General features: G+C 51.9%; 105 protein-coding genes (1 of these 105 cut by a window edge). 33 read left to right on the plus strand and 72 right to left on the minus strand.

Annotated elements, in window-relative coordinates; genetic code table 11:
* From gluQRS to hslO, 3 genes are all read left to right on the plus strand, one after another.
* Nucleotides 1-605 carry the 3' portion of a tRNA glutamyl-Q(34) synthetase GluQRS gene (gene gluQRS, locus ACT53D_RS07565; RefSeq protein WP_476155437.1) on the plus strand. The gene continues 268 nt to the left of window position 1, outside the view, so the window shows 605 of its 873 coding nt (coding positions 269-873); the start codon falls outside the window, past its left edge; its stop codon occupies nt 603-605.
* Between the two features lie 106 nt (nt 606-711).
* Complete coding sequence (locus tag ACT53D_RS07570) at nt 712-2,898, plus strand: TonB-dependent receptor (protein WP_476155439.1); 2,187 nt, start codon at nt 712-714, stop codon at nt 2,896-2,898.
* A 91-nt stretch (nt 2,899-2,989) separates the two neighbouring features.
* On the plus strand, nt 2,990-3,862 hold the full coding sequence (gene hslO, locus ACT53D_RS07575; protein WP_313983430.1) for an Hsp33 family molecular chaperone HslO: 873 nt from the start codon (nt 2,990-2,992) through the stop codon (nt 3,860-3,862).
* A gap of 7 nt (nt 3,863-3,869) precedes the next feature.
* On the opposite strand, the gene ACT53D_RS07580 is transcribed toward hslO, so the two are convergent.
* Complete coding sequence (locus ACT53D_RS07580) at nt 3,870-4,664, minus strand: TrmH family RNA methyltransferase (RefSeq protein ID WP_275357097.1); 795 nt, start codon at nt 4,662-4,664, stop codon at nt 3,870-3,872.
* Nucleotides 4,665-4,769: 105 nt separating this feature from the next.
* Between ACT53D_RS07580 and ACT53D_RS07585 the strand changes: the two genes are divergently transcribed.
* Both ACT53D_RS07585 and sugE read left to right on the plus strand, forming a co-directional pair.
* Nucleotides 4,770-5,486: a pseudouridine synthase gene (locus ACT53D_RS07585; RefSeq protein WP_313983424.1), complete on the plus strand. Its 717-nt coding sequence runs from the start codon at nt 4,770-4,772 to the stop codon at nt 5,484-5,486.
* Between the two features lie 20 nt (nt 5,487-5,506).
* Nucleotides 5,507-5,824 carry a quaternary ammonium compound efflux SMR transporter SugE gene (gene sugE, locus ACT53D_RS07590; RefSeq protein WP_194747328.1) on the plus strand — a complete coding sequence of 106 codons (318 nt, stop codon included), beginning with the start codon at nt 5,507-5,509 and terminating at the stop codon, nt 5,822-5,824.
* Nucleotides 5,825-5,920: 96 nt separating this feature from the next.
* On the opposite strand, the gene ACT53D_RS07595 is transcribed toward sugE, so the two are convergent.
* Together ACT53D_RS07595 and ACT53D_RS07600 are read right to left on the minus strand one after the other, a co-directional pair.
* Nucleotides 5,921-6,361, minus strand: coding sequence for a bacteriocin (locus ACT53D_RS07595; RefSeq protein ID WP_476155442.1), 441 nt, complete (start codon nt 6,359-6,361; stop codon nt 5,921-5,923).
* A gap of 74 nt (nt 6,362-6,435) precedes the next feature.
* Nucleotides 6,436-6,870, minus strand: coding sequence for a hypothetical protein (locus ACT53D_RS07600; protein ID WP_194747330.1), 435 nt, complete (start codon nt 6,868-6,870; stop codon nt 6,436-6,438).
* Nucleotides 6,871-7,019: 149 nt separating this feature from the next.
* On the opposite strand from ACT53D_RS07600, the gene ACT53D_RS07605 reads away from it, so the two are divergent.
* Entirely contained in the window at nt 7,020-7,547 is a 528-nt protein-coding gene (locus ACT53D_RS07605) for a lipocalin family protein (RefSeq protein WP_476155610.1), read from the plus strand.
* Nucleotides 7,548-7,595: 48 nt separating this feature from the next.
* On the opposite strand, the gene ACT53D_RS07610 is transcribed toward ACT53D_RS07605, so the two are convergent.
* From ACT53D_RS07610 to ACT53D_RS07620, 3 genes are all read right to left on the minus strand, one after another.
* Nucleotides 7,596-8,003: a BON domain-containing protein gene (locus ACT53D_RS07610; RefSeq protein ID WP_476155444.1), complete on the minus strand. Its 408-nt coding sequence runs from the start codon at nt 8,001-8,003 to the stop codon at nt 7,596-7,598.
* 154 nt (nt 8,004-8,157) lie between these two features.
* Nucleotides 8,158-8,673, minus strand: coding sequence for a BON domain-containing protein (locus tag ACT53D_RS07615; protein ID WP_275357102.1), 516 nt, complete (start codon nt 8,671-8,673; stop codon nt 8,158-8,160).
* 146 nt (nt 8,674-8,819) lie between these two features.
* Nucleotides 8,820-10,250 carry a sensor histidine kinase gene (locus ACT53D_RS07620; RefSeq protein ID WP_476155446.1) on the minus strand — a complete coding sequence of 477 codons (1,431 nt, stop codon included), beginning with the start codon at nt 10,248-10,250 and terminating at the stop codon, nt 8,820-8,822.
* A 293-nt stretch (nt 10,251-10,543) separates the two neighbouring features.
* Here ACT53D_RS07620 and ACT53D_RS07625 point away from each other — a divergent pair, with 293 nt between their 5' ends.
* From ACT53D_RS07625 to ACT53D_RS07645, 5 genes are all read left to right on the plus strand, one after another.
* Nucleotides 10,544-10,960, plus strand: a complete 417-nt coding sequence (locus ACT53D_RS07625) for an ElaB/YgaM/YqjD family protein (protein WP_194747333.1) — start codon at nt 10,544-10,546, stop codon at nt 10,958-10,960.
* Nucleotides 10,961-10,972: 12 nt separating this feature from the next.
* Nucleotides 10,973-11,476, plus strand: coding sequence for a phage holin family protein (locus ACT53D_RS07630; RefSeq protein ID WP_313983403.1), 504 nt, complete (start codon nt 10,973-10,975; stop codon nt 11,474-11,476).
* Nucleotides 11,477-11,485: 9 nt separating this feature from the next.
* Entirely contained in the window at nt 11,486-12,118 is a 633-nt protein-coding gene (locus ACT53D_RS07635; RefSeq protein WP_194747335.1) for a response regulator, read from the plus strand.
* An 89-nt stretch (nt 12,119-12,207) separates the two neighbouring features.
* Nucleotides 12,208-12,588: a response regulator gene (locus ACT53D_RS07640; protein WP_194747336.1), complete on the plus strand. Its 381-nt coding sequence runs from the start codon at nt 12,208-12,210 to the stop codon at nt 12,586-12,588.
* 51 nt (nt 12,589-12,639) lie between these two features.
* Entirely contained in the window at nt 12,640-13,119 is a 480-nt protein-coding gene (locus ACT53D_RS07645) for a hypothetical protein (RefSeq protein WP_275357105.1), read from the plus strand.
* A 39-nt stretch (nt 13,120-13,158) separates the two neighbouring features.
* On the opposite strand, the gene ACT53D_RS07650 is transcribed toward ACT53D_RS07645, so the two are convergent.
* On the minus strand, nt 13,159-14,007 hold the full coding sequence (locus tag ACT53D_RS07650; protein ID WP_313983397.1) for a TraB/GumN family protein: 849 nt from the start codon (nt 14,005-14,007) through the stop codon (nt 13,159-13,161).
* Between the two features lie 159 nt (nt 14,008-14,166).
* On the opposite strand from ACT53D_RS07650, the gene ACT53D_RS07655 reads away from it, so the two are divergent.
* Nucleotides 14,167-15,318 carry a DUF2235 domain-containing protein gene (locus ACT53D_RS07655; protein WP_476155450.1) on the plus strand — a complete coding sequence of 384 codons (1,152 nt, stop codon included), beginning with the start codon at nt 14,167-14,169 and terminating at the stop codon, nt 15,316-15,318.
* A gap of 4 nt (nt 15,319-15,322) precedes the next feature.
* Here the strand turns inward: ACT53D_RS07655 and ACT53D_RS07660 are convergent, their stop codons facing one another.
* On the minus strand, nt 15,323-17,509 hold the full coding sequence (locus ACT53D_RS07660; protein WP_194747339.1) for a YgiQ family radical SAM protein: 2,187 nt from the start codon (nt 17,507-17,509) through the stop codon (nt 15,323-15,325).
* A gap of 294 nt (nt 17,510-17,803) precedes the next feature.
* On the opposite strand from ACT53D_RS07660, the gene ACT53D_RS07665 reads away from it, so the two are divergent.
* From ACT53D_RS07665 to ACT53D_RS07680, 4 genes are all read left to right on the plus strand, one after another.
* On the plus strand, nt 17,804-20,587 hold the full coding sequence (locus ACT53D_RS07665; RefSeq protein ID WP_476155452.1) for a bifunctional diguanylate cyclase/phosphodiesterase: 2,784 nt from the start codon (nt 17,804-17,806) through the stop codon (nt 20,585-20,587).
* Between the two features lie 209 nt (nt 20,588-20,796).
* On the plus strand, nt 20,797-21,495 hold the full coding sequence (gene aat, locus ACT53D_RS07670) for a leucyl/phenylalanyl-tRNA--protein transferase (protein WP_313983387.1): 699 nt from the start codon (nt 20,797-20,799) through the stop codon (nt 21,493-21,495).
* Nucleotides 21,482-22,210 (plus strand): arginyltransferase, encoded by a 729-nt coding sequence (locus ACT53D_RS07675; protein WP_313983384.1) that lies wholly within the window; start codon nt 21,482-21,484, stop codon nt 22,208-22,210. Before aat ends, ACT53D_RS07675 begins: the two co-directional genes overlap by 14 nt.
* 40 nt (nt 22,211-22,250) lie before the next feature.
* Entirely contained in the window at nt 22,251-22,778 is a 528-nt protein-coding gene (locus tag ACT53D_RS07680; protein ID WP_476155455.1) for a hypothetical protein, read from the plus strand.
* A gap of 15 nt (nt 22,779-22,793) precedes the next feature.
* Here the strand turns inward: ACT53D_RS07680 and ACT53D_RS07685 are convergent, their stop codons facing one another.
* The 8 genes from ACT53D_RS07685 to ACT53D_RS07720 all read right to left on the minus strand — a co-directional run bounded on the left by ACT53D_RS07685 (nt 22,794) and on the right by ACT53D_RS07720 (nt 31,401).
* On the minus strand, nt 22,794-23,441 hold the full coding sequence (locus tag ACT53D_RS07685) for a class II aldolase/adducin family protein (protein WP_338656865.1): 648 nt from the start codon (nt 23,439-23,441) through the stop codon (nt 22,794-22,796).
* Between the two features lies 1 nt (nt 23,442).
* Nucleotides 23,443-24,525 (minus strand): S-methyl-5-thioribose-1-phosphate isomerase, encoded by a 1,083-nt coding sequence (mtnA, locus tag ACT53D_RS07690; RefSeq protein WP_476155457.1) that lies wholly within the window; start codon nt 24,523-24,525, stop codon nt 23,443-23,445.
* A gap of 271 nt (nt 24,526-24,796) precedes the next feature.
* Nucleotides 24,797-25,597: a TatD family hydrolase gene (locus ACT53D_RS07695; protein ID WP_476155459.1), complete on the minus strand. Its 801-nt coding sequence runs from the start codon at nt 25,595-25,597 to the stop codon at nt 24,797-24,799.
* A 5-nt stretch (nt 25,598-25,602) separates the two neighbouring features.
* Nucleotides 25,603-26,694 (minus strand): bifunctional diaminohydroxyphosphoribosylaminopyrimidine deaminase/5-amino-6-(5-phosphoribosylamino)uracil reductase RibD, encoded by a 1,092-nt coding sequence (ribD, locus tag ACT53D_RS07700; RefSeq protein ID WP_476155461.1) that lies wholly within the window; start codon nt 26,692-26,694, stop codon nt 25,603-25,605.
* A 122-nt stretch (nt 26,695-26,816) separates the two neighbouring features.
* On the minus strand, nt 26,817-27,194 hold the full coding sequence (locus ACT53D_RS07705) for a hypothetical protein (protein WP_194747348.1): 378 nt from the start codon (nt 27,192-27,194) through the stop codon (nt 26,817-26,819).
* A gap of 107 nt (nt 27,195-27,301) precedes the next feature.
* Entirely contained in the window at nt 27,302-27,751 is a 450-nt protein-coding gene (gene nrdR, locus ACT53D_RS07710) for a transcriptional regulator NrdR (protein WP_194747349.1), read from the minus strand.
* 21 nt (nt 27,752-27,772) lie between these two features.
* A complete protein-coding gene (gene glyA / locus ACT53D_RS07715; protein ID WP_194747350.1) occupies nt 27,773-29,020 on the minus strand; it encodes a serine hydroxymethyltransferase in 1,248 nt (415 codons plus the stop codon).
* A 341-nt stretch (nt 29,021-29,361) separates the two neighbouring features.
* A complete protein-coding gene (locus ACT53D_RS07720) occupies nt 29,362-31,401 on the minus strand; it encodes an AsmA family protein (RefSeq protein WP_476155464.1) in 2,040 nt (679 codons plus the stop codon).
* Between the two features lie 140 nt (nt 31,402-31,541).
* On the opposite strand from ACT53D_RS07720, the gene iscX reads away from it, so the two are divergent.
* From iscX to ACT53D_RS07735, 3 genes are read left to right on the plus strand one after another with little or no spacing between them, the layout of a single operon-like run.
* On the plus strand, nt 31,542-31,736 hold the full coding sequence (iscX, locus tag ACT53D_RS07725; RefSeq protein WP_194747352.1) for a Fe-S cluster assembly protein IscX: 195 nt from the start codon (nt 31,542-31,544) through the stop codon (nt 31,734-31,736).
* Nucleotides 31,737-33,143, plus strand: coding sequence for a phosphomannomutase/phosphoglucomutase (locus ACT53D_RS07730; RefSeq protein WP_476155466.1), 1,407 nt, complete (start codon nt 31,737-31,739; stop codon nt 33,141-33,143).
* An 11-nt stretch (nt 33,144-33,154) separates the two neighbouring features.
* The gene (locus tag ACT53D_RS07735; protein WP_476155468.1) at nt 33,155-33,661 is read left to right on the plus strand and encodes a retropepsin-like aspartic protease family protein; all 507 of its coding nucleotides are present in this window, start codon (nt 33,155-33,157) and stop codon (nt 33,659-33,661) included.
* Between the two features lie 20 nt (nt 33,662-33,681).
* Here the strand turns inward: ACT53D_RS07735 and ACT53D_RS07740 are convergent, their stop codons facing one another.
* The 4 genes from ACT53D_RS07740 to ACT53D_RS07755 all read right to left on the minus strand — a co-directional run bounded on the left by ACT53D_RS07740 (nt 33,682) and on the right by ACT53D_RS07755 (nt 38,048).
* The gene (locus ACT53D_RS07740; protein WP_476155470.1) at nt 33,682-34,044 is read right to left on the minus strand and encodes a putative quinol monooxygenase; all 363 of its coding nucleotides are present in this window, start codon (nt 34,042-34,044) and stop codon (nt 33,682-33,684) included.
* 33 nt (nt 34,045-34,077) lie between these two features.
* Nucleotides 34,078-35,631, minus strand: coding sequence for a M48 family metalloprotease (locus ACT53D_RS07745; RefSeq protein ID WP_476155472.1), 1,554 nt, complete (start codon nt 35,629-35,631; stop codon nt 34,078-34,080).
* Nucleotides 35,632-35,664: 33 nt separating this feature from the next.
* Nucleotides 35,665-37,296, minus strand: coding sequence for an alpha-D-glucose phosphate-specific phosphoglucomutase (locus ACT53D_RS07750; RefSeq protein WP_476155474.1), 1,632 nt, complete (start codon nt 37,294-37,296; stop codon nt 35,665-35,667).
* Between the two features lie 92 nt (nt 37,297-37,388).
* Entirely contained in the window at nt 37,389-38,048 is a 660-nt protein-coding gene (locus ACT53D_RS07755; RefSeq protein WP_476155476.1) for a YoaK family protein, read from the minus strand.
* A gap of 195 nt (nt 38,049-38,243) precedes the next feature.
* Here ACT53D_RS07755 and pqqA (ACT53D_RS07760) point away from each other — a divergent pair, with 195 nt between their 5' ends.
* A complete protein-coding gene (pqqA, locus tag ACT53D_RS07760; RefSeq protein ID WP_081624291.1) occupies nt 38,244-38,315 on the plus strand; it encodes a pyrroloquinoline quinone precursor peptide PqqA in 72 nt (23 codons plus the stop codon).
* Nucleotides 38,316-38,402: 87 nt separating this feature from the next.
* On the opposite strand, the gene ACT53D_RS07765 is transcribed toward pqqA (ACT53D_RS07760), so the two are convergent.
* Nucleotides 38,403-39,218, minus strand: coding sequence for a sulfite exporter TauE/SafE family protein (locus ACT53D_RS07765; RefSeq protein WP_476155478.1), 816 nt, complete (start codon nt 39,216-39,218; stop codon nt 38,403-38,405).
* 114 nt (nt 39,219-39,332) lie between these two features.
* On the opposite strand from ACT53D_RS07765, the gene ACT53D_RS07770 reads away from it, so the two are divergent.
* From ACT53D_RS07770 to ACT53D_RS07780, 3 genes are all read left to right on the plus strand, one after another.
* Complete coding sequence (locus ACT53D_RS07770) at nt 39,333-39,956, plus strand: LexA family protein (RefSeq protein ID WP_476155480.1); 624 nt, start codon at nt 39,333-39,335, stop codon at nt 39,954-39,956.
* 166 nt (nt 39,957-40,122) lie between these two features.
* A complete protein-coding gene (locus tag ACT53D_RS07775; RefSeq protein WP_194747360.1) occupies nt 40,123-40,743 on the plus strand; it encodes a LexA family protein in 621 nt (206 codons plus the stop codon).
* A gap of 2 nt (nt 40,744-40,745) precedes the next feature.
* Complete coding sequence (locus tag ACT53D_RS07780) at nt 40,746-41,624, plus strand: alpha/beta fold hydrolase (protein WP_194747362.1); 879 nt, start codon at nt 40,746-40,748, stop codon at nt 41,622-41,624.
* 263 nt (nt 41,625-41,887) lie between these two features.
* On the opposite strand, the gene pqqA (ACT53D_RS07785) is transcribed toward ACT53D_RS07780, so the two are convergent.
* Complete coding sequence (pqqA, locus tag ACT53D_RS07785; protein ID WP_081624291.1) at nt 41,888-41,959, minus strand: pyrroloquinoline quinone precursor peptide PqqA; 72 nt, start codon at nt 41,957-41,959, stop codon at nt 41,888-41,890.
* 133 nt (nt 41,960-42,092) lie between these two features.
* Here pqqA (ACT53D_RS07785) and ACT53D_RS07790 point away from each other — a divergent pair, with 133 nt between their 5' ends.
* On the plus strand, nt 42,093-43,409 hold the full coding sequence (locus tag ACT53D_RS07790) for a Y-family DNA polymerase (RefSeq protein WP_476155482.1): 1,317 nt from the start codon (nt 42,093-42,095) through the stop codon (nt 43,407-43,409).
* A 42-nt stretch (nt 43,410-43,451) separates the two neighbouring features.
* On the opposite strand, the gene ACT53D_RS07795 is transcribed toward ACT53D_RS07790, so the two are convergent.
* The 3 genes from ACT53D_RS07795 to ACT53D_RS07805 all read right to left on the minus strand — a co-directional run bounded on the left by ACT53D_RS07795 (nt 43,452) and on the right by ACT53D_RS07805 (nt 46,584).
* Complete coding sequence (locus ACT53D_RS07795) at nt 43,452-44,090, minus strand: response regulator (protein WP_194747364.1); 639 nt, start codon at nt 44,088-44,090, stop codon at nt 43,452-43,454.
* Nucleotides 44,087-45,466 (minus strand): ATP-binding protein, encoded by a 1,380-nt coding sequence (locus ACT53D_RS07800; RefSeq protein WP_476155484.1) that lies wholly within the window; start codon nt 45,464-45,466, stop codon nt 44,087-44,089. Before ACT53D_RS07800 ends, ACT53D_RS07795 begins: the two co-directional genes overlap by 4 nt.
* Before the next feature lie 209 nt (nt 45,467-45,675).
* Nucleotides 45,676-46,584 (minus strand): hypothetical protein, encoded by a 909-nt coding sequence (locus ACT53D_RS07805; protein WP_476155486.1) that lies wholly within the window; start codon nt 46,582-46,584, stop codon nt 45,676-45,678.
* A gap of 277 nt (nt 46,585-46,861) precedes the next feature.
* Here ACT53D_RS07805 and ACT53D_RS07810 point away from each other — a divergent pair, with 277 nt between their 5' ends.
* From ACT53D_RS07810 to ACT53D_RS07820, 3 genes are all read left to right on the plus strand, one after another.
* Nucleotides 46,862-47,284 carry an REP-associated tyrosine transposase gene (locus ACT53D_RS07810; RefSeq protein WP_476155488.1) on the plus strand — a complete coding sequence of 141 codons (423 nt, stop codon included), beginning with the start codon at nt 46,862-46,864 and terminating at the stop codon, nt 47,282-47,284.
* Between the two features lie 73 nt (nt 47,285-47,357).
* Nucleotides 47,358-47,738, plus strand: a complete 381-nt coding sequence (locus ACT53D_RS07815) for a hypothetical protein (RefSeq protein ID WP_476155490.1) — start codon at nt 47,358-47,360, stop codon at nt 47,736-47,738.
* A gap of 380 nt (nt 47,739-48,118) precedes the next feature.
* Nucleotides 48,119-48,619, plus strand: coding sequence for a hypothetical protein (locus ACT53D_RS07820; protein ID WP_476155492.1), 501 nt, complete (start codon nt 48,119-48,121; stop codon nt 48,617-48,619).
* 81 nt (nt 48,620-48,700) lie between these two features.
* Here the strand turns inward: ACT53D_RS07820 and ACT53D_RS07825 are convergent, their stop codons facing one another.
* From ACT53D_RS07825 to ACT53D_RS07895, 15 genes are all read right to left on the minus strand, one after another.
* On the minus strand, nt 48,701-49,657 hold the full coding sequence (locus ACT53D_RS07825; RefSeq protein WP_476155494.1) for a beta-propeller fold lactonase family protein: 957 nt from the start codon (nt 49,655-49,657) through the stop codon (nt 48,701-48,703).
* Between the two features lie 179 nt (nt 49,658-49,836).
* A complete protein-coding gene (locus ACT53D_RS07830; protein WP_476155496.1) occupies nt 49,837-50,811 on the minus strand; it encodes a beta-propeller fold lactonase family protein in 975 nt (324 codons plus the stop codon).
* Between the two features lie 85 nt (nt 50,812-50,896).
* Entirely contained in the window at nt 50,897-51,331 is a 435-nt protein-coding gene (locus ACT53D_RS07835) for a thioredoxin family protein (RefSeq protein WP_379077061.1), read from the minus strand.
* A gap of 9 nt (nt 51,332-51,340) precedes the next feature.
* Nucleotides 51,341-51,793, minus strand: coding sequence for a hypothetical protein (locus ACT53D_RS07840; RefSeq protein ID WP_379077058.1), 453 nt, complete (start codon nt 51,791-51,793; stop codon nt 51,341-51,343).
* Between the two features lie 45 nt (nt 51,794-51,838).
* Complete coding sequence (locus ACT53D_RS07845) at nt 51,839-52,435, minus strand: SRPBCC family protein (protein WP_275357149.1); 597 nt, start codon at nt 52,433-52,435, stop codon at nt 51,839-51,841.
* A 6-nt stretch (nt 52,436-52,441) separates the two neighbouring features.
* Nucleotides 52,442-53,506: a vWA domain-containing protein gene (locus ACT53D_RS07850; RefSeq protein WP_476155499.1), complete on the minus strand. Its 1,065-nt coding sequence runs from the start codon at nt 53,504-53,506 to the stop codon at nt 52,442-52,444.
* The gene (locus ACT53D_RS07855) at nt 53,506-54,123 is read right to left on the minus strand and encodes a hypothetical protein (protein ID WP_194747385.1); all 618 of its coding nucleotides are present in this window, start codon (nt 54,121-54,123) and stop codon (nt 53,506-53,508) included. The genes ACT53D_RS07850 and ACT53D_RS07855 overlap by 1 nt, the downstream gene beginning before the upstream one ends.
* Nucleotides 54,120-55,151 (minus strand): vWA domain-containing protein, encoded by a 1,032-nt coding sequence (locus ACT53D_RS07860; protein ID WP_194747387.1) that lies wholly within the window; start codon nt 55,149-55,151, stop codon nt 54,120-54,122. The genes ACT53D_RS07855 and ACT53D_RS07860 overlap by 4 nt, the downstream gene beginning before the upstream one ends.
* A 2-nt stretch (nt 55,152-55,153) precedes the next feature.
* A complete protein-coding gene (locus ACT53D_RS07865) occupies nt 55,154-56,125 on the minus strand; it encodes a hypothetical protein (protein WP_476155502.1) in 972 nt (323 codons plus the stop codon).
* Nucleotides 56,122-57,090, minus strand: coding sequence for a DUF58 domain-containing protein (locus ACT53D_RS07870; protein ID WP_476155504.1), 969 nt, complete (start codon nt 57,088-57,090; stop codon nt 56,122-56,124). Before ACT53D_RS07870 ends, ACT53D_RS07865 begins: the two co-directional genes overlap by 4 nt.
* 61 nt (nt 57,091-57,151) lie before the next feature.
* Nucleotides 57,152-58,171 carry an AAA family ATPase gene (locus ACT53D_RS07875; protein WP_338656824.1) on the minus strand — a complete coding sequence of 340 codons (1,020 nt, stop codon included), beginning with the start codon at nt 58,169-58,171 and terminating at the stop codon, nt 57,152-57,154.
* 129 nt (nt 58,172-58,300) lie between these two features.
* Nucleotides 58,301-58,576 carry a methanol dehydrogenase [cytochrome c] subunit gene (locus ACT53D_RS07880; protein WP_194747393.1) on the minus strand — a complete coding sequence of 92 codons (276 nt, stop codon included), beginning with the start codon at nt 58,574-58,576 and terminating at the stop codon, nt 58,301-58,303.
* A gap of 84 nt (nt 58,577-58,660) precedes the next feature.
* On the minus strand, nt 58,661-59,275 hold the full coding sequence (gene moxG / locus ACT53D_RS07885) for a cytochrome c(L), periplasmic (RefSeq protein WP_275357161.1): 615 nt from the start codon (nt 59,273-59,275) through the stop codon (nt 58,661-58,663).
* Between the two features lie 37 nt (nt 59,276-59,312).
* Entirely contained in the window at nt 59,313-60,155 is an 843-nt protein-coding gene (gene moxJ, locus ACT53D_RS07890; RefSeq protein WP_275357162.1) for a methanol oxidation system protein MoxJ, read from the minus strand.
* Nucleotides 60,156-60,253: 98 nt separating this feature from the next.
* Nucleotides 60,254-62,050, minus strand: coding sequence for a methanol/ethanol family PQQ-dependent dehydrogenase (locus ACT53D_RS07895; RefSeq protein ID WP_194747397.1), 1,797 nt, complete (start codon nt 62,048-62,050; stop codon nt 60,254-60,256).
* Nucleotides 62,051-62,342: 292 nt separating this feature from the next.
* Here ACT53D_RS07895 and ACT53D_RS07900 point away from each other — a divergent pair, with 292 nt between their 5' ends.
* The 5 genes from ACT53D_RS07900 to ACT53D_RS07920 are packed head-to-tail and all read left to right on the plus strand — an operon-like array spanning nt 62,343 to nt 66,870.
* Nucleotides 62,343-63,731 (plus strand): histidine kinase, encoded by a 1,389-nt coding sequence (locus ACT53D_RS07900; protein ID WP_379077036.1) that lies wholly within the window; start codon nt 62,343-62,345, stop codon nt 63,729-63,731.
* On the plus strand, nt 63,718-64,071 hold the full coding sequence (locus ACT53D_RS07905; protein ID WP_194747399.1) for a hypothetical protein: 354 nt from the start codon (nt 63,718-63,720) through the stop codon (nt 64,069-64,071). The genes ACT53D_RS07900 and ACT53D_RS07905 overlap by 14 nt, the downstream gene beginning before the upstream one ends.
* Nucleotides 64,072-64,086: 15 nt before the next feature.
* Nucleotides 64,087-64,719 (plus strand): response regulator, encoded by a 633-nt coding sequence (locus ACT53D_RS07910; RefSeq protein WP_194747401.1) that lies wholly within the window; start codon nt 64,087-64,089, stop codon nt 64,717-64,719.
* Between the two features lie 14 nt (nt 64,720-64,733).
* Nucleotides 64,734-65,480 (plus strand): ABC transporter permease, encoded by a 747-nt coding sequence (locus ACT53D_RS07915; RefSeq protein WP_194747403.1) that lies wholly within the window; start codon nt 64,734-64,736, stop codon nt 65,478-65,480.
* Nucleotides 65,473-66,870, plus strand: coding sequence for a DUF4350 domain-containing protein (locus tag ACT53D_RS07920; protein WP_476155508.1), 1,398 nt, complete (start codon nt 65,473-65,475; stop codon nt 66,868-66,870). The genes ACT53D_RS07915 and ACT53D_RS07920 overlap by 8 nt, the downstream gene beginning before the upstream one ends.
* Before the next feature lie 155 nt (nt 66,871-67,025).
* Here ACT53D_RS07920 and ACT53D_RS07925 read toward each other — a convergent pair whose 3' ends face one another.
* From ACT53D_RS07925 to epsA, 18 genes are all read right to left on the minus strand, one after another.
* Nucleotides 67,026-67,628: a hypothetical protein gene (locus ACT53D_RS07925; protein ID WP_476155510.1), complete on the minus strand. Its 603-nt coding sequence runs from the start codon at nt 67,626-67,628 to the stop codon at nt 67,026-67,028.
* Between the two features lie 148 nt (nt 67,629-67,776).
* Nucleotides 67,777-68,733: an EpsD family peptidyl-prolyl cis-trans isomerase gene (locus tag ACT53D_RS07930; RefSeq protein ID WP_476155512.1), complete on the minus strand. Its 957-nt coding sequence runs from the start codon at nt 68,731-68,733 to the stop codon at nt 67,777-67,779.
* Nucleotides 68,734-68,855: 122 nt separating this feature from the next.
* The gene (locus ACT53D_RS07935; protein WP_476155514.1) at nt 68,856-69,542 is read right to left on the minus strand and encodes a CAAX prenyl protease-related protein; all 687 of its coding nucleotides are present in this window, start codon (nt 69,540-69,542) and stop codon (nt 68,856-68,858) included.
* A gap of 49 nt (nt 69,543-69,591) precedes the next feature.
* Nucleotides 69,592-70,266, minus strand: a complete 675-nt coding sequence (locus ACT53D_RS07940; protein ID WP_476155516.1) for a hypothetical protein — start codon at nt 70,264-70,266, stop codon at nt 69,592-69,594.
* Nucleotides 70,267-70,275: 9 nt separating this feature from the next.
* Nucleotides 70,276-71,781 carry a putative porin gene (locus ACT53D_RS07945; protein WP_476155518.1) on the minus strand — a complete coding sequence of 502 codons (1,506 nt, stop codon included), beginning with the start codon at nt 71,779-71,781 and terminating at the stop codon, nt 70,276-70,278.
* A 213-nt stretch (nt 71,782-71,994) separates the two neighbouring features.
* Nucleotides 71,995-72,699: a TonB C-terminal domain-containing protein gene (locus ACT53D_RS07950; protein ID WP_476155520.1), complete on the minus strand. Its 705-nt coding sequence runs from the start codon at nt 72,697-72,699 to the stop codon at nt 71,995-71,997.
* A 9-nt stretch (nt 72,700-72,708) separates the two neighbouring features.
* The gene (locus tag ACT53D_RS07955) at nt 72,709-73,113 is read right to left on the minus strand and encodes an ExbD/TolR family protein (RefSeq protein ID WP_194747416.1); all 405 of its coding nucleotides are present in this window, start codon (nt 73,111-73,113) and stop codon (nt 72,709-72,711) included.
* A 3-nt stretch (nt 73,114-73,116) separates the two neighbouring features.
* On the minus strand, nt 73,117-73,527 hold the full coding sequence (locus ACT53D_RS07960; protein ID WP_018986307.1) for an ExbD/TolR family protein: 411 nt from the start codon (nt 73,525-73,527) through the stop codon (nt 73,117-73,119).
* A 10-nt stretch (nt 73,528-73,537) separates the two neighbouring features.
* Nucleotides 73,538-75,214: a DUF2341 domain-containing protein gene (locus ACT53D_RS07965; protein ID WP_379077018.1), complete on the minus strand. Its 1,677-nt coding sequence runs from the start codon at nt 75,212-75,214 to the stop codon at nt 73,538-73,540.
* A 156-nt stretch (nt 75,215-75,370) separates the two neighbouring features.
* Nucleotides 75,371-75,880 carry a PEP-CTERM sorting domain-containing protein gene (locus ACT53D_RS07970; RefSeq protein WP_379077016.1) on the minus strand — a complete coding sequence of 170 codons (510 nt, stop codon included), beginning with the start codon at nt 75,878-75,880 and terminating at the stop codon, nt 75,371-75,373.
* Nucleotides 75,881-75,950: 70 nt separating this feature from the next.
* Nucleotides 75,951-78,248, minus strand: a complete 2,298-nt coding sequence (locus tag ACT53D_RS07975) for a 5'-nucleotidase C-terminal domain-containing protein (RefSeq protein ID WP_379077013.1) — start codon at nt 78,246-78,248, stop codon at nt 75,951-75,953.
* Between the two features lie 69 nt (nt 78,249-78,317).
* Entirely contained in the window at nt 78,318-79,085 is a 768-nt protein-coding gene (locus tag ACT53D_RS07980; RefSeq protein WP_476155523.1) for a PEP-CTERM sorting domain-containing protein, read from the minus strand.
* A 57-nt stretch (nt 79,086-79,142) separates the two neighbouring features.
* Nucleotides 79,143-82,211 (minus strand): ExeM/NucH family extracellular endonuclease, encoded by a 3,069-nt coding sequence (locus ACT53D_RS07985; RefSeq protein ID WP_476155525.1) that lies wholly within the window; start codon nt 82,209-82,211, stop codon nt 79,143-79,145.
* A gap of 286 nt (nt 82,212-82,497) precedes the next feature.
* The gene (locus ACT53D_RS07990; protein WP_476155527.1) at nt 82,498-92,697 is read right to left on the minus strand and encodes a filamentous haemagglutinin family protein; all 10,200 of its coding nucleotides are present in this window, start codon (nt 92,695-92,697) and stop codon (nt 82,498-82,500) included.
* A gap of 33 nt (nt 92,698-92,730) precedes the next feature.
* Entirely contained in the window at nt 92,731-94,302 is a 1,572-nt protein-coding gene (locus ACT53D_RS07995) for a ShlB/FhaC/HecB family hemolysin secretion/activation protein (RefSeq protein WP_476155529.1), read from the minus strand.
* Nucleotides 94,303-94,771: 469 nt separating this feature from the next.
* Complete coding sequence (locus ACT53D_RS08000; RefSeq protein ID WP_476155531.1) at nt 94,772-96,187, minus strand: hypothetical protein; 1,416 nt, start codon at nt 96,185-96,187, stop codon at nt 94,772-94,774.
* 85 nt (nt 96,188-96,272) lie between these two features.
* Nucleotides 96,273-97,067 carry a PEP-CTERM sorting domain-containing protein gene (locus tag ACT53D_RS08005; protein WP_476155533.1) on the minus strand — a complete coding sequence of 265 codons (795 nt, stop codon included), beginning with the start codon at nt 97,065-97,067 and terminating at the stop codon, nt 96,273-96,275.
* A gap of 265 nt (nt 97,068-97,332) precedes the next feature.
* The gene (gene epsA / locus ACT53D_RS08010) at nt 97,333-98,166 is read right to left on the minus strand and encodes an XrtB/PEP-CTERM-associated transcriptional regulator EpsA (protein WP_194747429.1); all 834 of its coding nucleotides are present in this window, start codon (nt 98,164-98,166) and stop codon (nt 97,333-97,335) included.
* A gap of 264 nt (nt 98,167-98,430) precedes the next feature.
* Between epsA and ACT53D_RS08015 the strand changes: the two genes are divergently transcribed.
* The gene (locus ACT53D_RS08015) at nt 98,431-99,078 is read left to right on the plus strand and encodes a lytic transglycosylase domain-containing protein (RefSeq protein ID WP_476155535.1); all 648 of its coding nucleotides are present in this window, start codon (nt 98,431-98,433) and stop codon (nt 99,076-99,078) included.
* Here the strand turns inward: ACT53D_RS08015 and ACT53D_RS08020 are convergent.
* From ACT53D_RS08020 to ispD, 14 genes are all read right to left on the minus strand, one after another.
* Nucleotides 99,075-99,602, minus strand: coding sequence for a type II secretion system protein (locus ACT53D_RS08020; protein ID WP_476155537.1), 528 nt, complete (start codon nt 99,600-99,602; stop codon nt 99,075-99,077). The two genes, ACT53D_RS08015 and ACT53D_RS08020, sit on opposite strands and share 4 nt — an antisense overlap.
* Before the next feature lie 24 nt (nt 99,603-99,626).
* A complete protein-coding gene (locus tag ACT53D_RS08025) occupies nt 99,627-100,019 on the minus strand; it encodes a type II secretion system protein (RefSeq protein WP_476155539.1) in 393 nt (130 codons plus the stop codon).
* Nucleotides 100,006-100,512, minus strand: coding sequence for a type II secretion system protein (locus tag ACT53D_RS08030; RefSeq protein WP_379076988.1), 507 nt, complete (start codon nt 100,510-100,512; stop codon nt 100,006-100,008). Before ACT53D_RS08030 ends, ACT53D_RS08025 begins: the two co-directional genes overlap by 14 nt.
* Nucleotides 100,512-102,539 (minus strand): secretin N-terminal domain-containing protein, encoded by a 2,028-nt coding sequence (locus tag ACT53D_RS08035; RefSeq protein WP_476155541.1) that lies wholly within the window; start codon nt 102,537-102,539, stop codon nt 100,512-100,514. The genes ACT53D_RS08030 and ACT53D_RS08035 overlap by 1 nt, the downstream gene beginning before the upstream one ends.
* The gene (locus ACT53D_RS08040) at nt 102,536-103,186 is read right to left on the minus strand and encodes a hypothetical protein (protein ID WP_476155543.1); all 651 of its coding nucleotides are present in this window, start codon (nt 103,184-103,186) and stop codon (nt 102,536-102,538) included. The genes ACT53D_RS08035 and ACT53D_RS08040 overlap by 4 nt, the downstream gene beginning before the upstream one ends.
* Nucleotides 103,176-103,793, minus strand: coding sequence for a hypothetical protein (locus ACT53D_RS08045; protein ID WP_476155545.1), 618 nt, complete (start codon nt 103,791-103,793; stop codon nt 103,176-103,178). The genes ACT53D_RS08040 and ACT53D_RS08045 overlap by 11 nt, the downstream gene beginning before the upstream one ends.
* Nucleotides 103,790-104,368: a hypothetical protein gene (locus ACT53D_RS08050; protein ID WP_194747444.1), complete on the minus strand. Its 579-nt coding sequence runs from the start codon at nt 104,366-104,368 to the stop codon at nt 103,790-103,792. Before ACT53D_RS08050 ends, ACT53D_RS08045 begins: the two co-directional genes overlap by 4 nt.
* Nucleotides 104,352-105,194: a hypothetical protein gene (locus ACT53D_RS08055; RefSeq protein ID WP_338656777.1), complete on the minus strand. Its 843-nt coding sequence runs from the start codon at nt 105,192-105,194 to the stop codon at nt 104,352-104,354. The genes ACT53D_RS08050 and ACT53D_RS08055 overlap by 17 nt, the downstream gene beginning before the upstream one ends.
* A complete protein-coding gene (locus ACT53D_RS08060; RefSeq protein ID WP_275357210.1) occupies nt 105,175-106,887 on the minus strand; it encodes a GspE/PulE family protein in 1,713 nt (570 codons plus the stop codon). The genes ACT53D_RS08055 and ACT53D_RS08060 overlap by 20 nt, the downstream gene beginning before the upstream one ends.
* On the minus strand, nt 106,884-108,056 hold the full coding sequence (locus tag ACT53D_RS08065; RefSeq protein WP_476155548.1) for a type II secretion system F family protein: 1,173 nt from the start codon (nt 108,054-108,056) through the stop codon (nt 106,884-106,886). The genes ACT53D_RS08060 and ACT53D_RS08065 overlap by 4 nt, the downstream gene beginning before the upstream one ends.
* 5 nt (nt 108,057-108,061) lie before the next feature.
* A complete protein-coding gene (gspG, locus tag ACT53D_RS08070; protein WP_275357213.1) occupies nt 108,062-108,484 on the minus strand; it encodes a type II secretion system major pseudopilin GspG in 423 nt (140 codons plus the stop codon).
* A gap of 187 nt (nt 108,485-108,671) precedes the next feature.
* Nucleotides 108,672-110,501, minus strand: coding sequence for an ABC transporter ATP-binding protein (locus ACT53D_RS08075; RefSeq protein ID WP_476155550.1), 1,830 nt, complete (start codon nt 110,499-110,501; stop codon nt 108,672-108,674).
* A gap of 6 nt (nt 110,502-110,507) precedes the next feature.
* A complete protein-coding gene (gene ispF / locus ACT53D_RS08080) occupies nt 110,508-110,990 on the minus strand; it encodes a 2-C-methyl-D-erythritol 2,4-cyclodiphosphate synthase (protein ID WP_338656771.1) in 483 nt (160 codons plus the stop codon).
* Between the two features lie 12 nt (nt 110,991-111,002).
* On the minus strand, nt 111,003-111,695 hold the full coding sequence (gene ispD, locus ACT53D_RS08085; RefSeq protein ID WP_476155552.1) for a 2-C-methyl-D-erythritol 4-phosphate cytidylyltransferase: 693 nt from the start codon (nt 111,693-111,695) through the stop codon (nt 111,003-111,005).
* Nucleotides 111,696-111,919: the final 224 nt, after the last annotated feature.

The following is a 111,919-nucleotide window of genomic DNA, read 5'->3' on the forward strand; positions in this document are numbered from 1 at the left end:
ACCGGGGCCTGGCATACCCTTGCACCTGCTCGCGCAAGGAGATTGCCGACAGCTCAACACAACTGGGCATTGAAGGTGCCATTTATCCTGGCACTTGCCTGCAACATCCCATTAAACCAGACACACCAGCTGCCTGGCGCTTGAAAACGCCTGCCATCAATATCGGCTTTGCGGACAGAATTGTCGGCTGGCAGCAACATGCCATGGCCAGAGACATCGGAGACTTCGTGATCAAGCGTGCCGATGGTCTGTTCAGCTACCAGTTAGCCGTGGTCGTTGATGATGCCTTGCAATGCGTGACCCACGTGGTGCGCGGTGCAGACCTGCTGCAGTCCACCACGCGGCAGATCTATCTGCAACACTGCTTGGGCTATGCCACCCCAGCATATGCCCATATCCCGCTGGTATTGAACGACCAAGGGCAAAAACTCAGCAAACAAACCCTGGCAACCGCTTTGCCGCTCGACAATATCCTGGCCACGCTCGTTGCCGCCTTCAACTTTCTACCCTATTTACCGCAACCGGTTCCCACTTTTTCAAACTTGCCTGCGCTGTGGCAATGGGCAATGGCCCATTGGCAACTCGGCCAGCTTGCTAGCGACTAGTACTCACGCTTATCCCGTGATTTTCTGACAAAACTTACAAAATTTATTGATAACCATTATCAACTAAGTTAATATTCGCGACAATCATTGAGAGGATATTAATTTTATGACGATCAAAAATACCCAAGAAAATCCGTTCAGACCTCGTCCAACGCTGCTCTCGATCGGGCTGTTTTTTAGTAGCGCAATGCTATCCATGACCGCGTTAGGCGCCACTGAGCGCGAAACCGTCGAGTTACAAGAAGTTGAAGTCAAGGCAGAGAAAAAGAGTGACACCAAACCGGTCAAGGGTTACAACGCAAAACGCTCCACCTCCGCGACCAGAACCGATACCGAGCTGGTCAACGTACCGCAAGCCATTACCGTGATTACGCGCGACTTTATGCAAGACCAGTCCATGCAAAGCATCGCTGATGCCGTGCGCTATGTGCCTGGTGTGCAAGCGGCACAAGGTGAAGGTAACCGTGACCAGCTTGTATTACGTGGCAACCAGACTACGGGTGACTTATTTGTAGATGGCCTGCGCGACGACATTCAGACTTACCGCGACTTATATAACACTGACCGTATCGAAGTGCTTAAAGGCCCTAACGGCATGATTTTTGGCCGCGGCGGCGCAGGCGGTGTCGTGAACCGCGTCAGCAAAAAAGCCGGCTGGGATCCCGTCAGAGACCTCAGCGTGAGCTACGGCAGTTTCGATCACCGCCGGATCACCGCGGATTATGGTCAGGGGTTGTCAGAAGAGTTGGCATTCAGACTCAATGCGGTGTATGAAAACTCCAACTCTTACCGTGATGGCGTGGAATTAAAACGCTACGGCATGACACCGACCTTTACGATCAAACCGGGGGATAAAACCGAGATTGTTTTAAGTGCCGAATACTTTAAAGACGAACGCACTGCGGATCGGGGCGTGCCCGCGCAAGCGACACGCACGGGGACATTGACAGTCAATAATGCAGATATTAACCGTCGCCCTTACCGAATAGGCGATTACGATCAGTTTTTTGGTAATGCGAGACTGAGCCCAACCCAGACTGAAACGACCGCATTCAATGCGATTATCAGCCATGCGTTTGATAACGGTGTACAAGTCAAAAACAGCACACGTCTGGCCTTCTATGATAAGTTTTATCAAAACATTTATGCAGATAGCCCCGTCTCAACCACAGGGACATTGACACTTTCCGCGTACCGGGATGATACGAAACGTGAAAACCTGATCAACCAAACAGATATTACCTATAAAGCTAAAGTGGGTAACATCGAACATAATCTGCTCGCTGGTGCTGAACTAAACGCACAGGATACGGAGAATAAACGTCTGACCGGCGCGAGTGTCACTGGCGTCTCTGCCAACGCCCCTTATGCCACAATTGCCATCAACTCACTGGCTAGAAACCAGAAAAGTGACTTCACGGTAGCAGCTTTTTACCTGCAAGATCAGATTGTATTCAATCCACAATGGCAAGCAGTCGTCGGCTTGCGTCATGACCATCTTGATACCAACTATGTCAATTTGATTAACAATCAAACAATCAATGTTTCAGATAGTTTACTCTCGCCGCGTGCAGGTTTGATTTTCAAGCCAACGGAAAATAGCTCGTTGTATGCCAACTACAGCACCTCCTATGTGCCACGCGCAGGCGACCAACTTATTAGTCTGGATGTGACCAACGCCACGTTTAAACCTGAGAAATTTATCAATACCGAAATTGGTGCAAAGTGGGACATCTCGGCATCATTAGCATTGACCGCCGCCATATTCAAATTAGAGCGCGAAAATGTACAGATTGCGAACCCGCAGAATACCTTACAAAACATTCTGGTTGATGGCCAGGAAACCAAAGGTCTGGAAGTTGGCCTGAGCGGCAAAGTGACTGACCAATGGCAGGTCATGGGCGCATTCACGCTGCAAGAAGGTGAAATCACCAAACAGCAAGGCGCAGGCAACAGTGCGATCCTGGCTGGCAGCAATCTGGCAATGACACCCACCCGCACCTTCTCATTGTGGAATAAATACCAGATCAATGACATGTGGGCCGTCGCGTTGGGCATGGTCAGCCGCTCAGAAATGTATGCGGCCACCCCAACGGCTAGCCAAAGCACGCTGCTGCCTGGTTACACGCGTTTTGATGCAGCGATTTTTGCCAAGTTAAGCCCGCAGTGGGATGCGCAAATCAATATCGAGAACCTGACTAACAAAGACTATGCCCTGTTTGCGCACAACAACAATAACATTACGCCCGGTGCGCCTTTAAACGCCCGTGCGACCTTGAACTATCATTTCTGATCTAGCATGCATGTGATTTTAGCCCGCCACTGTGCGGGCTTTTTTATTGCGGGTGTCAGCGACGCCAAGCTTCAATGTTAAAATAGCGCACATGAAAAATGCACAACGTCCAGACCAACTGCACCCTTTTATTTTTGAACAGTCCGCCGTGCGCGGTAATTTTGTTCAGCTCAATCAAAGCCTGTTCACTGCGCTTGAGCATCAGAGCCTGCCTGATGCGCTCAAAAGCGTGATTGGTGAGTTTGCGGCAGCCAGTGTGTTGCTGACCTCTACCCTCAAAATGCAAGGGAAACTGATTTTGCAATTGCAAAGTAAAGGCGCCTTGCAGTTATTGGTGGTTGAATGCACTTCTGCTTTAAATATCCGCGCGACAGCCAAGATCAGTGGCGAACTCAATGGCCCACATTTAATAGACTGGCTCGCACAAGGCCAGCTGGTGATTACCCTGATGCCTGAAACGGGCGAGCCTTATCAGGGCATTGTGCCGCTAGAAGGTGACAGCATAGCCAGCATGCTTGAAAACTACATGCTGCGCTCTCAACAGATTGACACCCGCCTATGGCTGACCGCGGAGGGAAACCGCGCGGCTGGCCTGCTGTTGCAAAAATTGCCGCAGCAGCAAGAAAGTGATCTGGACTGCTGGAACCGTGTGCAACATCTGGCGGGTACTGTCACGGCCCCGGAGCTGTTGGATCTGGAAGCGGTCACCCTCTTGCAGCGGTTGTTTGTGGAAGAAGATGTACGGTTATTTAGCGGGCGCGAAGTGCAGGCGTTTTGTAGTTGCTCGCAAGCCAATGTCAGCAATATGCTGCAAATGCTGGGTCTGGAAGAAGTGCAAAGCATTTTGCAGGAGCAAGGCAGCATTGAGATTCAATGTGACTTTTGCCACAAACACTATGTGGTTGATGAAGAAGAAGCGCTCGCCTTGTTTGAGGCAGACAACTCGCCTGGCATCAAACACTAATCTGCGGCTATGTGCCCAGTCCGCGTTGGCGCTGGCATTCAAATAACGCAATCGCGGTGGCTGCGGCCGCATTCAAAGACTCCAGGGCCAGTGTGCCCTGATGTGCCATAGGAATGGTGACACAGGTCTCAACCGCGGCTTGCAGCGCAGCAGAAATCCCAGCCCCTTCGTTGCCCACCACAAACAAGACGGGCTCTTGCAGCCCTTGCTGATACAAGCTGGCGCCCTGCATGGTCAAAGCAAGGGTTTTGCCGGAAAAGCCCGCAATCACCTCGAGCGCATCCACGCTTTCCATCAGCGGTAAAATAAACTGTGCCCCCTGCCCGCCTCTGAGCGCTTTGGGCGACCAGGCATCGGTACAACCTTTAGTCAGATAGGCGGCCTGCACGCCTGCGGCCGCGGCCGTCCGCAAGATGCTGCCCAAATTACCCGGATCCTGGATATCTTCTATCACCAGTGCAAAATCACAGTGCGCGGGCAGCGTCGCAGCAGGAATATCCACCAAGGCCATCACACCACTACTGGATGCGACTGGCGCCAACTCGGCAAACATCAACGTAGGCAGCAGCATCGTATCCACATCCGTCAACTGCTGTATCAAGGCCGTCGCCTCGTCATTACTATGCCCTTCAGGAATAATCAGCAGCCTGGGTTCACCATAGACCTGATGGTAGGCTTCAATCAAATGCACGCCCTCCAACAGGGTAGACGCCGTTTTTTTGCGCTCACGCGACTGGTCGGCCAGCTTGCGCAATTGCTTGAAGACAGGGTTATCGCGGGAGGTAATATGTTTAAAAGCCATGGCCGAATTATACGTGAATTGCGCGACTGACTGATTTTTGCCTGGAATCCATCCACAAACACGCGCCCAGCCCAAAGCTGCGCGCCATTCACGTATAATTCCTGCATGGCAAAAACACTTGATTTAGAACGTATCTTGCACCGGCAGGGCTTTGGCACACGCAAAATGTGCCGCATTTTAATTGTTAACGATGCAGTGACCGTCAATGGTGAACCCTGTGATGACCCGGACGCTAAGTTTGCGCTCGACAACAGCCTGCACTTCACGGTGGAAGGTGAGCCCTGGCAATACCGCGAGCATAGTTACCTGATGATGCACAAACCGGCGCATTATGAATGTACGCATAAAACCCAATTTCACCCGACCATCTATACACTGCTGCCCAGCCCGCTGGTAGAGCGCGGAGTACAGTGTATCGGACGGCTGGATGAAGATACCACCGGCCTGATTTTGCTGTCAGACGATGGCCAGTTTATTCACAAAGTCAGTTCACCCAAACACCATGTACCCAAGGTATACGAGGTGACTTGCAAACACGCTTTGAGCACTGCCGATATGCAGCACCTGTTGGCAGGCGTGCAACTGATTGATGAAGACGAAACGATTGCTGCCTTGGCCGCCACACAGATCACAGAGACCGTGATACACCTCACGCTGGCAGAAGGCAAATACCATCAGGTCAAGCGCATGATCGCCGCCATCGGCAACCGCGTAGAAGCCTTGAAACGTATCAAAATTGGTCAACTTGCGCTACCAGAGACTCTGGCAGTGGGGGAATGGCGCTGGCTCACCGACGAGGATTTAATTGCCGTTCAATCCTGAACGATCAACAAAGGACCTTCATGATCTGGTTAGTACTGATAATTGCGGGATTGTTTGAAACTGCCTGGGCCATCGGTTTGAAGTATACCGAGGGATTCACCAAGTTTTGGCCCTCGTTCTGGACCATCGTGACCATGGTCATCAGTGTCTGGCTCTTGGGCGTCTGCGTCAAGCAGCTGCCTGTCGGCACGGCTTATGCCGTCTGGGTTGGCATTGGAGCTGTCGGTACTGTGATCGGCGGCATCTGGCTATTTAATGAACCGGTATCTCCATTGCGCATCTTCAGCTTGTGCATGATTATGGCCGGCATTATCGGCCTCAAGCTGGCGGCGCATTAACTGCCAGCAAGCACTGGCATTAGCAAACTGGCAATTTTAAATCCTGTTCTGTGAAAGCCGGGCAACTTGAAACTCAAGCCGCCCCCAAGCCTGGATTTAACTGCCGAGCAATTTTTGTGCTTTGGCAGTGGCGTTATTCGCAGTCTGTTTTTTAGAGTGTGAGACGTGATGTGTTTTTGTGGCCCCGCTTTGCTGGGCCACGCAAGCGCCGCCTGCACTGCCTAAACCGGCACCAATCACCGCGAGCAACCTGCCACCACCCAAACCACGACCCAGGATTGCACCGCCGGCCCCGCCCACGGCACCCCCCAACATCGTCGCAGGCTGTGCTTTGCCACCATTGGCGACCACACTCCCCACGGCACCACCTACGGCGCCACCGAGCACTTCACCCGCGGGCCCCAGCATCACGGCACCAATGGCTGAACCAGCCAAGCCACCGACGCCACTGGCACCGACATTTTTGCTATTACAGCTTTGCGCCCAACTGGGGTTGCTGGCAATCAGCAAACTGACAGCAATCATCCATGTTTTCATGTCATGCTCCATTCAATGGAAAAGGAAGAGGATCAAATAGACACTTGTACGACATGCGCGCTTAATCAGCAGTCTTAATCGTGATCATGGTGTCTGTGTTTGTGGTGATGACGCGGACCTTTGTGTCGTTTGCCATAGCCACGCCCGGCATAGGGATCCGGCTCGGCTATCACTTTACCGACCACTGCACCACCTGCACCCCCAACACCGGCACCGACCACAGCGCCTGTAGTAGTACCGCTCACTTTACGCCCAACCATTGCCCCGGTGGCACCGCCCGCAGCCCCACCCAAAATGGCACCGGTCCGCCCCGCACGGCCTGTGGTCGCCGCGCCTCCCAGACCACCACCGACAGCGCCACCGATGACCTCACCGGTAGAGCCGCCTAACACGCTACCTACTGCAGTCCCGGCTGCAGCGCCCAGGCCGCCGCCAAGACCTGTTTCCAGATTATCTGCCATGACTGGTGTTGCGCATATGAACAACACACCCCAAATCAATTTTTTCATGTTGTATCCCTTGTTTGAATTTATGCTATTTTAAATGGTCTTTGAAAAACCATATATTGTTTATTGACTATATTGTTATGTTAACTAGCCGACTCAGCCTCTTTTGCATTTGCATCGTGTCAATTTGTCTCATCAGCTGCTCAGCGCCGATGCCCAGCCAGGCCGAGCAATCCATTGTCCGCAGCTTTGACCCTAACCAATACACCGGAACCTGGTATGAAATTGCCAGACTGGACAACCGATTTGAAAAAGGCTTGGAGCAAGTCACGGCCAATTACACCATCGAAGCGGATGGCACCCTCAAGGTAGTGAACCGTGGCTTCGATCCCCAGAAAAACGACTGGAGTGTCGCTACCGGCAAGGCCAAATTTGTCGATCCGGCCAATTCTGACGGCAGCCGTACCGGCAAACTCAAGGTGTCATTCTTCGGCCCTTTTTATGGTGATTACACCATCCTCGAAATCGATAAGCCTTATTACAACTATGCCTTGGTTAGCAGTGGCAGAGACTACTTATGGATACTCTCCCGCACACCACAACTCCCCTACCCGATCAAACAACATTTGATGGCCAAAGCCAAAGAATTGGGTTTTGCCACCGATCAGTTACTGTTCATCCGACAAGCCAACCAGGCCGAGTACGAATCCGGTAGACATGTGATGCCCCAGCATCAATAACTCCTGCCGGGACATCTCTGATACCACCGCATGGCCTTGTCCATCAGTTCATTGGGCATCCATCTGCTCAACAGCGCTGCCAGGTGCGGGTGGAGTATCCATCACTGTATCCATGCCTGCTGGCGCAGGGGCTGGCACCACTTCACCTGTGGTATAGCGCAACTCGCCCAGAACGGCATACACGCCTTCAGCCTGTTTGGCCAGATTAGTCACCGTTTCAACCTGCTCTTTGGAAGAAACCTGACCGCTCAGTTGAACCACACCATGGGTGTCAGAATTCACTTCAATTGCTGAAGCATCTACGCCATGGCTCTGCAACAGGGTTTTCACATTGTCGACCACCGTTTCGCTAGGCAAAAATTTATACATCGGTTCGCCTTGTGCCAGCGCATGGGTGCTGGCAAGGCCCATTAAAGCCACTAAAGCACTCATAGTCAGATAACGATTCATTTTCATGATGTTTCCTTTCATTTGTACACGTGATTAAGAGGGCGAGTTGTCCAAGCTGCAAAGAGGATGAATCTAACAACTACTTGTAGGACAACCCGCCAAACAAAAAAAGCAAGCTACATCATTGGGAGAGGATATGTAGCTTGCGAGGGGGTGTGAGTTAACCTTTCACCACAATAGCGTTTTTCACAGATTTAACGCCCTCTACGCCAGTCACCAACTCTTCAGCCTTGGCTTTGAGAGAAGCATCTCCGACAAATCCACTCAGCAATACTTCGCCTTTATGAGTTTCCACGCTGATCTTGAGTGACTTCAAGGATTCTTCCTCGAGCAGTTTGGCTTTGACTTTAGTGGTGATCCAGCTGTCAGACATGGCGCCTTTAATGGCTTTCTGGCTGGTCTGTGTCTTAAGCTCTGCAAATTCTTCATAGCTCAAAGTGCCATCATTGTCGTGGTCAAACGCTTTGAAATCTTTTTTCTTTACGTTTTTGTCTTGCTGTATTTCTGCCCAGGTCAAGGTGCTGTTGCCATTCTTGTCCAAGGCCTTAAACTCTTCCTGATAGGGCTGTACGCCGTTTTGCACTTCGTCCAAATCGAACGCAAAGGCATTCACAGTGATTGTTGTTGCCAACAGGCTGCCAAAGATGATTGCTTGTTTATATTTTGACATTGACATTTGCGTCTCCTTATTTACGCACATCGCAAAGTAGTTGATGCGATGTGTAGCCATGTTACTGGCTGGGAGCGCAGGGGTCAGTCGTCCACCGACTGAATCCCTTGTCAGAATATGACTACAGCGTGCAAAACGCTGTATAAGGAGGCTTAGTTGTTTGCCGGTTCGGCAGCGAGGAAAGGTAACATCACCCGCGTACTGGTGCCCTGGCCAGGCGTACTGGTGACTTCATAATGGCCGCCAATAGACTCTACCCGGTTGCGCATGCCGCTAATGCCGGTGTTACTACTGGTCAGACTATTCATGTCAAAGCCGATACCATTATCGGCAATTTCAAGCTTGATATGCTGGTCGTCGTGCATCAGATGCACCGAAACGCCACTGGCCTGTGCATACTTGCTGCAGTTGTTCAGGCTCTCTTGCACCAGGCGATAAATAATCAGACTCAAGGTCTCGTTCATCATGAGCTCCTGCTCGGGCATGATGATATCCATTTGCCAATGATTACGGGCAGCGGCCTCATCAACCAGATTTTGCAACGAGGCGATCAGACCAAAAGTCTTGATCATGGAAGGGTGCAGGTTTTGCACAATCTCGCGTTTGAAGTTGATACTGCGGTCCAGGTATTGGTTGGTCTTTTTAAGCTTGTCGGTGATTTGCGGCGAACTGTCTTTTAAGTATTTGATCGCCCAGGAAATATCCATTTTAATGGCTGTCAACAATGAGCCAAGCTCATCATGCAATTCGCGCGAGAGCTGATAGCGCTCACGCTCAATGTTAGTCTGTGCCTGCAGCGCCTGGCGTTGCAGGCTGACCGTTAGGGTCTGGATATTGCGCTCGTATTCGGCGTTCTCATCCGTCAAGCGTTCGTGCAGATTGGCTTTTTCTGCCAGCTCACGCAATAACCGGCGAATCACCAGAACCACCAGTGACACAAAGATCAACGGGCACGCCATGACAAACCAGCGCATCATGCGCCGCATATTATTTCTCGCCTCGGCCAGTTCGTGACGGTAATCGGTGATTTCCTTCTCAAACTGGCGCGAGAGCATTTGCACGTTCGCACTTTCTTTAATGCCAGAGTCCAGCTTGACCACGGCCAACGCCTTGTCGAACTGGTGCTTCTTGGCAAAATCAATGGTCACACTCATTTCGGCAGACTTTTTGGCAATGCTGTTGACCAGCTGGTTCATGATGTTTTGTATCGTGATGTGCTTGACCAGATTGGTGTGGTTCAACAGCGTATTAATGTTTTGCAGATGTTCGCTGATCTCCTGCGTCGCCTCGTCATAAGGCGCGAAATAGTTTTCCGAACGGGTGAGCAAGTAGCCGCGCTGCGCGCTTTCAGCCACCGAAAGACTGGCTTGTGTTTTCCACTCCTCCATCAGGAGCTGGTCCAGTTTGGTCAGCAGGTCTGTTTTTTCACGCGTATTGACGATCAAGCGATCGTTCACCACCAGCATGGCCGCAGCGAGCAATAAACTCACCGTCAGTAAAGCCACCGTATTACCGCCAAAGGTATCACTGATGACTTCCAGCCTGTCCAGCAAGGCCATCAATTGGGTTCTGATTTTTTGCATGCGGTTTACAAGGATAAAGATTGAAAGAAGGGTCAATCCAGCGTATTTTAATGTGCATTGTGAACAATACATTATCATCATAACGGGCTTGATGAGGATGGGCAATGTAAACATGCGTGATCAAGCCAAATAAGTATTGTCAGAGAATTCTGACCGTGTAATCGGTAGTGAGCCGATAGGTTCTCGCAGGCCGGGCAGTTAAGATGGCACCATATTGAAAACGCATCTTAATGCTCATAGAACATCAAGATCGATTTCAACCATGCTGTATGACTTTTTAAAGGAGTTACAAAATGTTTAATTTTTCCAAAGACCATGTTGAAAATACAACGGATGATTTAGCTAAAAAATCTGACCAAGCCATTGAAGAAATTGCAGCGCAAGTCAAATCCACCGCCAATGATTTGCTGGACGCAGTCAATGACACGGCTGACACGACACAAGACAAGGCCAAGGCCTTGATTCACACCCTGAAAGCAAATATCGACCGTTTGACCAGCGAAGAAAATGCAGCGGCATTGGCTTCTAACCTGTCAGCGAAAGCAGGCCGTGTGAAGGATCAGGTACAGCGTGAAGTCAGCGATACCTATCACACCATCAAGGACAAAACCGCTGACACGGTGCAAGAGCATCCACTGGGTACGGTACTGGTAGCCGCTGGCGTCGGTTTGCTGATAGGATACCTGTTGGGCGCCAAGCGTCGCGAATAATTAAGGAAATCTATGTGGTTAAACCTCCTGAAATTTGTGGCTGTACTGTTTCTAGACCGTAAAGTCTCGGCATTGAAGGATAATTTCATCAATTTGCGCCATCATGTGGCTGACTATACCGAAGACAGAGCGCAACACATGAAGCAGGATTTTTTGGAGGAAACCCAACGCATGGCTACCAGCATTGTCGGCCTGCTGGTGGTCTTCAGCATGTTTATTTTTACCGGCTTGCTCGGGTTGATGTGGCTGTTTTCCATCTTGTGGGAGAATCCACATCGCACCTTGATTCTGGGGCTGGTGATGCTGGTTCCTGCCGCCATCGGACTGATTGTGTTTTTGGCAGTGCGTGCACAGTGGTATAAAAAACCCTTGTTTGCAGATTCGCTGTCAATGATCAGTCATGACTGGCAGGTATTCCGCAACGAGATTGCGCCACCGCCACCGGCAACACCTGAAGATGAGGGTGGCGAAGCAGCTCATACTGAAAAACCGGCTTCTGACACCCCAAAACAATAAGAGAACCACATGAAAAGAATTCTTTTGGTAGATGATCACAGTATTGTTCGTGATGGTTTACGTAACCTGATTGAGCTTGAGTCTGACCTGCAGGTCACCGGAGAAGCAAGCTCAGGCTCAGAAGCCATCCAGCTGGTACGCAAAAACGAGTTTGATGCCATGGTACTGGATATATCCATGCCGGATAAAAACGGGGTTGATACGCTGCATGAGCTTAAGCACGTCGCCCCGACCTTGCCGGTGCTGGTGCTGAGCGGCTATTCTGAAGACCAGTATGCATTGAACCTGATGCGTAACGGCTGCAAGGGCTATTTATCGAAAAATGCGGATTCAGATGAAATCATTCAGGCCATCCGTACCATTGCCAGCGGCAAACGCTATATTTCGGCCGAACTGGCAGAGCTGATGACCAATGAACTGAGTCATCCTTCGGAAAAGCAGTTACATGAAACCCTGTCCGACCGCGAGTTTCAAGTATTCGTCAAGCTGGCTGCGGGGCAGACCCCAACGGCCATTGCAGAGGAGCTCTTCATCAGTATCAAGACCGTGAGCACTTATCGCAGTCGCATTCTGGAAAAAATGGCCATGAAATCAAATGCTGACCTGACATACTATGCCATTAAATATGGGCTACTTAACTAAAGAAAAATCACTAACAAGGCGCCCTTTTGTCATGTCAGCATTCAACTTGCTTAAATTAGATCACCCAGGGAGTCATTGGTGAGATTGTTATGTATAGATTATTGTTAGTTGAAGATTCTGCGTTGATCCGTGATGTCATTGTGGAAATGCTGCAAGACTGTCAGCAGCTTGATATCCAGGATGTCGCCACCACCAGTGATGAAGCGATCAACCTGCTCAATGCCCATGAGTACGACATGGTCGTGCTCGACATTGAGCTGGCCAAAGGCACGGGCTTTGATGTGGTCAGGCATACCCGCCAGCAGAGCTACCCTTACAAAACGCCTGACATTGTCATGTTGACCAATCATGGCAACAGTTACTATCGTAATCTGGCGCAAAATATGGGCGTAGAGTATTTTTTTGACAAGTCCTTGCAGTTTGATGAGTGCATAGACATCATTCAACAGCGTGCCAGCCAGATCAACTAACTACCTTTCTTAACCCTGGCCCGACCCGGCCTGAAACACTGCGGTGCTTTGATGTCTTTAGAAACCTGGGAATTACTGAGCTATGTGGTCACCGTGGTCGGCTTGCCGCTGGCCATTGTGACGTTTGTGCTTGAACAGCGCAAAGAGCGCGAAAATGAAGATGAAGAGGTCTACCAGTTACTTGCAGATAACTACACGGATTTTCTCAAGCTGGTGATGGCTCACCCCGACCTGCAATTGCGCTCCAACCGCGAATCCCTGGCGCTCAGCGCCGAACAGGAGGAGCGCAAACTGGTGTTGTTTGAAATCCTCATTTCACTGTTTGAGCGCGCCTATTTGCTGGCTTACGATCCCGACATGCGTGGCAAACGCTTGCGCCGCTGGATGTCGTGGGAGGATTACATGCGTGAATGGTGCCAGCGTGAAGATTTCCGCCAGCACCTGCCACGACTGCTGGTCGGCGAAGATGCTGATTTTGTGGCCCACATTAGCCAGATTGCACATGAAGTCGCCTCTGCGCAGACGCGCTAGACCCACAGCTGATGACGCTATCCAACCACCCCTCAACCGCTATTTTTTGATGGCGGTGACTTTAAAGCCCGCCTGCCTGAAGGCCTGTAACAAGCCATTTTTACCGGCCAAATGCGCCGCACCAACGGCAATAAACACACGGCCTTGTCGCGCCTGCTCCAGACTACGCTCGGCCATCATCACATTGCGTTCGTCCAGCAACTTGACGCGCATGCGTTGCCACAAAGCGGCCGGCAAAATGCCACGCGTCATGGCATCATCCATATTCGCGACCTGATCGGCATCCCCCGCCAGATAAGCCTTCATCAACCGTTCAAAGTCTTGCTCCTTTTGCTTTTGGCTGCGTTTGAGCACCGCACGCAACATGAGCAACTGCTCATCCATGGACAAACTATCCATGACACCAAAATGCGCTTGCGCACTTTCTAATCCCACAATACGTTTGTCGAACTCCTCTGCTTTAGCTTTAAGCAACAGATCTTGCGCAAACGGCGTTTGTGGCTTGGGCAAATCAAACATGACTGCCAGCAACCAGGGTTTCATTTTGACCACCGCATCCATCGGGATCACGTGCATGTCTGCCAGCGCAGCGACCTGCTGCAATTCTGCTTCAGAGAGTAACTGTTTCAAATTGCTGTCTGGCATTTGCAAAAGACTCACTGGCGGCGCCTCTGCTACCTCCAGCATAAACATATTCACATTTTTAAGCGCCTGAATCACCGGCGCTGAAAAGTTGGTGACCCGGTTATCGTCGGTATGCATAGTGCCAAACAGGTAACTGACCTGGCCATTGGGCGCCTCCAGCTGCCAGAACAGGCCTTTCTCAGCCGCTTGCAGCAGTGGGGTTACCATCAATAAACACAGGGCGAACAAACGGACACTTCGCATCAAATTCCTCACTTTTTGTGATTAGCTAAACAGTTGCAAACCCTCAGCAACCGGCATTGTGACATCGTCTCACAAATAAATATCCGCTGCCATGATTGCAAGGCATCAGGCCGTCATTGCCAGCCCCCACGCCGAGGACTACCATAGGCAGGTAGCTCCATGATCGAGCACTCAAGGATACAGCGACACTTCCCCCTCAACCCCGGAGACAGCCAGATGAAAAGCAACAAACGTTTGATTGTTTTATTTGATGGCACCTGGAACGACCCGCAAGACCTGACCAACGTCTACCAACTCTCGACCTTAATCGAAGCCAAGGATGGCGACATTGAACAGCGTTTTTTCTATGAACCTGGCGTGGGGACCGGCACCGGCGAAAAGTTACGCGGGGGTTTATTTGGGTATGGCTTGAGCAAAAACCTGCTTAAAGGCTATGACTGGCTGGTCAGGCGCTATCAGGCAGGCGATGAAATTTGGGTGTTTGGCTTTAGCCGTGGCGCGTATACGGCCAGAAGCCTGGTCGGCTTGATCCGAAAATGCGGGTTACTCAACACCAGCACACCAGATTTGCTCGCACGCGCTGAAGCGCTCTACCGCGACAAATCCGCTGCACCGGAGAGCCCCCAGTGCCTGGCGTTCAGGCAGACCTACAGCCAGGAAGTCCGTGTCCATTTTCTGGGAGTTTGGGATACCGTCGGCGCGCTCGGCATCCCCGGCACCATGATTTCAGAGCAGGGATTTTATGCCTGGCATGATACCGAGCTGTCAAAAATCGTTTCTTATGCCTACCATGCGATGGCAATAGACGAACACCGTGAAGCTTATAAAGTAGCGATGTGGACTAATGCAGACGGCCAGCAAAAACCTGAGAACATTGCGGTGGAGCAGCGCTGGTTTATCGGCGCGCACGCCAATGTCGGCGGCGGTTATGGCCATGACCCGCTGGCCACCATTGCACTGGGATGGATGCTGGACAAAGCCCGTGCCGCAGGCCTTAAACTAAAACCGTTTTCAGTGGCCCCTAATGCCTGCTTATCGAGCCCCACAGATGCATACAAAGCGTTTGCTTATGGACTGTATGCTTTTTTCAAGGGCTTGTTTAGCAAAGGCGATGGTAGATTTTACCGGCCTTATCGTGGCAGCCCAGTCACGCCCTCCCCCGACCTAGCCACTGCGTTGCAAGCCCTGCCGGTGACGGCGGTTAACGTGACGCTGGATAGTTCGGTAGCGGAAAAATGGTTGGCACAAGCCGATTATCGCCCGCCTACGCTGCTCAATGCAGGCATAGCGCCGACGCAAGCGCCACGCTAATCCATCAATGTTTTTTGCTACGCGGCGCGTGCTTTTTCGGGCTGGCAAAGCTTTTGGTCTGGTTAAAGCCTTTGGGTAATGGTTTGGCCTGGAAGCGGCTGCCGTCCGATTGAACGATTTGTGGCAACACGGCAGGCTGGTACGCGGGCACCAGGTGCTTTTTACCATTGCCAATCAAATCCGCTCTGCCCATTTTCTTCAATGCTTCACGCAGCATCGGCCAGTTTTGTGGATCGTGGTAGCGGATAAACGCTTTATGCAATTTGCGGATATTGCCTGCTTTAGGGACGGGCACGGTTTCAGAATCCGCCGTCACTTTACGCAGCGGATTTTTACCGCTGTGATACATGGCTGTGGCCATCGCCATCGGCGTCGGCGTAAAGGTTTGCACCTGATCCAATCTAAAATCATTACGCTTGAGCCACAAGGCTAGATTGAGCATGTCTTCATCGGTGGTGCCTGGATGCGAGGCAATAAAATACGGGATCAAATACTGCTTTTTACCCGCCTCGGCACTGAAGCGCTCAAACATGCGCTTGAACTCATCATAGGCACCCATGCCCGGCTTCATCATTTTGCTTAGCACATTCTCTTCAGAATGTTCAGGCGCAATCTTGAGATAGCCGCCCACGTGATGCTGCACCAGCTCTTTCACATACTCGGGCGACTTTACGGCCAGGTCGTAACGCAAGCCGGAACCGATTAAAATCTTTTTGACACCGCGCAGGTTGCGCGCCTTGCGATACAACTGAATCAGCGCAGAGTGATCGGTATTGAGGTTTTCACATACGCCCGGATAGACACAGGACAACTTGCGGCAATTCTTTTCGATTTCCTCAGACTTGCAAGAGAGGCGATACATGTTGGCGGTCGGCCCCCCCAAATCCGAGATCACGCCCGTGAAGCCATCCACCTTGTCGCGGATTTCTTCAATTTCACGCAAAATCGAGTCTTCTGAACGGCTTTGGATAATGCGGCCTTCATGCTCGGTAATCGAACAAAAAGTACAGCCGCCAAAGCAGCCACGCATGATGTTGACCGAGAAGCGGATCATTTCCCAGGCCGGGATTTTGGCATCGCCATAGGCCGGATGGGGCTTGCGGGCATAAGGCAAGTCATACACATAATCCATCTCTTTGGTCGTGAGTGGAATCGGCGGCGGATTGAGCCAGACCTCCCGGTTGCCATGCTTTTGTACCAGTGCCCGTGCATTGCCCGGGTTAGACTCCAGATGCAACACGCGTGAAGCATGCGCATACATGACAGGATCACTCACCACCTCTTCATAAGAAGGCATGCGGATCACCTGACGTTCGCGCGGCACTTTGGCAGCTTTCAGCGGTAAAGGCAAGCTGATCGCCGCGGCATTGGCGTCTTTCGCCTGATCATCCGTTGCGCAACTGGCATCGGCTTTGCCCATTTTCATCGCATAGGGGTCTTCGTGCTTATCCACCACCCCTGGCCGGTCGAGACGGGTAGAGGGCACCTCCACAAATTCATCTGGCACTTGCTTGCGGATAAACGCGGTGCCACGAATATCCTCAATCTCATGGATCGCTTCTCCACGGGCAATACGGTGCGACAGTTCGACAATGGCACGCTCGGCGTTTCCAAACACCAGCAAGTCCGCCTTGGCATCCATCAGGATAGAACGACGGACTTTATCTGACCAGTAATCATAGTGCGCTATGCGGCGCAGGCTGGCTTCAATACTGCCAATCACCAGCGGCACATCTGCATAGGCCTCTTTACAACGTTGAGAGTAAACCAGTACCGCGCGATCAGGACGCTTGTTGGCCTCGGCATTCGGCGTATAGGCATCATCCGAGCGTATCTTGCGGTCCGCGGTATAGCGGTTGACCATGCTATCCATATTTCCGGCCGTGACGCCAAAATATAGATTAGGTTTACCCAGCACTTTGAACGGTTCTGCCGACTGCCAGTCTGGTTGCGCAATAATGCCCACACGAAAACCTTGCGCCTCAAGCAAGCGGCCAATCAGGGCGACGCCAAAACTGGGATGGTCAATGTAGGCATCGCCGCTGACCAGAATAATATCGCAGCTATCCCAGCCCAATGCATCCATTTCGGCGCGACTCATGGGCAGCACGGGGGCGGTGCCAAAGCGTTTCGCCCAATATGGACGGTAACTTTGAATGGGTTTGGCAGTGAGGGAAGTATAGATTTCCACGCGGGTAACCAGCTAATGCTTGAGAGTTGCGCATTTTACGCATTAATTGATTGATTTGAAAGATTTTTTTCACAACATTCAGGTGAGTGCCACCTCACTTGGCCAAATCAATCACAATCATTCACCACCACAAACCATTCCCAAATATTTGTGTAATAAATAAGACGACATTTATTTAAAATTGGGCTCGCACAGGGGCCCAGTCTTATAAATGATTGCAGTCAGTTGTAAAGCCATGTATAAACAAAATGCAGGACGGGGAAATTACTTATAAAATAATTACATAAACTTACAATGAAGCACTACACTCTTTTTAAAAAAATCCTTTTACCACTGACCAGCTTGGGGTTGCTGATCGGTCTAGTTTCTTTCGCATTTATTTTCAACGCGCATTTAAACAATATCGAAACCCAGGCTCAGGAAGAAACACAAAAACTGTCCAACCTGTTGATCACGGCGAAAACCCTGGTCAGCGAACATGTATTCTCAAGTATGGCCTTGCTCAAACAATATGGCTCGCTTGAAGGCCCGCCCAATATTAACGGCACGACCCAGATACTGGGAATGGACGTCCCAAACTTGCAATTTGGGGATACCCCTCAAACCGGCAGCACACTACTGGTCGATTCAGTGACACGCATAGGTAGCGGTACCGCCACCATTTTTGTCAAACGTGGCGGGCAGTTTCTGCGGATTTCGACCAATGTCAAAAAAGCGGATGGCACCAATGCCTTTGGCACAGAGCTGGATCCGTTTGGCAAGGCGATTGTCGCACTGCAAAAAAATCAGGCTTATTTTGGCGTGGTAGATATCCTTGGGGAATCGTATCTCTCCCGCTATGAACCCATGCAGGATAATCACGGCAACCTGATTGGGGCCTGGTACGTCGGTTACAAGCTTGATTTCAACGCCATTGACCAGGCGATCCGGCAATGGGGATTTTTGAAAAAAGGCTTTGTGGCCATCACCGACGGACACGGCAATATCCGCTTTCTAACCAATGGACTGACACGCCTGGAGGCAGAAACCGCCCTCAAAGATAGCCAGCACCGCTGGACCAAGGTCACGCGGCAGGTACCAGAATGGGATTTTCAGATCAATATTGTGTACCCGACCAGTGAGGCTTACTGGTCTGCACTGGGCGCGCTGTCGCCTTTGATGATCATTACCTTTATCCTGACATTGGTCGTGCTGATTGCCATTGTCAGCGGCTTGCAGCGATTTGTGTTGAACCCCTTGGGCGGTGATCCCGAGACAGCCAAGCATTTATTGATGCGGATTGAAAGCGGCGACTTTGCCGAAGACCAAACCACGGCAGCCCCAGACAGCCTGATCGCCAACATGCTTAAAATGCGCAGACGCCTGCGTGAAATGGTGAGCCAGCTGCAGGCCAATGCCAGCCGGCTAAAGGTCTCTTCCAGCGTGTTTGACCATGCCCATGATGCAATTTTCATTACCGACACCCAGGGACATATCATTCAGTGCAACCCCTCCTTCAGCGTGATTACAGGCTATGCACAACCTGAAGTCATGGGTAAAACTCCGCAACAACTGGGCATCGCCTATCAGCAACCAGATCTGTTCCAGTCCTTGTATGACAGCCAGCATGGCTTTCAGGAGTGGCAGGGCGAGGTCTGGAACCGTCATCAACAAGGTCATGAGTATCTGGTAGAACTCGAATTGTCGCCAGTGCTCAACCAGGCGGGCGAATTTCAGCATTATGTCGGCCTCTTTTCAGACATTACGCGCGCCAAAGAGCAACAAAACATGCTTGAGCATCTGGCTTATCATGATGTGCTGACGCAACTGCCTAACCGCGTATTGTTTTCGAGCCGATTGCAACAAGCGCTACACGAAGCGGAAAGCCAGTCGACGCTGGTGGCCATTTGTTATATTGACCTGGATGACTTCAAAATCGTCAATGACCAATACGGCCACGAATACGGTGACCGTTTGCTCATGCAACTGGCAGCCCGACTGAATGGCCTGCTCAAACCGCAAGATACCCTGGCCAGGCTCGGAGGCGATGAATTTGCCATGTTGTTGTGCGGGCTACGGACGGCCAACGAATATGCACGACTGCTCAAAAAGTTGCTGACGGCGATTGAAAAACCGTTCAAGGTAGATAAATTCAAGTTTTCCATTTCAGCCAGCATTGGCTATACGCTATACCCGATAGACCGCAACCCGCCAGACACCTTGCTACGGCATGCTGACCATGCCATGTACCATGCCAAAACGCACGGTGGGCATCAATGCCATTTGTTTGACCTGGCGTCAGCGCAGCAATCCCAGCAACAGCAAGCGTTGCTCAAGGACTTGCTGCATGGCATCCAAAACAACCATATTCGCCTGGTTTTCCAACCGCAAGTCTGTATGCAGTCTGGTGAAATTTTCTGTTTTGAGGCTTTGCTGCGCTGGCAGCATCCGGTGCGCGGACTGCTCTACCCTAACGACTTCCTGACCGCGGTCGAACATACCAATCTGATTGTGGATATTGGTAACTGGGTGATAGAAGAAAGCTTGCGCCAATTGAGCGAGTGGCAAAGCCAGGGCTTGGACACACAAGTCTCCGTCAACATCGCCGCCCAGCATTTAATGCATAAACAGTTTCCGGAACGATTGGCTGACTTGTTTAAAAAGTATGCCATGATCAAGCCGCAACAGCTGCATATCGAGATCACCGAAAGTGCTGCCATCAGCGATTTTGCCCGCGTCAACCGCGTCATCCAGCAATGCCAGGCGCTGGGCGTTGCATTCTCGATTGATGATTTTGGCTCAGGCTACTCCTCGCTGATTTACTTGCGCCGCCTGCCAGTCAACATCATTAAAATTGATCAGTCCTTTATCCATAACATGTTAAGTGACCAGGAAGACATGGCGGTGATCCGTGGCGTGATTACGCTCTGCCGCGACTTCGGCCGCAAGGTGGTGGCTGAAGGCGTCGAAAAAGCCGAGCAGGCGCAGATTCTGGCCGAACTGGGCTGCGACTATGCCCAAGGGTTTGGCATCTCGCGTGGCATCCCCGGCCATAAGGTTATAGAATGGACGAGCAAGCACAATCCGTTTAAGTTCTAGTACCGAATGCAAACGCGTGCGGGTAAGGGCCTGTATCAGGCCCGAATAAAGCGTGCGTAATGACGTATTGAATATCAGGCTGACTTTACTCATGTGCGTTAAAGGATAGCTATGTGATCACCAGACTCATCAGTATCTGGCAATCACGGAGAGCCGACTAAACCGTAATGCGATTAACTTGCGTCCCTACACCACCGCAATGACTGTTTATGCATGACAATTACTATCCTCTCCCGGGCGGGCCGGTGCGCATTCTCGCAGCAGAGACCCCATTCCCGAACTTACAGCAGGCGTTGACAGAGCCCAACGGCCTGATCGCCATCGGCGGTAGCCTGACGCCACGACGCCTGTTGAGCGCCTACAAACAAGGGATTTTTCCATGGTTTAGTCCGGGCGAGCCTATCCTCTGGTGGAGTCCGGACCCACGCATGGTGCTGTTTCCACCAGCGCTGAAAATCACCCGCTCCTTGCGCAAGGTCATCCAGCAACAGCCGTTTGAGTTACGCATGAATACGCAGTTTACCGCCGTGATGCAAGCGTGTGCTTCCACCCCGCGCCCAGGTCAATCCGGCTCATGGATCACCAATGAAATGATTGCGGCATACAGCGAGTTGCATGCCATGGGCTACGCGCATAGTATGGAAGCCTGGCAAGATGGGCAATTGGTTGGCGGTTGTTATGGGGTCAAGATTGGCCGCATGTTTTATGGTGAAAGCATGTTTCACCATGTCAGCAATGCGTCCAAAGTGGCATTTGCGCATCTGGTGCAATGGTTAATCACGCAACAAGTCGGTATGATTGATTGTCAGATGCATACACCGTTACTTGCCAGTTTTGGTGCTTATGAAATTCCCAGAGACCGGTTTATCGAAGAATTAACGCATTTAGTGCAATATGACCCTACCTAACGACGCACCTCTGCAAAAATTACAGTTTTATGTGACCACCGCTTACACCTGTGGCTATCTGCCTAAAAAGCTGGCGCAAAGCCTGATTGCCACGCCGCAGACACTGGTAGATGGCCGCGTGTATAGCGGACTGATACAGCAGGGCTTTCGCCGCAGTGGCAAGTTTGCATACCGGCCGCATTGCGAACATTGCAATGCCTGCATTTCGGTCCGTTTGCCGGTACATGCGTTTGAAGCCACGCGTAGCCAGCAACGGGCATTTAAGAAGCATGCACCTTTACAGGCCACCATCCGTGAAGCCAGTTATGATGCAGAACACTTCGCCCTGTACCTGACCTACCAGCAACAGCGTCATCCCAGCAGTCTGGAGTCAGCCATGCCGCAAGAAGACGAAGCGACGCAATACCAGCAGTTTTTATGTCAAAGCAATGTAGATAGCGTAATGGTCGAGTTTAGAGATGCACAGCAGCAGCTCAAGATGGTCAGCGTGATTGATATTGTCATGGATGGTCTGTCTGCGGTGTACACGTTTTATGATACGCATGACAAAGCGAGTTATGGCACCTATAGCATTCTCTGGCAAATCGAGTGGGCCAAGCAACTCGGCCTGGACTATTTGTACCTGGGCTACTGGATTGCAGACAGCCAGAAAATGGCTTACAAGCAGCAGTTCCAGCCGCAGGAAAAACTGATTGAGGGCATATGGGTGCGGTAACCCAGCGGGGCAAGCGATGAAGACGCCTGATTCAATACGTATGCAAAGTGTCTCCGTACAGTCGCTGGCCAGGCAGTTTTGTCATGGTCAGTACGTGAATACCGTGGATGCTGCTTTATGGCGGCAAACCTTCGAATACATCGCTCGAATTCAGGATGAATCCGGCTTTGACCAATCAAGCATTGCCGCATTGTGGCGACAATATGGCGGCGATTTGCGCGCCTTGATTAAAAATGACGCATTGGTACTGCGCGTGCTGAAAAAATGCTTGGCCGACACGCGGCATCAACCGCTGCAGGGACTGACCCTGTATCGTGGCGAAAGCTGGTTTTTGTTTGATCAAGACCAGATTGGCTTTTGCTGGACACCCTCGGAGGCGCTGGCCACCAGCTATGCCAAAGGACTCAACGCCGTAGAATCCGGTGGCGTTCTGCTCAAATGCTTTGCTCCCGCAGAAGCCATCCTCGCAGTACCTCCATCCGCTAGCGAGATGAAACAGAACACCTACATTTGTGACCCTGGCGCTCTATTGCGCATGACCACCCTGGCGCTATTTCCAAAACTCTAAATCCATCCGGTGTAATTAAACCGGATCACGCCATTGCCCATAGCCTTTAAATTGGGCATGGACTTCAAGCATTTGCGCAGGCGTCAGCAAGCGGAGCTGCCCAACTTGTAACAGTCGCCAGTACTGCTCACACAGGTTTTCCACTTCTACCGCCACGGCCAGTGCGTGGGATAAATCCTTGCCCAGCGCGATCATGCCATGATGTGCCAGCAAACAGGCCTTGCGCTCATGCAATGCAGCGAGCGCAACCTCAGACAGCGCCTGGGTGCCAAACAAGGCGTAGGGCGCGCAACGGATATTATCTCCACCCACGCTGGCAATCATGTAATGAAACGGCGGCACGTCGTGCCCCATGCAGGCTACCGTAGTCGCAAACATGCTGTGGCAATGCACAACCGCATTAACTTCAGGCCGCGCCTGTAAAATATCCAGATGAAAACGCCATTCGCTGGAGGGGTTTTTCCCGGCTTCAGCCCGGCCTTGCCAATCCATATGTACCATGCTGTCAACATGCAGCTGTTCTGCCGGCACGCCAGAAGGCGTCACCAGAAAACCCGTTTCTAGCCGGACACTGGCGTTGCCAGAGGTGCCTTTATTCAGGCCAGTCAGGGCCATTTGCTGGGCCGTGTATAACAACTGTTGCGCAGGCGAGCGCTTGCTCATGTTAATCGCCCAGACTATGCGTTTTCAGCGCATGCAACTGGTCTGGGGCAAACACCCCATGCTCGGTAATCACCCCTGTCACCAGCCTGGCTGGCGTCACATCAAACGCCGGATTCAATGCCGGGCTTTCACGCGGAATCACCCGGACCGTCTGTATGTCTCCTGTTGCAGTCTGCCCTTGCATATAAGCCACCTCATCCGCATCACGCATTTCAATCTCGATCTCTGCGCCGCGTGCGATCTGCCAGTCTATGGTCGGCGTCGGCACCGCAGCATAAAACGGGATTTGCTGATCAAATGCTGCCAGCGCTTTTAAATAGGTGCCTATCTTGTTGCAGACATCACCTTGACTGGTGACACGATCTGCACCGACGATGACCAGATCTACCTGACCATGCTGCATCAGATGGCCGCCAGCATTATCGGCAATCACCGTATGCGGAACTCCGTGTTGCGCCAGCTCCCAGGCGGTCAGGCTGGCACCCTGGTTGCGTGGCCGCGTTTCATCTACCCAGACATGTACTTTCAGACCTGCATCATGCGCGGCATAAATCGGCGCCAAGGCCGTCCCGCCATCCACCGTGGCCAACCAGCCTGCATTGCAATGGGTCAAAATATTCACAGCCTGATTGGCACCCACCGTGGCCTTTTCAGCGATCAAGGCTTTACCGTGCTGGCCAATCGCCAGATTCTGCGCCACATCCTCATCAGCAATCGCTTGTGCCGCCAGCCAAGCAGCTGCTGCGCGTTGCGCCACAGCTAGCGGCATCAACGTCTGTTGCATGCGCTGTGCCGCCCAGGCCAGATTGACGGCAGTCGGTCGTGTGGCAATCAGCTGCTTTACCACCGCCTGCAAGTGTTCATCGCTGGCATCCTGCTGAATGCCTAACGCCACACCATAGGCTGCCGCAGCTCCAATGAGGGGTGCACCACGGACCTGCATGTGGCGGATGGCATGACATATTTGCGCCAAAGACGTTAATTCCACCGTCACAAAATCAAACGGCAACTGCGTCTGGTCAATGATATAAACAGCGTTGGCTTGTTGCCAAATGCTACGGAAATGTTGGGATTGAATGCGCATATGAGAGGCCTGGCCAAGCACCGATTAGTAATTGTAAAGTTTGTAAAACCACTTGCTTTTCTTGTAGGACAAACACCGTATTTTGCTATCCACAAAATCTGTGGATAACTTTGTGGATTGCTGTGTCTTAATTCCGTAACTTACCAATTTATAAGGACTTTTTCCAAAAGTTCATTTTTTAATCTATTTTTTTATCCAATAAAATCAATCACTTACAAAGCACCACTATAATATAGTCACTTTCGACACATTCTTAAAGTGTCACTTTAAGTCATGTGCATAAATGGGCTATTTTTGGCAAAACTTCTACAGAATTTTTACCAGTCATTTCAATGAGTTGCGAAGCTTCCAAGCCACGTATCAGGGCCATCTCTTCTGCGATCTTTTTTAATTGATCCGGCGCATTTCTTCCTTGATGCCCCAGCCAAACCGGCGGAATATCCGGCGCATCGGTCTCCAGAACCAGTGTTTCCACAGGCAATTCTGCTGCAAGCTGACGCAGTTTCAATGCGCGCGGCCAGGTCATGGCACCACCAAACCCTAATTTGAATCCCAAACTGGCAAATATCTCCGCTTGTTGCTTGCTGCCGTTAAAGGCATGTGCAATACCCCCCGTTAAAGTATGCTTGCGCAAATATTTGAGGATGGTGTCTATCGCACCTCGCACATGCAAAATCACAGGCAAATGAAACTGCCTGGCAATGCGCAACTGTCCTTCATATAGCTCTAGCTGTCTGGCCTCATGTTCGCGCGTCAGGTAAAAGTCGAGACCGATCTCTCCAATCGCCAGCAATTGATGCGCCTGAGGGCCCTCCAGCACCCTGGCGACGGTTTGCTCGAGCTGCGCCAGCGCATCCTCAGGTGCCTCAGACACATACATGGGATGCCAGCCAAGAGCGAATCCAGCTTGTGGATGCCGTGCACACCAGGCCATAATCGGCTCAAATGTCGCCTGCGTCACGGCTGGGATGACCACCGCACGAACGCCCTGCGCCAGGGCCGCCTGCCAGACCGGCTCACGGTCGGCATCAAACTCACGGGCATCCAGATGACAGTGGGTGTCGATCAGCATAAGAATCAGGCCTTAAGCCTGGCCTGAAGACGGATATCCTGCCCGACCTGTCGCAGATCCATAATGTCCAGCGTGTGTATGTCTGCCATCTGCGTCCATGCTGGCAGGGCAAACATGCCGCGTGCCGCGTCTCCCATTAGCTTGGGTGCGTAATACAGCAATAACTCATCCACAAACCCGCTTTGCAAAAAGGCCCCATTCAGCGTTGCCCCCGCCTCCACCAGTACCTCATTACAAGGCCAGGCCGTTAGTGCCTGCATGACGGCAGCAATATCCACCTGCCCCTGCGCATTCGGTGCATGCAGGGTACGTACCCCCATCACTTGCAATATCTCCAGCTTGGCGGCCTCCCCGTGCGCATACGCCACCAGCGCATGGCCATCCTGCAACACCTTGGCGTCTATCGGAATACGTAACTGGCTATCGAGAATGACGCGTAAGGGTTGGCGTGGCGTCTTCACCTCACGCACGGTGAGCGAGGCATTATCCTTTAGAATGGTCGAGATACCCGTGATCACCGCACAGCTTTGCGCACGCCAGTGATGGACATCTTTCCGCGCCTCTGGCGACGTAATCCATTGACTGACCCCATTCGCCAACGCCGTACGGCCATCCAGACTGGCAGCGACCTTGAGGCGGACATAAGGGCGTTGTTGCGTCATGCGCAGAATAAACCCAGGATTCAGCGCCTTGGCCTGCGCTTCGCAAACCCCAACCGTGACAGCAATACCCTGTGCCTGCAAACGTGCAATGCCGTTGCCAGCAACTAAAGGATTCGGATCCTGCATGGCAACCACGACCCGGCTCACACCGGCATTCACCAGTGCATCGGCGCAGGGGGGCGTCCGGCCAAAATGACTGCAGGGCTCCAGAGTCACATATGCAGTTGCACCTCTTGCCTGCTCGCCAGCGGCGCGCAAGGCGTGTACTTCAGCATGGGGCTCCCCCGCCTTGAGGTGAGCGCCTTCTCCAAGCACTTGGCCTTGTTTGACGATGACACAACCGACACGCGGATTAGGCGTGGTCGAATACAGTCCATGCACCGCCAGGCGCAAGGCATGGGTCATCCATTGAATATCTTGAGTACTGTGTAACATAGACTAGCATCATACAAAAAAAGCCCGCCTTGCGGTGGTTTTGTATGGCGGACACCTTTGAACGGCCAGTGAATGACAAGACCGCGCCCTGGATAAAGGGCGTACACACAATGAGAGTTAAGCTAATGGGAGGAGATTTGACTATGGGTGAGACGTCCGTCCTGGTCAAAGTATATGCGTAAGGCATGATAGACATGCATGCACTTACCCAGATCATACTCAAGTGCATTGGCGTCCTCAAGGCTAGGCCGCCCAAGCAAGGCCATGACGGCCTCTTTTTTGGCGCCTCGAATCAGGATGTGATTTTTGAGATCGTATGCCATGTCACCGCGTCTGCACTCCTTTTGCACGGTGTTGGACAACTGCATCCAGCGGGTCTGGTCAAACTTGTCTCGACCAAACACCGCCTCATCTTTAAATGCCCACCAGGTAAAAAACACGATGGTGAGAATCACGGTGAATACCGCTAATACCACTGCAGATAGCTTGATCAGTTTCATACGCCCCCGCCTTCACATGCAACATTGATAGACCGTGCACAGGGTGAAGCAAGGCACACGGAACACATACACCAGCGCACAGAGGGTGCGACCGGCAATGGTTGTTGTCAGTTATCCAGATCGCGGATGGCGTTATGAAAGTCATCCACATCTGAAAAGCTTCGATACACCGAAGCAAAGCGGATGTACGCCACCTGATCCATTTGTTTTAACTCTTGCATGACTGTTTCACCCAGCAACCGCGCAGGCACTTCGCGCGCGCCCAAACCGAGCACTTTTTGAACAATGCGGTCCAGTGCTTTATCGACATATTCAGTAGGCACTGGACGTTTGTGCAGCGCACGTGTAAAGGAGAGGCGCAATTTTTCGCGCTTAAACTCTTCGCGCGTCCCGTTTTGCTTTACCACTTGCGGCAGATGCAATTCTGCCGTTTCATAGGTGGTAAAGCGCTTGTCACACACCTGACAGCGACGGCGCCTGCGGATGGAGTTCCCTTCCTCATTGAGTCGGGAATCCACCACTTGCGTATCATCCGCACCGCAAAACGGACATTTCATGGCTGTGGATAGCCCGAAAAATTATTTACCGTACACTGGGAATTGATCGGTCAAGGCATGCACCTTCGCCTTGGTGGCCGCAATCACTTCAGCGCTTTCCGGATTATCCAGCACATCAGCAATCAGGTTAGCCACTTGCTCGGCTTCGGCTTCTTTAAAGCCACGCGTTGTGATCGCAGGCGAACCGATACGAATACCGGAAGTCACGAACGGGCTCTCGGGGTCGTTAGGAATCGCATTCTTGTTGACCGTAATGTGCGCTTGGCCCAGATAAGCGTCTGCTGCCTTACCGGTCAAGCCTTTAGGACGCAGGTCTACCAGAAATACATGAGACTCGGTACGGCCGGAGATAATACGCAAACCACGCGCAGCCAACGTGCTGGCCATGATGCTGGCGTTTTTCAATACCTGTTCCTGATACGCTTTGAAGTCTGGCTGTGCCGCTTCGAGGAAAGCTGTCGCCTTACCGGCGATAACGTGCATCAACGGGCCGCCTTGCAAGCTTGGGAACACGTTGGAGTTCAGTGATTTTTCAAACTCGGCCTTAGCCATGATGATACCGCCACGTGGACCACGTAAGGTCTTGTGCGTGGTTGAAGTCACAAAGTCAGCATGCGGTACCGGGTTAGGATAGACACCCGCTGCAATCAAGCCAGAATAGTGCGCCATATCGACCATGAAATAAGCACCGACTTTTTTGGCGATTTCAGCCATACGCGCCCAGTCAAAACGCAAGGCATACGCAGAAGCACCCCCAATCAACAACTTTGGTTTGCACTCCACCGCGATACGCTCCATCTCATCGTAGTCGATCTCTTCTTTATCGTTCAAACCATAAGGCACGATATTAAACAACTTGCCGGACAGGTTAGCCGGAGAACCGTGTGTGAGGTGACCGCCGTGACCCAGATTCATGCCCATGACGGTATCGCCAGGTTTGAGGATGGAGAAATACACGGCCTGATTCGCCTGTGATCCAGAATGTGGCTGCACGTTGGCATACTCAGCCCCATACAAGGCTTTCAGTCGGTCAATCGCCAGCTGTTCAACCTGATCAACAAACTCACAGCCACCGTAAAAGCGTTTGCCTGGATACCCTTCAGCATACTTGTTCGTCAATTGCGAGCCTTGGGCTTCCATCACCGCTGGACTGGTGTAGTTTTCTGAAGCAATCAACTCGATATGCTGATGCTGACGCTCCACTTCGGAAGAAATCATTTGGGCCAAGGCCGGGTCTGCAACGCTTAAGTTTCTTGAAAAGCTAAACATGACGATCAAGTTTCCGTATCACAAAAATAAAGCGCGATTTTAGCATGAGGCGACCGCAGCATCCATCTTTAGCGATGCGCTCATTGAGCGCCTATCACTTTAAGTCGTGGTGTAATCCAGACACAAAGCGCACCAATACAGTGCAAACATCACCAGCCTGATTGAAACAACATGCACCAAAAAACAGAATTAAATACTTAAGCAATTGATTTAAATTATCTTTTTAAATCTGGCACAACTTATGCTTAATAAGATCCGTAAGCGTATATCTCCAAAATCGCTCCCTAAACCCAACTTCGGTTGGGTTCTTTTTTTTTCAGGGGATGCTGTCTTGTCTTGACTCAATGTTGACGCATTTTTAGTTGCTGCAAGGTCTGCTGGCAGCCTACATCCGTGGTTGCACTTTGATCGCCCGGATCGAGAAATGGCAGGATGGCGGCAAACGGATTGATCAATGCCAGTAATATGCCGCCAGCGACCCGTGCGGCAATCGGCCCGGGGCTGATCGAAACCTGGGGGTCTACAAAAGGCCCTGTCACCAGAATAGGCGAGCGCACGGTTAACGGCGAAAAGTTTTTAGGACTGGCCTGGAGTTTAAGGTTGAGCTGCTCCTGACCCAAATCGACGGCACCATTGACCGTGACGGTCGTCACGGGCGTATCAATCACGGCTGCCTCTGGTGTCAAAACACCCTCTTTGGCCCGCCAGCCCATCGCGGCGCAATGCATGGGCAAGGGCTGGTCGCCCTTGATCATGACACCAACCGCTTGAGCGATGTCTAAGCCAGCCGCCTCAATCAACAAGTGAGACATTTCCCCCTGACGCACCATCAGGGCGAGCTGACCATCCAGCGAGCGCAATAATTCGGCGGTTGAGCGGCCATGCCCCTGCAGCTTGGCACGCCCATTCAATTTACCGCTCACATAAGCTGGCGCCGGCTGTTGGCTGGTTTCTTTGGCTGTGTCACTGGTCGATTTTTTATCCGTCTGTGGCGAGACTTTTAGCCATTGTTCCAAACGGATATCATGCACCGCCAGCGCAATCTCCCAATCCGGGGCAGCGGGTGGCGACAAGTCGGCGTTTTGTGCATCATGCGCATCAATCGATAGCTCGCCTGAGAGGGAGCCTTGAGCCGTACTGGCCTCCAGCTCTGCCAGACTTAACTTGTGTTTTTGCAAGCGCAAGTGCAATTTAAGCGGTGCAATGCGCTGCCTGAAGGCCGATCCTAAATCGACCGCATCAATATGCACATCGATATCCGCATTCATGCGGCCATAGGTCGTAAAATCCAGCGAGGTATTTGGAAACAATTTGCCTGGATGCGGGTTGCTAGTCGATGGAGTCGCTGCAGCGCCAAAGGCAGGCGCCAAATCCGCCAACATCAATAACGAGCCTTGCAGTTTGCCAGTCAACATCGGCGTTTCTGGGGCAAAATCATAAACAAACTGTCCCGCCAGCTGACTGTTGCCAATGTGTGCAGACGCGACATTCACAGCCCACTGCATCGCGTTTTTTTCAACGGTCGCCTTGATTTTGAAATGCGGCGTCCTAGGGAATGTCAGGCTCAGCAAGTCCCCGACATCGGCCAGTGACGAACCTTTTACCTCTACCTGCCCCTTGACACGCTGGACACCCAACACATCATATACGGCACCGCGGAACGTGGCATGCACGGCACCATACGTTAACCATCCTTGCGAGTTAACTGGCGGTGAGTCCTGCCCCTGAGTCGCGATCGGTAAAAAGCCTTGCGTCACCAATGCGGCCTGCAAGGGCAAACGACGGAAATGGCCATCCACTTTGATTTGCGATTCCGGCGCTTTAAGATGGGCGCCCTCTTCGGTATAAAACTTGACGTTCAGTTGCGCATCCGTAACGGCATCGGCAAGCTTGGCTTGCCCCTCATTAACGGCCAGTTGCTCAATGATGGGAAACGGACGGGGCGGACTGCCGTCATCCAGCTCAAAATCCCAACTGGCCTCTTGGTTGGCATGGCGGATCATGTAAGCATTTAAACGGTCCGCGCGAATCGACGCAATGCGATAAGGATCGCGTGCTTTGAGTGACCACAGGTCGCGGTAGCGCAACGCCAGCGACAAGCCATGCGCTTCAACAAAATAAGGCGCGTCAAAGCCTGCGGGCGCGGCAATTCTCAATCCACCTACTTGCAACCGGATGCCACCCAGCAATTGCAAATGGAAAGGACGGTCTATGATCACGGCCCGTTGCAACTGATTTTGCAACGCGGTTTGCAGGGGTTGGCGCAAAAAAGGCCAGCCCAGCATTTCGCAGACCATGACTACAAAGACAAGCACAAGTAGCATGCCCCCCAGCCAGCGTGCAAACAGGGGAGCGCGGGGTGTTTTATCAATATCACTCATAACCCGTTATCATGCCGCGTGCAGCTCAGGCTGACCAGTGCCCCACGTCTGACAGCGCTGTAGGTGGATTCTGGCAAATCCGGCACCTACTGTCAGTTATAATGAGCCCATCTCACTCACATCGACAGGAGCCCACCACCATGAAATGGACTGACAGCCAGCGTATCGCCGAAGAGCTGTATGATCAATTCCCCGAGATTGACCCCAAAACCATCCGCTTTACCGACCTCATGCAATGGGTCATGGATTTGGAGGACTTTGATGATGAGCCCTCCCGCTGCGGCGAAAAAATCCTGGAGGCGATTCAACTGGCCTGGATAGAAGAAGCCGAATAAATGATTCCATTGCTGCCAGCGTCGATTTTCAAAGCCTACGACATCCGTGGCATTGTCGGTGACACATTGACAGAAGAGATTGTGCAGCAGATTGGCCTGGCGCTGGGCTCTTTGGCACAGGCACGCGGCGAGCAGAGTGTCTGCGTGGGCTATGATGGCCGCTTATCCAGCCCGGCACTGGCCACCGCCTTGAGTGCAGGGCTGATGCAAACTGGCGTCAATGTGCTGAATCTGGGCATGGTCACGACGCCCATGCTGTATTTTGCAACGCATTACCTTGCCCAAACGCACAGTGGCGTCATGATCACCGGCAGCCATAACCCACCGCAATACAATGGTCTCAAAATGGTGATTGCGGGCGAGACGCTCAGTAGCGAAGCCATCCAGGCCCTCAAGCACAGCATCATGCAGCAGCAGTTTTACCAGCCCGACCAAGCTGGCAATCAAACCAGCTACGATATTTATCCAGCCTATCAGGCAGCCATTGTGTCGGATATCCAGCTCGCACGCCCGATGCGAGTGGTCATCGACTGCGGCAACGGTGTCGCCGGAGCCTACGCGCCCGCCATCTTCCAGGCATTAGGCTGCGAGGTCGAGCCACTGTTTTGTGAGGTCGATGGTCACTTCCCCAACCACCACCCAGACCCGGTGGAAGCCAAAAACTTGCAGGACGTCATCCACGCCTTGCAAGGCGGCACCGCCGAAATCGGGATCGCGTTTGATGGCGATGGCGACCGTCTGGGCGTGGTCACCCGATCCGGGCAAATCATCCGCAGCGACCGCCAGCTCATGTTGTTTGTAGAGAATATACTCAGCCAGCAACCAGGCAGCCAAGTGGTGTTTGATGTCAAATCCAGCCGCTATCTCGCGCCCTGGATACGTCAACATGGGGGCAAACCGGTGATCTGGAAAACCGGCCACTCGCTGATGAAAGCCAAAATCAAGGAAACGGGTGCCGCCATCGGTGGTGAGCTCTCGGGTCATTTGTTTTTTAATGACTGTGTCGCGGGTACCCCGCGCTGGTTTGGCTTTGATGATGGCCTGTATAGCGCGGCACGCCTGCTCGAACTGGTGAGCCGCAGCCCCGATGCCAACGCCGTGCTAGAAGCCCTGCCAGACAGCCTCAACACCCCAGAACTGCAAATCGCCATGCAAGAAGGCGAGCCGCATGCCTTGATCGCTCAACTGCAACAAGCCGCGCAGTTTCCGGGCGCAGTAGAAGTGATCACCATCGATGGCTTGCGCGTTGAATATGCCGATGGCTTTGGTTTGATTCGCGCCTCAAACACCACACCCGTGTTGACCTTGCGCTTTGAGGCCGATGACAATGCGGCCTTAACCCGCATTCAACAGACATTCAAACAACTGCTACTCAGCACTCACCCAGACTTGAAAATCCCTTTTTGAGCCTCCATTGAATGAGCATGCGACATGCCACTCAAAAAAACCATCTCCGCGGGCGCAGCCTGCTTTACACCCTGCTCTGGCTGGGGCTGGCTGCACTGATCTGGTTTCTGGTAGACCGCGTACAACACCCCAACACCCTGGAACAACTCGGCCAGCAAAACGTGGTGACGCTCAAGCGCGGCACCGACGGCCATTACAGTGCCGAAGCCCTCATTAATGGCGAACGGGTACGCGTTCTGGTGGATACCGGAGCCACCGGCGTCGCCATCTCACAAAATGTGGCAGACCGTTTGGGTCTGGTCAGCCATGACGCGATTAGCACCCACACCGCTAACGGCACGGCGGTCGCTTATTTGGTCAGGCTTAAAACCGTGCAACTGGGTGGCGTCGTCGCCCATGATGTCGCCGCGACGATTTCGCCTGGACTGGAAGGCGATGCCCTGCTCGGCATGAGCTTTTTAGGCAGAATGGATGTGCGCTTATACCAAGGCACCATGACCATTCAGAACGCAGAATAAGGCTGCTATTAAATTTCAGGTTATTTTCTGTAGCCGAATTCGAGCACAAACCACTGCGGATGCATCCCTGCCAACGGCTCCCTCAGCTTGGCCAATTCGGCTTCTGTCCCATGCACTTCAATCCGCACCAGCTTAGACACTTCCCCCATCTCGTGCAAAATCGGCCGCAGGTTTTCGATGTGCGCCAACAGCGCTTCTGCATTGGTGAACCCTTCGCGGCAATGAGCCAGGTCACCGTGAAAGCTAAAGCCGTAATACAGGCAACCAGGCTCACGGGATGACCAGCTCACATATTTTTCGCAAATCGCCCGAAAGGCAGAAGCCTGGCCAGGCTGGATTTCAAAGTAGGGACAGACGGAGACACAGGAATCGGTAGTGGCCATAGGATGAAACCAAATGATTGAATAATCGCGTGATTAATTGGCGAGTTCGGCGCCTTCAACCACGACCCGGAAAAACTGCAAATCGGCCTGGTCGATGATGCGGACACCGGTGGCCACTGAACCGCGCCGACCGGGGGCAATGCCGCCCGTAATCAACATCGAACGTGTCTGGTTGACCATGCGGCCACGGCTGTCGTATTGCAGCATGCGTACTTGCACGCGCCCCACCGGCACATTGCTGTTATTTTGCACGGCAGCGTAAACCATGCCGGTATCATCAGCCAGCGGACCAGCAGGCAAATAGCGGCCAGGGTTGCGTGGCAAATCGAGTCGCATGGCTCTTGCCGCAGCCTCTTTGCCGATTTCGGAATCTGAACTTGCCGCCAGTTGATAATGCTGCAACGCCAGGGCGGTTTCGCCACGCCCTTCAGCAATCTGCCCAAGCAAGGCATAGCCTGGCGCCGTTGGTAACAAGGCGTTGGCTTTTTTCAAAAAGGATTCCGCCTGCTCTTTTTTACCGGCATTAAACAGGGCAATGCCACTTTGCACATAGGGCTTGAAGTAGTCCGGTTGCATCTGGATGGCTTTTTCGTAAAACGCCAGCGCTTCGGTAGTATTTTTCTTGGTGAGGGCAATATCCCCCAGCAGCTCCTCGAAACGCGCTTCGCGCGGCTCAATGCTGATGGCTTTTTTCGCCAAAGTTTTTGCTTTTTCGGTATCGCCTTTTTGCAAGGCCTCTTTGCCTTCATCGTAGGCTTTATAAGCCTCGCGCGTCGCCATCAGTTTGGCGACTTTTTGTGCATAAATCTCTTTACCCATCTCACCGCCAGTGCCCAGCTCGGCCAAGGTTTTTTCGTTGAGATCGACACGCTCTTGCGAAGGCGGGTGGCTGGCAAACAAGCCAGACAGAAAATCCTGCCGTTTGCCCTGGCTGAGCCGGACAAAGGTCTCTTGCAGCGTCACCGCAGCAGCAGGGTCATAACCGGCCAGCTTCATATACTTCATGCCATAGTGATCTGCCTCGGACTCAGCCTCACGGCCATATTTGCTCGTGATCAGTTGCCCGCCCAATTGCGCGCCACCGACCACCAGATTGGCATAATTGGAGTCACGCGTGGCCAGGCCCACCGCCAGCATGGCACCTTGCATAAAGATGCCACGCTCCATGCCTTTGGCACCATGCCTGGCCGCCGCGTGCACAATTTCATGCCCCAACACAGCCGCCAGTTCAGCTTCGCTGTGCAATTCGTATAACAGGCCCCGGTTAAACGCAATTTTGCCACCCGGCATGGCCCAGGCATTGGGCACTGAGTCATTGAGCACCACAAACTCATAGGGCAAATCCGGGCGGTCAGACACCGCGGCTAACCGCTGGCCGACTTGCTGCACATAGCGTGTCAGCTCAGGGTCCAGCGTGTAGTCGCCGCCTTGCGATTGACGCGCCGGGCTATAGTTTTGCTGGCCAATCTGGATTTCCTTGTCTTGCGAGACAAACTGAAACTCCCGCTCTTTGGTGACCGGATTCACCCCGCAAGCCAGCAGGCCTGCAGATACAATCAGCGGACAAAGAATGCTTTTTTTGATCATGATCACTCCACGGCTTCCCTGTGCACGCTTTGCTTAAGTAATCACCGTAGGTTGCTGTCTACCAGTCAGCTGTGGCAACTGCGAAATCTGATGCGAGACCGTAATCAGTTCTGCCAATGCTTCCTGGGCATCAAGCTGTTGCTGAGCCGGGTCTTGCGTAAATGCCTCCAGATAAACGCGGATGGTGGCGCCTTCAGTGCCGGTGCCAGATAAACGGATCACCACCCGTGAGCCACAGACAAACAGAATGCGCAAGCCCTGGCCAGTGCTGACAGAGCCATCGACGGGGTCGGTATAACTGAAGTCATCCACGGTGTTCACGGTGTAGCTGCCAAACACTTGACCAGGCAAGCTGGCAAACTGGGCCTTGATATGTGCCATCACAGCATTGGCCTGCTCGGTGGGCACGCCTTCGTAGTCATGGCGAGAATACACATTGCGGCCATAGGTTTGCCAATGTTTGCGCACCAGTGACTCAACGCTCTCACCCGTGGCGGCCAGCAGATTCAACCAGCACAACACCGCCCACAAGCCATCTTTTTCGCGGACATGGTCACTGCCGGTACCAAAGCTTTCTTCACCACACAAGGTCACGCGGCCAGCATCCATCAGGTTGCCAAAAAACTTCCAGCCGGTGGGCGTTTCGTAACAAGCGATGCCTAATTTGGCGGCCACGCGGTCTACGGCACCACTGGTTGGCATCGAACGGGCGACGCCAGACAAGCCTTTGGCATAAGCAGGGATCAACTTGGCATTGGCGGCAATCAGGGCCAGACTGTCAGACGGCGTGACAAAAAAGTGATTGCCCAGAATCATGTTGCGATCACCATCGCCATCAGACGCCGCTGCAAAATCCGGGGCCTGTGCGCCATACGCCACTTTGACCAGGTCTTCGGCATAGGTCAGGTTAGGGTCCGGATGGCCGCCCCCAAAGTTTTCGGAGACTTCGCAATTCATGAGGCTGTCTGCAGACGCGCCCAGGCGGTTACCTAAAATCTCCTTGGCATATGGCCCGGTCACGGCATGCATGGCATCAAACGTCAGCCGATGCCCCGCGGCCAGCCAGCGCTTGATGGCAGCAAAATCAAACATGCTTTCCATCAGGTCGGCATAGTCACTGACCGCATCTATCACTTCAACCACGAAGCCATCCAGGGTGGTGACACCAATGCTGGAGAGATCCACCTCTGGCAAGTCGGCCAGTTTGTATTGGCTGATTTGTTTGCTGTTGGCAAAAATGGCATCGGTGATTTTTTCCGGTGCCGGACCGCCGTTGCTGGTGTTGTATTTGATGCCAAAATCGTCATCCGGTCCGCCTGGATTATGACTGGCAGAAAGAATAATGCCACCAAAAGTTTGGTATTTGCGGATCAGATGAGAAGCCGCCGGTGTAGACAGAATACCGTGCTGGCCGACCAGCACTTTACCAAAGCCGTTGGCCGCCGCCATTTTGATAATGACCTGAATCGCTTCTTTATTGAAGTAGCGGCCATCCCCGCCCAGCGTCAAAGTCGCATTGGCAGGAATCTCCAGCGTATCAAAAATACTTTGCACAAAGTTTTGCAGGTAGTGTGGCTGTTGAAACACACGCACTTTTTTGCGCAAGCCAGAGGTGCCGGGTTTTTGATCAGAAAAAGCTTGTGTAGCGACAGTTTGAATCGACATGATATGGGCTTCGTGAAATGTAAAAAAATCTAAGCTTGATTGTATTACAAATTGATGGCAGTTTTGTGTGCGGCGGGATTTCTCCGCATGATTCAGGCTGCGCGATGACGCAGACTAAAATACAGCAGCGACAACGCGGCCACATGGCCCACCGGCAACCACAAGGCATTAAAATGCCAGCGCATAAAGCTGCAGGCGCCCAATACCCCGCCACAAACAAACCCGCCTATCAGCAACAAATACAGTGTGAGCCGGCGCTTATCCACGGCCTGGCCGCGCAAGCGCAAGCCGAGTGCAATGCCGATATCGGTAAACAGGCCCGAGACATGCGTGGTGCGCACCACGGCGCCACTATAGGTGCTGGTCATGGCATTTTGCAAGCCGCAAGCCGCCGAGGCCAGCCACTGTCCGCTGTGCCAGCCCGTATTCAACAGCAGGATAGCAGCGGCCAACAAGCCGGCCTCCAGCCATAACGCCCAATGATACTGGTGCCCGAGCTTGAGTGCCTCATGCCCGATGATGACACCACTGAGCATGGCGCCCAGCAAAAAAAACAGCATCACGCAAAGCAAGTGCAAGGCCTGCAACCCGTCGCCCTGCATGAGCTCAATGGAGAAAAAAGTCGAAATCCCGGTGAGATGCGACACCGCCTGATGCCTGAAGCCCAACACCCCCACCGCATTAATAAAGCCGGCGTTCAATGCCATTAAAAATCCGCCCCACTCTACCCAGCGTGGCAATCGCTGCATCATATAGACCTCGAATCCTGCATAGACCAGACAGCCTTATTCTACGCCGAGTGAGCGACCTGATTATAAAAACTACGTAAAATCATGAGCCGTTTTTACGGATTCGCTTCAGGCATGGATTGAAACACCCGCGTATAGTGAGAGTCATACAAATACATCAATCATGATGCATTTAAACAAACACTTAAGGAGACGATTATGTGGACTAAACCAGCTGCAACTGAAATGCGTTTTGGCTTTGAAGTAACAATGTACGTCATGAACAAATAATCAGCGCTTGTCTTAATCACAAGTGAGCTGAACAAAAAACCGCCGGACTCCGGCGGTTTTTTTATGGCTGCAAGGCAGACGGCCCGATCAAGCCAGCTGCGACCATAGCAAATGCAGGCTCACGGAAATTAAAAATAAGGCAAATACACGCTTTAAGGTTTTAACCGGCAAGCGTTTTGTCAAGGCCACGCCCGTAGGCGCAAACAGCACACTAAGCGGGGTCAGCAACAGCACCGCCGGCAAATACAGCAGGCCAAACGTTTCTGGCGCATGTGCGGTTTGCCGCCAGGCATCTTGCAAATAACTGGCTGTGCTGGCCAGTGCAATCGGAAAACCCAATACCGCCGAGGTCCCAATCGCCTGCTTCACCGACACATTGCGCATGGCTAAATAAGGCACCGTCAAGGTTCCGCCGCCAATCGACACCAGCGCAGACACACCGCCTATCAGCAATGACACCAGGCCAATCTCAACCTTGCCTGGCACTTTATGCTGGGTCGGTTTGCGATCCAGAAATAATTGCACCGCCGCAAAAAAAGTAAAGGTGGCAAAAAACAGCGTCAAATACCTGGCATCCAGATGAATCGCCACCAGTGTCGCCAACAACGACCCCACAAACGCCATCGGCACCATGGCCCACACATAGGGCCAGACAATATTCTGGTTTTTATGATGCGCCAAAATGCTGGACAGCGAGGTGAACACGATGCAAGCCATCGACGTCGCCAGCGCCATATGAAACGCCGTGTCGGCTGCAAAGCCTTTGGCGACCAAAATGGCATGCAGCATGGGCACCAGCACAATGCCGCCACCAATCCCGAGCAAGCCAGACAAGACACCGACAATCACGCCCATCAGGCAAAACACAGCATATTGTTCAAAAAAAACGGTTAACCAGTCCATAGCAGTTTTTTGAATGATCAGGCCGCACAGTATACCTTCTGAGATTATTTTTTCTTTTGCATCCCTCCTGTTTTGTTTAACTGCCCACGCACTAATTTTTGTTACAATAATCAAATGAACGAGATGGTTGATCAAAAAGCAGGAGGCAAGCGCCCCGGTGCCGGTCGCAAACCGGGCTCTGGCTTATACCAGGAAGCGACAACGGGCATGCGGATGCCTGCCAGCCAACAGGCCGCCATTCGCCAACTGCTGGCCAGCTATGGCCGCAAACAGCGGCAACCATCACCGGACAGCCTGGATAGTCCGCAATCTTTTGCGCAACCAGCGCGCGATACGTCAGGCATTGCCTTACCTTTATTTCAGTCCAAAGTGGCGGCAGGCTTCCCCTCGCCCGCGGATGACCATATCGAACAACGGCTGGACCCCAACGAATACCTGATTGATCAGGCAGACACTACATTTTTTGTCACCATACAAGGCGAATCCATGATTGAGGTGGGCCTCATGCCTGGCGATAAAGCCGTGGTGGATAAAAACAAAAAGGCGGTGATGGGCGATATTGTGCTGGCCATGATTGATGGCGAATTCACCATCAAAACCCTGTCCAGACAAAAAAATGGCAAACCACAACTGTTACCTGCCAATGCCTCAGGCAAGTACCGCCCGATTCTGATCGAAGACGGCATGCAGTTTGAAATCTGGGGCGTCGTCATTGGCTCATTCAGGCGCTTCAGATAAGTACCTGCAGATCCGTCAAAAAACCCATTCCTGATCAGGCACACATCCGGGCAGACAGCGCCGTTTGCTGTAACCCCCTAGCCAGGGTGCACTCGTTTTTTCATCACACTTAAAAAAATCTTGATTATTGTTACAATAACACTTGATTGCTGTTACAATAATTTCCATGAACGATGAAGACAATACACACGGCGGCAAAAGAGCGGGCGCCGGGCGCAAGTCAGGCACAGGCACCTACCGGGAAGAAACCTCGGTCATGCGCGTGCCTAACAGCCAAAAGCCGGTCATCAGCGACTTTCTGGAGGCCTACGCGAAAAAACAGCGGTTGGCACAACTGAAAGACCATCTTGATCGCATTGAAGAATTTACACAGTTATCAGCTGAGCTTGACCAGGTCAGTTTGCCGCTGTTTGAGTCCAAAGTGCCCGCCGGATTACCGTCCCCTGCTGACGACCATGTCGATGCACGCATGGACCCGAATGCCTATCTGATCAACAAGGCCGACAAAACCTTCTTTGTCACGATACAAGGCGAATCCATGATTGAGGTGGGCCTCATGCCTGGCGATAAAGCCGTGATTGAAAAAGACAAGGTGCCCGCTGTGGGCGATATTGTGCTAGCAATGATTGATGGCGAATTTACGGTCAAAACCCTGGCCAAACAAAAAGATGGCATGCCCAAGTTATTACCCGCTAATTCATCAGGAAGATACGCCCCTATCCTGATCTCGCAACACATGCAGTTTGAAATCTGGGGCGTGGTGACTGGTTCTTTTAGAAAGTTTTAATCATGGCACGTCAAAATACCCCTGCTTCTCACTGGACTGATGGCGTTTGCAGAGCAAACGGTATCAACATTCACTACCTGCGCACTGGCGGCAACAAACCGACCATCATTGCCTTGCATGGCCTGGCCGGCAACAGCGTATGCTGGTCACCCATCGCCCGCGCGCTGGAGCAACACTATGACATCATCATGCCGGATGCGCGCGGCCACGGCCAATCCAGCGCGCCCCTGCATGGCTACACCTATCAAGACCACGCCAATGATGTGATTGAGCTGATCCGCACGCTGGGCATCAAATCGCCCTACCTGCTCGGCCACTCCATGGGAGGCATGACTGCGGCCATGGTCGCCAGCAGACTCGGCCTGGCGATCAATGGCGTGATTTTGGCAGACCCGACCTTTCTGAGTGCAGAGTGGCCGCATGAGGTCTATCACCGCCAGCTGGTTGAGCAACATCAACAAATGCTGACTTCCAGCAAGGAAGCGTTATTTAAAGCAGACAAGGCGAAACACCGTTTTCGCGCCTCTGCCATTATCGAGCACCTGATAGAAGCCAGACTGCAAACCAGCCTGCAAGCGTTTGATGTGCTGATTCCACCGAATCCAGAGTTTGATGAGCTGATCCGCAATATTTATGTGCCCACCTTAATGCTGCTTGGCAGCGAGGGCGTGGTCTCGGCGGAAACGGCACGCGCCTTGCACCGCATCAATCCTGATCTGCAATACAAGGTCATTCAGGATGCAGGGCACGGGCTGCCATACGATGAACCCGCCCGTTTGGCGGCAGCGATTCATGCCTTCCTCAAACCAAAAACCGCCGCCAAACCGCGCCTGCAGGCGACACCGGGCATGTTCTCCATGCGCGCAGCCTACGCCTATTAATCAAGCGCGACGTGCAAAGCCGCGGTCAGGCTTGCTAACAAGGGGAGTCTCGGCTAGGTGTCTGGTCTGCATGCGCATGCCAGCGCATCCAGCTGAATGTCGTATCAGGCAGCCGTCTTCTATGCTGACGGCCGCCATGCTGATGGGTGAGACATTGAGGCAACATCAAAAACAGCGCGTTGCAAACCGGCAAGAGAGCAATGCGTCGCGCACAAAAAACCCGGTACTAGGCGACCGGGTCTCTTGTCCGTCACTCAGAACAATTATTTGTTCATGACGTACATGGTTACTTCAAAACCGAAACGCATTTCAGTTGCAGCTGGTTTAGTCCACATGATTGATCTCCTTGTTGTTGTCCCGGGCCGACCCCATGTCTTGCCCGTGTGAAAGTATTATCGACCCGGCGGGCCAAAATCCTGCTATTGCCGATCATGAACAAGGATTAGGGAATTTCATGAAACACACCTCATGCCAATGAACGCGACAGACTGCCCAAGCATGCATGCACGCACCATTGCACTGATTGATGTGAATAACTTTTACGTGAGCTGTGAGCGCGTGTTTAAACCCGCATTGCGCCAACGGCCCGTGGTGGTATTGAGCAATAACGATGGCTGCGTGGTCTCGCGCAGCGCCGAAGCCAAAGCGCTGGGCATCGCCATGGGCGCACCCTGGTTCCAGATTCGCAAGCAGGCAGAACGCGCTGGCGTCATTGCCTTCTCCTCTAACTATGCCTTGTATGCAGACATGAGCAACCGCGTCATGTCCATCTTGCGTCAGTTCAGTCCGGCACAGGAGATTTACTCCATCGACGAATGCTTTCTGGAGTTGACCGGGTTTACGCGGCGCGATTTGACCGAGTATGCACAAACCTTGCGGCAAACCATCTTGCGCGGTACAGGTTTACCGGTGTGTGTCGGCATAGGCGCCAGCAAAACGCTGGCTAAACTCGCCAATCACTGCGCCAAGCATACCCCTGCCATGCAAGGCGTGTGCAATTTCAACGCCCTGCCGCCAACCGAGGTAGATGCCCGTCTCGCCGAAATACAGGTGGATGAAGTCTGGGGAATCGGCCGCCGCCTGGCCGCCACGCTGCATGCACGTCCACTAGCGATTCACACCGCCTATGACCTCAAATACAGTGATGCCGAAACCATGCGCAGGCGCTTTAGCGTGGTGATGGAGAAAACCATTCGTGAACTGAATGGCACCGTGTGCCTGGAACTCGAAGAAGTGCGCGGGCCGCAGCAACAAATTTTGAGCACACGCAGCTTTGGCCAGCCCGTCAGAGAAATCGAAGGCCTGGCTGAAGCGCTGACGTTGTATACGACCCGCGCTGCCGAAAAGTTACGCAAAAAACAGCTGTTTGCTGGCAGTGTCTATGTGTATATCCGCACCAGCCCCTTCCGCGAGGACAGCCGCTTTTACAGCAATGCCCTCACAGTGCCACTACCGGTGGCCACGCACGATACCCGGCAACTGGTCAAAGCGGCACTCTGGGCGCTCAGGCGCATTTACAAGCCCGGACACGACTATGCCAAAGCCGGCGTGTCCTTGGGCGAGTTGGTGCCTGCGCAGGCGATACAACAGGATTTGTTTCATTCAGGGCCGCAAGCCGACAACACTGCGCGGCTGATGCAGGCCATGGACGCAATTAACCGCAAAATGGGCAGAGCCACCTTGCGGCTGGCAAGCGAAGGCCGGCAACAGCCCTGGCAAATGAAGCAAATGCGCAAGAGCCCGAGTTATACGACCAACTGGAAAGACCTGCTGTGTGTGGATTGAGAGTAAAGGCTTAACAAATAAAAGGCTTAGCTTACTCGCTTGTTAGCTCGCATCAATCAGCCCATGTTTCATGGCCAGCCTGACCATTTCTACCGGGCTGTTCACAGAGAGCTTCTGCTTAATCAGGGTGTAGTAATTGGCCACGGTTTTTTGGCTGATTTTCAGCATGTCTGCCACCTCATCCGCCCGTTTGCCCTCGGCCAGCAGCCGAAACACCTCAAACTCTCGTGATGTCAGCTGTTGGAGCGGATTACTGTCGCCCACCAGGGTTTGTAACGCGACTTTCTGCGCCACATCCTGACTTAAAAACGTGCGCCCTTTGGACACATCCAGCACCGCTTGTACCAGGTCCTCAGCCACGCCGGTTTTAGTCACATAGCCTTTCACACCGGTTTTAAGCGCCTGTGCGGCAAACGAAACGGCCTCATGCATAGAGAAAATGACGATTCTGGCTTGTGGATAGCGCTGCAAAATACGCTTGGCGGCTTCTAGCCCGCCCATGCCTGGCATGGAGATATCCATGAGCATCACGTCAGGCATGACCTCACCATACACCTGATAAGCCTGTTCGCCCGTATCCGCCTCGGCGATAATTTCTATCGACTTGTGGCTTTCAAGCAGACGCCTTAACCCTGATCGCACCACTGTGTGATCATCTACCAACACCACCTTGACTGTCATACCGCTGCTTCCTGAAATGCTTCTGTCATCTGAAAATGGATTTCTATGCGCGTCCCTTGACCAGGCGCCGTATGAATATGCATGCGCCCCATCAAGCCCTCTACCCGCTCTTGCATCCCGGCCAAGCCGTAACCGCGCGTTTGCAACTGCGGATCAAAGCCACGTCCATCATCCTCCACCATCAGGTAAAGGCCGTTGTCCGTCTCCTTCACCTCAATCATCACCCGTGTCGCGGCGGCGTGCTTGCTGATATTAGTCAAACACTCCTGCAAAATGCGGTACACCGTCACCGACATCGCTTCATCCGGCTGCGACAAATGGTTAGATATCTGATTCACCACCATAATGCCGCGATTGCGGTCGCGCCAGTGATGAATCAACTCCGCCAGCGCCAGGCTCAACCCCAACTCATCCAGCACCCGTGGACGCAAGCGCGACAAAATATCCTGTATCGTCACCATCATTTGCCGCGTAATCTGCGCAATCGCCTGCGCACTCTCCCGCGCTGAGCTGAGCTTTTTCGCCGCCACCAGCGCACTCGCATCCACATGCACCGCGGTCAGATACTGGCCAATCTCATCATGCAAATCGCGCGCAAGCTTTTTTCGCTCTTCTTCCTGCAAATGAATAATCTGCTGGGTCAAGCGGTGGTTATTGCGGATGCTTTGTTCAAGCGTGCTCGCCATACTGTTGAACTTGTCGCTAATCTCGCTCAACTCCACCTGCTCAAAGCCCGGCAAGCGGCTCTGGTATTCACCGCGCTCAATCTGGTTCAAGCCATGAATAATCTGCTTAACCGGCTTAAAAGTCGCCCGCACCGTCCAATACACAAACAGCAGCACACTCAAGCCAAACAAACTCACAATCGCAAGCAAGCCAGACGTATCATCCCAAATCTCGCGCAACTCAAAACTAGGGTCCGGCGTAATCACCAGCTCCCCAATAAAGCGGCCATTTAAAATAATATTTTTGCGCTTGGGCTCATTCAGCACACTCGAAATATCCAGCAACTTCACAAACCATTTGGGGGGGTCTTCCCCGCTATGCGCCATGCGCGTACTTCGGTTAGATTCGCGCAACCGGCCATTGTTATCGTAAAAATCCACCTTCAAATGGCGGATATTCTTCAACTCATCCAGCCGGAAAATCTGCACCCCTTCTTGCTGGTTATGCTGCAACCAGCCAAAGTCCGTCATGTAATGGGCAATCTCCGCATCCAGCAAATGCATCACCAGATTACTCGTCGACTGCACCTCCGCCAGCACATCCTCGCGCGCGTTTTTAACCACCGACACCGCCCACGTCAGCAGCAACCCAAGCAATAACAGGGTAATAATCAGATTGAGTTTGAATTGAAGGCTGAGAGATTTCATCATGCTAGGGGGATTTTAAAGAGTATTCACCAAAAACATTCGGGAATTTTTCCCTATCCATTCATACAGCAAGAAATTATCAAGGATAGCTAAAACTGCGAAGGATCAAATACGTCATCGCCCTGACGGCAATGAGTCAGCGCTAGATTTTCATAATAAATAGCAATTGAAACTTTAGAGTGATCCAGTGGTTTACCGAAAGTAGCTACCTCCTAAGAGGATTCCGTTGGGTGATTAGACCAGTCGCAAACACCACAACTCGCGTAATAATCACCATCAGGGGGAATTAATATATCGAAATGACTTCGAACATCGCAAGACTTACATACTGGACACTCCCCTATCCTCTCAACTAGTCCCCCTTCAAGTATTTGAATAAAGTGCCCAATAACTGTTTGGCAAGAATGCATTGCAATTGAAGCAGCGGTTTTTCTTGCGCTTCTAGTATGAGTTAGCCAATTAGCCAATTGCCAAGCTTCTTTGGCTGTATTTTTTAAATGCTGGCGTAGCTCTTTGTTACTTCCACCTGAGCAGAGAGCATTCATCAGAATGTCGCACCACCCTATAAAGTTTGCATCCTGTGGTTTTTCGAAGTTTTCTGTCAGTTTTACTCGTCGTCTCATCGTAGAAACAAGTGAAATTAAGCTCTCTCTAAGCAACATACCAACAGCTTGATAGTCCTCAACTTCTATTGCAGCATCAAGACGGCCATTGGCTTGATCTACTCGCCGAATAACTTCATCAAATGGGGTTGGTTCATCTGGGTTGATAGCGCTTGGACGACTACGTAGTCTCGCCATAAGCCCTATATGAAATGAAATGGTGTAATCAAGACTTGGAAAATACTTTTGAGAATAGAGGTTCATAAGGTTTGTTATAACCCACCATCTATCCTTATCTGTAGTTACATCCCATATCTCATAAACATCACCGAGCACTACCTCACGTTTAACACGCTCAACATGAAGGACGGTTTCATCTTTGGCCTGACCATTTACATAATTGGCGACATCCCGCTCAGAATGCGCATCTCGTTCAACGCTGTAACGACCGAGCTCGCTTGCCGGTACGGGATGGCTATGAACTATACAGTCATCCTGAGATGTTTCATGTTCGGACATAGGCTAAACCTAACGCTAAATTAATAATTATGGGTTCAGTAAAACTACTCAAGCCTTATCAAGCAACACCTAGCACTTGTATCTTACTAGAAGTGCTATTGTAAACTATCGAAGTGTCCGAACTGGAGCCGGGTAGCGTGGGCAACTCGTTGCCCACGCGGTAAAACTCCCGCACAATTCCACCATGTCACGTTATCGTCGCGCCAATACTGCTGGAGCCACTTACTTTTTTACAGTTGTGACTTAACGCAGGCAAAGATTTCTTTGTGATGAGGATGTGCGTGATGCGTTAAAACATGCCATCCAAAAAGTCCGCACTGATCATCCTTTTACAATAGACGCATGGGTTTTGTTGCCTGACCATATTCATTCCATATGGACGCTACCACCGAATGATGCAAACTTTGCGCTTCGTTGGCAACTCATCAAACGTTATGTGAGCCGTGTTTGCGGTGCGCGTTTAAACCATACAGAATGGATGTCTGCATCCAAAACAAAACGTCGTGAATCGACCATTTGGCAACGCCGTTATTGGGAGCATCAAATTCGCGATGATAACGATTATGCAAAATTTATGGATTATTTGCATTTCAACCCGCTTAAGCATAGGTTGGTGAACAATGTGAAATATTGGCCTTATTCAACATTCACCGATATGTTAAAGCGGGCGTTTATAATGAGCATTGGGGTGTTGGGCTAGACTTTGTGGAGGGAGCGTTTGGTGACGCATAACAATTTTACGCGTGGGCAACGAGTTGCCCACCCTACAGACTATGATTAAAGTTTATGCAATATTGGTTATTTTTTTCGCATCAATCATTTGCAGAGCGGAGGATGTTCCTAAAACCATGTCAAATGCAGAGGCTTTAGCATATTTCAGCGGACTTTTTGTTGGAATGGCAGAGGGGTGTGGGGCTGATCCTAAAGTCGTTGCAGAATTCGAAATTACATCTGACGAGTTAACCAAGAACCGTGCCAAATCAGAACAAGAAGTTGCATCAGCAAAAGAACTACATATCAAAGGGCGTGCCACAGGAAAAAAAGAAGGCTTTCCCAAACCGCCTGATTTAGCAGCTAAATGTACCCCAGAATCAGCTACCGCATATCTCCAAGACTTAAAAAGACGTAGTGCAGTAACAAAAAATGCACCTTAACCCATCAAGCGGGGCTGACGATAACTCTCTTCGATAAAGATAATTTTAATAACAATGGCTGCGCCACTTTTGTCGCCAGCCAGGTAGCGTGGGCAACTCGTTGCCCACGCGGTAAAACTCACACAAAACTCCACCATGTCACGTTATCGTCGCGCTAATACTGCTGGAGCTACTTACTTTTTAAAGCCATCAATGGGGTCAGACTCGATTTGATATATCACCGACATGTTAAAGCGGGCGTTTATTATGAGCATAGGGGTGTTGGGGTAGATTTTGTAGAAGGAGCGTTTGGTGACGCATAACGATTTTACGCGTGGGCAACGAGTTGCCCACCCTACAGACTTTTTGATGTCCGCTGATTTTCAACGATAAGTTTCAATATGAACCTGAAAGTAAAATTAAACTATTTATTACCAGTGTGGTTGCTCATATGGTTAACTGCGACAGTCGTTTTTACTGATTTAGCATTTCTTGAAATTAAACATGATGATGTAGTTGTTGCATCTTTAGAAATGAAAACCGTTCAGTCTAAATATACACAAAAGGTTTGTGAAATAGGTTTGAAATTGCAAGATAGAAATTTGCAAAAAAATACAGACTTAAGGACTTGCACTCTTCTTTCAGTAGGTGAGTCAGTTAAATTAATTGAGTCAAAATTATTGCGACGCTGGATAGCAATATATGATGACAAAAACGTCAAAATTACTGAAGACACGGTCGAAAACAGTGTAACAAGAGATGGAGTGTATGTTTTGCTTGCTATGCTGATGCCAGTGTTATTTATGTTTGATCTTCCAAATAAAATAAAAATTTATGCATCAATAGTTTTTGGATTGCAAGTTTTTGGCGTTCTATATTATTGGTCTATATTTTTGCAATAAAAATCCGCGTAGGGCGTACCCTCGAGGGTACGCCGCTGTTGTATAGATGACCACATGAAAAGCAACAATCACCTATCAAGGTTAATGAATCACCACCCCCCAAGGCAGATTCCCCACCGCAATATCCTTCAGCTTGGCATTGGTTTGGGTATCAATCACCGAGACATTATTACTACGGCCATTGGCGACATAGAGCTTTTTGCCATCTGGCGTCAGGGCCATATTCCAAGGGCGTTGGCCAACAGGAATGGTGGCAATCACTTCGCGGGTGGCGCTATCAATGACGCTGAGGTTATGATCGCCGCCGTTGCTAACGTAAATACGGCTGCCATCGGCATTGACCTTAACGCCGTTAGAGCGCAGGCCGACCTTGATATTGGCTTGCACTTTCCAGTCGGTGGTAGAGACAATCTCTAGCAAGCTGGCTGCTTCATTGGCGACATAAGCCCATTTGCCATCGGGGCTGAAGCCGACGCCGCGCGGATGTTTGGTGGCGGCAATCAAATGTTCGGATTTGAATGTGTTCAAATTGATCACATCCACATTATTGCTTTCCTCATTGCTGGCGAGCAGCCATTGCTGGTCGGGTGAAAACACGCAATGCTCGGGGTTTTTGCCCTGGGTTTTGATGGTGTGTTTGAGCTTGTTGGTTTGCAGGTCTACCAGCGAGACTGCGTTTTCTTCTTCCAGGCAGGCGGCCAGCAATTTTCCGTCGGGTGAGATATCAATGCCTTCTGGTTCGTCGCCGACTTTGATCAGGGCAGTTTGTTTGCCCAGCTTGGTGTCTACCACCGAGACGGCGTTTTTATCGCGCACGACGACGTAGAGTTTTTGGTTACTAGGGTGTATGGCGGCAGCCTGCACCTTTTTGCCGAGCTTGCCTTTGTTGGGCAGGGTGTTGATGACTTCGTCGGTGCTGGTATCAATCACCGAGACCGTGCCGTCTTTTTCGTTAGGCACATAAGCGAGCGGCTGGGCGCTGAGAGTAAGGCTGGCTAGCAGGCCTGCGGTGAGGGTCAACAATCGAGCGTATTGCATAGAGCATCCTTAAAAAAAGTCGGCCAGTTGCTGCAACAACTGGCCAGAACATGGAGATATACTTTATGCAAATCAATTAAATTTGAAATTTAAATGACCATTGCATATTAAGCACTTAAAATCCTTGGCAATAGCGTCATGCTTCCCGATTTAACCGGGATAAACTCCCGACGCTCTACTCATTCGCCAGCCTCAAACACAAATCCACCAAAGGCGCGCGGCTGTGCCCCAACCTTGACCTGTCGCGGCGAGTCCAGCCGCTGCCCATCAATGACGGCTACGACGTTGTCCATCCAGCTGGTGACCACGAGCTGCTGTTGCTGGCGGTCAAAAGCAATACCTTCGGGCGTACCGGGGACGCGAATTTTAGCCAGCGGCCGCTGGCTGGCCAGGTCAATCACGCTGACGCTATCTTCGCCGGTGTTGGTGACGAACAAGCGCTGCCCTTGCGGGTCTGTGGTCACACAGTAAGGGTGCCGCCCCACGCTAAGCGTGGCCACTACGCGCTGCTCATGCGTGTCTATCACACTCACTGAGTTTGAGTACACATTCACCACATACAGCTGCTTGCCATCGGGGCTCAGCCCCAAACCGAACGGGTGCTCGCCCACTTTAATTCTGCGCAGTTCTTTGTTCGCGCGCGTGTCGACCACGCTCACATCATTACTGTCGCGATTCGCCACGTAGAGCGTCTGACCATCGCGACTTAACTGCAAGCCGCCTGGTGCCTGCCCCACCTCTATGCTCGCCAGCACTTGCCCGTGCACGGGCTCAACCACCAGCAAACTATGGTGATACCAGTCAGCCACATATAAACGGTTACCGGCCTGATTCACGGCCAGTCCGACCGGGGCAATCGGCAGCGCGAGGGTCTGCACCACTTGCTGCCGCGTGATGTCTATCACCGAGATTGAACGGCCATCGACATTGCTCACGTATACTTTTTTCTGTTGAGGATGAATAGCGACGCCGACCGGCGACTGGCCGACCGGGATGGTTTTGATCACCTGCAGTTGGCGCAGGTCTACGACCGATACCGTATGCTCTCCCTGATTGGTGATATAGGCGAACTCTGCCGCGGATGCGCCCAGCGTAAAACAAAGACTGAGCGTAACCGACAACGCTTTCAAGCGCAGGCGCCAGCACGCGCTCACATCAATCGTCCTCATACAAGCGTTACGATAGCGCGATGTGAGCCGTAAGGATTGAGACCTGTTCCCGCAAAGGGTCAGGAATTTTTCATGCAATAGCAGAGGCGCTCTGTTGGGAGAAATGTGCGTTGATGGCGCGCATATCCAGCGCTTGCCACATTTGCAGGTGGTGCTGCAGCTCATGCGCCTGCATGGCGCCCCTGACCATATCAATGATGACGCGATCACGCACCGCCATGAGTGCAGGCACTTGTGTCACCTGGAAATTGGCGACCAGATCGGTGGCGACATCAACATCGGCTACCGCAAACGCGACTTGTGGATGCTGGGCGGCAACCGCTGCCAGGACGGGGGCAAAGGTCTGGCAAGGCTCACACCATTCGGCCGTGAACAGTACCACGGCGAGCGGATGCGCCTGCACCCACGCATTGAATTGCGCCTGGCTTGCCAGTGTCTGCACCACGGCAGCGGTTTGGGTAGATGCCAGATTGGATTGCGGATCGGAAGGGCTGGTTGTTTGCATACGAGATTCCTAAGGATGCGCCTGCTCGGGCAGGCGTTTAATGGTACTGAGTGTCCAGTGTTGCGGGCCAGCGATGCTTTGTGAGCACCCCAACTCCTGACTGGGGTGTTCGGCGGTGAGTTGATGGCGGGTATGGTCTGCGGTCTGCACCTGCATAAACCAGCGGTCCACCCACACCTCCAGTCCGGCCGGGGCAGCGCGCTGGCCGCTGTCAGTCAGGGCCAGCGTGATCAGTTTGCCGCCATGCGCCAGGCATAACGAGTCATCCGTCTCTTCGAGTATCACCCATGTTGCCTCATTGCTGGCGACGCCCTCTTCCGCCCTGGCGGGCAGACTGGCTGCGGCCAAAACACAAGCTACGGCTGGCAACATCATCGTTGCCCACTGGGCCAGGAGACTGACCACTGAAGAGATACACAGCCATCCAGACTGCCGGGATAACCCTAAGTGTTTACTCACCATGACATGCCTCGCTGAATCCAAACAATCAACACGGCGGAGCTCAATTTATGCACACAGGCTGGAACCCATGCGTTTAAACAAGGGGCGCAAACTGGCGCAGAGTTTTTGGCGCCAGCCCTGGCTGTTTGCCGCAGCATTCTGGCGACCTTCTTTCAAGCCCTGTAAACCGGCTTTGACAAAGGCATCCACCGCATTTTTGGCGGATTCATCATCCTGGCCTGCAGGGGGTTCATTGCCGGTAAAGGCGCGGTAATAACGGGCACTCCAGGTCACTTTGGCGTTGCTGCCATCAGCAGCAACTTTGATTTTGCCGTTCAAAGAACTCACAGGCAGCGCTTCCAGATCAATGTCCCCAAACAGACGATAAGACACGGTCATGTCTGCCGCAGACACTTCGTCGATTTCCTGCATCAATTGCTTGCCGTTTTTCAGGGTCAGTTTTTGCTGGGTGTCGTTCACAGGCTCGCAAGCCGTGACTTGCGGATGCCATTGCGCCAGACTGCATGGGCTGCTGACACGTTTCCATACCGCGTCAGCCGATGCGTTGACCTGGATGGATTCATCCGTTTTTTGCGGCGTAGGCCCGTGTGCCCAAGCTTGCACACTTAACAACATCATCATTCCGCATAAAGACCACTTCATAAAACACTACTCCTTCTTAAAAAATCGTTTAAACATTTGCCGCATGCCAAGCAGCCAGGGGCTATCGGCAAACGTCAGCCCCATAAACATGAGCCACAATAGGCAGGCAGGCACCGCCAGCCAGGGCCGCAAATCGGTTTTGGCCCAGCGCCAGGCCGTCATGCCCAAGCCGGTCGCCCAGTCACCACTTTGTGCCACATGCTCCAGCCTGGCGTAATGCAAACCGGTCTCTACCGACAGACGCTGCAAGTTTTTTTCATCCAGCGCAGATAAATGGGCATTACTTAAGAGTTCGTTCCCTGGCCCATGTCCGGAATTGCGGTCATGCTGCCCCTGCTCCATGGCCAGCACTGACAGCGTTTCGGCCATGCCAAAGTTGCCAAACCGTTGAACCTCTTCCTGCTCCCAATAGCCGGCTACGGCATTTTTCTCGTCCAGTTTGGGGATCTTGCTCGGTGTGGGCTTGCCCATGCCCACCAGGTAGCCTTGCACCTCACCAGGTTTGCCTGCAAATTTGGGCATGTATTGCGGATTGGCCGGCGGCGCTTGCTGGCCATCGGTAAAAAACAGCAGGCGCATCTGTTTGCCCAACAACGGCGCTTGTTCCAGCGCGTGATAGAGGCCATGGGCGATAAACGAATCTGCGGCCCAGGCCATGCGCCAATCCATGCTGGCCACGGTATGATCCAGCGCGGCAAAATGGCTGCAAACCTCCACCGGCTTCACCACATTGACCGTATTGCGCTCGGTAAACATGCCCAGCGCCACGCGCGAGCCACAGGGCAACACAGACAGGGTTTTGCGTATGCTTTGCTTGGCCATCTCCAGGCGGCTGATGCTTTTCCCATTCAGCTGATAGTCGGGCACATTCATGCTTTGTGTGATATCCACCACAAAGTACCAGTCATACACACGGTTGGGTAAACTCAGTTGCGGGTGAAAGAGCGTGAGCGTGAGCAACAGCGCAATCAGCCACAAGCATCGCTTGCGCCAGACAAGCCCGGGCGTCACCTGCGCGTTTTCAGGGCTGCCAACGAGCAAAGCCCTGAGTTGTTTAAACCAAGCCATCATCAGGGCATGCCTCTCGGATTGCCAGGCATCGCAGGCCAGCCACTGGGTTGCTCTTCCGCTTTAATCTGCTCATCTTCGTACTGTTGCGGCCCATTCATGCCATGCGTGGTCGGCGCCAGCCTCAGGGCGAGATGGTAGTTGTACTTCACCTCTGACCAGTCAGGCTCGATACGCAAGGCTTTCTGGTAACTCTCTTTGGCCAGGGCGACCAATGGCCCCGCCTCATCCCAGGCAGGCAGGCCACGTTGTTCGAGCAAGCGGATTGCCGTGCGCAAATAGACATTGCCCGAGTTGAAATAGGCCTGCTTGCGCAAGGGTTGGCTATCGGTGGTGCGGGCAATCACGGCGGCATACTGCGCCAGCGCCTGATCAGATTTGAGTTGATCGTCATAAAACACTGCATTGGCAAACAAGGCCTGCGGTGTCTGGTCAGCCCCCAGCAGGGTAGAACGGATCAGCACATGCGGCGCCAGGCTGTGTCTGTACACTGCAGACTGATAGAGCTCCATGCCCTGACGCGCCAGCATCACCAGTGATAGCACCACCAGCAGCGCAGCCCACAGCCCGCCGCGGCGTAAATGATTGATCCATTGCCTTCTTATGTTGGGATGACTCATGTTTGCCACCGTGTTAACTCCAGTTGTACCATCGCGATTAATAGCAAGGCTGCCAGCCAGGCCAGACCATAGGCGTATTGACTCAAGTCTTGTCGTGCAATCGGTTCCAGGTAACGGGTTGGTTTGTTTTTAAGCTTGGCGATATCGCGCACGGCCGCCATCACCGCCTGCGGATTTTCTGCCTCATACACGTGATAAGGCACATTGAGCGTCTGGAAATAGTCATGCAAGGCCACCTCGGGATAGGCGTCAATATTCTCGCCTTCGGCCAGGCTTTGCTTGATGGTGACGCCGTTTTCAGAGCGCAGGTAAATCCAGTACAAAGAGGCCTGTTGCCGCATAAACATGGCACGCAACATGTCCTGGGTTTTGCCATCCAGGTGTGCACCGCCATCAGAGACCAGCACAATCGCACGCGCCCCGGTCACCGGCTGATCGGCAAAATAATCGAGCGCCATGCCGAGTCCGCGCGCGACCGCCGTAAAACCCATGCCACCGGCTTCGGTCGCTTCCAGCGCGGCTTGCACAAACGCCCGGTCATTCCCCAAAGGCGCCGCCAGAATCGGTGAGGTACTAAAGGTCACCATGCCCATCAGGTCTTCATGGCCCTGCTTGACCAATGACTTCAACACCTCACGCGCGGCCTGCATTTTCGGTTGCCGCGCCTGAGCATCGCCCTTGTTCACAAACGGCTCGTTCATGCTGGCGCTGCGGTCCAGCACAATCATCACATGCGCACCGCGCCCAATTTTTTCGATGGATTGCGATTTTAGAAACGGGCCACTCAGCGCAATGGCCAGTGCCAGCAGCAAAGTACTTAAACTGATTTTCCAGGCACGTTCCAGCCAGACAGAGAGCGGGTCTTCGGGCAACCCTTGCAAGGCCGGATGCTTGAAATGCCGTTGACCACGCATGCACCAGGGCAATACGGCTAATGGCAATAACAGCAAGGGCCACACCTGTGTCAGCCCCCATGACTCCCCCAAGCCACTCCAGGTGATGACGGATTGCCCCCAGGCCTGCCACATGCTTAAGCGACCTCCAGTTGACTCAAATCTTTGGCTAATTGTGTCAGCAAAGCGATCGAAGACGTCACAGCTCGGCCAGCAAAAAACGCCTGCTGTACATCCGCGTAAAAGGCCTCAAGCGCAGGCGCATAGGCCTGTAGCCTAGGTTGCTGCTGCATTAACTGTGGCAGATTTTCGGCAGTCACCGCATGCCCGGCAAATTGATCCATGGCCCGCACCAGCAAGCGCATGGCCTGCAAACTATCCGAGGCCGCCCCTCCCCTGAGTTTGCGTATCTGGCGCCAGGCCTGACGGAAAGGCATGTGTTTTTCTTGTGGAAAGGCGATCCAGCCGGCCACCCAGGCCAGGTAAAGCAATGCCAATACAAGCGCACTGCCCCAACCTGCCAGTGACCACAGTTGTGGCGCGAGCGGCCAGCTTGGCATGGGCGCATCCGGGTAAAGCTTGACGTGCTCGGCATCAATCCGCGCAGGCAGCAAACTCGACACAATGACCTTGTCTGGCGGCACATCAACGGTCAACCGTTGCTGGGCGCAGCTGGACTGATCGCAGGTGAATTCAAGGTGCAGTTTTTTTAAGGGCAGGATTTTAACCGTGTCGCCGGCAACAAAAATTTGCCAGTCTATCTGCAGGTTAATCACGCGCTCATTCGCCAGGTCCTCATGTTGCCAATGGGCATCGCGCAGCTCAATGGCCTCATTTTGTGCCGGGGCAGGCAAACTGGCCGGATCCAGCACAAAACCAGGCGGGACATGAATCTTGAGATGCTGTGTTGCAATGCTGCCCAGCGTGTAATCTGCCTCACGCGTGGCGCTTTCTACGCGTATGCTGGCGTGCGTTGTGGCTTGGGTGCTTGCTGTGGTGCTGGCGGCATATGCCAGCGTAGTGGCCGCCAGCAGATACCCTGCAAAAAATGTCGCCAGCCAGCGCGTAAACTGCATCGTGCCCGCAAACCGGTTGCTTGTGATACTCATGCCATCGTCTCCATCAAGTGTCGGCTCACGTCTTCCGCACGCCAATCCGGGGCTAGCCACAAAGGGGATCTGGCACCCGCCTTGACCAAGCCAAGATTGAGCGACTGCGTTTGCTGCGCGGCATCCGCGGCGATCTGTGTGCGCAACTTGCGCCGCAATAGCCAGCTGCGCTCCTGCCCGGTTTCCATATCGCGTAATCGCGCCCAGCCGAACGCCGGCAATGCCTCAAACGCCGAGGCATCGCGCAATACCACAGGCACCACATCATGTGGCTGAGCGGCACGCATGGTGGCTTGCAGCAGTGACTCTGGCCAAAAAAAGTCAGAGATGAGGAATACCAGCGCACGCCGTGGACCGATGGCCTCTATCGCAGCAGGAAGGGCGCTGGCCGTGTGGCCGTGATCAGCACCCGAACTACGCGCCTGCTGCCAATAGTCATTGAGCAGCCCATGTACTTGCTGCGCTGTGCCAGGCTGAAAACTGGGCAGGCGTTGCAAACTGCCTGGTAAATGGTCGCTGGCAGCGTGCATGCCGAAGCCATCGCCCTGGCGCGTCACCGACCACGCGAGCGACGCGACAAAACGGGTTAGGCGCTGCTGCAAGTCTTGGGCAGAAGGGCCCTGAAAAAATAAGGAGCTGGAAACATCCACAATGGCGTAGACATGAATGGCAGCACGTTCAAGATAGGTCCTGACCAGCCATTGCTGTGGCTGCGTGCGTACACTGGCCCGAATATCAATCCGTTTGGGATCCGGGCAAGCCAGTAAAGAAGCATAGCCAGCGAAGTCAGTGCCGTTGCCATGATGCTTGGTGAGCGTCGCGCCCGCGTGATAGCTGTGTGCCCGCCATGGCACCGGATAAAAGAACTGGTGCGGCTCGAAGGCCGCTTGTACGGACGCCGCCGAGAGCGGCTGCATAGGCCCCTGCCCGGTCTGTTGCGCCATTGCGTTGCTTGCAGCTACCATGCTTCACTCACATCCATACACACACATCGGTCTGCATCATGACTTGAACCTGCAGCACCGCTTAGGGCGCAGAGACTTTATCCAGCACGGCTTGCAGCAATTGCGGGGCAATCCGCTCATGCTGCAAGGCATAGGCGCCGCTCAAAAACACGCGGTGCGTCACCACATACGGCCAGACGGCACGGATATCATCCGGGGTGAGATAATCGCGGCCTTCGAGCCAGGCACGCGTACGCGCACTGCGCATCAACATGGCCATGCCGCGTGGGCTGGCACCACCGGCCAGCAAGCGGCTCATATCCACCTCGGGCAGGCTGATGCCAGCGGCCAGCGGGTCCTTGAGCACGCGCCAGAGCTCTACCGCATACTCTTGTAAGGCCAACTCTGCACGCACGGTGCTTTGCACCTGCGCAGCCAGTGCATTCAGTTGATCGTAAGGCGTGAGGCCTGACGGCAACTGGCCGACCAGTGCATCGACATCATAAAAGCGGGTATCAAACATCAGTGCCCGTTGCAGCTCGCGTGCATCCGGCGCCTTCACCGAAATTTCCATCAGGAAACGGTCACGTGCCGCCGCAGGGATCTCAAACGTCTCTTCACGCTCCAGCCGGTTACGGTCAGCAAACACGGTCAGGTGCGGAAAATGATATTCACGGTTAAAGGCATTGACCGAGCGCTCAGCCATCAGGCGCAGAAACAAGGCGTGGGCCTGTGGTCGGGCACGGTTGATTTCGTTAAAGAAGAACACCGAGAGCGCGTCTTCATGTTGCAACAGTGGCCCCGGCTTGACCGCAGCCTGCCCCTGCTCATTGATATAGGCATGGTACAAAAAGTCACTCGGCATGAGGTCAATCGCGCCCTCAATGCGCTGATAGCCGCCGCCCAGCAATTGCGCAGCCGCGCGTAACAGCGTGGTTTTACCCACGCCAACGTCACCTTCCAGCAGCACGTGGCCACGTGAAAAAATCGCAATCGTGAGCGCCCTGACTTGCTCAGGCATGCCAACAACCACACTGTTTAATGCTTGCTCGAACGCCAGCGCACCTTCACGCCATGCGGCCAAATCCATTTGTTTTTCCATACACCATCCATGATTCAGAATGAAACAGGCCACTATCGACTGCGCACAATCGACACCGGTATGTCACATGCAAACGGGGGACGAAACTGACACCGGAAACGATGTCAGTCTCCTGGGGGGAATTTAAGATTACTTCACGTCAAATACGAAGTTGCCGCTGGATTTGGCGTTTGCAATGCGTTTTGCATTACGTGCATCCATGGCTTTGATGGCTTCCTCTTGTTTGTTGAGTTCCACCGGATCATGTTTTGGGTCGTATTTGGAACCCGCAATTTTTTCCGGATAGCCGGGTTTGGCTTCCCAGCAGTTACCTGGCTCTTTACAATTTTGACCATCGTAAGCCAGAGCCTGATTGGACACTGCCAACACACCAGCCACGGCCAGTAATGTCATTACGTGTTTCATCACATTTCTCCTTAATCACAAATTAGCTGGTGTATTTTTTTCAATTATCAGAGGGCCCACCAGCCTAACCCTCTGGTAAGTCGTTTAACCGTGAGGCGTTGCCGCGCCACCGTTTTTAAGGTTCTCTTCCTCCTGGTGACGAATCCAGGCAATAATATGAATAATCTCATCCACTTGCAGGCGGCCCTGTTGTGGCCCCATCATGCCGTTCGCCCCACCATAAATGGTTTCAAAGATGCCCTTGTCGGTTTGATTTTTAGGATAAGTCCAGTATTCATCTGCCAGCGCCGGACCTAACTTGCCCTCAGCCAAGTGACCATGGCAACCAGAACAGGCGGTTGAGAAAATCGTATAGCCTTTTTTGATCGCTTCAGGATCGGATCGGTAGGGGTTTTCACCGGTGGCTAAAAAATGCTTGGCTTCAGGGGTAAAGGTCTCACCGTCCATCGGTGCGATCTCCAGCACATCCCCCGAAATCGTGCCACGAAACTCCAATGGCGGACCATCTTTCAACGCGACATGCACGGCAGTGGCTGGCGTTGCAGGCGCCTCTGCTTTAGCCGCAGAAGGACTCGCAGCAGATTCATCTTTGGCGCAGGCCACCGTCAGAAAAGCAGCCATGACCAAACCCGTCAGACCCAAAGCCATGGTCAGCGGTTGACGCAGGCGGCGTAAATGCGGTTGTTGAGATTCTTTCAATTCAAACTCCAAAACTTGATTAACAAAATACAGTGACTTAATGCAGACTCAACAGAGGAATGCCTTCATCCTTGAGGATGGCAGTAATCTCTGCGCCATGCGCATCAATGACACGATTCAAAGCATCCACCAGCTCGGGGTGCTGCTTGTTGACGCCCATGACCACGTTGTAGTGCATGGGGATTTTTTCACCGTTGGTTTTTTTGGCGGTATCTTCGACGATCACCATATTCAACGGCACTTCGGAAGCACGCACATAACGCGCAGCTTCTGGCGCCCACAACATCGCCATATGCAAATGCATATTGGCCACATCATTCACCAGCCGTGACGGCTCGACGTGGATGTAACGGTTGCGGGTGGACTGAAAATTCTGGATTTCAGTAAAGTAGTCAAACATGTCGTCAAAACGGTTGATTTGCAGCAACATGTTTTTACCGGGGCTATCCGGCATGACACCAATACGGAAATTTTTCTCTTTGAGGTAGGGATGATCCCAGGAGGTCACATCAATTTCACGGTCTTTGCGTGTGATAAACACATAAGCTGAACGATAGTAAGGTTTGGTCGTCAGCACACGCGGATCATTCGGATCGGTGCCAATCAACACATCACATTTACCTGCTTCCATGTCTTTTTGCAGGGTGAGTGGATTGGTCCACCAGAAATAGTTAATTGGCAGATTCATGGCCTTGCCAATCACATTTGCAATCTTGTTTTCAAAGCCCTCTTGCTTGTCATTTGAAAAAGGCAGCTCGGACTTACCAGCACAGACATTGAGCGCATTTGCAGCCACGGCAGGCAACGCCAACAGACTGAATGCCAACGTGAGGCAGGCGCTAACCCAGCCAGCACGGACTCTTTTTACATCAGGAAACATATTTGCTCTCTTCACTCTAGGGCTGAGAACAGGGTGACCGGCCCGTCTTGCGACCGACGGCCACCCTGCACACTACATCAACAGGTTCAGGACTTGAATTACAGGCTGAACACCATCAGGCCACCGCCCATTTGTGTGTGGTTTTGCAGTTCTTTGAACGCACCAACCGCACCCAAACCAGCACTTGGGTCTGTCAGGTCAAACACCAGACCAACGCCTGGCCAGCCACCGACACCGTACATGCTGCCGACGTATTGTTTACCCTTGAAGGAGTAAGTCATTGGAGACCCGATACCACCAGATGGCATCTTGAAGTTCCACAGCTCTTTACCGTCTTTGTTATCCAACGCTTTCAGGTAACCATCCAGTGTTGCGTACCAAACCAGGCCGCCTTTGGTGTACAAAGTACCGCCCCAAGCTGCAAATTTCTCCCACTTGGTCCATTTGGCTTTACCAGTGGTCAAGTCAAATGCACGGATCTGACCCATTTCTTTCTTGGTTGGGCCATTCGGGCCAGGGTACATCGCCAGAGTTGCACCGACGAAGAACTGACCGGCACGGTATGGCAGCATGAACGGCTCCCAGTCCATACAAATGTGGTTCAGACCTGCGTACAAGGTACGGCTTTCTGGGTCGTAAGAGTCAACACCCTGGTTGTGGAAGCCCATCGCAGATGGACAAATGTTGGTGCCTTTGTGGTCCATACGGGTTGCAAACTCTGGATCACGCACTGGTGTGCCTGATTTCAGGTCCACTTTCTTGAACACGTTCACGGCTGGGTCGACTTTTTCAGCCACGATCAGCTTGCCGTTTTCACGGTTCAGCGTGTACAAGATACCGTTACGGTCAATGTGGCTGAGCAGCGGTGTCATCTTGCCGTCAACAGGTTGGTCAGTCAGCACCATCTGGTTCACACCAGCAAAGTCCCACTCGTCATGAGGTGTCTTTTGGTAACCCCATTTCGCCATCCCGGTGTCGAGGTCACGACCCCAGATAGTCATGGTCCACTTGTTATCGCCAGGACGCATGGTTTCGTTCCATGGTGCTGGGTTGCCGGAACCGTAGTAGAACAGGTTCAACTTAGGATCGTAAGCATACCAACCCCAGTTAGTACCGCCACCGATTTTCCAGGCATCGCCTTCCCAGGTTTTGAGGCCCAGGCCAAATTGACCGTAGTGTGGGTTTTCTTTGTTGAAGTCTTTTGCCAAACGGATGGACTCGTCAGAACCGGTTGCGAACGCACGCCATTTCAGTTCACCTGTTTTCAGGTCCAGTGCGTTAACCGCACCACGCACACCCAGCTCAGCGCCAGAACAACCGATCAAGACCGTGTCTTTGGCGACAAACGGTGCCTGTGTCAATGTCTGACCGACTTTCGGATCACACATTTCCACTTCCCAGTTCACCTTACCGGTTTTGGCATCCAACGCCAGTACATGGCCATTGGCTTGTTTCTTCACGATTTGACCCGCGCCGTAAGCCAGACCACGGTCTACCACGTCACAGCACATCACTGCTTTGGTAGAAGCATCTTGCTTAGGTTTGTGTTGCCAAACAATTTTGCCTGGATCGTTCAGATTCAAAGCATAAGTGTTATTTGGGAAAGCGGAGTGGATATACATCATGTCGCCGATGACCAATGGCGCACCTTCGTGACCATTGAGCACACCGGTAGAGAATGACCAGGCTGCTTTCACATTTTTAACGTTGGATTTGTTAATTTGTGCCAGCGGGCTGTTGTGCTGGCTATAATAGCCACCGGTTGCCACAGGCCAAGCCCCTGGGGTGTTCAATGCCTTGTCCAGGTCAGCATCCGCAAATGCCAGACCAGAAACGCTGGCAAACAAGCCTCCAACCAAAGCGCCAACAATGGCACGTGTTGAATTGTTTTTCATACGATCTCCTAATCTCTCAAGAATGAGTTTGATGTGTTGTTGCAGTCACCCCCCCGAATGCTGCACTTCACGACCGAAATTGTTAATAATTTGTAACATTGGCAATAGATGAAACATTCCCTATCATCTATTCAAGAATTCATCATCGCATCACACCCCACAACGGGAATCTTTCACTACAGCCAGCCTAAGGATGTGGTCTATAGTGGCGCACATTCACTTGGCGCAAATTGACCGCCAACACCGTCAATAGCAGATGTGCTCTGCGCTGACTGAGTGGATCTTTCAAGTCATGCATTCATATCATTGGTCTATGCCATTCTTTAGGGTATTTCATCAGCTCGGCCATCTCAGTCGGGCCAGTCGTGACACGCTTATCGTGATCGCAGGCGTGGCCGTCACCTTTGTGCTGTCATCCGCATTCGACCTGGCAGAACGTGTGAACGCCTGGCTACTCACCTATGAATATGCGCAACTAGACGAAGTCCCACTGACCCTGTTTGTATTGGTGTTGCTCAGTGTGTGGTTCAGCCAGCGCCGCTGGCGTGAGATTCATGCCGAAATCCAGCGCCGCAAACAGACCGAGGCGCGTCTGAGTAGCAGCCAGCAGCTCTATAAAACCCTGTTTGATGGAGATTTGACCGGGAATGTAGTGCTGGACCTGGAAGGCAACATCGGCATGCACAACCGCGCCTTTGAGCGTATTTGCCGCCCACTGAGCCACAACCGCAATACACGTGAGTTGTTCAGCTTTGACTGGCTGCCATTTATTGTGCAATTGCAACAGCAGCAGGAAATCAACTTCAACAAGCTGCAAATCCGCCGCCCAGATGGCCTGCCGTGTTATGTGAGTGCCCGCTTTGTTTACATGGCTCCCAGCGACAACCAGGCCGCACAAATCCATGGGTATCTGGTAGATATGACTGAGCAATGCCTAGTCGAGCAGGACCTGGAACGTACCCTGAAAGAAAACCGTGTGCTGGCGCGCCATGCCATGCAGGTGCAAGAGCATGAACGCAAATATATTGCCAGCGAGATTCATGACGAAACCGGGCAATACCTGACGGCGATCCGTATGGATGCACTCACCCTGCAAAAAAGCACGCCGGAGCAGGCGCATGTGATTGCGGTCAGAATCGCCTCCAATACGCAACACGTCCAGCAATCCATCCGCGCCCTGATCAAGCATCTGCGCCCGCCCGCGCTGGATTCACTGGGCCTGGTCGGGGCCATCGAGCGACTGGTGAGTGACTGGAAAAAACTCAATCCGCGCGTGGATTGCCATTTGCTGCTGGATACCGGCGAGCATGCCTTAAACGAAGATATCAATATCGTGGCGTTTCGCGTGACGCAAGAGGCGCTGACCAATATTGCACGTCACGCCCAGGCCACCGAAGTCTGGATCGATTTGCAGGTGATCCAGCGTCAGGACAAATGGTGGTTGCAGATTGAAGTACGTGACAATGGCAAAGGCATGGATACTTCACTGGCCACCGAAGGCGTCGGCCTGGTCGGCATGCGCGAACGCATCGAATCCCTGCATGGCAGCTTCAAGCTCATGAGTGGCTTGCAAGCCGGCACCTTGATTACTGGCCTATTGCCCTTGCAGGCACACCCGCAGGCTTTGCCTGCCTCTTCCTTACCCACCAACCCGGGAGTCAATGACTATGCAACATCCTAAATGGCAAGGCCTGATCGTACTGCTGTTCCCTTTTTCGCTCGCAGCCAAAGACCTCAACACGCTAGAGCAACCCTTCTTGCAGGCTTATAGCGGAAAATCCCGCCAATTTGTCGAAGAGCAACTGGGCAAACCGGTGAAAAAAGAAGTGGCCGTTAAACCCCATAACGCTGACCAGATCCTGCAGGAAAAAGGTCAAGCGACGGCAGGCGAAGGTGACAGCGTTGAAATGTGGTATTACCAGGGCAAGATTCAATATGCGCCAAATAAATATTTCAATACCGCCGAACTCACATTTGCCAACGACAAATGTGTGAACATCACCTTTGCCAACAAGAAGTAAGGAGTCGTACGCGTCATGGCCAAAGTAATGATCGCAGATGACCACGCCATGCTGAGGCAAGGCTTGCGGACCATGCTGGAGCAGGCCAACCACCAGGTCACGCAAGATGCATTGAGCGGCGAAGAAGCCTGCCTGCTGGTGGAAAAAAACCACCCGGACTTGCTGATCCTCGATCTGGACATGCCTGGCATAGGGGGGCTGGAAACGCTCAAACGCATTTTGCACCGCAAGCCGCAGATGCGCGTGTTGATTTTTAGCATGCATGATGACTGCATCTATGCCACGCGCGCGATTCAAGCAGGCGCACGCGGCTATGTGACCAAAACTGAGCCGCCAGAAGTGGTGCTGGAGGCGGTGCAGAAAATCCTCAAGGGCGGCCGCTATATCAATAACGAACTGGCGCAGAGTTTGTCCATGTATCACCTGGAAAGCCAGGAAAACCCGATCCAGAAACTCTCGCCACGCGAGTTTGAAGTGTTCCGGCGCATTGCCCAGGGCGAGGCGCTGGCGGCAATTGCCAAGGCCATGCATATTGGCTACAAAACCGTCGCCAATATCCAGACCAGTGTGCGGCAAAAGCTGGGCGTCGAAACCACGGGCCAGCTGGTGCATATTGCCGTGCGTTTTGGCATTATCAAGGGCTTGTAAGCGCAGGGTTGCCCATGATACTGATCATTGCCCGCAAAGAATTACGCAGCCTGTTTGCCACACCCATGGGCTGGCTGGTGCTGGCCATCTTTCAGGCCATTGTTGGCACTTATTACAGCCTGAGTTTTAACCAGTATTTCGAGATCATGCAAAGCGCGCATTGGCAGGTACAGCGTATCGGCCTCACCCAGTTTATGGCAGAAGGTGTGTTTGGTGTGGCAGCCGTGCTGATGCTGTTTGTGGTGCCGCTGGTAAGCATGAAGCTGATCAGTGAGGAGCGCAAAAACCAGACCATGGCCTTGCTCATGAGTGCACCACTCAGCATGACTGAACTGATCCTGGGCAAGCTGCTTGGCATCCTCAGCTATTTGAGTCTGTTAATTCTCAGCATGGTGCTGATGATCGCGCTGCTGCTGCCCTGGGCAGAAATTGACCTGCCCTATCTGCTCACGCATGCGTTTGGCTTATGGTTATTGATGCTAGCCAGCAGTGCGCTCGGGCTCTATATTTCTTGCCTGACCGCCAACCCTATCCTGGCAGCATTCTGCAGCCTGACCGCGCTGACTTTTTGGCTGTTGCTGGACAAGTTTTTCAGCGACGACCACCAGGCCCTGTTTCATGATTTTTCACTGATGCAGCATTACCGCCAGTTTGCGCTGGGCATCCTCAATAGCTACGACATCCTGTTTTTTGTCTTGTTTGCCGGCTTTTTTGTGCTGCTGGCGATCCGGCGTTTACATGCGGACCGACTGTATGGCTAATACAACCAAAGACACCTCCACCGCCCCTCCTTTAAGCCAACGCCTTGCCCACTGGTGGCAGCATCAACTGGTGGTGCCTGCGCTGCTGATTGTGGCACTGGGACTGGGCTGGCTGGCCTGGCAGTTTCATGCCATGGCAGACACCACACACAATCATCGTAATACCTTATCTGCCGCCAGCCAGCAGGTTCTCCATGACCTGCCGGGTCGCATAGAGATTATCGCCTTTTGCAGCAACAGCCCGTTCAAAGGCCGCTATTTCCGCAAGTCGATTGTGGCGCTGGTGCAGCGCTATCAGCAGCAACACCGCGGCATACATCTGCAATTTATTGATCCGGCCACCGCACCTACGCTGGCCAGAGAGTGGCAGATTAAAAAAGAAGGCGAAATGCTGATCCGCTATGCCGGCCAGCAGCAGCGCCTGTATTTGCCTTACACCGAAGAAGCCTTTACCAATGCCTTACTCAGCCTGCAGCATGGCGAACGCGCCCCGCTGCAATTTCTCGCGGCCCATGCATTGCATGACACGCATGGCACTGGTTTGAGCCAATTGGCACAAGCCCTACAAAATGCAGGCATCCCCGTCTTGACCGGAGACCTGCCAGCCACGCCAGCGAAAACCTTACCAAGTTTGGTCCTGGCCGGGAGCGACAAACCCTACTCGCCTGCACAAATCGCGGCGATTCGCCAACATGTGCAACAGGGCGGCAACCTGGTTTGGCTCACCACCTCGCCACAGGCACAGGGCTTGCAAGCACTGGCACAAGACCTGCGCCTGACCATTAGCCCAGGCATAGTCATTGATCCCGTCAATCGCCAGTTTGATATTCCCCTGCATGATTTAAGTACCCAGCGCTATGGCGCACGCGGACCAACGCAGGAATTTGGCTTGCGCACCTTCTTCAACCAGGCGCATGCAATAGAGCACCAGCGCATCCCGAATGACCCGTGGCAAAGCCTGCCGCTAGTGGCCGCCGCAGAGCAAGGCTGGGTGAGCGCAAGCTATCAGCCCGCCCATCCGGCGCCCTCCGCCATGACCTTTAATGCCACCAAAGATACGCCCGGCCCGGCCACGCTGATGCTGGCATTGGAAAAACCCCTAGCCTCGGGCAACAAACAACGCATTCTGGTCATCGCGAGCCCAGACTTTTTTTCTAACCAGCAAATCCAGCGCGGCGGCAACCTGGCACTCAGTCTGCAAAGCCTGCAATGGGTCGTGAATAACCAGCCTACCGTCAGCCTGCCCGTGACGCCACTCCGCGATACTGTGATTGCATTACCGACGCAGCGTACCTGGCTGATGCTGCTGTTTAACGGGTTTCAGTTTGGACTGCCATTGGCCTTGCTGCTCGCCGGCGGCTGGGCCTGGCGCAGAAAACAGCGCGCTTGAGGTAAGGTTAAAGGTTAGTGCGTTCAGAGGATTGAGAGGACGCTTGATAACCGCAAGATAATCAGTGAGATTGATGATTGAATCTATTTCATACGGCGGACTGAAGACGAGTCCGCCCTACACGGGCTAATCCTAGCAGACCTGAAGTTGCCATCTTATTTATCCTTGTTAACATTTAAAAAGCTATAAAACCGTGAGTACCAAATTGCAAGCAATCCTAATATGAAAAAACCTATTGAAAGAGGGTGAAAATTAATCAACCATAACTCTTGGTAATGCTTAAGGACTTCATTTTTTGAATAGCAGTCAACTGCATGACCATTAAGTTTCACTTCAGCGACCATATAATCTTTGGCAAATATGCCACCAACATTCCTAGCAAAAAGAACTTGCACAGGGGCTTGCTCACTGATAAGCGCAAGACTTTCACGCGTTTCACAAAAGGACGCGTTGTTAACACCAAATTGAGCGTAGCTGTAAGAAAACCAGGGATATATGTACAGATCATGGTCAAAAACGGTTTTATTTTTATGAGGATTAGGGACTCTAATTACATATTTGCCACCTCTGACGTTTCTTTTTTCTATTACCCCTGAAATTGTGTAAGTGTCATGCATATCCAAGTTTATTTTTGGCATATACCAAAACGTTGTCCAAATAAGCGTTAGCACCAGCTTTAGAAGAGTTTTCTTGTTTACATCAATAGCCCTCGTAGGGCGGACTCGTCTACAGTCCGCCATATGTTTTGGCTTCAACAAACAACCTATCAATTTGCATAACGCAAACGCCCTTCCATGCCAATTAAACACCGGAATCTACATCCTCACATAGCGTATAAAAAAGCCCCGCAATATGCAGGGCTTTTGTTGATTTGGCAGGTCTGCCATTCCGTTGGCAAGTCGATGCTTACAAGCCGGACAAACCTTTTTCAATCGCCTGATTATGTGTGGCTTCTGTTGGCGATGTTGGTGCAACCGCCGCAGGTTCTGGTTTGGCTGCAGGGACTGCAGGCGCAGTGGTGTCAGCGTTCAGGGTCATTTTAGAGAAGTCGCCATAAAACTCAACCTTGGCCTCTTTGCGCAAACTCGCAACCTCATTCTTGATCAGTGTTTGCTGTCCAGAGTTGACCAGGAACTGCTGGATCACTGGTTTAGCATTGTCAAAATTGACCGGTTGGCGATCGACTTTGGCCAGATACAGCAAAACCAGCGCTTGTGGGCTTTTGACCACCAATGTATCACCGGCTTTCAACGCGTTAAGCTGCTTGAGCAACTCGAGTGGCAACTGTTCGGCGGCTTTGCGGCTGGCATTCACGTTAAAGACGTATTTATTGTCTTGCAGCCATTTCGCAATTTCCTCAGGCGTCTTGGCAGCATTAATGCCTGCTTCAATTTCGCTGACGTGTTGCGTGCCATCTTTCACGGCAAATTCCTGGATCACATACACATTACGTTCGCTGAATAATTCAGGATGCGTGTCATAAAACTTCTGGATATCCGCTGCAGAAGGGGTGCCCTGTTTAGCGGCCACTTTTTGCATATAGGCTTGCGCCAGCACTTGCTGCTTGGTGGCCTCTAGCACTTGTAACACATTCGGGTCACGGTCAAGCTTTTCGTCCACAGATTTTTGCTTGAGCAATTCCATGTCTACCATTTGCTGTAACACTTTTTCAGATGCGGCTTTCACTTGCGACTGGTCCAGCTTGCCCAGTTTGGACAAGGCAAAATTCAGCTGGTGAACGGTAATTTCACTACCATTCACCTTGGCAACCACCTGGGAGCCGACTTTACTGGCTTCATCATGTTTGCTGCAACCAGCCATTACCAGCATCAGTGCTGGTACGATCAATGCGATTTTTTTCATCATCACCCTTTAATATTCGCTATTTTTAACTTCTGTTGCGATCACTCGCAACCTGATAACGGTTTTTAATCCGCCGTCTTGAGCAAGACGCGCTGTTCAAGACAAACGCTTACACACTCGGTTCACCAATATTGCCAATGGTCACCAAACACTACCCACGCCCCTAAGAGCGCATTGGTGGTGACATGCGCAATGATTGCGACCCAGAGCACCTGGAAATGACGGTATAACCAAGCATATACCAATCCTGCCAACAGCCCTGCAAACCAGAGTTGATGCTCCACAGCGAATAATACGCTACTTAGCAGGATTGCATAAGTCGTGACTGCGGCAGGTGACACAGTCAGAAAATCGTTCGCATCCAGCCTGCGCATCAGATACGAACGCCAGAACAGTTCTTCAATTACAGGCACAACCAATGCAGAACCCGCCCAACGGCACGCTAACCAGAACAGATCCTCCCCTGTCTGCATAGGCATCGCCACGATGGCTTGTGTCTCGCTCCCGCCCAACCAGACTGGGTAAGGCGCAACCCACAGAACAAACACCAGCACCCCCGCCAGTAAAGCAAGCCCGATCTGCGCGCGCGCAGGCTTGTCGGTCAACTCGCGATAATCGGCTTTAAAGTAGAACAGGCACGCCAAGGCCAGCAAGCAGCGACACAAATACGCCGCTTGCCCCGCCACCCCCAGCGCAGTGAAGAGATCCACTAACCAAGGCTGCAGGGCCAACAGCAAAATAAAGCCGATAAACGGAAAGATGCGCGCACATTCTGCGCGCGTGAACCAGTGATCAATTAAACGCATCATGCAGGCAAGCCTATCATCAAACCGTCTACCTGCCTATGCTGGAAGCCACTTAAGGCGTTGCAACTTTGTCGACCTTGTTTTCCAGTAACTGGCTGTGCTTTTCTTGAAGGATATTCTCAAGTTCAACCCGCTTTAATTGAAAAAACGGCTCTGAACGCAGCACTTTTTGATAAAAACTGGCATTGTCATACAAATCCACCAACTCATGCCCATACGCATACAAACGGCTGTTTTTTTCTTCGCAGCTGGTCAGCTTCTGGTGGTTGTCACTCACTTTGGAAAGCAGTTGTTTGCGTTGCTGCTCGTTGCTCTCTTGCGTCGCATGTGCAAGCTTGAGTTGTTGTTCGGCCGCCTCAAGTTGCTGGTTTTTTTCGGCGAGCTGTGTTTGCAACTGTTTGAGTTGCGCAGATAACGCGTCTTTTTCCTGCAACAGCTTCTGATTGTCAGACTGCAATTGCTGGTTGCGTTTGAGCTGTCCCTGTAATTTGGCCGAATGCGAGCGCTGTGCAGACTGCGCCTGATCCAAGGCTTGCGACAAGCCCTGTTTCTCTTGCTCAAACTGCGATTGCAGGGCAGATTTTTCCGCCTCCATATCCTGCTTCATTTTTTGCATGAGGATGGCGGCACGTTTGGCCGATTTGTCCTGCTTTTCTGCAGCAGCCGTTGGCTCTACACAGAGTCCAATCAAGCTCAGGCTCAGCAGGAGTGACGAGATGAGTTTCATACAGTCCCTTTAAAACCGGCCATTAAAGTCGAGGAAAAAGGTATCCACAGAGAATGGCAAACCAGAAATTTCATCGGCACTGACGTATCTGGAAGATAACCAGGCATTTTTGCCCAAGCCGTACTGTGCGCCCAAATAAAAGCCTTTGGCATCTGTGCCACCAAGACGGAAGTTAGAGTCGGTGAAACCATCCAACATAGCGTCAGCTTCAAGACGCCTATATCCCCCAAACACTTGCCAGTCATGCAGTTTTTTAATCATTGGATGCCCAACCATGAGCGCAAACTCATACCCCTCATCCTGCTCATCATATAATGTGTTGGTTCGACGCAATATTTCTTCTTGATCGAAGCCGATATTTTTAACATAGGCCCCATGCAAAATGACATGGACAGGATCGAAAACTGCCAAGTCGACCTCACCAGTAAAGTTGATTAGCTGAAACTGCGAGGCCAGCCCACAAAGTGAAGGATTGTTTTGACTGCCGCAGTTATTTCCAAACGGATTCATTTTAAAGGTACTGTTCCCCTTTTGTCGCCAGAGAGGAACAGTCGCGTCATAGCGTGTATCTCCAACAAACTCTCTCGGCTTACCTTCAACGTTTTTAAAATCATAATAGGCAACGCCAAGCTTCACCTTACTGTTGTTATCAGAGGTCCATTCAATCCCACCTTGCGCGGCATATAACCATTTATCGCGAGCCTTGTTGGTATCTGAACTTTCAATCTCTTCAATAGGGAAAGCTCCTGCTGTTGAGAAGAGTTGCCAGTGTTGGTTAAGTTTAGGATTGACTCTCGCTACCAAGCCGTCAAATGCCAAATCAGGATCCCAGAGCAAGTCTGTGTTGAACGTCTGATTGCCAGTAAAGAATGGGTTGGCAAACCGGCCGCCTGTTAAGGTTAACCAATCATAGGGTTTAGCCTCAAGAAAAGCTCTGTCCAGCCCAAAGATAAATTTACCCTGCGAGAAGCCTTCTGTCTGGTTTGGAGTCACTGGCGTCTGTAGCATACCAGTGGTAAACCGAATACCACCATTCAACCAGTCATTAATATGTAGATTAGCGCCAAACAAGGCGCGAATACGCTGACGCTGCCTGTCTTCACTGGTGTTATTGACTTGCATATATTGCCTATTATTAGAAGCAAGATCTGCAGGCGTCACATTATTATCACTGAACATATCTTCCTGGTAGCGCAAACGCAGAGCCCCCGTCCACTCAACGCGATCAATCCACTCTGGAATCCCTAACCGCTCGCCTGCCTTGTAATTGAGTTTTTTCATCACCTCTTGCTCAATCTCAGCACGCATTTCGTTTTTGACATGCTCAGGCACATATTGCACGCGGATCGCTTTCGATTGCGTCGCCGCAGCTGGCGCATCTGGTGCGGCAGATTCGGCAACACTGGCCGCTTCTTCTTGTGCTTTTTGTTTGGCAGCTTGCGCTTGCTTGAGCAAAGCATCCGCTTTTTCTTTAGACAGTACACCCTCTTGTACCAGCAACTCGATCAAATTCATGGTGGTGGCACGCACCTCTTCCAGTGATTCACGTTCACCGGCGAGTACACCCTGGGCTTGTGTGCTAAACAGGCCGGCCACCAGCCATGGAATCATCCAGTTCTTTGCTTTTATCTTCATATCTTTCCCTAGTTACTTTCGCTCTTTACCAAGAGGCTCTTTACTGCGAGGCTTGCGATCAATAGTGATTAACGCTGTTGTGTGTTCCGTACTTCATGACATGTTTTTCGAGGCCATTCTGACGATGACCTTTCTTGGCATATCCTCTGGCGCAGACTCTTTCAACGGCGGAATCCGGCTCAATACTTTGCGGATCAAGGCATCGGTTTCAACATCACCACTGGAGTCAATCAATTCCGCATGATCAATGTCGCCCTGGGCATTTAAAAACACCCTGACATCGACCTGATACTTCACTTTGCTCAGTCCACTTTCTGCATCCAGCGCTTTCTTGATTTGCGCATCCACCTTGTTGGTAAACCAGGCAAACGCAGCCATATTCTTTTTGCCGCCAATTTTGGGACCAGTGGTGACGTCGCCCCCCTTGTACTCATTATTCACGGCACCGGACTGAAAGGGACTTGGGCCATCTCCCGCAGCGCCTTCCATCTTGAGGTTCTCGGCAGGCGGTGCTTCAACCGGTTTGGGCTCAGGCTCTTTAGGCGCTTCTTTCGGCTGCTCCTTCGGCGTTTCCTTGGGTGGCTCTTTAGGCGGAGGCGGCGGAGGTGGCGGCGGTGTGTCGGGCAGCAATTTCACAGTAGTGATTTGCTTTTTCTGCGTCGGCCCACCCGAAAACAGTTTTTTGATGCCATAAGCGATGCCAGCCAAGACGGCCAGCACCAATACAGCAATCAGGATGCGGGTCGCCCACAGCCGTGCGGGGTGTACCGGCGTATCAGTGGAAAGGTTATCTTCCATCGCCATACCCTAGGTCCCAATTTTGCCGGTCACCAGGCCGACATTTTCAATTTGCAAGCGGTTAACGAGGTCAATGACGCCGATGACACCGGCATACGGGGCTTGTGGCTGACCCTTGATCATGACGTTGAACTTGGGATCCATGGCCTTGGCCTGGTTGAGTTGTGTCTCCAGTTCAGCCATGGTCACGCCAACCCCATTGATGGTGAGCGTGCCGCCCTGTTGTACCTGCACGATTTTGATGTCGTGTTTTTCAGTGCTAGGCTTGTTAGACGGCTTGGGCAGATTCATGGTCAAGCCTTGTACGCCCGCCGTGGTCATCAGGATAAAAATCACCAGCAGCACATAGGCCAAATCCAGCATGGGCGTGATGTTGATGGTGTCGTAAGGTTGGGCGTCGTTCTGAACTTGCATGGCTTACTCCACCACTTTCTTGGTCACCAGGCCGACTTCGGTAATGTCCAGCCGTTTACAGATTTCCAGCACTTCAGAGACCTTTTCATAATGCGCGGCGGCATCCCCCTTGAGCACCACCGGCAGCTCGGGATTGCTGCTTTTATATTGCGCCAGCCGCTGCTCCAGCTGTGCCATATCCACCGGGAACGCATCAAGGTAGACACTGCCATCACTGGTAACGGTAATCGCGCGCATTTGCGGTTTGGCCAAGGCAGCAGAGTTCACCGTGTGCGGCATGTCGACTTTGACGCCTTGCACGGACGCGGTAGTCATGATGATAAAAATCACCAGCAGCACATACGCCAGATCCAGCATGGGCGTAATGTTGATCTCATCGTAGAGCTGGTTCTCTTCTTTGACGCCTTCTGACATCGCTTATGCCTTATTCCTTACCGTACAGTTCAGCGGTACGGGTAATGAACTCATCGACAAAAATCTGCATGGCGATGGTGATGTTTTTGACGCGGCTGGCCAGATAGTTATAGCCAAACAGGGCAGGAATCGCCACGCCCAGGCCAGCCACCGTGGCCAGCAAGGCGGCTGCAATCCCCGGCGCAATCGCGTTCACGTTAACGTCACCGGCGGCGGCAATGGCCGCAAAGGTGATCATCACACCCACCACAGTCCCCAACAGGCCCAGGAAAGGTCCACCGGAAATCGCAATGGTCAGCAACACCATCATGCTGTTCATGCGCTGGGTTTCACGCACCAGATCGGCATCCACAGCGGCCTTGATCGCATCAATTGAGGCGCCGCCCAAAGCCACTTTGCCATCCACTTCACGTTTTTTGATTTCACGTAAGCCAGCTTTGTACAAGCCAAACAGATTGGAGTGGGTGTAGCTACCGGTTTTGTCCAGTGCCAGCAAGTCGGCTGCGTTCGATTGCTGGAAACGCTTCAAGAACAAGTCATTGTCTTTGTCAGTCCGGCTCACCAGGCGTGCTTTGCTCACCATCACCCAGGCGCTGATGGCGAACATCACTGCCAGAATCGCGATCACCACTTTGGCATCCACGGTCAGACTGTTGATCAGGATGCCCATGTAGTTGGCTTCGCCGCCTTCTGCTTCTTCTTCCCCGCCAGCGGCTGCCACTTTCACCATGCTGGCATCCGCGCCTTGTGATTGGGCAACCAAGGTCAGCCAGGCGGCACTGCGGGCAGTGTTCGCCAACTGCAATTCATCGACTTCAGCATTCAGGTTTTCGCCCAGCGTGAATGTCGCAGCCGCTTGCGCATCGGTCACTGCTACTTGACCAGCGACTTGGCCATTCAGGTAAACCAAAGCCTGGCCAGCCTGAAACACCAACGCCACATGCTGCCATTGACCGGCTTTTAACTCGCCTGCTTTGGTGGCTGCACCACCGGCCTGCAAGGACAAGGCGCTGCCATCCAGCTGCAGGCTGACATTGCCGCTTTTGAACAACACGGCGGTTTGTGGCAAGCTGGCAGGCTTAAGCCAGACTGACCAGGTGCTGCCATTGGCCAACGCAGGTACGGCAGGCAAAGTCAATGCCAATGGACTGTTATTCAGTACGGCGCTTTCTGCAATCAATCCGGCTTTTTGTACAGTCGCGTTGCCGCTGGCCGTCAGCTGGCTCGGGCCGCTATCCTTGAGCAAGGCATTTTCAGAGAAGGCAAACCGTGCCAGCAAGGCCGGATCATTCAGTGCCTGCGCATCGCTGGCGGCTGTGGCAGACTCATTGCCTGCTGCCAGATTGATAAACAAATCCTTGTTGGCCGAAGATACTTGCGGCAACACCACCCAGGCCACCGCCAATTCGTTGACGGCATCATATTTTTCCAGGGTAAACTTGAGTTCGGTTTTGTCATCCGCCGCAATAAAACGCAGATCAGCCCCATCTACATTGGCGCCGGTAAAATCAAAATTACCGGAATGCAGACGCACCAGCATCGGCGCCTGGTTGACTGCCTCTTTGATATTGGTAGTGTCTATGCTGATTTTTTGCTGGGTAGCCCAGTCTTTGTTCCATGCAGCCTCGCCGGAAACAGAGAGTGTGAGCCCTAAAATTGCAACCAATAAACCAAGTGTGTTCTTCATAGTTTTGCTGACAAGTGAATTTGAGCAGCAAGTCTAAAGAGTGAATGTTGCAGTCACATTAAGACAGGACTAGTCGGACTAGTTTTTTCTGACACATAGGCAGAGCGCAAAAAAGCCCGGCGAACCGGGCTTTTTTTGCTACAAGTGCAAACAGGGTTATGACTGACGGCGGGTAGCGATCCAGCCAATCACGCCCAAGCCCAGCAGCATCAGGCCAGACTGGGTTGGCTCAGGCACTGCAGCTGCGTAAGTCAGGCTACCAGCACCGGACAAACCCAGTGTGGTGTCATAGGTAAAGTAAGCATCGGAGGCATCAGCACTGCCCGCGATAAAGCTAAAGCCAATCGCCGGGGTGTTCGAGTTAACAGACCACTCAATGCCAGTAAACACGCCATCCTGAAACACAGCGGTTGCATTAGCCAACGCCGGCGTGGCCAAATCAAACACGCTGCTGCCAAATTTAAAGTTCAAGCTGCTCAGGTTAATTAACTCAGTGCCGCTGGACAGCAGGCCCGCATCATCAAAGCTGAATAAGCCTTGGTAGCTGGTGCCATTGTAATAGCCGGAATCCACCAGGCCATTAAACTGCAGGGATTGAATAGCGGCTTGCGCAGGCATCACCACTGCCAGCAAGGCCACTAAGGTGATTTTTTTGATCATATTCATTGCAATATTCCTCTAGTAAAACTTTTAAATAGTAAAAGTATGCATTAGTAAATCTGTGAAAACTTGAGCGTTAAAGTGTGAAATCGCGAGCAGGTATCACTTGTTTCGCCGTCAGGCCTTTGAGCGTGAGCAGCGATCTGGCAGCGGCAGGACCAGCAGCACCGTCACTGTCTACCCAAAGCTGCACACCGCCTGTCACATCCACCAGGCGCAGATAGCCATCAGTCAATGCAGTATTGGCAGACACACCCAGTGAAGCCAGCAAGGCAGTTAACTGCACTTTGTCGGCATAAGGGGTAAAGTCAGTGATGGTGTCACCCGCTTCACGCAGACTGCTGTAGACAAACACGTCGTTACCGGCGCCACCTGTCAGCGTATCCACGCCCAGACCACCATTGATCACATCATCCCCCGCAGTGCCTACCAGCACATCACGGCCAGCCGTGCCCGTGCGCGTGACGCCAGCGGTTGTGCTGGCAATTGCCAGGTCAATCAAACGGCCGCCTTTGTCATACTGGTTTTCCAGGCCATACAGGTTGGTGGTGATTTCATCGCCATCGGCATTGTTCAAGCGACCCAGGCCACCTTCAGCTTTAGGCGTCTGGATGTAATTAGCCAGGGCCTCTTGATAGGTAATCGTGAATGGGCTGTTTTCAAACACCACGCCATTGGCTGCAAACGGGTAACCATCGCCCCCAGCGGCCGTAAAGTCTATGGTGGTGAAGGAGAAGGTGCGGCTATTGTTGACGACCACACCGTTATCAATCAGTACGGTGCCGTCATCCAGCACCACACGTTGAATGCGGCTACCTGTGCCTTGCGTGGTTCTGGCCGGGTTGCGGCTGTCGTAGATCACTTGCATGCCAGAAATCTGGGCATAGCGGCCATTGGCACGACCGGTCGGGCTGGTCTCGCCATAACCGTGCTCCAGCAAGTCTTTGAGCTGGGTCGCGTTCATGGCGGGTGCGCGTTTAACCAGATTGGTAAACGGCAGGATATTAAAGGTATCGCCGACGGACACATTGCCAGCCGCAGCAATATTGGTACGGATGCCGCCACCGTTCTGAATCGCCACATCGGTTTTACCGGCAAAGCGCATCGCATCAGCCACCAAGTCACCCAAACCGGTTTCAGCATTACGCACGCCTGCCACAAAAGTGCATGGCAAAGCAGAACAGCTCGTATGTGTGGGGCCGTTTAATTTCACCGCAGTGGTGCCGATGATTTGTGCATTGAGCGCATTGATATAGTTTTGCACGGGTGTCACCACCTTGCTTTGCAAGGTCGCATCCCCAGCCACGCGGTCAGCATCGGCGGCCGCGCCAGACACGCGCATCATCTTGCTGGATTCCACCGCTGTAAAAGTGCCTTTGGCATCATCAATCGTAAAATTGAGCTGGCCGACATAACGGTTACCAAAATGGCTGGTCATCACTGGCACATTGCGGCCATTGGCATCTACGGCATAGACCGGATCAGAATTATAAGTGGCACCGACTCCGCCGTTGATCAGCAGGTCATCTGGATCCACCATGAGTTCATGACCACCGCCAGACAACACCAGATCCACCCCGGACAATGCAGGGACCACGACATCAATTTCGTTAGCGGCATTTTGCAGATGGCTCATCAAGATGATGGTGGTCGCACCTTGCTCGTTACGCAGGCGATTGACTTCAGCCTGAATCAGGGGAATCAAGGCTTGCAGGTTTTGTGCCTCGGTGTGGTTGGCATCGTAGCCGATCACGCTGACTGCACCCGGTGAAGAAATGGTAGGCAACAGCGGAGTAGTCGCCCCGACCAGGCCAATTTTATGACCCGCTGCGGTGGTGATCACTTTGGAAGGCGCCACTTGACCGCTGGCTTTTAAAGCACTGAATTCAGCGGTGGCGTTAAAGTCCAGGTTGCTTGAGAGATAGGTGCTGCCTGTCACTTTAGCAAAACGCGCAGCCATTTGTGGGCCCAGATCAAACTCGTGGTTGCCAAACACCATGGCATCAAAGCCAATCTGGCGCAAGGCGATCGCGTCATAAAAATCCTGACCGCCATCGCTGTAGCTGGTAGACAGGTTGTTCAGGCTGGCCGTGAAACGTGGACCAGGCAAAAAGGCATCACCGGCGTTGAGCTTGAGTACCGTACGGCCTTGGGCCACAGCAGCTGTTTCTGCATTCTTGATCACGGTCGCCAGACGGTCGACGCCACCATAAAATGAAATTGCCTGGGCACTGGTGTCGCGCAGGTTGCCCTGGGCAGACAGCAACCAGCTCTCCTGATCCCCCACATGCAACAGGGTCACGCCCTCAGCCCATACACTGCTGGCGCTCATGGCCAAAGCCACACACGCCGCTAATTGTTTCAGTTTAAACATGCTTTTCTCCACAAAGTGCCATGCACTTGCATGACACTCCTGACAAATGATTAATAGACGCTTTAGGGATTAACGGGATTGGCGACGACGTAGCAGTGCCAACACACCCAGACCAGCCAGCAACATGCCTACGCTGTCAGCTTCAGGTACTGGCGTCACAGCAGCCACGGTAAACGCTGTGGTATTGGGCACCAATGCAGCAGAATCACTGTTGTTTACAGTGTCTACATTCCAGTTATTGACGTTAGCCACTTGCGCCTTGTAATCAGTAAAGTGATTCAGGCCACCACGTACACCGTTATACTCGGCGTAGTCAGGATTACTGGAGGCACCGGCTTTAGCCGTCAATTCAATGGCGTTCACGCCTGCAGTCAAACCAGTGTTGTTCAGAGGGCCATGGGCATCAAACGTCCCGTTGGTAATGGCGCTCAAGAATGTGGTTGGTGCAGTCGCAGCAGTACCCAAGTAGGCATAAACAGTTTCGCCAGAATTCGAAATACCCCAGTTTGCACTACCGCTCACGCTGACACGAGACAGCACGCCAGTGGAAGCAGACAGGCTGGTTTTGTCGTAGGCAGAGAAACGTACAACTGTGCCTGCAGCAACCACGTCGCTGGAAACCCACTGGTTATAGCTTTCGCCACTGTTGAAAGCGCTGCCAGTCCATTCGTTATCGCTGAAGAAAATGGTGGTGTTGGCGGCGATATCAACAAAGGTCACAAATGACAAACCATCTTCATCGGCATTGAAGGCCGTGAACATGATGTCGCCGGCATTCAGGGCCGCGTTGGCCTGGCTAGACAGCAACAAAGCTGCCATTAAACTGATTTTTTTCATCTTAAATATCCTCTCACTCGGTTTGTTAAAAACAACTTATTGATTTGTTATGGTTGATTACCAGCGCACATCGCGTTGTGCATCCAGTTGATTCATGGCTAATCCTTTCAGCGTGACCAGTGGTCTGGCGGTGGCCGTCCCTCCTGTGCCATCGGCATCGATTTGCAATTGCACGCCGCCTGATACGCTCACCCAGCGGGCGAAGCCATCGGCAAACGGCTGGCTGCCGCTGTAACCCAGGCTTTGCAGCAATTCGCTGATCTGCAACTGGTCTTCACCTGGCGTAAAGTCGGTAATGGTGTCAGTGGCATCACGCATGCTCTGGTAAACAAAGGTATCGCGCCCGGCCAGACCAGTGAGGGTGTCTGCACCCAAGCCGCCGGTGAGCACGTCATCGCCTGCGGTGCCGGTCAGCGTATCGCGCTGATTCGTGCCATTGACTGTTTTCACCAATTGCACGCCGACAATCACCGGGTCATGGTCTGATGAGCGGTATGGACTATCGCTATACAGGTCTTGTGGTTTGAATTCGGTGTTGTAATCAATCACCATGGGCTCGTCGGCGTTGATGTGCCAGTGGGTCGTGCCAGTCACTTGTGCCGCCATGCTGCTGCTCGCCAGAGCGTGGTCGATATAGCCAGACTCGCCATCAAACACATAGGAGTAATCACTGTCGCCACTAAAGCGGGCAATCTGGTCCTGCAAGCCGCCTGAGGTCAGGGTCAGGATAGGATCTTCTTTGCCATAGCTATTCAGGTCGCCAATCACCACCACATCCTGATCGCCTGCTTGCGCTTGTACGGTATTGATAAATTGCAACAGACGATCGGCCTGGGCCACACGTCGCGTGTTGTAACAACCCTGACCATCGCCCTGATCGGCATTGCTACCGGAGGCATCGGAACAGCTCTTGGATTTAAAGTGGTTGACCAACACCGTGAATTTTTCGCCATTGGCCGCCTTGAAGGTTTGTGCCAAGGTTGGACGGTTGTTGATGCTGTCGTTATCAGACAAGGCCGCCGCAGCCGGGGTCAGCTTGGCAGGCTTGTAGATCATCGCCACTTTGATCGCGTCAGTCCCTGTGCCAGTCACTGGATCAGCAATCGCCGCATAAGTATTGGCACCTACGGCGGCATTCAACCCATCTACCAGATTTTGGACAGCGGTGCTGCCGTTATTCTGGATTTCCATCAGGCCCACCACGTCCGCATTCATTGCACTTAAAGCGCGGATGATTTTGTTACGCTGGCGGTTAAACTCGGCCAGGTTGTTGGCACCGCGGCAGTTAGAGGCAGAGACACTGCCACCCAGGCTGCAGCCCTGGCCAGTTTGGCCGCTCGCTGTGGCGCCATTGGCAAAGGTGGTGAAGTAATTCAGCACGTTAAAGCTGGCAATCTTGAGATTGCCCGGCACGCTGGCAGGCGCTGCCGTACGTGGGTTTTCACGCTGGAACTGCACAGGCTCAGTAGGATTCAACTTGTAATCGCGTGGGCCGGTGCTGGAGGCCGTGATCAGGCCATAATCAATCACCCCGGTCAGGTTTTGCACTACATCGCCAGCGCGCAGCGTGTTGTCTTCCCCGATAAACGGGATCGGGTTAGGATTTTGCGCACTGCTGCCGTCATCCAGCACCAAACGGCGACGGGCATTCTCATCCGCTAACTGGGCTGCTGCCGCAGAGTTGGCTGGATACAGATTGCTAGGCTTGAGCATGCGGCCATCCGCAGACAGCGTCACTTGACCATAGCGACCCAAAAAGTAATTCTGTGAGGCGGTCATGGGGGTGGTGATACGTACCAGCATGCCTTCGTAGGCTTCCAGATCGCCCTCGGTCACTTCAGGCAGGCTAATGTCGGTCGGCAAGATGACATTGTTGCTGCTTAATACTTGCAAGCCACTCACGTTCACCAACTCAGTGATGGTATTGAACTCGGTCACGTTGGCCGTTAAGCGGATTTTTTGGCCTTTGCTGACGGTAGGTGCAACGCCGGTTCCCAGATAAACAAACACGCCGTCTGAGGTTTGTGGGTTGCCGTCACCGCTCGCATCTTGCAGATAAAACCCGTTCAGGCTTGGGAATACGGCTGTGACCACACCCTCAGTGGTGACGGTTTGACCATTCAGCGGGCTGACAGAGGCGGTGCCCAAGGCGCTGCCCTGAATCTGGTAAATACGCGTGATATTGCTGTTTTTGATCGTGATATTGACGGTACAAGTCGCGGTCTGCGCTTCGTTATTGGCAAACTGGATATCGGCCGTATATTGTCCGGCAGGCAGGCTGCCATCCAGTTGCAAAGCGGCGCTGGCTGACTGGCCATCATTGCTGGCTGCGGCAAAATTAACCAGGCTCACGCCATTGGGCGCATTAGAAGCCAAGGTCGCTGCATTGACTACACTGTCAGCATCCGACGCCTGCACCTGGCCTGCACCTGTCTCGCCCACTTGCAGCGTAATCGCCGGGCAGGAAGTCACAATCGGTTGATTACCTGTGCTGCCGCCACCGCACACATTTACGGCCGTGCTGCTATTGCGTGGCGCAGGCGTGCCAGCGACAAAATCGCTGCTGTTCTGGTTGCTATCCTGGCAACCGTCGCCTTTGCGCAACAAGGCCTTGCTGCTGCTAATCGCCGGCGCTGCTGAACCCTCAGCAAAGTTGGCCGTGCCATAGCCAACCAGATCAGCAATCTGCGCCAACTGGCTGCTGCTACATGGATTAGAGCTACCATTACAAGTCAGGCCAGTACTGCTCTTAACCAGCACCACCTTGCCATTGGTGCCACTCATATCAGTGCCATTATTGCTGGCATCAGGCGTTGGCAAGGCTGAACCATTGGCTGCGCTACGCAAACCCACCAGGTAATATTGACCAGCTTGTAACAAGCCAGACAGGGTAGTCACCCCATTGGCTGAAAAATTCCCCGTCCCTGTCGCGCTGGCATACTGCACAGACCAGCCACTGATATCTACTGCAGCGCTACCATTGTTGAATAACTCAACATAGTCCTGGTTATACACACTGCCCTGTCCGCCATACACCTGACTAATCACCACCTCTGCATGTAAAGGGAGACTTAAAGAAGACCAGCCCAGACAAGCCAGCAACCAATGCATTTTTTTTAGTTTCATTCAGAACTCCGTCGTTATCCGCTCACGTAAAATCCTGAATACTTTAGCAACTTAGATTGCTGCCAATATTAATTTTCGCGCCATAACACTAGGTAGCTCGGACTATGAAAACTGCTAAAAAGAGGGCTAGATTTGTACTTTTTTAGTCTTGCTTGACTATGTGGCCGCTAGTCCGTGTAATCAGAACAGCCCATAGAAAGACTCTTCTTCATGACTAAACAGAGGTAGGGATCAGAAATAAAAACGCCCACCAAAAGGCGGGCGTAAAATTGTGAAACGTCACCGGCTAATCTTCTAGGCGGATCGTTTTAACTGTCACAATCGGTGGCAATTCCTTGGGCGCAACGCTCTGGTTATTCATCTGATTGGCGATGTTCTCAGTCAGCGCATTGGTGGCCCCCGCTGAAGTATTGGTTGCACTTAAGGCGGCCCCGGCCAAGCTGCCAGTATCAGAAACCGGCACGCCAGCAGAAGTGCCAGCGGCAGAAATATTAGCTGCGTTGTTGATCACTTGCGCGCCAACAAACAAATCTGCACCAGATGAAACACCCGCCTCACCTGCATCCAGTGCGCCTCGTGGCGCTGCCAGATAAACGGTGCCAGACTTTGGTGCAACCTGATTACCATTCGGCCCATCCGGGTCATAAGTCTCGGTCGCCAAGCCACTGCCTGAAGCCACGCCCTTCACTTCCACGGTGACATTACCCTGATTATCAATAATCGGATTTCGTTCAGGAATCGAAACCGACGTCTTGGAACCACGACCAGCATCAATATCACCGTTATTCACCCATGCAATCAAGTCACCACCAAACAGTGTTTTGACTTTGGACTGGTTGACTTCAAATCCTTTGTCCGCATATACATTAATATAGCCGCCGCGCTCAGTAATAACCCCAATTCCGTGTGGCAACTTGAGTGGGTCAGCAGCCACACCGGCGTTCAACACGCCTCCTGGCAGCAGCAAGCTGATGTTACCCTCTCGTGACGTTACGATCTGGCTTTGATACATAGAGATATTGCCAGCATACGAATTTTGAGTTGGGAACAATCCGCCAATCAACGCATCCCCGCGGGCGGTGTTGGCTGTCTTAACATAATCCTTGATGGCAAAGACCATTTCCTTGCTAAACACGTCATACACTAGTGGCGCCTGCTTGGTGTTATCCAATGTTAGGAACTGTTGCATGGCTTGATCAGCAGTCAGCACTTTGCCAGTGATGTTTTGCATATAAGCCCGTACAGTGGCATTGACTTTAGCACGGTATTCATTCAAAGCTGAACTATTTAGCAAGTTAGCAGGCCCTCTACCTTTTGGATCTATGTAAAGATTCACAAATCCTGCAATATCAGCCCCCTGCTCACCCATGCCTGCAAGCACAGTGATATTAGCGCCATTTGCTGGCAAGTTGGGGTTCACGTTATTGGCTCGCGACAAAATACCGGCAGAATTACCCAAGTTAATATCCCGCCCGGCCTGCACAATCAACTCTCCTGGCCCGTTGACCTCGATTTTTGCAAGGGGTTGGTCAAACTGCATCACGATATCGTTGCCCGCTTTGAGATAGCTTATATCACCCTGGTTATTATGCTGAATAGAGGCATTCAAGGTCAGATTTTTGCCCGCAGAGATATAAGCTGGCATAGATGACTTGAGACCGAATACACCTGCTCCAGCAGATTCATCTGAAAGTGACCCAGGTGGTATGCCTGGCAACTCTACATTACCCGTCTTGGAAATAATCACGACGGAGTTTGATGTCCCAGTATTAACCGAGCTTAGCTTGTTGCCATACTTAATATCCCCAAACAAGACAAAATTATCAGAGGGCTTACCACTAAATGGCTTCTGAATACTTAGATTATTTACGGTATCAGCGTTTGATACCAGAATTTGAGCCACAGGTTTATCGCGACCTCCTTGAAAAACAGGCCCGACGATATCACCGCTTGCTAACAACACCAACTCCCCCTTCACAGAAGGGGCGACGATGACTTTATTGACGGTCAGGCCACTAGTGAAAGCAGTGGCTTGCACCTGCCCTGGATGAATCGCGGTCATATCATTTTTGGTCACTGCATCCAGGGAATTACCAGCGTCATTGAACAGCAATCCACTATTCAAGCTATCTGGATTGTTTTGACCAATAGTCAGATTGCCCAATAGCGAAGACACATTGAATGCACTTTGATCAGTATACGTATTAAAGAATGTCAGGTTATTACTTGCCCCAACCCTATTATTTTGCATCCAAAGTGTGGGGTTATATACCGTTTCAATCAGCGCATTACCCCTAGCACGTACATCAGCTTGCGCATCTTGTAAGGCAATTGCAGTGCCGGTATTCCCTGTTTTCTCAATATCTCCGTCAACGCGAATATTAACTGCACCACGACCACTGTAATAGATGCCATTGGTTAAATCACCGCCAGACTGCACATTGACATTCCCGCCACCATTCACAACAAAATTACCCGTGGCATTGGCACCAGCATTATCAAACTGTGCATTTGTCGCAGATGAGGCTGATAAGTTGCTAATATTGCCCCCAGCATTGATTGAGACATCGCCACCTGCCAATGCACCAACCCCCTGATAAAAAGAATCGGCCCGGATCCACCAGCTCGTGTCCCTTAGGTCTCTCGTTTCGCCTGTCGCATTTCCCTGACGTGAAAGCCATTCATTCACTGTCTGCCCGGAATTAGTACCAGTAATATTATTGCCAGCACTAAGCGTGATGTCACCTCCATTAATGACATAACTGCCGTTAACATTATAGCTATTACTGGTTCGTGGATTTGGCGCTACCGTGGTTGAAACGGCTGTAGGGGGAGTAAAGCCCGCAACATTCGTGGCAGCCTTACCCAAGGTGTAAATGACCGCATCCGTATCCAAACGAATATCGTTCCCTGCCAATACTGTAATATCACCTTCGCCAGTACGGATGAGCTTATTTTCGTTCAGTTTGACATCGCCGACACCGTTCACTGTCGTTTTAATGTTTGCAGCACTGAAATCTGCGCCTGCAATTAAATTCAAGCCAAATGTATTTGTATTAGCCACTAATACCGCAGGAATTTTGACATTATCACGACCTATTCTCACTAGCCTATCTTGAGTCACTATATCAAAGCCGTCACTGATGGTATTGACAGTCAAGTTAGCACCAGATCTTATGGTAAATACCCCACCTTTACCCGCTTGCAAATTACCAAATGCGCGCAAATTATGATCAGCATTGGAGGATATATCGCCGACATTCACCACCTCTATGTAAGGTAACACTTTAGCGCTAAGCCCATCTCTTGTCTTGACATAGCTGCCTGCATTCGGATTGGCATTGTAGAAGCTGTTAGTATCATTGACCAAACCGTCAATATTGCTATCAAAGGTATTACTGGTGTAGGTTTTGACACCCTCTACCCGCACCTCGCTTGCACCCTTGATCGCACCCGTCGTATCAAATGCAACGTTTACTGTCTTTGCTGCTCCCGTCGTGCCACGGCGTCCTCGCAGTGTCACTGAGCCATCTGCACCGTCTAAGCCTGCATTATTGTTAGCCTTTTTATCATAACCACTAACGTCTATGAGTGCGCCTGCCTCTGCAGAGACTGCATTCGTAGTGCTCAGGCTGTTGGAGGAGAGCAAGACATCGCCGCCAGACCCCGTCTGCATATCCCCAGCGGATTGGTTGGCCTGCAGGCCACGCGCGGTAATCTTTGCCGTGTTGGCGAGTTTGACCAGGCCATTTGCGTAAATCTCGACATTGCCACCCTTGTTACCATCAGCGTTAATGGCCCCGGCAATAGTGGCATTCCCGCCATCTACACCCAAGACAAAGGATTTAGCCGTGACGGTATCCCCCGCCTGGATATTGACATCGCCTGATCTGACACGAATATCACGGGATTGATTGAACTGTCCTGTTTCCAGCGCTTTATTGACGGCACTGAAATTACTGAGTGATTTCACATCCAGCTTGAACTCGCCATTACGCTCATTTGCGCTAGCACCGCCTTTGAGGGAGCCGTCGGCAACTAGGAACTCACCATTCTTTGCATTGATAGTCAGTCTACCCGCCTCGCCTTGCTGGCTGCCGCCTGAAACATCAATCAGTGCATTTTGTGCAATATCTACATTGCCCGTGCTAGAGGTAAGGTTCACATCACCGGCATCCGTGGTTTTTGTATGCGTTTTATCAAACTGTACTGTAGCTGAGCGAGTGATAATTTTTCCACTAGCACCTAATTTCAAATCCCCATTGGTGGAGGTAGCATTCAATTGACCAGCCAGTAACTCAACCGTATTGTTAATGGTAGTTTGAGCCGCGGTGAGTGAAAGTTTGCCCCCAATGCCTGTGGTTTCTGCCAGCGTATTGCCATTTGAGTTTGTGACCAGGCTACCGCTGGCATTCACCACATACTTACTGCCTGTTTCTGCGGTAACTTTTGCTGCACTTAACTGCGTTTGGCTCGCTTGCACTGCTAACTGACCAGTACCCGCAGTAGCAATCGCTTCTTGCGCATTGATATTGACAGTCTCAAAACCTTGAACATCAAAGCGTTGCTGATTGCCTTTAACAGACTGGGTGCCACCGAGCACAGTATTTTTGGTACTCAACACCAGGGTGGATATACTTGGGTCCGTAGGCGCATTAAAGACGCTACCATCTTGGGTATTTTTTAAAGTCAGCGTGTTGGCACGGATTTGCACATCACCATCACCGTGGTGGGCCAATCCACTGGTATTGAGTGTGAGGTTTAATTGCTCACTACCAAGATTTGCTGCCCCATAAATATCAATATTCTGATAGCTATTGAGGTTTAATTTGCTCAAGTCACCAAAAGCAAGCAGGGTTTGCTGGTCCAGCCTTGTGCCGTCTACTGCCGGAATATTATCGCCTAGCAGGAAACGATTAGTGCCCAAGGTGAGGGAACCACCTGTGCCAACGCGGATATCACCGTTCAATGACAGCTGTTGACTGGCGTCAAGCACGGCTGAGCGGCTTGCCTCGATATTGGCTCCAGAACCAACTACCATATTTCCAGAAGCCGGCGTCGCGTTATTACGGTCAAATTGAAGATCGTTCACTGAAGAAATCGCAATAAACGCCCCAGCCCCATCGGTTTGTAACTCACTGATACTAGCGCTATTGCCCGTACGTTCAGTCGTTTTAACAGACGCGCCATCCTCCAGGCGAATCTCGTTTTTGGCGGTAACCAGCAACTCTTTCATCACAACACCATGGTCAGCATCGTTTGAGAAGGTGACATCGGAGGCATTGGTGGTAATGGTCTGTTGATTACCTTTTACCGTTCTGCTGCCACCCAACAACACGCTGTCAGCTTCAATCTTACTGAGCTGATCAGCACCCAAGGTTAGCACCCCCGCTGTAGTCCCGCCTGGGGTAGAAACCACTTGAATACGATTAGATGAGATATCGACCAGCGCCCCTCTGCCGCCCGCTACCGCCTGGCCCGTGATTTTACCATTCAGCTCCAGTTGATTCAGAGCCTGGATGGAAAGTTGACCGGCATCTTTTGCCAGGGTAAGCGAGGTGTTATTGGTGGCAGCCTGTTTTGTATAAAAATCGTTTAAATGTGTTAGCAGGTACTCTGCCGGACCTTTGTAGTCTTTGGTGCCTGCATTCTTGGTAAAGATGTTACCGTTGTAGACACTAAAACTATTAAACTGGCCACGGCTACTGTCATCCAGGCGGGTAAAATAACCAGACATCAGTGATCCGCCATCCAATTGAGCCAGCGTAGTGTTGATCGGTGTCTGTGTATCAGTTACCTTCACCAAATAAGCACCTGGCATCAGAGCATAATGGGCTGGCAATAATGTGTATTTGCCCGCAGCTAGCCCATTCCCTCCCGAGAGATAAATGGCCCGCCCGACAGTCACATCGGACTCACTCTGCATATTAAAGTCATAAGGCGCATATTGATTGCCCAAGCCCGGCAGCACAGCATAGTAACCAGGCTGGTTCAGCACATCCACCGACCCGCCTATGCCCGGAATAAACTCATAGGCCAACATGTCGCCGCCACCGGAAATATCCACGGTAGCTCCTTGCTGCATATTGACGTTTTTAGCATTTAGAAGAATCTTCTTGCCAGAATATGGCGAGGCATCACTTCCCGTACTGTCTTTGTCTGGCACCAAACGACTGCCACCGAGTGTAGTCACCAGATAAGGAATCAGACTGTTATCGGCAGAAACTGAGGTCAGGCTATTTTTACCAAGCACTAATCTTTCTGTGGCATTGAGATTAATTTCGCCCAGCGGTGCTCGCAAGGTTCCTGCTTGATCAATCAGATCGGCTGTGAGCGTTAACTTGCCTTGTGCAGAGAGCGGAACTTGACTGCTGGCTTGGGTGCTGTTTTTGACCTCAATGACCGTGTTAGTGCCAGTGGGAGCAATGTTAAATGCATGCGAAGTCACTGGATAAATCTGAGCCGCGTCCATGAGCAGCTTTTGCGGGGTGATTAACGAGCCGAGATTACCGGATTTGCTACGTATGCCTCCCAGGCGTATATCGCTGGTACTTTTAAGTCGCAACTCATTGATATCGGTAAAAGCGACATTACCAATCACATCAATAAAGTTAGCGTTCAAGTTTAAAGCACCTGAGCCTAGTGCTGGGGTACTTACAGTGCTGGCATTACTATTGGTAATCACCAATGCCGATGTATTAATGGTTGCAGCGCCCGAAAATGAGGACGCATCCAGTGTTAGAGACACTGGCACATTCAAATTCAGCCCTTTTTCAAAAGTGATCCCACTGTTTGAGTTTTCAACGACGTTATCGACACGTAATGCCACATGGTCAAACCCACCTTCGGTAATTTGCTGTGCAGAAATCTGGCCTTTACCCACGGCGTTCGTCAATGGCTTTTGAGGGTCAGAGGTATCGATCAGATTACTGGTTAATGAACCTGGCGTATTATTGCCAGCTACCGTTTTTCGCTGTTGCGTCACGGTTAACAAGCGTTGCCCTGCCGTATACAAAAGTGGATTGTTGGTATCTCCTTCTGTACCACTGAGTGCAACATCTGTTCCCAAATTCAGCGACAATGATCCCGCAGCACCTTTGCCACTGGCTTGCCCCATGAGCTGCCCATCTAACGCCATGCCATCTCTGCCAGCCAACTTGATGGTTCCTGCATCACCATCAACCTGCTGGCGCGCAAAACCACTTGAGACCGGCAAATCAACCGCACCAGATACCGCTGACACATCAAGTTGGCTACCCTCTTTAAGTATCAGAACCCCATTTTCAGCGGTCAGGGAAATCGTGCCGGCATCCGCCACCGCCCGATCCCTGAAAGTCCCATTGAGAGAAGGTGGCGCAATATAAGCACCCTTCGCGCTGATCAGGGCATTTTCTCCGACAAAGAGACTCAAAGTCTTATCAAATTTACCATTCGGAATATTAGGACTGCCAGCTTGTGATTTGATGGCCAATGTCACGTCAGCTGTGGGTGCAATAATACCCCCCAGAATAGTCATTTGCCCATAAGAGCTGATGTTGACGTTTCCTTCGCTACCATTGGCGGTAACAGGCGCATCCGTGCGGATGGTCGCATTTTCATTCAACAGAAACTGGTTACCGGCATTCAGAGTGAGGGAGACAGGTTGCCTGTTGTATGAAGGCATCATCACTGTTTCGGTCAGATTATCATCCATCAGGCCGCTTGAACGGCCACTTGCCACATTGCCAACCAGGCGTGTCGCCTGTTCTGGATGAATTTCTGTGATACGTCCAGATTGATCTCCAACTGAGATCGAACCAAAGGAATTATTCACATTACCATTTTGATTATCAATGGTATATTTTGAGAAGCCGCCTGATTTGAAAAAGCCTTCCGACAACCAGAGTGTATCTGCCTCCTGAGGATTGTTGCCACCTAGTTGTATATCCTTCACGCCACTGGTGCCGCCTTGACCTTGCAAATGCACCGTCAATTGCCCCCCATTTGTTTGCGTGTTGCCACTGGTGATACCGTAGGAAGTGATCTCACCCTCAGCAAGGGTATTCTGAGCCAGGGTCACATCCACATTACCCCCCTGGGCTGAAACCACCTCACCAGTCTCCTTTATCCAAACGCCCGCGCTGGCATCAATTCTGGAACCTTTCCCCATGACTAGGCCATCTGCGATGGTCACATTGCCGCCTTTGGTGACTATCAGATTTTGCATTGCGCCGGACACACCAGGCGTGTCATTTGTAAAAAGCCCTGCAGTGCTGATTTTGACATTATCAGCCAATACCACATTAGCGGTGTTACTCGCAGACAATTTGACTTGTCCACCTGATGTGGTGATATTCTTGTTTACATTAACACCTGCTCCGCCATCAATATCTATAGTCCCGGACGCGACAGTCTTAATGGCGCCATTGATATTGACTTGGGCAGAGCTGGCGGTCACTTTGAGATTGTTCAGGCCTTTTGAAAATATACCAGTGCTAAGCTCTGTTTGCTGCTGTTGCTCGTTGGTTAATACTGAGTCTTTTGTAAATCCATCAGATAGTCTGGCAATCTGATCATTAATATTAAAAGTACCTGAGCCAATGTAATCAATTATCAATGATCCACCTTGCGGGGTCGCTTTGGCATAGTCACCGCGCTGATAGGTACCGATAGTTCTATTTGCAATCACATCACCTTGAAACGCAAGTGCTGTTGATGCGACATCAAGTTTGCCAGCGTCAGCCCCCTCAACGTACGCAGCCTGATACTGCCCGTTAACATTGCCACCCAGATCCCAAGTTCTGGTCACTCCCCAGCGCTCACTGGTAATCGTATATTGGTCGTTAATACTGGTGTAAGGAACGCCCGCCACCGCTTCTGACGCACTCACCCACTTGCCGTTGTAGAGTAGGTTGCTTTCCCGGATATTACCCGCTGTATATCTGGTGACCCCGGAAGACAGGTCCACCACAGAGCCTGCTTTTGTCACTACGCTATCGGCAACGAGCGATACCGTACCTCCAGTAGTCATACGTTCGGCGATCGTACGCTCCTGAGACAGCAAGGCATTGTCAATGACAGATTGACTGATAATAGCGGTCCCTTTTCGTACATCCAGATACAATTTTTTGCCGAATAATGGCCCCCCTCTCAAAATAGGCGAGTCATTCAGTTGTTGCGAGTACAAATCAATCACCAGCTGATTACGAGACATTGGGGCAGTGGCATCCACGCCAGAGACATCAATGACTGCTTTATCGCCCACAAAAAGTGAGGTCGTCCCTGTATTGGTTTTGCCAGCCACATTAATATTGCCGCTGTTGGCAACAACGGCGCCCTCAATGGCAATATTTCTGCCTTGAATATCAATCTTGGATTTTGTAATTTCCTGCGCTTTTTTAACGGTTTCAGTATCATTTACCGCCACACTGACCTCTGTGCGGCTCCCCTCACTAAGCGAGACATTGCCGTAAATGTCTGTCAATGCGTCATTATATTTTTGAATTGACTTGGCTTTTAGGAGAATTGACCCGTTAGCGCGCACTGTAGTAGTGGCAGAGATCAGACCCTTCTGATTTACCGCTAAACCGATCATGCTGGCATTACCGTTTTTAACAATCACATCTCCAAGGTTGGTCGCTGTCCCCCCTGATTGCACCTCAACCAGCAGGCCCGCAAACTTATCCAGCGTGCTCAAGTAAACCGTTTTACCCGCCGCAAGAATGGTCTGACCATCTGGAGTTGTAATCACCCCACTGTTTGTGACATCAGGCGCCAGTAGCATTACTCTGCCGCCATTGGCCGAGGTAATGGTGGCGCCTTTGGCAACATCAATCACACCAACAGCATCGGCAAACGAGAACACTGGCTCGGTCTTATTCGATAAAATACCGTTTTTATAGATGTTTTCTATATTATTATTTGCAAGATCATCCAACGTTGTTGCCGTTAACGAGCCAACATTCACCTGCGCACCGGCGCCGAAATAAATTCCGTTCTGGTTGACAATATAAACATGCCCACCATTAGGTGTATTCAGTGCTCCGTTAATATAGCTAGCACCATTGCCCATCACACGATTTAATACGCTTGATGAAGAATCTGGCATATAAATATTGACGCCAGCTTTTGAACCAATATTAAAGCTATCCCAACGAAGTACCGTATTTTGAAGCGTTGTAGTGATGTTCATGGTGTTATTCACTGGCGTCGGGATAGTCACGCCTGCGGGTAGCTTATAATCACCACCAGAATACTGAACCGGCAATGTATTTTCATCCATCGCCAATAATGGCGCTGACATCCAGCTCAAACACCCTGCCAGCAACAAGGCCGCACTGCCTGTTGAAATACGCCATAGCGGTCGAAGCATCACCTCAGCCTGATGATAGGTATCGGCTGCGCCTGACAAGATGACTGTTTTCTGATGTGTACGCGCAAACTCGGCAATCGGCACCAGCATGCCTAAACGTTTGCTAAACACCAATTTAAATCGTAACTTGTTCATCACTTTACCTCGTAAAATTCAGCCTGCTTCTAACTACCAGTCAAAACCGACTCTAAAATGCAAACGCGTATCCCCGACCTCATACATCCCGGTAGGTTTAGTTGCTCTCCGACCATTTTCTAGCTCCCAACTTGACTGCAGAACGCGGGCAAAATCCAGTCGCAAAAACAACCCTCTCACCCCTTTTACATCTATGCCAAAACCATAAGACGACAAGATGTAACGCTCAATTTGTGAAATTTTGTCATCGGCAAAAGTGATAGGATCCCGTGTTTTAGCAAGACCATAGTCATAAAAGCCAAGCAAACGCAGCTCTTTAACCCAAGAGCCAACATATTTTTGCAAGGGCGGTGTCCGCAACTCAATATTGAGATTGGCACCATTGTCACCAAGTGCGCTGGCTTCAAGAAAGCCGCGTACGGTATCTAGGCCACCCAAAAAGAACTGCTCATTGGAAACCAGAGAGTCACCAGTGACCTGGCCACCAACGGAACCGTAGGCTTGCCATTGGTATGGCAAGGTGTGTGTGTGCTCAAGCTGACCGCGCAAATAAGAAAAATTTGGCCGCGCCAAAAAACGTCTATTCGCAAACTCTTTTTCATCATTGACCAACGCTTTGGTAGAAAACACAAAATTCAAGTCAAGCTTGGATGTACTTTCTGGCGTAGTCAGGTTGCCGTTGTAGCCAATCAAAAAAGGCAAGTAAGTAATCGGATTGCTACCTAAGTCGGCACCCAATCGCCGAGTGTTTTGCTGGAAATCTTTGTAATCGACACCGAGTGTCACATTATGATTAAATCCAGAAATCGGGCTAGGCATCGGATGGATGTAGCGCAAACCATACAAATCACCTCTGCCGACCACATTCAAATCACCCACAGCACTAATATCACTTTCGTTAACTGCACCATACATCGCCCAATAGTCTCCGGCATAAGGGATCACATAGGTAGCTGAAAAGACCTTGACCTGATTTGTATCTTCAGGAGTCACCTGAAAACTTAAACCAAGGCTGTGGTCTCTCTGCCATAGGTTGTCGTATCTCAAGTTGCCGGAAAGCCTTGTTTTAGTTGTGTTAGGCGTATAGCGATTGTTGTATTCCATACTGGCGTGTAATGGAAACTTGTCGTCTACTTTCAAATCCACTTCGACCATGCCAGGTGTTTTGCCAGGGCGCAACACAGGCGCGACAACACGATCCTGATTGATATTCACTGAGGCAATTTGTTTCTGCACAGTCGGAAAATGTGGAACCTGGCCTTCCTTGAACTCGGTCACACTTTGTCTGATCTTACCGAGAGAGTAGTACCGGGAGCCAACAACATTGAGCCGCTCAACCTTTCCTTCCAGCACGTCCAGCTTCACAAGCCCGGCATTGACTTCCTGCTCGGGGATATTCACAAATACGGTAAGATAACCCGCATCATGAAACGCTTTCTCAAGCGCACTGCGTGCCTTCTCGACATCTTCAATCGTGCGCTGCTCTCCAAGATAGGGGTAAACCGCTTTTTCAATGTCAGAAACACCCAGAACAGTATTACCCTCAATCACATATTCAAAAATATCAAACTGATCTTTGCTTTCCGTTTGTGGAGAAGCATTCACATCTGATCCAGCTTCATCGCTAGTGGTTACGCCCCAGGCACTCACTGCTTTTGATGCCGATGTCTCGACCTCTGCTGCACACAAAGCAAAAGACCAAAGCACACAGGCCAAACACATTAAACGCAGCAACAATTGCAAACCCTTTCAATATCAGTTGAATCGCCAAAGGCGCTTCTTAAGGCTTGCCATTTTGAGAGCACACCGTGTCACAAAGATGAAATGCGGACTAGTCCGGTGGCTGATATGGTTAGCCCGAGTGGGTCATTGCAGCGATCCGATGAGATCAAGTCGTTTCTATAGCAATCAAATGCGAATCAATGAATCAGTGGGTGGCTGAAAAATGCGATTGAGTGCTGATACATCTACATTCACGAGCAATCAAAAAACAGGGCATAAATAAAAAAGCACACCCGGTAAGGTGTGCTTTTAAAAAACTGAATATAGCTTTTGGCTACATTAAGCGATTTGATTAAAACTTCCAGGTCAATGGACGGCAGTTGTTACCTGAACGAGTTGTTTTAGTAATGTGTACGCCAGCGTTTGTAGCTGGGCATGCATTTGAAGCTGAGTTCAAGATCAAGCCACGTGGCACTGAAGTGCAAGATACAGTTGATAAACCACTAACGATGTTATTGATCACAGTCTCACCAAATGTCCCAATTGCTTCATTGGCAATAAAGCCTTTCAGCTCAATCTGGAAAGGATACTGCCCTTGTGCAGAAGTGTAGCGAGCAAAACTGTCAACAGTATTATTTGCGCCAGTTTCAGGGTGCACACCATCTACTTTCAGGTAGCGTCTACCTGCAGCTGAAGCGTTCTCAAGAGAAACCACACCAACTGCAAAATCACCTGCCGTTGTCGCATTTGAAATTGCATTGCGAACATCAGCTGTTTCACCACCTTCGATGACATTGTAGAAGTCAGGGTCACTATCTGCAGCCTTAGTAGCAACCAATGCGCCGCCAGTAGATGGGTTACCCAAACATGGGTTACCCATGAAGAATGCATTAGAGGAACCTTGTGTACCGGAAGTATTCACACGACGTGCGATCACTACTTTTTTAGAGGCATCAACACCTAATGGTGCCCAAGTTGCCAAAGGATCGGATGCCAAAGAAGCGTACTGCTGTTTGCTAATCGATGGTGCATTTTTTGGCAGGAAGCTTGGATCAGCTGTATTAGCATCAGCTTCAGAGGCATAAATCCCTTGCGCTACTTGCATTGCACGATAGAGAGGTTCTGAAGCCATTACGCCAAAAACTTGTGTAACTCCGGCATCAAGTTCTTTACCAAAAGGCGAAGCATCTACACCAAACAACGCAGCTTCCACATCAGAAAACCCACCTGCTGGTTTTTTGGGTGTATTGTCAGTTGCTGCAAAACCATTGATGACAGCACTTGTACATCTGTATACAGGGGTGCCACCTTGATTAGTAACAGTAATTGTTCCTTGATTTGAACAGCTTGCAGTTGCAACATTCGCCAAACGATTCAGGTTTGTTATTACACCAACAGAACCAGTACCGGCAACATCGTTCGGTACATGTGGCGCAAATGCATTGAATGAGCCGCCCTGATTAGTGTGATACAGTACAGATACTACTCCACCACGCTTACAGGCGTAAGCAAACGCATTACCTGTATTGCTTGCGCCGGGATTAGCTGCACCTGCAGTGCCACCGTGGAATACGGCCAATGTGTTAGCATCGCAACCAGCAGCAAAACCTAAAAATACATTATATGTTGGAGCAGATGCACCTGAGATCCAAGCTTGATTAAGTTTAGAGGCATTTTTAATATCTGTTGGAGTCACTGCTGCTGCAAATGCGCTAGTCGCAGAGAATGCAGTCACCATAATGATGGCCAATTTGTTCAATTTCAACATGTTCGCTTCCTTAAATTAAAGTTTGATTGGCGGTCAGCTTTTGGCTGACCGTTATTCATGGCTTAAATATAATAGTGATGAATTATTAAGCCTTGCGACGACGCGCGACCAAACCGATCACACCCAGACCAGCAAGCAACATGGCATAGCTGTCAGCTTCTGGCACCGCAGTTACAGCACCAACAGTCAACAAACCAGCGGATGAAAGTTTGAATGTATAGTTGGTACCTGCAGCATTTGCCACAAACTCGGCAGTTGGTGTTTTAGAACCTTTAGACAAAACATGCAACATTTCAATACTTTGGCCAATTTCAGCTCTAGCAATAGGACCAGCGCTGCCAGGTTTACCAGTGCCATAAGCATTTGCGCTACCAGCACCTGCCGTTTCAGTTAAAGTAGCAGTACTTGCACCATTGGTCTCGGAGCCATGATTGCCTGAGCTAATGCTGTTGTTCGCATTAATGTATACATCCATTTTGTTCACTACAGTGCTAACGGCCCCTGCGCTAGCGATCTGTGACATACCATCTGTACTATTAGCTGTAGTGTAGTAGCCATAAGCATCTGCAGTTCTAGCAGTACCTAGGCTATCGCCTGCAAAAACGGCCCAGTAAGTAGGCTTGCTGGAAGAACCTGAAATGAAGCTCCATGCATCAGCATAGCTACCAGCAGCAATGTTAAATGAACCTTGATTGACTAAGCTGGCGAATGAGTTGTAGTTAAAGCCCAGATCAAAAGTAGCTGAGCCAATATCTGCATTCCAAATAGACAGTACAAAGCTGCCATTACCAGTAGAACCCAAATCCATTTTAGCTTGTGCAGACAATGATGCAGCAGACAACGCCAACGCGGCTACCAATGCTTTATATTGAAATTTCATAAACCTCTCCTAAGAATTATTAAAAACAGCTGAAAGAACAGACCATCAAGATGGCGATTTAAAACACAACATCAGAAATATTGTCAGGCTGGCATGTCATACATATGATTTGCAGTTAGTCCACATGGACTAGTTCAAAACAAAATAATTTGCCAGTCGATGAATCCAGCAGAGTGTAAGGAGAGGAGATGACATCCATTCAACAAAGACTAGTCCTATCGGACTATATTGGCTTGAAGACGGTACAAAATAAACGACAGCAGGTTTACTGCTTTCTATGAATTAACCCTAGTTTTAGCGCCTTGCTCGCAGCCTGACTACGATTTTCAACATCCAGCTTACGTAAGATGTTCTGAACATGGTTTTTGATTGTGAGCGGGCTGACTTGCATAATATTGCCAATTTCCCAATTGGTTTTTCCGACCAGCAACCACTCAAGCACTTCGACCTCGCGCTTGCTTAACGGCTTGACCCGACCGTTTTTGGTTGCGGTTGATAAAACAGATGGACATTTGTTAGAGGTGACTTTAACAATCGCACAATGTAGGTGTGGCATCAACAACTCAAGCAGGTGTGCAGTACGTGCATTGGATGGGGAGCTCAAGCGGCCAAACATCACCATGGTGGCAATTCGGCTATGCTCATTGCCAAATCCATGCACCACGAACCGTTTAAGCTCAGAAGCTAGCATAGGCTCGGCAGCAATTTGTTCTATTGCATAATGACTATGAACCTGTGATGCGTGTTCGGTGGTATAGAACAGAGGGGTACCAAGTTTTCCCCACTGCATAAAAGCCTGATTAACAAGACCGTCTTGTTCGTGCAACACCAGATCGAACTGCGCATCACCGAAATAACGACTAGAGGTCAGATACTCGTAATCGTAACTGGCACGCTCCATGCCACGCACAGCGATAATCACCACTTCGTGGGCAAGCAAATATTGAAAACCACGCTGCAACCAGTTAAATAAATGTGCACGATTTTGCAGACGAAGTGATTCCTCGATCACCTCCATAAATAGCGTGCGTTGTTCCTCATTCAGTGCCAACGTCCATTGATCATTGGCCTGATCGTTCCCTGTGATTATGGTGTCCATGTGTTGTGCACATTGATATAAATGTGCAGCAAGTGTGCTCAAAATTTGTGACAAAAAAATGATTGCACAGCGTCAGTTTGTTGATGAATTAATGACAACGGATTAATACGCGGACTATTCTTTACGAAGAGAAAAATTCATCAGACAAAGCAGTCATCAAGCAACAGCAATGGTGATAGAAGCATTCACGCACTGAGCGCTCATTAACAATATAACCAGTCTACGTGTCTTAAGAATGTCACTTGCGCATGAGACTATTGAGAGATGCCAAACCTCGTAGTCAAATTGCGTGTATTTTTTGTGCTCACCTTACTGGTGTGCATTCCAGCACACGCGGCTGACGCGATTGAACATCTGGCCGGACAAATTGTTCTGGACCCTTCTGATGACACAGAAATTGTGATCAGCAATACCGGGGGGACGGACACAGAAACCGAGCCAGTAATTGCAGACGACGGGCGCAAAACCTTGACGGGGTCTCGTTGGTCGACAGCGCAATTACCCTATCAGGCAGAAGTACAAGCGGCGGCACAAGTCACACAACTGGAGCCCGCACTGATTCATGCCGTGATTGCTACCGAGTCTGGCTACAATGCCAAAGCCACTTCGCCCAAAGGCGCTTATGGCTTGATGCAGGTGATGCCGGCCACTGCCAAAACGCTGACCCCTACCCCGGTGCGTGCCTGGTCAGCCTCGCAGCAAATCTTGTGGGGATCCCGCTATTTAAAGCAGCTCATGGACTTGTTTGAAGGCGATGTGGTGCTGGCGCTAGCGGCTTACAATGCCGGGCCGCAAGCGGTCAAATCGCATCAGCGGACGGTGCCGCCTTATGCAGAGACACAGCAATATGTGCCTAAAGTATTGCGCTACTATCAGGTATTTAAGTCCAAACTCATCCAGCCGCTGCATTAGCGGTTGGCCCAGGCCTCTTCCAAACTGGCCAGACTATTCGGCTCATATACAAACTTCCAGTCACTGTAATGCTTGGCCGCCTGAAAGTCGGCCTGCGCATCCTGAAAACCATTGCGACGAATGGGCACAAGCGTAGACGGACTGTAAACGCCGATGATGCGCCCGTCCTTGAGGATAAGGCGCATGCCCTGCTTGACCGCAAAGGGGTCTGCGTACACTTTGCGCAGATGTCTTTTAGGCACAGGAAACCGTTTGTCTTCTAACAGCTCTTCCAGACTCGCCGGGTATTGTTTAACGGCTTGCGGCGTAGATTCATAATAGCGGCCAATTGCCAGCCGGTAAGCCTCTCCCACCTCAAGCAAGAGCGCCTCATTACTACGCTGGGACTGTTGCTGCCAAAGGCTGGCCGCGCCCTGCATGGCAATGGCGGCAATCGCCAGGGTGACCATGATGCCTAAATACGAAAAGCCGCGCAGGAATACGCTGCCACGCGGATAGGTGACTGCTGGTTTAACAGGCCTCATATCAAGCGACATAGCCCTGGCCCATTACCAGTCCGTATAGGCGCTGCCATCCGAAGCCTGGCCGGTCGCACTGCTATGCAAGGTATAAACGCCACCCAGCAAAGGCAGCTCTGGCGGTGTAATTACCCAGGCATCGTTATGCTCCGAGATAGGGTCCCAAGGTAATTTGTCCAGATAGCGCTTATCCACTAGCTCCTGCAGGCTTTCCGGGTATTGCCCCTGATCGGCATAAAACTCATCCAGCGCCTTGCGCGTGGTAATTAACTGTTGTTTGAGCGCCTGCTCTTTGGCGCGTTGTACGCCAGAAAAATAGCGCGGTAGTGCCAGCGACAGTAACAAGGCTAAAATCGACAGCACCACCAATAACTCCACCAGCGTGAAGCCACGCCACCGCCGCCAACGATTACCACTGCGCATAGGGAACTCCATTCAGGCCGATGCGCGGGCTCAGTGAATACACATCATAGACATCCTGGTTATAGCGCGGCTGGTCGGGTGGACTGTCATAACTACGCAAGCCCCAAGCCGCCACTGGTGCTGTGTCGTCGCGCTTGTTGAGCATGGGATCAAAAGGGATGCGCCTTAAAAAACGTAATTTTTTATGCTTGGGGTCTTTAAGATCGTCGACGCCCTCGACCAACACTTGCAAGTTGGGCGGGTAACCGCTGGCATCTGAATTTTTTTTCACACGGCCATCCTCCGCCGCCTTTTTATAGGCATCAATCGCGCGGCGGATATCATGCAAATGTGTACGCAATTGTTGTTCTTTTTGCCGCTGCACGGTGACTTGTATCATGGGCGTGGCAATGCTGGCCATGATGGCGATAATCGCTAGCGACACCATGAGCTCAATCAACGTGAATCCACAGTCTGGGCAAGCACTAGACTGCAAGCACGCGCGTTGGCGCATCAGGGGATCTCCTTGGGCGCTGGCAAACTGGTCGTGCCCTGTTCAGGCAAGTCCCTGATATTGTTTGAAAGACCATCCGCTGAGGGCGTCGCTTGTGGCGCGGCGTTTGTATTGGCCGGTGTCGTGTCTGGCGCAGGTAAAGCCGGTTCCGGCGGCGGCGCAGCATCAGGCGTATCATTGGCGGGCTCATTGGCAGGTGTGTTGCTGCCCTCATTCAACTCATTTTGCCGCTGTAACTGCAGCTCACGGATTTGCTGGCTACGCGTGAGGGTAGGCGCAACAGGCGTGCTGTTCATCAGTGGTTTGTCTGAAATCACGCTGTCGGTGCCACTCCAGTACTCAGAGAAGGTGGCTTCTGGCAAAGTGACATTACTGATAACCTTGGGCGTAATCGCCAGCACAATTTCTGTTTTACTCTTGTCATCGGTATTGTTGGAGAACAGGCGGCCCAAGATCGGGATTTCGCCCAGCCCAGGTAATTTGGTTGCGTTCTTGCGCTCGGAATCCTGGATCAAGCCGGCCAGGATCTGCGTTTCGCCATGCTTAAGCCGCAGGATGGTGCTGGCATTACGGGTACCAATATTGTAAACCTTGGAATTATTGCTCAAGGTCACAGCCTCCCCCAGTGAGCTGACTTCGAGGTTCACCTTGATGCTGACAAAATCATCCAGCATGATACGCGGCTCTACCTCAAGCTTGAGGCCGACATCAACATAGGACACACTCTCGGAAGTCCCTACATTGGCGGTGGTATTGGTGGTGATGACCGGCACCTTGTTACCCACCAGCACCTTGGCTTTTTCGTTATTTTTGACGCGGATACGCGGGTTGGATAACAGATTCAAATCACTGTCTGTGGTTTTGAACTGTACGCCGGGGTTAGGGCTGACGCCAATATCACTCGACTTGATGCTCTTGAGCGCTTCCAGCGTCAATGGGCTATTGAGCACCGTGAGTGAGGTGGGATAGCTGATGCCCAGTTGTTGCAACTTGCCACGCGTGACTTCCATCACCTCGATTTCGAGCATGACTTCAGGGTCGGCAATATCCTGCGCCTTGATCATTTTTTCTGCCAAGGCCAACACTTCCGGCCGGTCACGCAACACCAGCATGTTCAGGCGCTCATCAACATACACATCACGGATTTTTAAAATCGTCCGCAACATATCCGCGCACTGCTTGGCACTGGTGTTGGCAAAATAAAAGTTACGGATCAACAGGTCCTGATAGTCTTTGTTTTTTTGCTGGGTGGCGGGATACACCAACACACTGGTGGGGGACAGCACTTTTTTCTGCAAGCCGTTGCTGGCCAGCACCATCTCCACCGCTTCTTCAATTGGCATTTTCTTGACGAACACCGAGGCCTTGGTCTCGGCTTTAATGTCTTTATCCAGCACAAAATTAATCCCGGTGGCTTTGGACAATGCCTCAAACACTACCTTGATGTTGGCATCCCGCAATTCCAGCGTGACCGGTTTGTTGATGGCGGTTTGCAATTGCGGCAGGCTGGCACGTGCACGCGGCTCCATGGCAATCAGTTGCTTTTCCAGCGCCTGGGCTTCGCTATTGGTCGGTTGCTCCAACAAAATATCCCGCACTTCCTTGAGTGCCTGCTTGGGCTGGTTGATATGCTGCTTGGCAAGCTCTAACTGCTTGCGCAGCACAATTTCACGATCACTGGCACGCGCATAATCCAGCGCTTTAGGTTGATAAGGATCCAGCGTCAGGATGCGGGCATAAGCTTGCTTGGCTGTGGCAATATCGCCTTTGGCATCTGCCGCAGCGGCGTCCGCCAGCAAGGCGTTGATGGCCAGCTCACGCTCGCGAAACCAGCGGTTGCGCAAAGTCACATCCGCAGGATGTTCTGCCACCTGTTGGGCCAGCTCTTGGACTTTGCCTTCCGGGGTCGTCGCCGTCAGTTTGGGCGGAAACAGGCCGCACGATGACAGTACCAGCGTACAGGCAGCGAAAGACAAACTGCGTGGCACGCTTGACCATGATCGCAGACTTGGATTCAAAACATTCATTGGTTTAACATTTCTTCTGTTGGATTGTTTTCTGGCTCAACCTGACGCGTGGTTGCGGCTTTGCTTTTACTCAACACCACCCCTTTGTTTAATGGCAGGTAGGTGAAATACACCGCCTGCATATCCTCGCGGTCCAAGCGCCATTGCGTGTCGACCTGTGAGCCCAGTTTGGGCATCAACATCTTTTTCTGCTGCATTAAAATCACCAGGTCGCCCCCCGGCATCTCCTTGAGACTACCGACATAGCTATAAGGCAAAGGCGGCGCCTGCGGCGGAGGGGGTGGGGGCGGCTTGACCGGGGGCGGTAACCACTCATGCGCTGCAAACAACACATGCGCAGGCTTGCCCGCGGGCAATTTGCGCTTAAAATACGCGGCCTCTGGCATGGCTACGGTTTCGTCTTGAGGGCTGGCAGTTTGACTGCTCGCCACACGCGCTGACGGGTGATGCGTATCCGTGCGACTGTCACTGCGGTCGATACTGACTGGCACAGACTCAGCCACTGCTGTTTTCTTGGCAGGTCTGACCGCAACCAGATCAAGCTCCGCTTGAGGCGCTGCCGACCATTGCCAGTAGACCAAGCCCAGCGTCAACAGCAAGGCCAGCCAAATCACGGGCGAAGTCGAGGATTTGGCGCTAACTGCCATGCTTGCGCCCTCCCCGGATAAACACTGAAAACGTCAGCGTCGCGTCCAGCATCGGCTGCATGGTCTCGTTTTTGCGCAACTCGAGGCCAGTCAAGGCCATGGCAGGATATTGCCGCAACACATCGACAATAAACTGCCGGCAAGTCAGGTAATCGGTCTGAATATTGAAGCGCATGTCATATTGCTGAATCTCCTGCGTGGCGTCACTGGCGGCATGCAGTTGCCACTGGTAATCGCCCACATTCAAGGCCATCTGGCGTTTTTGCGCCAGGCGCGCAATTTGCATCATGCGTGGCGACAGGTCGGCAAACTCTGGTAATTGCTGCCATAAGGCGGCCAGGTATTCCGGCGCACTTTCGCTCACCTCCGGTTTAACTATGACGGTTGAGACCTGGGCCACAGGTGCTACCGCTTGACTCTCAAGCTGCTGGATGGCTTGCGTGAGCAAGGCAATTTGCGCCGTGGTGGCAGACTGCTGCTGCGACAACACGCCCCATAAGATGAGCAACAAGACGCTCATCAGCATGGGCAGCCAGCCAAGATACCAGGCCGCACGGCGTAGCAGCCAGACCATAGTCAGGGCCGAGAACATACGTGCCGATTTCATGGTTGCCAGCCCCCCTGAATTTCGAAGCTGACCGGGCGCTGCGGATGGCTGTCATTGACCTGGTGTTTTTGCAAATGCACCTCATGCAGCGTCGTCAGGCCTTGCAAATGACTGACATAATTCAATAACGCCGCGTAGCTCTTCGCCTCGCCCGACAACACAAATTGGCCGCGATTGGCATCAGGGGTCAATTGCAACAACGCGATATCGGCGACCTGGCTCGCTTCTAGCGCCTGCAACAAGTCAAACCAGCGCACATTGAGTTGCTGCACAATTTTTTGCGCCGCCTTTTGTTGCGGCTGGCTTAATACCGCTACCGGCTTGATGTTGGCTTGACTCAGTGGGTGTTGCTCAGTACGCGGTGCAGCGCCCTGCATTGCGGACTGCTGCTCGGTCAGTTGCTGCTGCCGCGCTGTGAGTAACTGCAAGTGAGAGGTTTGCTCGGCCTCTTCGGCATAGGTGAGCCATACCGTCATCAATAATGCTGCCACCAGCGCCAGTCCTGGCCAACGCACACGTTGCCAGGCAAATAACGGGCGCGCAAAATCCATATGATACTCAGGCTGCGGCCACATGACTGACCTCCTGACGCAACTGAGTGAGTGATCTCGCTGATGGCAACAGCTGCCAGTTGACCTGGCCCGCCAAAGCTTGTTTGAGGCGATGACCGGTATTTAACGCCCTGTGGTTGCCGGGCTCGGTTACCCAGTAACACGCTGACGCCTGCACGCCCAGCAAGGTACGCTCACGCAACACCCAGTCTGCCATGGTTTCCACTGCCTGCAGAGAGGTCGCCAGCCCGGCCACATGCATAATACGCCCTTGCTCAAGCTGCAACAGCCTGAGCATTTGCGGCTCTGCGGTTAGCACGGTGCCGGTTTTGGGCAGCCGGGTGTTGGCCCACAAGGCGCAAGCATAGGCTTGCACCTGCCATTGCAGGGCATACGGACGTAACAACGCAGTCCAATCCAGTGTCTGTAACACCGGGATAGCCACCAGCAGGCTATCTTGTGGTTGGCAAACATCCTGTAAGCGGAAAGGCCAGCTACGTGCGGCTTCACCATAAGTTTGCATAAGCATGGCGCGCGCATAGGCTTGCTGATCCTGCCCGCTCCAGTCAAATGCCTGCAGACCTTGAGTCATGGCAGGCAAGCGCATCAGATGCACATGCTGGTCAGCGAGATAGAGTTCTATCTTTTGCCAGCGTGTGGCTGGCAACTGTGCCAGCACTGCCTGTAATGCTGGCTGCAGCGCAAGCGCATCTGCGCCTGACCAGGCAGTCGTCGCAAAGACAGGGGACGAAGCAAAGCCCGCCGGAATATGTTCGGCCTGCAACTGGTCAGACAACACCAGGATCCGCGTCAGGCCAAGTACGCTGAACTCAGGCAACAAACGTGACACGGTTAACCTCCTGCAAACTGGTCATGCCTTCAGCCACGGCGCTGATCGCCGCCTCGCGGATGGTACGCATGCCATTTCTGGCAGCCGCCTCTTTCAACTGGCGGATCGGCTGGCGGGCAATAATCATCTCGCGCAACTCGTCATTAAGCACCAGTATTTCGGCCACCGCTTTACGGCCTTTGTAACCCGTGCCGCGGCAATGGCCACAGCCCTGGGCATGCATAAACTGCATGCTGGCGGCCTGCTCAGCGCTTAAGCCAGAGGCACTGAGCAAGTCAGCATCCGGCACAAACGGCTCGGCACAATGCGGACACAAGGCGCGCACCAGGCGCTGGGCAATAATGCCATTCACTGCTGACACAAAATGGTAAGGGTCTACGCCCATATGCATGAAACGGCCGATGACATCGAGCACACTGTTGGCATGCACGGTAGAAAACACCAGATGGCCAGTCAGCGCCGCTTGCACGGCAATTTGTGCAGTCTCGGCATCGCGGATTTCACCCACCATAATCTTGTCCGGGTCATGCCGCAGAATTGACCGCAGGCCACGCGCAAAGGTCAGGCCTTTTTTCTCATTGACCGGGATTTGCAGCACGCCAGGTAACTGGTACTCAACCGGGTCTTCAATGGTGATGATCTTGTCAAACCCCGTATTCACCTCTGAGATGGCGGCATATAAAGAGGTGGTTTTACCACTGCCGGTCGGGCCAGTGACCAGCACCATGCCATACGGCTCGCTGGCTAATTTGCGGAATCTGGCAATCACATCGGCATCAAAGCCCAGCGCTTTCAAACTCAAGCCTTGCGCCTGCTCGGTCAAGGCCTTTCGGTCCAGCACCCGCAGTACGGCATCCTCGCCAAACGCACTGGGCATGATAGAGACACGGAAATCAATCAGGCGGCCCATGGCATGCACTTTAAAGCGGCCATCTTGCGGAATCCGGCGTTCGGCAATATCGAGTTGCGCCATGACCTTGATCCGCGAAATGGCCTGCTCGGCACTGTCCAGACCGGGGCTATTGGCGATGCTGGCCATCACCCCGTCAATCCGGTATTTCACGGCCAGACCGCCTGCATGCGTTTCGAGGTGGATATCGCTGGCGCCTGTTTTGAGGGCATCGTATAAGGTGGAGTTAATCAGCTTGACGATGGGGTTGGCATCTTCGTGAATGGACTTGAGCGAGAGCTGCATGACCAGCTCGTCCTCGCCTTCTTGCATTTGCTCACTGGGCAAACCTACGCCATCCATGGCACGCATGGTTTCTTCTTCACCGGCGAGGTAGGCGCTAATCTCCAGCCGATGTGCCAACTGCCAGACAAACGGCTGTTTTACGGCATGCTGTACCCACAACGGCAATTGGCGGTTAAACGGGTCAGCAAACACGAGAATGAGTGTTTTTTGCGCGTCATAAAACGCCAGACACTCTTTTTGCTGCGCTTCGTTATAACTGATGACTTCAAAAGCTACCTGCCACTCGCGCATATCGCGCATGGTGGCGACCGGGTAATGCAGCAAGTCAGCCAGTTGGCTCACCAGAATTTCAGTGTCCACCGGGAGCAGGTCTTCGAGCACCTCGATCACGCGCCGTTGCTGTTGCAAGGCCTGCGTTTGTGCTTGCGATAATAGTTCTGCAGAGAGCGACTGTAGTGGCTCAGCAGGCACGTGCTGATTGGGGAGAGGCTGGTTCATTGAATTTGTCCTGCCAGTTCAAAAATGGGCATATACAGCAACAGCACCACCACGCCGATCACCAGGCCAATAAACAGCATGAGCAAGGGCTCAAACAGCCGGGTAAACCAGTCTATCCAGCGTGCCAACTCTTCATCATAAAAGCTGGCGATGCGGTCCATCATTTGTGCCACATTACCCCCGCGCTCGCCCACCAGCAACATGCGCTCGCCAATCGGCGTCGTCATGCCGTTGACCTGGAAGGCCTGTGACAGGGGTTGCCCCTGGCTAATCATGGTTTGTGCCTGCTTGAGACTCAACGCAAGACTGCTATCCAGCAATCCCTCCAGCGAGTCGAGCGCCACCATCACTGGGGTCCCCCCCGCCAGTAACATCCCCAGCGTGCGGTAAAAGCGTGCCAATTGATAGAGTTGCAGCTTTTCACCGATGGCAGGAATACGCCACAAGGTGCGTAACATCCACTGCCGCATGGCTGGATGTTTCAATAACAGGACCAGCATGACCAATACACTGACCAGTAGCGTCAACATGAGCTCACCATGCTGGGCAATCAGGCTGCCCCATTGCAGCATCAGCTGTGACATCCAGGGCAAGTCTGCCCCCGTGCCTTCGTAGACGCTGCTGAATTTAGGCACGACAAAGCCCATCAAAAACGCAATGACCAAGCCGCCAACCACGATGAGCAGCAGCGGGTAAATTGACGCGCTGACGATTTTCTTTTTGAGTAATGACACCTGATTGTCATAAGCGATATAGCGAGACAAGGCATTGCCCAGGTCGCCCGTGCGCTCGGCGGCTTTCACCGTGGCGATGTAGAGGGGCGGAAATACCGCAGACTGCCGCTCTAGGGCCGCAGAAAACGACTTACCCTGCTGTAGTGATTGCAAGATGCCTTGCAAAACACCACGCGTGTGATCCTGACGCAAGGCCAGTGCATCAATTGCTTCGACGAGGTTCAAGCCGGAATCGAGCAAGGCCAGTAACTCCTGGCTGAACAAAGCCAACGGAAACGCCTGGCGCTTGGCTATTTTGCCCTGCCTTTGTGCCTGCAGCGAGACCAGCAACAAGCCTTTCGCCTTTAACTGGGCGTAAGCATCCTGCTCATCATCGGCTTGCAGCTCCACCATGGTCAGGGTGCTGCCATTCAACACTTTTGCCTGATAGTGCATGGCATTTACCAGTTGCTGATATCCTGCGCTTCGTCACTGCCACCGACCTGGCCATCCTTACCCAGGCTGTAGAGATCATACTCGCCGTGCTGGCCGGGCATACGGTATTGGTAAGGCTTGCCCCAAGGGTCGTTGGGCACTTCTTTTTTCAAATAAGGGCCGGCCCAGTTTGGCTGGTTATCTGGGTTATTCATCAGGGCCGTCAAGCCTTGTTCGGTACTCGGATAATGCCCGACATCCAGGCGGAACTGATCCAGAGCCTGCTCCAGCGCGGCGATCTGCGCTTTGGCCGTTTTGACTTCTGACTTGCCAATCTGCTGGAAATATTTGGGGCCGACATAGCCGGCCAACAGGCCGATAATGACCATCACCACCAATAATTCCAGCAAGGTAAACCCGCGATTACAACGGACAGCAAGACTAGCCATCGAAAATACTCCATGAAAATTTGATGACAATACTAAGCAGATTAGATTGCAGAAAAGTGGCGGTAATATGACAGACTGTCACAATTGAACAGAGGCGATGCCAAGCACAGCCATAAAAAAATCAGGCCGAATGGCCTGATGATTGAAACGTGATATTAGAAAAGGAACCGTCTGGGAATTGCACGGGCTATTCGCCCAGAAAGCCACCACTCTGATGCGTCCATAATTTGGCGTAAATCCCATCTTGCGCCAACAAGGCCTGATGGGTGCCGGTTTCGACCACCCGCCCCTGATCCAGCACAATCAAGCGGTCCATGGCTGCAATGGTGGACAAGCGGTGTGCAATCGCAATGACGGTTTTACCTTCCATCAACTGCGACAAATGATGTTGAATAGCGACCTCGACTTCAGAATCCAGGGCACTGGTGGCCTCATCCAGCACCAGAATGGGTGCATTTTTCAGCATGACACGGGCAATGGCAATGCGCTGCCGCTGGCCACCGGACAGCTTAACCCCGCGCTCACCGACATGGGCGTCATAGCCGGTACGGCCTTTGGCGTCGCGCAAGGTGAGGATAAATTCATGTGCCTCGGCCCGCTTGGCAGCCACTATCATCTCTTCATCGCTTGCATCTGGGCGGCCATATAAAATATTTTCCCTGACGGAGCGGTGTAATAGAGAAGTATCCTGGGTCACCATGCCAATCTGTTGCCGCAAGGAGTCTTGTTTCACTGAGGCGATCGATTGCCCATCGATACGAATATGCCCGGCTTGAATGTCATAAAACCGCATCAGCAAATTGACGATGCTAGACTTGCCCGCGCCAGAGCGGCCGACCAGGCCGACACGCTCTCCGGGGCGGATATGCAAATCAAACTGCTTCAAGAGCGGTGGTTGCTTGTCATAAGCAAACTCCACTTTCTCAAATACGACTTCACCCTTAGGGACGTTTAACGCGACGGCATCTGGCTGATCGAGCACGCGGTTTTCAATCGACAACGTATTCATGCCATCTTGTACGGTGCCAATTTGCTCGTACAACGAGGTCAGCTCCCACATGACCCAATGTGAAATGCCATTTAAGCGCAAGCTCATCGCCATTACGGCCGCAACCGCACCGGCAGCGACCAGGCCCTGTGACCACAGCCATAGCACCATGCTGCCACTGGCAATGATCAAACACATATTTAAAAAGTGATTGATACTCTCGACACAGCTTACCATGCGCATTTGCCCATGCACGGTATCCAAAAACTCTTGCATGGCCGATTGCGCATAGCTGGCCTCGCGCCCGGCATGCGAAAACAGTTTAACCGTGGAAATATTGGTATAGGCATCCGTAATCCGGCCGGTCATCAGAGAACGCGCATCTGCCTGATGCTGCGAGACTTTGGCTAAACGCGGAATAAAATAAACCAGCGCGCAGGCATACAAGCTTAACCAGCCTAAAAACGGCAAAACCATCCAAGGATGAAAGCTGCCCACCACCGTGACGATGGTAGTGAAATACAGCAACACATACACCATGATATCGGCCAGAATAAACCACACCTCGCGCACAGCCAATGCAGTCTGCATCACTTTCGCCGACACGCGGCCAGCAAACTCGTCCTGATAAAACCCCATGCTTTGATTAAGCATATGCTGATGAAACTGCCAGCGCAAACGCATTGGGAAGTTACCGGCCAATGTCTGATGCTTGAGTAAGGTCTGGAACAGAATGACCACGGTACTGCCAACCAATACCGCCGCCACCAGCCATAATGTAGATTGATGCGTCGTCCATAATTGTGACGGTTGGATGGCTGTCAACTTATCGACCACCTTGCCCATCAAGGCAAACAGCAAAGCCTCAAACGAGCCGATACAGGCTGTCAGCAACGTCATGATTAAAATATAACGGCGCATCCCATACGAACAGGCCCACATAAAAGGCCAGAAACGGGTAGGTAAACGCGTCAGGATTTCGGCAGGAAACGGCGAAACCAGTGCTTCAAAACGGCTAAACAATCGCATCATCAACTACTTGGAATACACAGTACAAACGGCTTCTGCCGCAATACCTTCACTGCGGCCAGTGAAGCCCAGCTTTTCAGTCGTCGTCGCTTTGACGTTGACCTGTTCAATCGCCACATCGCAATCACTGGCAATATTCATACACATCTGCGAAGTATGCTTGCCCAATCGTGGCGCCTCACATATCACCGTGGCATCAATGTTACCAACCAGATAACCCTTGTCATGCAGCAAGCGCACCACATGCCGCAGAAGCTCGCGTGAATCTATGCCTTTAAAGCGCATATCTGTTGGTGGAAAATGCTTACCGATATCTCCCAACGCGACAGCCCCTAACAAGGCATCACAAATAGCGTGTAACAGGACATCTGCATCCGAATGCCCATCCAGTCCATGACTGTGCGGGATATTCACGCCACCGATAATGCAATCCCGCCCGGTTACCAGGGCGTGCACGTCAAAACCGTGCCCAACTCTCACAGGAATCATACTTTTTGCTTTCTATGACTGGCTCATCTGCATCAACGCAGCAACCACTTGCAGGTCGTCAGGATAAGTGACTTTCATGTTTTTAAGGCTACCTTGGACTAGTTTTGGGTGATGTCCCATCCACTCCATGGCTTGCGCTTCATCGGTAGGTTGTTTTTCGATCGAGTGACTGAGCGCAGATTGCAAATCCGCATATCTGAACATTTGTGGCGTTTGAGCCTGCCATAAATGATTACGCGGGATGGTCTCTGCAATCGTGGTCTGCGTCCCGGCACGCTTTAGCGTATCGGCCAGCGGCAAAGCCAGAATCGCTCCCGTATCCTCATCACCTACGCTGTCTATTAACCGTAATAGCATCTCATGATCTATGCCAGGCCGCGCGGCATCATGCACCAGAATCCAGTCTCGCGCCTGAACTTGAGTATTCAGGGCACGCAATCCGTTTAGCACACTTTCAGCGCGGGTCGCTCCACCACACAGCAGCACGCGTGTTTTCTGGCATCCCGCAAGTAAAGCGGGTTGCCAGTCCTGATCATCCTCTGCGATAACCACCGAAATGCTACCGATGGCTGCAAACGACTCAAATGTCTGGATTACATGCTTCAACAGCGGCTCACCATTCAATGGTAAATACTGTTTCGGTCGTGATGATTGCATACGCGAACCACGACCAGCACTGGGGATTAAGACATGGTATTGAGACATCGTGTCATTTTAACATGTCTCTTTTAAGGCTTTATGCTCACACGTCTATTCCGCTGAAACTCTTGCTGAGATTTCTTGATAGCCCACTTGGGTCAATGACATACGCCTGTGTATTTTTTAAGATGTGTGTAAAAGAGGGAGAAGCAACAGATCAACAACCGCTTGAGCGGTGTCAATTATATTTTACGCTGCAGTGCAGCGCTTAAGTTTTCATGGCAGTCTAT

The sequence above is a fragment of the Methylophilus sp. DMC16 genome, from assembly GCF_056314045.1.

Coding starts and splice junctions, on each gene's coding strand:
- ACT53D_RS07910 (WP_194747401.1), top strand. CDS start 64,087: ATGGCCAAAGTAATGATCGCAGATGACCACGCCATGCTGAGGCAAGGC.
- ACT53D_RS07975 (WP_379077013.1), bottom strand. CDS start 78,248: ATGTTTAAACTGAAACAATTAGCGGCGTGTGTGGCTTTGGCCATGAGC.
- ispF (WP_338656771.1), bottom strand. CDS start 110,990: ATGATTCCTGTGAGAGTTGGGCACGGTTTTGACGTGCACGCCCTGGTA.
- ACT53D_RS07585 (WP_313983424.1), top strand. CDS start 4,770: ATGGCAAAAACACTTGATTTAGAACGTATCTTGCACCGGCAGGGCTTT.
- ACT53D_RS07930 (WP_476155512.1), bottom strand. CDS start 68,733: ATGAAAAAAATCGCATTGATCGTACCAGCACTGATGCTGGTAATGGCT.
- ACT53D_RS07680 (WP_476155455.1), top strand. CDS start 22,251: ATGCAAAGTGTCTCCGTACAGTCGCTGGCCAGGCAGTTTTGTCATGGT.
- ACT53D_RS08035 (WP_476155541.1), bottom strand. CDS start 102,539: ATGAATGTTTTGAATCCAAGTCTGCGATCATGGTCAAGCGTGCCACGC.
- mtnA (WP_476155457.1), bottom strand. CDS start 24,525: ATGCGCATTCAATCCCAACATTTCCGTAGCATTTGGCAACAAGCCAAC.
- ACT53D_RS08045 (WP_476155545.1), bottom strand. CDS start 103,793: ATGAAATCGGCACGTATGTTCTCGGCCCTGACTATGGTCTGGCTGCTA.
- ACT53D_RS08075 (WP_476155550.1), bottom strand. CDS start 110,501: ATGCGATTGTTTAGCCGTTTTGAAGCACTGGTTTCGCCGTTTCCTGCC.
- ACT53D_RS07755 (WP_476155476.1), bottom strand. CDS start 38,048: ATGATGCAGCGATTGCCACGCTGGGTAGAGTGGGGCGGATTTTTAATG.
- ACT53D_RS07940 (WP_476155516.1), bottom strand. CDS start 70,266: ATGAAACTCATCTCGTCACTCCTGCTGAGCCTGAGCTTGATTGGACTC.
- ACT53D_RS07915 (WP_194747403.1), top strand. CDS start 64,734: ATGATACTGATCATTGCCCGCAAAGAATTACGCAGCCTGTTTGCCACA.
- ACT53D_RS07620 (WP_476155446.1), bottom strand. CDS start 10,250: ATGCAAAAAATCAGAACCCAATTGATGGCCTTGCTGGACAGGCTGGAA.
- hslO (WP_313983430.1), top strand. CDS start 2,990: ATGAAAAATGCACAACGTCCAGACCAACTGCACCCTTTTATTTTTGAA.
- ACT53D_RS07815 (WP_476155490.1), top strand. CDS start 47,358: ATGATTAAAGTTTATGCAATATTGGTTATTTTTTTCGCATCAATCATT.
- ACT53D_RS07675 (WP_313983384.1), top strand. CDS start 21,482: ATGACCCTACCTAACGACGCACCTCTGCAAAAATTACAGTTTTATGTG.
- iscX (WP_194747352.1), top strand. CDS start 31,542: ATGAAATGGACTGACAGCCAGCGTATCGCCGAAGAGCTGTATGATCAA.
- ACT53D_RS07640 (WP_194747336.1), top strand. CDS start 12,208: ATGTATAGATTATTGTTAGTTGAAGATTCTGCGTTGATCCGTGATGTC.
- ACT53D_RS07990 (WP_476155527.1), bottom strand. CDS start 92,697: ATGAACAAGTTACGATTTAAATTGGTGTTTAGCAAACGTTTAGGCATG.
- ACT53D_RS08050 (WP_194747444.1), bottom strand. CDS start 104,368: ATGTGGCCGCAGCCTGAGTATCATATGGATTTTGCGCGCCCGTTATTT.
- ACT53D_RS07960 (WP_018986307.1), bottom strand. CDS start 73,527: ATGTCAGAAGGCGTCAAAGAAGAGAACCAGCTCTACGATGAGATCAAC.
- ACT53D_RS07740 (WP_476155470.1), bottom strand. CDS start 34,044: ATGGCCACTACCGATTCCTGTGTCTCCGTCTGTCCCTACTTTGAAATC.
- ACT53D_RS07570 (WP_476155439.1), top strand. CDS start 712: ATGACGATCAAAAATACCCAAGAAAATCCGTTCAGACCTCGTCCAACG.
- ACT53D_RS07980 (WP_476155523.1), bottom strand. CDS start 79,085: ATGAAAAAAATCAGTTTAATGGCAGCTTTGTTGCTGTCTAGCCAGGCC.
- ACT53D_RS07935 (WP_476155514.1), bottom strand. CDS start 69,542: ATGATGCGTTTAATTGATCACTGGTTCACGCGCGCAGAATGTGCGCGC.
- gspG (WP_275357213.1), bottom strand. CDS start 108,484: ATGGCTAGTCTTGCTGTCCGTTGTAATCGCGGGTTTACCTTGCTGGAA.
- ACT53D_RS07730 (WP_476155466.1), top strand. CDS start 31,737: ATGATTCCATTGCTGCCAGCGTCGATTTTCAAAGCCTACGACATCCGT.
- ACT53D_RS07735 (WP_476155468.1), top strand. CDS start 33,155: ATGAGCATGCGACATGCCACTCAAAAAAACCATCTCCGCGGGCGCAGC.
- ACT53D_RS07770 (WP_476155480.1), top strand. CDS start 39,333: ATGAACGAGATGGTTGATCAAAAAGCAGGAGGCAAGCGCCCCGGTGCC.
- ACT53D_RS07945 (WP_476155518.1), bottom strand. CDS start 71,781: ATGAATTTGATCGAGTTGCTGGTACAAGAGGGTGTACTGTCTAAAGAA.
- ACT53D_RS07765 (WP_476155478.1), bottom strand. CDS start 39,218: ATGGACTGGTTAACCGTTTTTTTTGAACAATATGCTGTGTTTTGCCTG.
- ACT53D_RS07600 (WP_194747330.1), bottom strand. CDS start 6,870: ATGAAAAAATTGATTTGGGGTGTGTTGTTCATATGCGCAACACCAGTC.
- ACT53D_RS07965 (WP_379077018.1), bottom strand. CDS start 75,214: ATGAAGAACACACTTGGTTTATTGGTTGCAATTTTAGGGCTCACACTC.
- ACT53D_RS07720 (WP_476155464.1), bottom strand. CDS start 31,401: ATGAGTGATATTGATAAAACACCCCGCGCTCCCCTGTTTGCACGCTGG.
- ACT53D_RS08030 (WP_379076988.1), bottom strand. CDS start 100,512: ATGCGCCAACGCGCGTGCTTGCAGTCTAGTGCTTGCCCAGACTGTGGA.
- ACT53D_RS07855 (WP_194747385.1), bottom strand. CDS start 54,123: ATGAGTCATCCCAACATAAGAAGGCAATGGATCAATCATTTACGCCGC.
- ACT53D_RS07825 (WP_476155494.1), bottom strand. CDS start 49,657: ATGCAATACGCTCGATTGTTGACCCTCACCGCAGGCCTGCTAGCCAGC.
- ACT53D_RS07605 (WP_476155610.1), top strand. CDS start 7,020: ATGCCCAGCCAGGCCGAGCAATCCATTGTCCGCAGCTTTGACCCTAAC.
- ACT53D_RS08065 (WP_476155548.1), bottom strand. CDS start 108,056: ATGCACTATCAGGCAAAAGTGTTGAATGGCAGCACCCTGACCATGGTG.
- ACT53D_RS07850 (WP_476155499.1), bottom strand. CDS start 53,506: ATGATGGCTTGGTTTAAACAACTCAGGGCTTTGCTCGTTGGCAGCCCT.
- ACT53D_RS07920 (WP_476155508.1), top strand. CDS start 65,473: ATGGCTAATACAACCAAAGACACCTCCACCGCCCCTCCTTTAAGCCAA.
- epsA (WP_194747429.1), bottom strand. CDS start 98,166: ATGGACACCATAATCACAGGGAACGATCAGGCCAATGATCAATGGACG.
- sugE (WP_194747328.1), top strand. CDS start 5,507: ATGATCTGGTTAGTACTGATAATTGCGGGATTGTTTGAAACTGCCTGG.
- nrdR (WP_194747349.1), bottom strand. CDS start 27,751: ATGAAATGTCCGTTTTGCGGTGCGGATGATACGCAAGTGGTGGATTCC.
- ACT53D_RS07905 (WP_194747399.1), top strand. CDS start 63,718: ATGCAACATCCTAAATGGCAAGGCCTGATCGTACTGCTGTTCCCTTTT.
- moxJ (WP_275357162.1), bottom strand. CDS start 60,155: ATGTTTCCTGATGTAAAAAGAGTCCGTGCTGGCTGGGTTAGCGCCTGC.
- ACT53D_RS07645 (WP_275357105.1), top strand. CDS start 12,640: ATGTCTTTAGAAACCTGGGAATTACTGAGCTATGTGGTCACCGTGGTC.
- ACT53D_RS07750 (WP_476155474.1), bottom strand. CDS start 37,296: ATGTCGATTCAAACTGTCGCTACACAAGCTTTTTCTGATCAAAAACCC.
- ACT53D_RS07985 (WP_476155525.1), bottom strand. CDS start 82,211: ATGAAACTAAAAAAAATGCATTGGTTGCTGGCTTGTCTGGGCTGGTCT.
- ACT53D_RS07655 (WP_476155450.1), top strand. CDS start 14,167: ATGATCGAGCACTCAAGGATACAGCGACACTTCCCCCTCAACCCCGGA.
- ACT53D_RS07625 (WP_194747333.1), top strand. CDS start 10,544: ATGTTTAATTTTTCCAAAGACCATGTTGAAAATACAACGGATGATTTA.
- ACT53D_RS07895 (WP_194747397.1), bottom strand. CDS start 62,050: ATGAAAAACAATTCAACACGTGCCATTGTTGGCGCTTTGGTTGGAGGC.
- ACT53D_RS07790 (WP_476155482.1), top strand. CDS start 42,093: ATGCCAATGAACGCGACAGACTGCCCAAGCATGCATGCACGCACCATT.
- ACT53D_RS08020 (WP_476155537.1), bottom strand. CDS start 99,602: ATGAGGCCTGTTAAACCAGCAGTCACCTATCCGCGTGGCAGCGTATTC.
- ACT53D_RS07845 (WP_275357149.1), bottom strand. CDS start 52,435: ATGAAGTGGTCTTTATGCGGAATGATGATGTTGTTAAGTGTGCAAGCT.
- ACT53D_RS07835 (WP_379077061.1), bottom strand. CDS start 51,331: ATGCAAACAACCAGCCCTTCCGATCCGCAATCCAATCTGGCATCTACC.
- ACT53D_RS07775 (WP_194747360.1), top strand. CDS start 40,123: ATGAACGATGAAGACAATACACACGGCGGCAAAAGAGCGGGCGCCGGG.
- ACT53D_RS07665 (WP_476155452.1), top strand. CDS start 17,804: ATGAAGCACTACACTCTTTTTAAAAAAATCCTTTTACCACTGACCAGC.
- ACT53D_RS07820 (WP_476155492.1), top strand. CDS start 48,119: ATGAACCTGAAAGTAAAATTAAACTATTTATTACCAGTGTGGTTGCTC.
- ACT53D_RS07875 (WP_338656824.1), bottom strand. CDS start 58,171: ATGGAAAAACAAATGGATTTGGCCGCATGGCGTGAAGGTGCGCTGGCG.
- ACT53D_RS07695 (WP_476155459.1), bottom strand. CDS start 25,597: ATGCTGATCGACACCCACTGTCATCTGGATGCCCGTGAGTTTGATGCC.
- ribD (WP_476155461.1), bottom strand. CDS start 26,694: ATGTTACACAGTACTCAAGATATTCAATGGATGACCCATGCCTTGCGC.
- ACT53D_RS07630 (WP_313983403.1), top strand. CDS start 10,973: ATGTGGTTAAACCTCCTGAAATTTGTGGCTGTACTGTTTCTAGACCGT.
- ACT53D_RS07745 (WP_476155472.1), bottom strand. CDS start 35,631: ATGATCAAAAAAAGCATTCTTTGTCCGCTGATTGTATCTGCAGGCCTG.
- ACT53D_RS07795 (WP_194747364.1), bottom strand. CDS start 44,090: ATGACAGTCAAGGTGGTGTTGGTAGATGATCACACAGTGGTGCGATCA.
- ACT53D_RS07950 (WP_476155520.1), bottom strand. CDS start 72,699: ATGGAAGATAACCTTTCCACTGATACGCCGGTACACCCCGCACGGCTG.
- ACT53D_RS07800 (WP_476155484.1), bottom strand. CDS start 45,466: ATGATGAAATCTCTCAGCCTTCAATTCAAACTCAATCTGATTATTACC.
- ACT53D_RS07685 (WP_338656865.1), bottom strand. CDS start 23,441: ATGAGCAAGCGCTCGCCTGCGCAACAGTTGTTATACACGGCCCAGCAA.
- ACT53D_RS07650 (WP_313983397.1), bottom strand. CDS start 14,007: ATGCGAAGTGTCCGTTTGTTCGCCCTGTGTTTATTGATGGTAACCCCA.
- ACT53D_RS07635 (WP_194747335.1), top strand. CDS start 11,486: ATGAAAAGAATTCTTTTGGTAGATGATCACAGTATTGTTCGTGATGGT.
- ACT53D_RS08000 (WP_476155531.1), bottom strand. CDS start 96,187: ATGTTGAAATTGAACAAATTGGCCATCATTATGGTGACTGCATTCTCT.
- ACT53D_RS07580 (WP_275357097.1), bottom strand. CDS start 4,664: ATGGCTTTTAAACATATTACCTCCCGCGATAACCCTGTCTTCAAGCAA.
- ACT53D_RS07615 (WP_275357102.1), bottom strand. CDS start 8,673: ATGTCAATGTCAAAATATAAACAAGCAATCATCTTTGGCAGCCTGTTG.
- ACT53D_RS07970 (WP_379077016.1), bottom strand. CDS start 75,880: ATGAATATGATCAAAAAAATCACCTTAGTGGCCTTGCTGGCAGTGGTG.
- ACT53D_RS07705 (WP_194747348.1), bottom strand. CDS start 27,194: ATGAAACTGATCAAGCTATCTGCAGTGGTATTAGCGGTATTCACCGTG.
- glyA (WP_194747350.1), bottom strand. CDS start 29,020: ATGTTTAGCTTTTCAAGAAACTTAAGCGTTGCAGACCCGGCCTTGGCC.
- ispD (WP_476155552.1), bottom strand. CDS start 111,695: ATGTCTCAATACCATGTCTTAATCCCCAGTGCTGGTCGTGGTTCGCGT.
- ACT53D_RS07595 (WP_476155442.1), bottom strand. CDS start 6,361: ATGAAAACATGGATGATTGCTGTCAGTTTGCTGATTGCCAGCAACCCC.
- ACT53D_RS07780 (WP_194747362.1), top strand. CDS start 40,746: ATGGCACGTCAAAATACCCCTGCTTCTCACTGGACTGATGGCGTTTGC.
- ACT53D_RS07840 (WP_379077058.1), bottom strand. CDS start 51,793: ATGGTGAGTAAACACTTAGGGTTATCCCGGCAGTCTGGATGGCTGTGT.
- ACT53D_RS07865 (WP_476155502.1), bottom strand. CDS start 56,125: ATGAGTATCACAAGCAACCGGTTTGCGGGCACGATGCAGTTTACGCGC.
- ACT53D_RS08060 (WP_275357210.1), bottom strand. CDS start 106,887: ATGAACCAGCCTCTCCCCAATCAGCACGTGCCTGCTGAGCCACTACAG.
- ACT53D_RS07900 (WP_379077036.1), top strand. CDS start 62,343: ATGCATTCATATCATTGGTCTATGCCATTCTTTAGGGTATTTCATCAG.
- aat (WP_313983387.1), top strand. CDS start 20,797: ATGCATGACAATTACTATCCTCTCCCGGGCGGGCCGGTGCGCATTCTC.
- ACT53D_RS07805 (WP_476155486.1), bottom strand. CDS start 46,584: ATGTCCGAACATGAAACATCTCAGGATGACTGTATAGTTCATAGCCAT.
- ACT53D_RS07860 (WP_194747387.1), bottom strand. CDS start 55,151: ATGTGGCAGGCCTGGGGGCAATCCGTCATCACCTGGAGTGGCTTGGGG.
- ACT53D_RS08040 (WP_476155543.1), bottom strand. CDS start 103,186: ATGGCAGTTAGCGCCAAATCCTCGACTTCGCCCGTGATTTGGCTGGCC.
- ACT53D_RS08025 (WP_476155539.1), bottom strand. CDS start 100,019: ATGCGCAGTGGTAATCGTTGGCGGCGGTGGCGTGGCTTCACGCTGGTG.
- ACT53D_RS07880 (WP_194747393.1), bottom strand. CDS start 58,576: ATGAAACACGTAATGACATTACTGGCCGTGGCTGGTGTGTTGGCAGTG.
- ACT53D_RS07610 (WP_476155444.1), bottom strand. CDS start 8,003: ATGAAAATGAATCGTTATCTGACTATGAGTGCTTTAGTGGCTTTAATG.
- ACT53D_RS08015 (WP_476155535.1), top strand. CDS start 98,431: ATGCCAAACCTCGTAGTCAAATTGCGTGTATTTTTTGTGCTCACCTTA.
- ACT53D_RS08005 (WP_476155533.1), bottom strand. CDS start 97,067: ATGAAATTTCAATATAAAGCATTGGTAGCCGCGTTGGCGTTGTCTGCT.
- ACT53D_RS07955 (WP_194747416.1), bottom strand. CDS start 73,113: ATGCAAGTTCAGAACGACGCCCAACCTTACGACACCATCAACATCACG.
- ACT53D_RS07870 (WP_476155504.1), bottom strand. CDS start 57,090: ATGGTAGCTGCAAGCAACGCAATGGCGCAACAGACCGGGCAGGGGCCT.